The following is a 115,343-nucleotide window of genomic DNA, read 5'->3' as shown; positions in this document are numbered from 1 at the left end:
GATATGGCGAACAATCTCCTGCTTCTCCGCCAGTTGAGTGCCTGAGGGAACCTGGGCAGCCGTTGCGCTCCCCATTGCAGCAGTGATTGCTACCGTACAAAGCGCCAAACGAAAACTCTGATGAATTTTTCTTTTCGCCATTACCAATATCCCCCAGTTAACCATCTGAATTATTTATCATATAGCACAAGATCCACCTTACCTATAGCTCGATAGTGACAAGATTGTAAAAACCGTACCTCAGACAGTAAAAAGCCCGCACCGCTTAGTTGGCGATGCGGGCTGAACCAATCAATACCTGTCAGTCGTAAATATGAATACTGGCGATCTGATAGCTGAACTCTTCCCCTTCCTCTTCATCGAAGATGGTGAAAAAACTTTTTTCAGCCAAAGGATTGAGCTGAATATCGGTTTTCTGTAGCTGGCGCGAGTCAATGTCGTCATAACCATAATCAAGGAAAAACTCACCTTTTTGATGATCTATGTGCAGCGTAAACGGGTAGTTGGATTCATCTCCACGCCCGTCGTCGTTTTTCACCACTCCAAACCATTCCCCTTGCCGGATCTGGTTTTCCGAATCCACGCCACACAGTAACGTAATGGTGTCTTTTTCGTTTTCGCTGTAACGCGCAACAATTCTGGCAACTGGCATGTTAAATCCTCTTTATAGTTAACTTCCGTCGATAGTATAACAACAGCAGTTGCGTTATTCGCTCAACAGACTGGGAAAGAAAAGTTAAAGCGTAATACACTGAACAAAATAGCAATCACTCTTACTTGGCCTGAAGGAACAACCGCATGATCCAACACAGACCGCGCAGTGAGCGCGGCCAACTGGCAGTAACAGGTGAAAATTACGGGAAATCGCTACTGGGAGCGCCGCTGCTCTATTTTCCGGCAGCAACTCGCCGCCCAGAAACTGGATTGGTGATTGCCGGCACCCACGGCGACGAAAATGCTACCGTTGTGGCATTATCTTGCGCGCTACGCAGTATTGCCCCCAAACAATTGCTTCACCACGTGATCTTGTCAGTCAACCCCGATGGTTGCCAACTCGGATTACGTTCCAACGCTAACGGCGTCGACCTGAATCGTAATTTCCCCGCCGCCAACTGGCGCTCTGGCGATACCATTTACCGCTGGAATAGCGCTGCCGAGGCTCGTGATGTCAGGCTATCCACCGGCGGCAGGCCAGGTTCCGAACCAGAAACCCAGGCTCTATGCCATCTTATACATTGGTTAAAGCCAAGCTGGGTAGTTTCATTCCATGAACCACTAGCCTGTATTGAGGATCCGGAGAACTCCAGACTGGGTGCCTGGTTGGCATATCAATTCACCCTACCGTTAGTAACCAGTGTGGGCTATGAAACCCCAGGGTCTTTCGGCAGTTGGTGCGCAGACTTGTCCTTGCCCTGTATTACGGCCGAATTCCCACCGATCTCTGCCGATGCGGCCAGTGAGAAATACCTGGATGCGATGGTGAAATTACTTACCTATTCTGACTAATCCGGTAGCAATATGCGGTGTAGCTAAAGATTTATTGCACCGCATTCGAAGGCCAAGCCGGGTTTGACGTCTTGCGCCAACCAGGTAGGACCATCAAGATCGACAAAGCGGGCTCCAGATACCAGCGGTAATGCCGCCGCGATAGCTCTGGAAGTACAAAGCATGCAGCCGAGCATAATATCGAAACCTTGTTCACGGGCACGCTGGGCAAGTTTCAACCCTTCAGTCAGCCCACCGGTTTTATCCAGTTTAATATTGACCATCTGGTAACGCCCTGCCAACCGCGCCACATCATCACTGGTATGACAGCTTTCATCGGCACAAATGGGTAACGGGTGGATGAAGTTTTCCAACGCGCTATCGTCGGTAGCAGGTAAAGGTTGTTCCAGCATGGCTACGCCTAAATCTGCCAGAAGCTGGCAACGTCCAGCCAACCCTTCCGCTTGCCACGATTCATTGGCATCAACAATTAGGGTTACCTGAGGTACAGCAGCACGGATCGCCACCAGCCTTTCGCTGATAAAACGATCGTCAAGCTTGATTTTCAACAGCGTTGCACCCTGCCTTTCCTGCTCTCTGGCAGCAAATGCCATGGCCTCTGGCGTACCAATCGCGATGGTTTGCGCCATAACAACGCTTTGCGGTGCGCTAACACCGCTGAGCTGCCACAGATCCTGGCTACTCAAACGGCACTCCAAATCCCACAAGGCAGAATCGACGGCATTGCGCGCGGCACCCGCAGGCATCAAACTTTGTAACTCCTGCCGGGTAGCGCCTTGTGATATTGCTGGCATGACTTCCGCGAGTTGTTGCATAACTGAAGCCTCGCTTTCACCGTAGCGCGGATATGGCGTGCATTCGCCAACGCCACATATCCCCTGCTGTTGGATTTCCACCACCACCACTTTGGCTTCGGTTCGGCTACCGCGAGCAATCACAAATGCCGTATGTAATGGCCAGGCCTCAGGGTAAAAACGCATGCTTCTCATAATTGCTCCTGAATAAGAAAACGCAAAAGTCAGCTGACGACGCAGAGATATTTTGCCAGTGCTCACAACGTCGTTCACATGCAAAGACAGAACACAGGCTAACATAACCAATTAATTAACAAACTTTATATCCAAGGAGCTATTGTTGGCTTACACTGGCTGCTGGTTGTAAATCTCATGTTAATCAGGTTTGCATCTTTGTATAAAAATCGTTGAAAGGAACCTAGCAATGACTCAGACCGTACATTTTCAAGGCAACCCAGTCACTGTCGCGGGCCAACTGCCGCAACCGGGTGAGCAAGCAAAGAGCTTCACCTTGGTGGCCAAAGACCTGTCAGACGTTGCGTTGAGCAGCTTCGTGGGTAAGCGCAAAGTCCTAAACATTTTCCCAAGCATTGATACCGGCGTATGCGCTGCATCAGTCCGCAAATTCAACCAATTGGCAGGGAGTGTGGATAACACGGTGGTGCTGTGTATCTCTTCTGACCTGCCATTCGCCCACTCACGCTTCTGCGGTGCAGAAGGCCTGAACAATGTAGTCACGCTGTCTACCCTGCGCGGCGCTGAATTCAAACAGACCTATGGCGTAGAGATCGCCGAAGGTCCTCTGGCTGGTCTGGCAGCGCGTGCCGTCGTGGTGCTGGATGGGCAGGACAAAGTGTTGTACAGCGAGTTAGTGAACGAAATCACTAATGAACCCGATTACGATGCTGCTCTGGCCGTACTGAAATAGGTCGGTTGACCTCAGGCCGCAAGGCTTAGAGCCTGTCTATTAGCCCGGTCTTTTGAACCGGGCTTTTTTATCAAATCAGGTAGCGCTATTGTTCAACTTCTTCTGAGGGTTTACGGTTACTCAAGCCATACTCACGCAATTTATTCGCAATCGCCGTATGAGAAACACCTAAACGTTTGGCCAGTTTCCGCGTACTTGGATAGGTGCGGTAAAGGCGTGTCAGAATCGAACGTTCAAAACGCTTACTGATGTCATCCAGAGAACCTTCCAGCACTTCATCCCCCAATGACATTTCCACTTCAAACTCCGGCAGAATAATGTCTTGTGGACGCAGTTCATAGCCATCCGTCTGGGTCAGCGCACGATAAATGGCATTCTTCAACTGACGTACGTTGCCCGGCCAGCCATACCTACAGAGAAAACTGTTAAGATCGCCAGCCAGTTTTGGTCTTGCAACACCCTGCTCATCGGCAAAACGCGCCACAAACAACTCGGTCAACGGCATGATGTCCTGCAGGCGCTCACGCAGAGGGGGGATCGCAATCGTCAACACGTTAAGGCGATAATAGAGATCTTCACGGAATTCGCCACGCTGCACCAGTTCGGTCAGGTTTTTCTGGGTGGCGCAAATCACCCGCACGTCTATATGAACCTCGTGCTCTTCACCGACCCGGCGGAAAGTACCGTCATTAAGGAAACGAAGCAGCTTGGTTTGCATGCGCGGAGACATCTCACCGATCTCATCCAACAACACAGAGCCACCGTTAGCCTGCTCAAAGAAACCTTTCTTCCCTTCCAGCGCATTTGGGTAGGCACCTGCTGCATGGCCGAACAGTTCACTTTCAACCACATCATCCGGTAATGCGGCACAGTTCAACGCCAGAAAAGGTTGTTTGCCACGTGGGCTACGCAGATGGCAGGCGCGGGCCAAAATATCTTTCCCTGTGCCGGTATCGCCCACAATAAGCAATGGGGCGTCAAGCATTGCCAATTTGCGAGCCTGCTCCAACACATGGCGCATTTTAGGGCTCACGGCAACAATATGGTCAAATTCGGTATCGTCATTTACCGACAGGTTCTGCAACTGGCGGCCCATACGTGCGGTAGACTTGAGCATCACAACGGCACCCACGGTCGCCTTCTGCTGTTGCTCATCTTCAAGATAGATAGGTGTGATATCCATCAGGAAGTCCTGGCTGTGGATCACCACGCGCTCGGAGTGCGGTGTCGTATTCTCACTTTCCAGCCAGCGGCTAAAGTTATAGCCGCCAATAAGTTGGGCAGCCATTTGATTACGGAGCTTATCTTCACTGAAACTGAATAGCACCTGTGCCGCCGGGTTAGCAAGCTCCACTTTACCTTTCATATCAATGGAAAATACCGGTTCTGGCATCGATTCCAACAATGCCCGCAATGCGCGATGTTCACGTTCTGAGGGCATGAAATTGACCGTGCGGACGTCAGTTACCCCATTGATCCGCCTGATCTCAGCCATCAAGGCACGGAAGGTATCAAAGTCCAACTGGGAAAAATTCAGGTAAATACGGCCGATAGGGTCAATTTCAATGCCGCGCAGGTCGATGCTGCGCGATACCAAGAGATCGAGTAATTCTCGAGTGAGACCGAGACGGTCTTCGCAAAATACTTCCAAACGCATCAGTATTGGCCTTATCTCTGCAGGAGCGGGGATGACTGCTGATGATACTCTCTCCTTCCGAGCGGAAGAAGCTATCTGTCAGTAAAAGTTGACAGAGCTCTGATTTAGCAGAGCCTTGATTGATTTTAAACGTAAGCGAATAACACCATTAGCGTAATTTCAGCTCATTATTAGATGATTATTATATCGTTGTAAAATTTAAAAGATAAATATAATGCCATTACAGGGGAATCATCTTTCGTCAATCGGTATTTACGCAGCTTCGACAGCCAGTAGCTGACTGCATCGAATTGACGCAGTCAGTAGGGCTATTTAGCTTTGCTTTCACTCTTCTTCATCGCGTCTTTCAACTGGCCAATCAGTTGACCGCGAAAATCGCCTAGTCTGGGTTTATCGCCTTCTAACCAAGGCAACGGGCGGCACAGCTCCATAGCTTTAATACCCAGGCGAGCCGTCAGCAGGCCTGCACCTATACCCTGAGCAGCCCGCGCAGATAGTCGCGCCGCAATGTCCTGCGACATCCAGTCCATACCCACTTCCCGTACCAATTCTGAGGCACCAGCAAAAGCGATATTCAGCAACACCAATCGGAACAGGCGGATACGGCTAAAATAACCCAGCTCGATGCCATACAGCGCAGCAATGCGATTAATCAGGCGGATATTACGCCAGGCAATAAACGCCATATCCACCAACGCCAAAGGGCTAACCGCGATCATTAACGCAGATTCAGCGGCGGAACGGCTGATTTCCCTCCGTGCCTGGTTATCCAACACCGGCTGGACTAACTTGGCATACAGGGCGACCACTTCACGATCGTTTTGCGTTTCATGCAATGATGCCTGCCAACGCTGTAACGCCGGATGCCCTTGCTCCAGACCTGCCTGACGCGCCAGTTTTTCACAAAACTCACGCCCTTTGCCCAAACCGTGGCTGTGTAACAATTCCCGAGCCTCATCGCGCTCTTCTGCACGCTGGCGCAATCGATACAGCCGCCGCCACTCGCCCACAACCGAACCAATACCGGCAAAAATAATCAACCCGCCGGCGACACCGCCACCAAGCGCGATCCAATCCTGCTGTACCCAAGAGGTATGCACCCACTGGATCCCTTGGGCGACCACGCTAATGCCGAACAGTGCCAACCCGGTATTGACCATCTTACGCCACAGGCTGCGCTTCGGCTTTAACGCGGCATTGATGATCCCTTCGGCGCGCCCTTCCTCTTCTTCTTCCTGCTCAGCTTCAGGAACCGCCGGATAAAATGCCTCAGCCTGCTGTTCATCAAACGCCACCCCAGCGCGCAGCATCGGCTCTTGCGGCGGTTGCAGTGGTTCATCAAAATCGATACGCGGTTTTAGCGGTTCGCTCATCGTAATTTGTCTCCCAGTAAAAACTCCATCACCGCGTCAAGCCGGATATGCGGCAACGGGCTGTCAACACTCATCGCCCTCGGGCGGAAATCATCGAAATGAAACCCTTGCTGCTGCCAGAAGGCCTGGCCTGGCAAACGCGCCGGTACCTCGCCTGGAAATACGGTCAACGGAGCCCCATCGTCAAGGCGATGACCTTTCAGTGCAGGAATACGCTGCCCATTATGATCAACCATTCCGCTCTCCGTCGCCTGCACCGAAGCCAAGCCAACGCAGTCCATACTGATGCCTTCAAATGCCGCGTTCTGCCAGGCTTCCTGCACCAGTTGCTGTAAAAGTGACACCAGATTGGCGTGCTGATCGCCAGTAATGTGATCCGCTTTAGTCGCCGCGAACATCAGCTTGTCAATGGTGGGCGAAAACAGGCGGCGAAATAGCGTCCGTTTACCATAGTGGAAACTTTGCATCAGTTGCGTCAGAGCTAGCCGCATATCATTGAACGCCTGTGGCCCGCTGTTGAGCGGTTGCAGGCAATCCACCAGTACAATCTGGCGATCAAAGCGGACGAAATGCTCCTTATAAAAAGCCTTAACAATAGAGTGGCAGTAATAATTAAAACGGGCACGCAGCATGCCAATATTGCTCTGCTTGTCCGCCTGGGCAAGCCGTGGCTCCCCCACTGAGTCAACGTTTGGCCAAGGGAAAAACTGTAATGCAGGCGCACCGGCCATATCTCCGGGCAATACAAAGCGCCCAGGTTGAATAAAGTGCAGCCCTTCAGCCTTGCAACGCAGCAAATAGTCGGTATAAGCCTGGGCAATGGCTGCCAGTTTGTTTTCATCCGCTGCCGCAAACGGATCGAGGTCGCGGCACAGCGTCAGCCAAGGCTCAGCCCATTTGGCACGATCGCCCTGTAATAACCCGCTCATCTGCCGTGACCAGACCAGGTAGTCCTGTTCCAGCATCGGTAAATCAAGCAACCACTCGCCGGGATAATCCACAATCTCCAGATAGAGGGTGGCAGTTTCTTTAAAGTGGCGCAGCAAGGAGTCGTTGGAGCGGTAACGGAGCGCCAGACGGATTTCGCTGACGCCGCGCGTTGGCGTTGGCCAGCTTGGTGGATTGCCATAGAGTTGCGCTAACCCTTCATCATAGGTAAAACGCGGGATCCCGAGATCGCGTTGCGGAATGCGCTTCACACCAAGCAGCCGCTCTTCACGAACCGTTGAAAACAGTGGCATACGCGCGCCACTGTTAACATGCAGCAACTGATTAACCAGCGCAGTAATAAACGCTGTCTTACCGCTACGGCTCAACCCCGTTACCGCCAGACGCAAATGGCGATCCATTCCGCGGTTGACCAACGAAGTAAACTCATTTTTCAGTCGTTTCATTATTCTCCTTGGCATATCGCCCGCAGGCTTTGCACAACACCTTGCGGAACAGCGGTTCCAGCAACATGGCCAACGCAAAGCGAAGTGGTTTACGGCTGACAGTTTTCAGCAACCACGATGTTACTCCCGCTGGACCATAACTCATTAACACTATGATGAGCACTTTGAGCAATCTCTTCAACAAAGCGCCTGCACCTGATTTCAGAGGGGTGTTTTTTAAGCTACTAAGTGCAGAGGGTTTAGCCATGACTCATGCCCGATGGGGAAAGACGACAGGTACAGTGCCTGACCTGCGGGACGTGCAGGCCATAGCACCGTTTAAATAGGTTATAGTTGCCGAAAACGGCTTTGCACGCCAAAGGTATCGGACGTTACGTAGCGTTCAACCTGACGCAGTTGCTGTTCGCCGTTACCCAATTCGTACTCCAGTTGATCCAGCAATTGGCGCGGCGTCGCTTGGTGTTCATCCTGGTAACGGCTGGCGGGGGCTTCATCCAGCATGAAAACCAGTACGATATAGGCAATTATCGTGAAGAAAAACAGCCCGAAGAACAGTGACAGTACGGCTATCACCCGGATCAGACGTACCGGCACGTCAAAATAGTGGGCAAGACCGGCACAGACACCCTTTATCATCCCTTCTTCGGGAACGCGGTACAGTTTTTTATTTGCTAGCGTATTGCCCTTAAACGAATCGTTTCCATCACTGTAGTAAGCACGGTCGCCGCTTTCGCCATACTTTCCTCTTTTCTGGCACTTTCTCATTACGACTGCCTCCAGTTAGGGTGTTCCGCATCAAGAATATCTTCTAATGCTTTAATGCGTTCGCGCATGCGCACAGCTTCTTCCGTCAGTTGCGTCAGACGTTGCATTTCATGATGACTCAGTTGGATGCCACTCTGCTGCCGGTTGCTGTAATGCAGCCAAAGCCAAATCGGCGCGACGAACAACACAAAGATGGTCAACGGGATGGCAAGTAATAGAGCACTCATTTCAATTCCTTCATATTAACCGTGGTATGGCGGCCACACTTGGGTGGCCGCATGCGCGTTATTCTGGGCGGTTCATTTTGGCTTTTAATGCCGCAAGTTGCTCACTGATAGCATCATCTGCCTTAAGTTCGGCAAACTCCTGATCCAGGCTTTTCTTTTTACCGATGCTGATACTCTCAGCTTCCGCTTCCATATGGTCGATACGGCGCTCGAACTGCTCAAAACGAGCCATGGCCTCATCCAGTTTACCGCTATCCAGTTGACGACGAACATCCCGTGAAGAAGATGCCGCTTGATGCCGAAGAGTTAATGCATGCTGGCGAGCACGGGTTTCGGTGAGTTTGTTTTCCAATTCACCAATTTCACTCTTCATGCGGGTCAAGGTTTCTTCTACCGTAGCAACCTCATGGCTCAATGTTGCGATCAGATCGGCCACTTTCTGCTTTTCGATCAACGCAGCACGCGCCAGATCTTCTTTATCTTTGCGCAATGCCAGTTCGGCTTTATCCTGCCAGTCATTGATCTGGATTTCACCCTGTTCGATGCGGCGCAGCAACTGCTTTTTCTCCGCTAGCGCACGAGCTGACGTAGAGCGAACTTCGACCAGTGTGTCCTCCATTTCCTGGATCATCAAACGTACCAGCTTTTGAGGGTCTTCTGCCTTATCCAGCAGAGTATTGATATTGGCGTTCACGATGTCGGCAAAACGAGAAAAAATACCCATAATTCACTTCCTCTTGATTCTGATGGCGTCTAAAGCGCCGCGTTAAGTCATACTGCTTGCCATTTGACTTTATCAAGAATCGTGCCAATTATTATTTCATTGAAAAATAACAATTATTTATTTTTGACTCTTTCTGGGCTTACTGTAGAGTGATTATTTTCACCAAACATTGGCGAATTTCATCATGAACGGACCGTTAGAGAACCTGTTGGGCGAAGCGAATACCTTTGTTGAAGTATTAGAGCAGGTCTCGCAATTGGCTAAGCTCAACAAACCGGTGTTGGTGATCGGCGAGCGCGGGACCGGTAAGGAACTGATAGCGCATCGTTTGCACTACCTTTCCAACCGTTGGCAAGGGCCGTTTATTTCACTTAACTGCGCGGCATTGAACGAAAATCTGTTGGACTCAGAACTGTTTGGTCATGAAGCAGGGGCATTCACTGGTGCCCAAAAACGCCATCTTGGCCGCTTTGAGCGCGCAGATGGCGGCACTCTATTTCTGGATGAATTAGCTACCGCGCCAATGCTGGTGCAAGAGAAACTGTTACGGGTGATTGAATACGGCCATCTGGAGCGTGTTGGCGGTAGCCAACCGTTACAAGTGGATGTCCGGCTAGTCTGCGCCACTAACGACGATCTGCCTGCGTTGGCGGCAGCCGGTAAATTCCGCGCCGATCTGTTGGACCGCCTGGCCTTCGACGTTGTGCAATTACCCCCGTTACGGCAGCGCCAGCAAGATATCATGTTGCTGGCAGAACATTTCGCAATAGGCATGTGCCGAGAACTCTCGCTGCCGTTGTTCCCCGGATTTAGCGAACAGGCACAGGCAACGTTGCTCGGTTATCACTGGCCAGGCAACGTTCGCGAACTGAAAAACGTGGTTGAGCGTTCCGTTTACCGCCACGGTTCTAGCCACGATGAACTGAACAACATCATTATTAACCCATTTTCCCAGCACTCGGCACCGGCATTGCCGGAGAAAACCAGCGATTTGCCTGTACTACCGCTGGATTTTAAAAGCTGGCAACACCAACAGGAAAAAGCCTTGCTGGAGATAGCGTTAAAACAGGGCCGGTTCAATCAGCGTAAGGCGGCAGAGCTGTTGGGGTTAACCTATCATCAGTTGCGCGGCATGCTGAAGAAGCATGCGTTGCTGCAAAGCGCCGAACAAGAGAGTGAACCAAGGTGAATACCTACCATATATATTATTTTCTCAACAAAAATCGATTTAAAATCAACCATAATGGCGAAATTTAAGTCATTTTGTGCAAGGAATTGGGCTGCTCGCCAGAGTGCGATACACTAATGATATTGCTTAATAACCCATGAAGCGTCTATGCGTGGTTTACCCCTTTGGATAATGTCACTCAGTTGCCTGGCAACCTCTGCTTTGGCCTCGACACCGGCTGCGTCAAACGCAGCCACAATACCCGCGGATATCCGCCAAAGCGGTTTCGTCTATTGTGTCAGCGGTATTCTGAATACTTTCAATCCACAGATGGCTAGCAGCGGTCTGACTGTTGATACGCTTGCGGCCCAACTGTATGACCGGTTGCTGGATGTTGACCCCTATACTTACCGTCTTATTCCTGAACTGGCAGAACGCTGGGAAGTACTGGACAACGGTGCGACTTACCGTTTCCACCTGCGCCGCGATGTGCCTTTCCAGACCACCGATTGGTTTCAACCAACTCGTAAAATGAATGCCAATGATGTGGTATTCAGTTTTGAGCGGGTATTTAACCCGAAGCATCCGTTCCACGATGTAAACGGTGGTCAGTATCCTTATTTTGATAGTTTACAGTTTGCAGATTCGGTGCAAAGCGTAAAGAAATTAGACGACTACACCGTCGAATTCCGTCTTCAGGCACCGGACGCCTCCTTCTTGTGGCATCTGGCAACCCATTACGCCCCGATATTGTCAGCTGAGTACGCGGCTAACCTGACTCGGAACGGCGCACCGGAAATGATCGACCGCGAACCGGTCGGTACCGGCCCTTTCCTTCTGAACGAATACCGTTCCGGGCAGTACATTCGTTTGGCACGCAATGAGGCTTATTGGAAAGGTAAGCCACGCATGCCGCAAGTGGTGATCGACATGGGCGCAGGTGGCACCGGCAGGCTGTCCAAACTGCTGACCGGCGAGTGTGACGTGCTGGCTTATCCGGCTGCAAGCCAACTCTCGATCCTGCGCGACGATCCCCGTCTACGCCTGACGCTGCGGCCCGGTATGAATATTGCCTATCTGGCTTTCAACACCCGCAAACCGCCGCTGGATAATCTCAAAGTCCGGCAAGCTATCGCTCTGTCGATTAACAATCAGCGTCTGATGCAGTCGATCTACTACGGTACGGCAGAAACCGCCGCCTCGATCCTGCCGCGCGCCTCCTGGGCCTATGACAATGGTGCCCAAGTAACAGAGTATGATCCGGCAAAAGCACGTGAAATGTTGCGCGAGGCAGGTGTTGAGTCGCTCAATCTGAAACTATGGGTACCAACTGCGTCTCAATCTTACAACCCAAGCCCGCTAAAAATGGCTGAACTGCTACAGGCCGATTTGGCACAGGTTGGCATTAATCTCACCATCGTTCCGGTCGAAGGCCGCTTTCAGGAAGCCAGCCTGATGGAAATGAACCATGACCTGACGCTCACCGGCTGGTCTACCGACAGTAACGATCCGGACAGTTTTTTCCGCCCACTGCTGAGCTGCGCGGCTATTCGCTCACAAACAAACTATGCTCACTGGTGCGATCCCGAGTTCGATGAAGTGTTGCAGGATGCCTTGATATCGCAACAGTTGGCACAGCGCATCGATAAATATCAGCAGGCGCAAAAAATCCTTGAACAACAGTTGCCGTTACTGCCGCTGGCATCCTCTTTGCGCCTGCAGGCCTACCGTTATGATATCAAAGGGCTGGTATTGAGCCCCTTCGGCAACTCGTCGTTTGCTGGCGTGTACCGTGAACCGGCAAAGGAGGTGAAAAAGTGATTATCTTTACCTTACGCCGCATTCTGTTACTGCTGATTACGCTGTTTTTCCTCACGCTGGTCAGCTTTAGCCTGAGCTATTTCCCCCCCCGCGCCCCACTGTTCGGTGCCGGATTGCTGGATGCCTATCAGTTCTATTTTGTCAGCCTGTTGCATTGGGATTTTGGCGTTTCCAGCATTAATGGTCAGGCGATCAGCGAACAGTTGCGTGAAGTGTTCCCGGCTACCATGGAGCTTTGCATTCTGGCGTTCACTCTTGCCCTGTTTATCGGTATACCGCTGGGTATTGTTGCCGGTGTAATGCGCGGGAAATGGCAGGATACGGCCATCAGCACCTTTGCACTGTTGGGTTTCTCGATGCCGGTATTCTGGCTGGCGCTGCTGATGATGCTCTACTTTTCACTGCACTTGGGCTGGCTACCGGTTTCAGGCCGCTTCGATTTACTGTATCAAGTGAAACCGGTAACCGGGTTCGCGTTGGTCGATGCCTGGCTCTCTGACTCGCCTTATCGTACCGAGATGATAGCCAGTGCACTGCGCCACATGGTATTGCCGATTGCGGTACTCGCCGTGGCCCCGATCACCGAAGTGATTCGCCTGATGCGTATCAGTACCGATGACGTACTTGGCAAAAACTACATCAAGGCAGCGGCAACCCGTGGCCTTTCCCTGTTTACCATTATCCGCCGCCACGTGTTGCATAATGCGTTGCCGCCGATCATCCCGAAACTGGGGTTACAGTTTTCCACCATGCTCACGCTGGCCATGATCACCGAAGTCGTATTCAGTTGGCCGGGGCTGGGGCGCTGGCTGATTAACGCCATTCGCCAGCAGGATTATGCGGCGATCTCCGCCGGTGTGATGGTTATCGGTACGCTGGTGATCACCATCAACGTCCTGGCCGATATTCTCGGTGCCGCAACCAACCCGCTGAAACATAAGGAATGGTATGCACTTCGATAACGTATACCGCGAAAAGAAAATGCCGAGCCCGCTGCTGTATACCTGGCGGATTTTTTACAGTGATACTCTGGCCATGGTTGGCTTTTATGGCGTGCTGGCCCTGCTTTTTCTATCGCTTTTTGGCAGTCTGCTGGCGCCTTATGCCTTGGATCAGCAATTTCTTGGTTATCAATTGCTGCCACCTTCCTGGTCACATTATGGCAATGTGTCATTCTTTCTGGGAACCGATGATCTAGGCCGGGATATCCTCAGCCGTTTGCTGACGGGCACCGCTGCCACCTTCGGTTCGGCGCTGATCGTCACGCTGGCCGCTGCGGCCTGCGGCGTGATCCTTGGGGTGTTTGCCGGCGTCACTCGCGGGCTGCTCTCGGCGGTGCTAAACCATATTCTGGATACCTTGCTGTCCATCCCCTCGTTGTTGCTGGCGATTATTGTCGTGGCGTTTCTCGGGCCGAAACTTGAGCACGCCATGTTGGCCGTGTGGTTAGCCCTGTTGCCTCGCATGGTGCGCACCATCTACAGCGCCGTACACGATGAGCTGGAAAAAGAGTATGTGGTAGCCGTGCGGCTGGACGGAGCCTCAACGATGCAAATCCTCTGGTTCGCCGTGATGCCGAATATTGCGGCCGTGCTGGTCACTGAATTTACCCGTGCGCTATCAATGGCGATCCTCGATATTGCCGCACTGGGTTTCCTCGATTTAGGCGCACAGTTACCCTCCCCTGAATGGGGGGCGATGTTGGGGGACTCGCTGGAGCTGGTGTATGTTGCCCCCTGGGCCGTCATGCTGCCAGGTGCTGCCATTCTGGTCAGTGTATTGCTGGTTAACCTGTTAGGCGACGGAATGCGCCGCGCGATTATTGCGGGGGTGGAATAATGCCGTTACTCGATATCCGCAATCTGACCATTGAATTTATTACCGCCGAAGGGTCTGTCAAAGCCGTTGACCGGGTTAGTATGACGCTGACCGAGGGCGAAGTTCGCGGTCTGGTGGGGGAGTCTGGCTCAGGAAAAAGCCTGATCGCCAAAGCTATTTGTGGCGTGACCAAAGACAACTGGCGCGTGACTGCCGACCGCTTCCGTTTTGATGATATCGATCTGTTGCAACTAACGCCGCGCGAAAGGCGTAAATTGGTTGGTCACAACGTGTCGATGATTTTTCAGGAGCCACAGTCCTGCCTGGATCCCTCTGAAAACATTGGCCGCCAGTTGGTGCAAGCCATCCCCGGCTGGACTTACAAAGGCCGCTGGTGGCAACGATTTAACTGGCGTAAACGCCGGGCTATTGAGCTTTTGCATCGTGTCGGTATCAAAGATCATGTCGATATCATGGGCAGTTTCCCTTATGAGTTGACTGAAGGTGAATGCCAGAAAGTGATGATCGCCATTGCGTTGGCCAACCAGCCAAGGTTGCTGATTGCGGATGAGCCAACCAACGCTATGGAACCGACCACCCAAGCGCAGATTTTTCGCCTGCTGGCGCGTCTGAATCAGAACAACAACACCACTATCCTGTTGATCAGCCATGACTTGCAGATGATGAGCAAATGGGCCGATAGGGTTAACGTGCTTTACTGCGGCCAAACGGTAGAAAGTGCACAATGCGAAGAATTACTCGTTGCTCCACATCACCCGTACACTCAGGCGCTGATCCGTTCAATGCCGGATTTTGGCCGTTCACTGCCCCATAAAAGCCGATTGAATACCCTGCCTGGCGCTATTCCGTCATTGGAGCACCTGCCAATAGGCTGCCGTTTGGGTCCACGCTGCCCCTATGCGCAGAAAAAATGCATTGAAACTCCGCGCCTGCGTGCGGTTAAGAATCACCAGTTTGCCTGCCACTTCCCGTTAAATATGGAGGAGCAATAAGATGGAAACGCTATTGGAAGTGCGCAATCTGACCAAAACATATCGTTACCGAACCGGGCTGTTTCGCAACCAGCATATCGAGGCGGTCAAACCGATCAGTTTTACTCTTCGCGAACGCCAGACGCTGGCAGTCATTGGCGAAAACGGCTCCGGTAAGTCAACCTTGGCCAAGATGCTCTCTGGTATGGTCGAGCCCACTTCCGGTGAATTATTGATTGACGATCATCCACTGGAGTTTGGGGATTACCGCTATCGCAGCCAACTGATACGCATGATATTTCAAGATCCCAGCACCTCTCTCAACCCTCGTCAGCGCATTGGTCAGTTGCTAGATGCTCCACTACGGCTGAATACCGATCTTGAGGCGAGAGAGCGCGAAGCGCGCATCAACCAGACCTTACGCCAGGTGGGCATGCTGCCCGATCACGCGAATTATTATCCGCACATGCTCGCTTCAGGCCAGAAACAGCGCGTGGCGCTAGCTCGAGCGCTGATCCTGCAGCCGAAAGTAATTATTGCGGATGAAGCACTCGCATCGCTGGATATGTCGATGCGCTCGCAAATCATTAATCTGATGCTGGAGTTGCAAGAAAAGCATGGCATTTCGTATATCTATGTGACGCAACATCTTGGGATGATGAAGCATATCAGCGATCAGGTCATGGTCATGCATGAAGGGGAGATCGTTGAGCGTGGCAGTACAGCAGAGGTTCTGGCAGCCCCACTGCACGATCTCACCAAGCGTCTGATCGCCAGCCATTTTGGTGAGGCCCTGACTGCCGATGCCTGGCGGCGTGACGGTAGCAGGTTCTAAGCTCACTGGACTTGTCGGGCAACGCTGTCGCCCGAAAAGTCCACGACTATAAAAATATTACCGCAATAACCACGCCTGCGCGGCATCAAAAAAATGCTGCGCCAACGGCGTCGCCCTACCCGGTTGAGCAATGACCAACGCCGCATGCCGTGACATTGGCGGAATAGCAACGGTACGGCATGCTAACTGAGGGGTCATTTCCATCAGCAAATTGCCACTGGGAAAGACTCCACATCCGAGCCCGACAAAGATCCCCTGCAATAGCTGAAAAATGGACGTAGTTTCCAAGCGAATATGCAATGTCAAACCCGCCTCACGAAAATGCTGGTCCAGATAACGGCGAAAATAGCGTGAGGGTTCAGCCAGGCACAAAGGCAATGCAGCCAGGTCATCGAGCGCTAGAGGCTCTTTTCCCAGCAGTTCGGGAAAGTGTTGCGGATGAAATACCAACTCAATGCCGCAATCTTCCAAAGGCTGCGATTGGAAATGCAGTTCCTTGAGTGTCGGCAACTCGAAGAAACCAATACCAATATCGACAGTGTGTGCGGTCAACGCTTCCAGCAGTTGATCCGCACTCATTACCGCCACACGATAATCCAACTGTGGATAACGCTCGCCGACCACTTTCAACATTTGCGCCAACGAAATACTGCACTGGGGGACCACACCAATGCGTAATGTGCCGTTCAGGCCATGCTTGAGCGACTCCACTTCAAGCTTTAGCCCTTGGTAAACGGAAACAATTTCCCGCGCCCAAGCTAATACCCGTTCCCCCTCGGCGGTAAAACCTTCAAAATTGTTTCCACGGTTGATTAGCGCTACGCCCAGCTCTTTTTCCAAATTTTTCAACCGTACAGACAACGTCGGTTGACTGACAAAGCTGGCCTCCGCAGCGCGACCAAAGTGGCGTTCCCGCTCAAGATTACACAGGTAAATCAGCTGCTTGATATCCATGCATTAGCTCGAAGAGTGATTTCTGCGTGAGTATATCACTCTAGCACTGCCCTTAAGCCCCCTGTTTGCGTAACGTTCCCCGCAACTCCCGCGGACTCAGACCAAAATGCTTGGTGAATCGGGCCGTAAAACGCGAGGCACAGGCATATCCATTGCGAAAAGCTATCTCGCCAACGTTGTATTCGCTGCTCTGCAACTCATACAACGCTTTATTCATACGCACATCTTCCAGCAGAACGCGAAAATGCTGACCTTCCGCAGCCAAACGCCGTCTCAGCGTTGAGCCGCCGAGGTGTAAACGGTTAGCCACGTCATCAATCTGCCAGTTTCTTGCTGGTTCGAGCATTATCAGTTGCTGAATCTGCGCGGAAAGGGGATCGTGACGATCCCGCATTAACCAATCGGTATGGCCTGACAGTTGCAGCGCCAGTAACACCCCATGGACCTGATGTTCCTGCAACGGCGATGGCATATTTTCTTTAATCGTACTCAGCAATCCCCCCCACATATGACGTGTGTGCTCGTCCAGCGGGACACATAGCTGGGCTTCTCCAGTTACACCCACAGAGGGGTAACGCGTCTTAAATCTCGCCAATACCGGTTGAGGTATATAAACAATGTCAGAAGCATATCCCCGATGATCAGGCATATTCGCCATGCACATCTCTGCCCCAGCAGGGAACAAGATCAGCGAACCCGCTTTGGCGATTTCAACATGCTCACCCCACTGCAGGGTTTTGCGTCCTTGCCTGACATGGCAAAGGGCGGGAGTAAACAACCTGACTCTCCGCAGTTCATGGGCTCTATGAGCCATAAGTACCTGCAGTGTCAGTTTCTGTTCCGTGTGATTGATTTGCTGCATCTCAACGCCCGTAAATAGCCTCCAATTGGCTGGTGCCTAACACATTAGCTTTCAACATATAGCCCACCAGCGCACCGCTGGAGGCATTGTCAATCGGCAAATGTGCCGCTTTTAATGCCCAAACGGTAAAACGATAGCGATGAGCCGATGTGCCAGCGGGTGGGCAAGCGCCACCAAACCCGGCATATCCAAAGTCATTTCGCCCCTGAACCGCGCCTTCAGGCAGGTTTTTACTATGTGCATTACCCGCATCTACTGCTAACTGGGTCACCGACAGCGGGATGTTTACCATTGTCCAGTGCCACCAGCCACTACCGGTTGGTGCGTCAGGATCATAAACCGTAATGGCAAAGCTCTTGGTACCCGCAGGGGCATTTTTCCAAACCAGTGAAGGCGAAATATTCTTCCCGCTACAGCCAAAGCCCTGAAAAACCTGGGCATCAGCCAAAGATTGACCTGGCCATATCTCGTTGCTTCTCAGAGTAAATTCCTCCGCAGTCACACTCATTGCCACGGCCATCATACTCAAACCCAAAACGGTCCTTTTCATATTTTACTCTCCAGTGAAATCGACACACAGAGAGTAACCCGCCCTTAAGCTTCACATTATGCCGAAACGCTCGGTTTATATGCCATAACGTTCACTTGATAGCACGTCCTGTTTGCCGAGCGATAAGCCCCCTCTATGCCGTCATTGCTTTATTCGATTAGACGTCAACCCTCTCCCCTCCTAAACTTGTGACATAAACAATCAAAATGCTTAAAAATGCATTTACTTTTTTGAAACAACTCACCTGCGAAGAAAACGATGAAATTCAAACCGTCAATCAAACCCTATAGCGGAGCAGCCGGTGGCTGGGGCTCACTGGAGGCCACCACTCGCTATGTGCTCGACAGCAAACAAGCGTTGACAAATCTACGTAACCTCCTGAGAGCAAACAAAGCACGCGGCTTCGATTGCCCAGGATGTGCCTGGGGAGACGACAACCAGGGTATATTCAGCTTCTGCGAAAACGGCGCCAAAGCCGTCAGTTGGGAAGCCACTCGCCATGCCGTTGAACCGGCTTTTTTTGCTAGCCACAGCGTCAGCAGCCTGCGCGAGCAGAGTGATTACTTTCTGGAGTATCAGGGCCGCCTGACGCATCCGATGCGCTATGATGCCAAAACCGATCGCTATCACCCGATCGATTGGGCAGATGCCATGGCGCTGATTGCCCATCACATCCGCGCTATGGAAAACCCAAACCAGATTGAGCTTTACACTTCAGGGCGAGCCAGCAACGAGGCTTCCTATCTCTATCAACTGTTCGGCCGCATGCTGGGAACCAGTAACTTTCCCGACTGTTCAAACATGTGCCATGAGGCGAGCGCTATTGGGCTCAAACAAAGTATCGGTGTGGGTAAAGGCACCGTGCGCATGGCAGACTTTGAAAAAGCCGATGCGATCTTCGTCTTTGGTCAAAACCCCGGTACCAATCACCCTCGGATGTTGCACAGCCTGAAGCAGGCCGCCAGCCGCGGCGCGCACATTGTCAGCTTCAACACCCTGCGTGAACGTGGGCTGGAACGGTTTGCCGATCCGCAAAGCCCGGTCCACATGTTGACGCCGAAATCCGCTGCTATCAGTTCGGCCTACTTCCAGCCTAATCTTGGCGGGGATATGGCGGCAGTTCGCGGTATGGTGAAAGCGTTGTTGGAAACTCACCGCCTGCGGTTAGCCTCCGGCAAGACAGGTATCTTTAATCGACTATTTATCGAGCAGCACTGCGAAGGCATTGAGGAGTACCTAGACCAAATAGATGCGACTTCGTGGCTACAAATCACCACGCAATCGGGTTTGACAGAAGCTCAGTTGCGCCATGCGGCGGCAATCTACCAAAATGCAAACCGGGTGATCTGCACCTGGGCAATGGGGATCACCCAGCATAAACATTCGGTCGCAACGGTGCGTGAAATTACCAACCTACAACTGTTATTCGGCCAGCTTGGTAAGCCGGGTGCTGGGCTATGCCCAGTTCGTGGCCATAGCAACGTGCAAGGCAACCGCACCATGGGTATCGATGAAAAGGCTCCCAAAGCGTTACTCGACAGTCTGGAACAGCACTTTGGTTTTACCCCACGCCGCGAGATCGGTCATAACACGGTCGAAGCGATTGAAGCCATGCTGCGTGGTGAGGTTAGAGTGCTGATTGCCCTAGGGGGGAACCTGGCCGCGGCAGCACCTGACACAGCGCGTACAGCCCAGGCGCTGCGTCGCTGTGATTTGACGGTTCATATCGGCACCAAGCTGAATCGCAGCCATCTGATCACCGGTAAAGACGCGCTGATCCTGCCAACCCTGGGGCGCACTGAGTTAGATATGCAGGCCAGCGGCCCGCAATATATCACCGTGGAAGACTCGTTCAGCATGGTGCACGCTTCTGAAGGCATCGGTAAACCCCTAGCTACCACGCAACGCTCAGAAACTGCAATTGTCTGTGAGATTGCCCATGCCGTATTGGGTAACGAAAAACTGGACTGGTTAGCACTGGCCGACGACTACTCGCTGATCCGCCAACATATTCAGGCCACCATTCCAGGGTTTGCTGATTTTAACCAACGCTGTGAACAACCGGGTGGATTCTACCTGGGCAACGCCGCAGCAGAATTACGTTTTGCTACACCAAGCGGCAAAGCGCAGTTCAGTGCAACACCGTTACCTGAATCGTTATTTCCGCAGAACGGGGCAGAAAAACCACCGTTCGTGTTGCAGACGCTGCGTTCACACGATCAATACAACACCACAATTTATGGGTTGGACGATCGCTACCGTGGCGTTTACGGTCAACGCGAGGTGTTGTTTATCCATCCGCAGGATATGGCCGATCTTGGTTTGCTGGAAGGTGAACTTGTGGAGATAGAAACCTTGTGGAACGATGGTGTTATAAGGAAAGTTTCCGGATTCAAGCTGGTCAGCTATGCTATTCCTCGCGGAAATCTGGCCGCCTATTATCCTGAGACCAATCCATTGGTTCCTTTAGCCAGCTTTGGCGATGGTACTGGCACCCCCACCTCAAAATCTATCCCTGTGGCTATCAGACGCTGTGCGCTCAAACCTTCGCTGCGCATCGCCTGACGCCTAGGGTTTGCAAGCCATGGTGGCGCTGGCCCCAGCCCGAAGGGTCGCGCCCCATAAGCCCGTTCGAAGTAAAGTCGGGCTTGAACAGAGCCCCAGCCCTTCATCCCCCGCCTTGGTAACGGGCTTTTGGGTCTGCGACGGCACCACGAACAGTTAAGGGACACAGCCTAATCGTGAATCAACGTGGTAAAAGCGTGAGGTTAGGCTTGCTCGCAGCAGGTGATTCGCGTAAAACTGTCTGCCGCAAATCTTGCCACTCACAACCCATTCACTGGACGATATGTTTCAAGATAACCCGCTGCTGGCGCAGCTTAAACAGCAACTTCACTCTCAAACCCCGCGTGTTGAAGGCGTAGTTAAAGGGACTGAGAAAGGTTTCGGCTTTTTAGAAGTCGACGGTCAAAAAAGTTATTTCATCCCACCGCCATACATGAAAAAAGTCATGCATGGGGATCGTATCGTCGCCACCCTGCATACGGAAAAAGAGCGTGAAATCGCTGAGCCGGAAACCCTGGTTGAGCCTTTCCTGTCACGCTTTGTGGGGCGAGTGCAGAAGAAAGATGATCGTCTATCTATCATCCCCGATCACCCGTTGCTGAAAGATGCTATTCAGTGCCGCCCTGCGCGTGAACTGAACCATGCATTCCAGTCCGGTGACTGGGCGGTGGCAGAAATGCGTCGCCATCCGCTGAAAGGCGACCGCGCTTTTCATGCCGATCTGACTCAGTTCATTACCGATGGTGACGATCATTTCGCGCCATGGTGGGTGACGTTGGCACGCCACAATCTTGAGAAAGAAGCGCCAGAAATGGTGTCTACTACCGAACAAGACGCTACGCTCACTCGTGTCGATCTTACTGCGCTTGACTTTGTCACTATCGATAGTGCCAGTACCGAAGATATGGACGATGCTCTGCATGTACAGGATAACGGAGACGGCTCACTGCAGTTGACCATCGCTATTGCCGATCCTACCGCTTATGTGCAGCAAGGTAGTCATCTGGATGAGATCGCGCGCAAACGCGCTTTCACCAACTATCTGCCAGGCTTCAATATTCCCATGTTGCCGCGCGACCTGTCCGATAACCTGTGTTCCCTTCGTCCACACGAGCGTCGGCCTGCCCTTGCCTGCCGTGTCACTATCAGCAAAGATGGTGCTTTGGGTAGCGATATTCACTTCTTCGCTGCCGAAATTGAATCCAAAGCCAAGCTGATTTATGACGAGGTTTCTGACTGGTTGGAAGGGATTGCTGGCTGGCAGCCGCCAAGCGAGGCCATCGCTCAGCAGATCACCCTGCTCAAGCAAGTTTGCGACTTGCGCAATGCCTGGCGTCATCAACATGCGCTGGTGTTTAAGGATCGTCCTGACTATCGCTTTGTGTTGGGAGATAAAGGCGAAGTACTGGATATTATTACCGAGCCGCGCCGTATCGCTAACCGTATCGTTGAAGAGTGCATGATCGCCGCCAACGTCTGTGCGGCCGTCGTACTGCGCGATCGTCTTGGCTTTGGGGTTTATAACGTTCACAACGGCTTTGACCCGGCACTGGTCGAACAAGCAGTTAACGTGTTACAGGCTAACAATGTCGAAGCTGAAGCGGAAAAATTGCTGACATTACAAGGATTCTGCGAACTGCGCCGCCATCTTGACGCACAACCTACCCAATTCCTGGATAGCCGCATCCGCCGCTTCCAGACCTTTGCTGAAATCAGCACCACTCCTGGCCCGCACTTTGGCCTGGGGCTGGAAGCTTATGCCACCTGGACTTCGCCGATTCGTAAGTACAGCGATATGGTTAACCATCGCTTGCTGAAGAACATCATCTGTGAGCAATCAGCCGAGAAGCCACTGGATGATGTGGCAGTGCAACTGGCAGAGCGACGCCGCCTGAATAGAATGGCGGAACGCGATGTGGGTGACTGGCTGTATGCTCGCTTCCTGAAAGATAAAGCCGGTACCGATGCGCGTTTTGATGCCGAGATCATTGATGTGACTCGCGGAGGCCTGCGTGTAAGGTTGCTGGATAACGGCGCTGTCGCTTTTATCCCAGCTCCATTTATTCATGCAGTGCGCGATGAATTGGTATGTAGCCAGGAAACGGGTACCGTTCAGCTCAAAGGTGAAGAGGTTTACCGGCAAGGCGATAGTTTGCAGGTGAGCATTAGCGAAGTTCGCATGGAAACCCGCAGCGTGATAGCCAAGCCGGTAGCATAGCTGCAGATGGGTGATAAAAAGCGATACCTTTCTATTCGTTAGGTATCGCTTTTTTATTTACTGCAGTTGTATTTTTCCTGTTTCCTTCAAACGCGGTACTACCAACAACGAAACCAATGTTGCCAGCATCAGGTATCCTGAAGGGGCTAATAGCGAACCGGTAAGCTCAATGGATTGAGAGGCAAAATACTGGGCAAAGCCGCCAAAAATTGCCACGCCCAAGCTATAAACCACTGAAAAACCGACTGCACGGATGCTTTTCGGGAACAGTTCTGATGTCACTAGCATCGTTGGCACCGAACCCAAAGTCGTCAGGCTGGTGAGCACCAACACCACCGCAAGCAACACCGCAGGATGCGGTATAGTCACCAACAGCCAAAGGGCGGGGTATGCTGCTGCTCCAGGGTTTACCGTTATTTTCCAGGATCGGCAAGGCATCCATATCGGCACGTATCCCAATACTCTTGCTACCGTTGCCTAAACGCATTGTCCCTACCACACCCGTTGCGGCAAGACCTCGGTGGACTTCATAACCCCACGAAGCCAAATAATCGGCCACTAAATCACTGGTTCGGAACTCTTCAAAACCTAATCCCAAGCAACTTGAAGTATGAAGGGTATATATATGAATTAATCAGCAGAAAGCATGTTCAGGCTTGCGACCTGTTTCAGTTGTGCAGGTGAATAACATTGGCGGGTGTTGAGCGTAAGCAAAGTGTGGAATGCGAAAGTTGGGGCCCAAGTAAGCAGCAAATATCACAACAATGCGCTGATATGGCCCCCAATGTATCAACCAAGCTGTTTTGTACCAAAAGCGCCCTGCCAGTCCTGTTCAAACTTCTCTACCGCAGCCTGCACCGCTGGCGTGGTAATAAACTGTTCTGCCACGTCGACCGGAAGCGTAATTGATTGGCAACCAGCCAGCAGACACTCCAAGGCCTGACGTGGCGTTTTGAAACTGGCTGCCAACACCTTGGCATGCGGTGCATGCATCATCAACAATTGTTGCAGCTCATGCACCATTTCGATCCCATCTCCGCCCTGAGCATCAAGACGATTGACGTAAGGTGCGACATATTCGGCCCCTGCCAATGCCGCCAGTAACCCTTGGCCTGCACCATAAACAGCGGTACCCAGCGTGGGTATCGACATGGATTTCAGCTTCTTGATGGCCGCCAACCCTTCTGCAGTAGTTGGGATCTTCACAACCAGACCAGGTACACGCTGATTCAACAATACGGCTTCGGCAATCATGCCTTCGGCATCACTGGCCATCACCTGGGCAAAAAGCTTCCCGGTACCTCCTAATGCATCACGTAGCGCCGGAAGTACTTCCCAAATGGACTTTCCTTCTTTGGCCACAATGCTTGGGTTGGTGGTAACTCCGTGCAGTGGTAACACGCGAGCTAAACGTTTGACGGCAGAAACATCTGCAGTATCGAGATAAAGTTCCATGTTGTTCTCCTGATTATTTTGTAGGCAGGCACCCTTGGTCTTTCAAGCTATAGCGCTGGCCAAACATTAGGCATCGGTATGATTGTAATGGGAACAATAATAATTCATTTAAGTTGCCGCCCTTTGATTAGAATCAAATTAACTTTCATTTGAAAGTTATCTAATTGCATAAGAAGGAATCAAACTTCACAGGTGACAAATGCTATTCAATTTACAGCGCTATTCAACACATGACGGACCGGGCATACGCAGCGTGGTATTCCTGAAAGGATGTTCGCTTGGCTGCCGCTGGTGCCAAAACCCAGAAAGCCGTTCCCGCCTAAAAGATCTGCTGTTTGATGATCGCCTGTGCCTGGCGGGTTGTAACCTGTGCAGTGAACGTTGCCCGCATGCTATCACCCGTATTGACGACTCCACTCTGAAATTGCAACGCGCACTACTCACTGACGCCGATTATGACTCATTAACCGGCTATTGCCCAACCGGCGCTCTCAGCGTCTGTGGTACGGCTATCGATATTGATAGCGTTATGGCCGAGGTGATGCGTGATAAGCCCTATTATTTGCGCACTGGCGGTGGTTTGACACTTTCCGGCGGGGAGCCTTTCATGCAGCCGGAGATCGCCGCAGAGTTGCTCAAGCGCGGGCGCGAAGCAGGCATTCATACTGCTGTGGAATCCTGTCTGCATACCCCCTGGTCCTATATTGAACCGTCTTTACCTTGGCTTGATTTAATGCTGGCGGACCTGAAGCATGTCGATGACGCGCGTTTCAAAGAGTGGACCGATGGTTCTGCCAAAAGGGTGATGGATAACTTCCGCCGTTTGGCGGCGGCTGGCACTCAGATCACGATACGCGTTCCGTTGATCCCTGCATTCAACGCCGACCGCACTTCGATTCGTGGGATTGTCGACTTTGCTGCCGATGAAGTAGGTGTAAAAGAGATCCACTTTTTGCCTTACCACACGCTGGGAATCAATAAATACAACCTGCTCGACGCCCCCTATTACGCTTCCCGTACCCCACTAGATGACCCCGAATTGCTGGCTTATGCCGAAGACTATGCCAGCAGCAAAGGTCTGACCGCTATTTTGCGAGGATAACATAATGACAACTCTGGATCTGACAACCCTCACCGAACGTACACAGGCACACAAAAACGCGCTTATTCACATCGTTAAACCCCCGGTGTGTACCGAGCGCGCCCAACACTACACCGAAACCTACCAACAACAACAGGACAAGCCACTGCCGGTAAGACGCGCTTTAGCTCTCGCCAACCATCTGGCCAAACGGACCATCTGGATCAAGAATGATGAGTTGATCATCGGTAACCAGGCCAGCCAGTTACGTGCCGCCCCCATCTTCCCCGAGTATACCGTCAGTTGGATAGAGAGTGAGATTGACGAACTGGCAGATCGCCCCGGGGCGGGTTTTTCTGTCAGTGAAGAAGACAAAGCGGTATTACACAACTTGTGCCCGTGGTGGCGTGGTCAGACCGTACAGGACCGCTGCTACGGCATGTTTACCGACGAGCAGAAGGCTCTGTTGACCACCGGGATTATCAAGGCCGAAGGTAATATGACCTCTGGCGATGCTCACCTTGCGGTCAATTTCCCGTTGTTATTGGAGAAGGGGTTGGATGGCATGCGTGCAAAAGTGTCTGAGCGCCGCGGACGTCTGCAACTGACCGATTGGGACGATCTGCACAAAGAGCAATTCCTCAAGGCTATCGATATCTCTTTGGCTGCCCTAAGCGAGCATATTTTGCGTTTTGCCCAACTGGCCCGCGAAATGGCGCAGGAAGAGACGCGCGTCTGGCGGCGCGAGGAACTGCTGACGATGGCTGGCAACTGTGAGTTAATCGCTCATCAGCCACCGCAGACCTTCTGGCAGGCACTGCAGCTGTGTTACTTCATTCAGCTATTCCTGCAGATTGAATCCAACGGCCACTCGGTCTCCTTTGGCCGCCTCGATCAATATCTCTACCCGTGGTACCGTCGCGACGTTGAGCTGGAACAGAACCTGCCGCGTGAAAAAGCCGTTGAAATGCTGCACAGCTGCTGGCTGAAGCTGTTAGAAGTTAACAAGATCCGCTCAGGCTCACACTCTAAAGCCTCGGCAGGGAGCCCACTCTACCAGAACGTCACCATCGGTGGTCAAAAGTGGGTGAATGGCGAAATCAGTGACGCGGTAAACCCACTCTCTTACACCATACTGGAGTCCTGTGGACGCTTACGTTCAACGCAGCCAAACCTCAGCGTACGCTATCATGCCGGGATCAGTAACGATTTCCTGGATGCCTGCGTGCAGGTTATCCGTTGCGGTTTCGGCATGCCCGCCTTTAACAATGATGAAATTGTTATCCCTGAGTTTATCAAACTGGGAGTCGAACCGCAGGATGCCTACGATTATGCCGCTATTGGTTGTATCGAAACCGCGGTGGGCGGCAAGTGGGGCTATCGCTGTACCGGCATGAGTTTCATCAACTTTGCCCGCGTGATGCTCGCTGCACTGGAACAAGGTCGCGATGCCTCCTCCGGCAAGATTTTCCTGCCGCAGGAACTGGCCTTATCCAAGGGCAACTTTAGCCAATTCGACCAAGTGCTGGATGCCTGGGATACGCAGATCCGTTATTACACCCGCAAGTCGATTGAGATTGAATGCGTGGTGGATACCGTTCTGGAAGAGAATGCCCATGATATTGTCTGCTCGGCATTGGTGGATGACTGTATCGAGCGCGGTAAGAGCATCAAACAAGGCGGTGCGAAGTATGACTGGGTTTCCGGCCTGCAAGTCGGGATTGCCAACCTGGGCAATAGCCTGGAAGCGGTGCGCAAACTGGTTTTCGAACAGGGCGTGATCGGGCAACAACAATTGGCCCAGGCCTTGGCGAATGACTTTGCCGGATTGGACGGCGAGCAGTTACGTCAGCGTCTGATCAACGCTGCGCCTAAATATGGCAATGACGTGGATGATGTCGATCAACTGTTGGTTCGCGCCTACCAGACCTATATCGACGAGTTGAAGCACTACCACAACACGCGTTTTGGCCGTGGCCCGATTGGCGGAACCTACTATGCAGGAACCTCATCCATCTCCGCTAACGTCCCATTCGGGGCCGCCACTATGGCAACGCCAGATGGCCGCAAAGCCAATACGCCATTAGCTGAGGGTGCCAGTCCGGCTTCCGGTACCGACCACCTGGGACCGACGGCAGTCTTCAACTCGCTGGCCAAACTGCCCACCGGGTCGATCCTTGGTGGTGTGTTGCTTAATCAGAAACTGAATCCGTCAACGCTGGAAAACCCGCGCGATCGCGAAAAACTGATGCTGATGCTGCGCACGTTTTTTGAGACCTATAACGGCTGGCACGTGCAGTACAATATTGTCTCCAGAGAAACATTGCTGGCAGCAAAACAGCATCCTGACCAATATCGCGATTTAGTGGTACGCGTTGCTGGATATTCTGCTTTCTTTACCGCATTATCCCCAGATGCGCAGGATGATATTATCGCGCGAACCGAACATATTCTTTAATCAGTAAAAAATAGTGGCCACCATTCGGTGGCCGCCTATCAGGCCTTTATGAATTCAAGACAACAAACCATTCTGCAGTTGGTTAATGAGCGCCGCCGCATCAGCGTCGGTGAGTTGGCCCGCGCCTCTGGGGTTTCTGAGGTCACGATCCGCCAAGACCTCAATCTGTTGGAGAAACGCAGCTATCTTAAACGTGTCCACGGTTCTGCTGTAGCACTTGAGAGTGATGACGTTGATGCCCGCATGATGTCCAATTTTGTGCTCAAACAGAAACTGGCTCAATATGCTGCCTCACTGGTTGAGGATGGCGAAACCATCTTTATCGAGAGCGGTAGCGCCAACGCATTGCTGGCCCGCTATCTGGCCGAACGAAAGCGCGTTACGTTGATCACCGTTAGCCACTATATTGCCCATCTGCTGAAAGAGACGGATTGTGATGTGATCGTACTCGGCGGCATGTACCAGAAAAAGAGTGAAACCATGGTGGGTCCTTTAACGCGCATGTGTATCCAGCAGGTGCATTTCAGTAAAGCCTTTATCGGCGTTGATGGTTATCAAGCTGAAACCGGCTTTACCGGTCGCGATATGATGCGTGCCGATGTGGTCAATGCGGTGCTGGCTAAAGGGGTAGAAAACATCGTGCTGACTGACTCATCAAAGTTCGGCCAGATCCAGCCCAATCCGTTACAACCGATGAACCAGATCGGGCGCGTTATTACCGATTCGCGTCTAGCACTCGACTATCAGTATCTGCTCAAGCGGCAGGGGATCGCTCTTGATCTAGTCGATGAGTAGGTGGTACCCCTTAATGCCCTGGGCGCTTGTATACACAGCCTAATGCGCGGGGCAGCGAGGCCCCTTGATTACTGACCGTAGTAGGCATTTTCCCCGTGTTTGCGCAGGTAGTGTCTATCGAGTAATGTCTGTTGCATATTGGTCAATCCGGGGGTCAGTTGGCATGAGAAAATCCCCATATAGGCTATCTCCTCCAATACCACCGCATTGTGTACCGCGCTCTCGGCATTTTTACCCCAAGCAAACGGGCCATGCGAATGCACCAGTACCGCTGGCATATCGCTAGCATCCAGCCCACGTTCGCTAAAAGTATCGACTATCACTTGCCCTGTCTCCCATTCATAGCGGCCATTGATTTCCGTATCATTCATTAGCCGGGTGCAGGGAATGTCACCATAGAAATAATCGGCATGCGTGGTACCCCAGGCAGAAATATCTCGCCCAGCCTGTGCCCATATAGTGGCATGGCGGGAGTGCGTATGGACGATGCCGCCAACTGAAGCAAAATTAAGATAAAGAACCCGGTGGGTATCCGAATCTGACGACGGCTTTTTACTCCCCTCCACTACCTTGCCACTTTCCAGTTCGACCACCACCATATCATCGCGGGTCATTGCGCTATACTCGATCCCCGAGGGTTTAATCACCATGAGCCCCTGCTGGCGGTCTATGGCACTGACATTACCCCAGGTAAAAGTAACCAGATGATGACGCGGCAATAACAGATTCGCCTCCAACACTTGCTGCTTGAGTTCATTAAGCATGTTTTTTCCTTATTTGCGTATACCTCATGGATTTCAAATTACAGCCAGGCAACGAGGCATTACGAATTGACTTATAACGCGCACAAACAGAGTCGCTGCAGTTTGAAAGACGATGGGGATATTTTCGGTAGGTGCAGTGCTGGCCGGTATGGTATGAATCGCTGAAGACCAAGTAAGGTTCTGCTGGATCATAAAAGATGTGCTTTAGGCTGAAAAACAACAATAAACACCAGATCCTGCCGGGATAATTAGGACTATTTCCCTGTTCACCCTTCAGTAGCAATTTATACTGATAGTAAGCGATAAAATCGCAGATTTTTTTAAATTACTCTGTCTTGAGATGCTAATGCCATTTTTTATTTCAAGAAATATCATAGCAACTGGCAAGCCAGATTCGGTGTTAAAGCCTATACTAGGTTGTGTCACGCTAGAAAAGTATTTCCATCAAGCCCATGCAATGGAGATGAGAATTATGATGATTAATAAACGTTTTGCGATGGCCACTCTGGCGATTACTCTGGCAGTGCTCGCGAGTGGCTGTGCAGATATGTCCAAACGCGATCGTAATACCGCGATTGGGGCAGGCGCTGGTGCAGTCGGTGGTGCGGTGCTGACAAACGGCAGTGCGGTGGGTACGGTAGGTGGCGCGGCAGTAGGTGGGCTGATTGGCCGCCAAGTAGGCAAATAAACGGCCGTCTCTTTAAGATTTAAGCTATTCTCAACACCCCAAACCACAGTGGCTTGGGGTGTTCTGTCAGCCACCCGCCAATTTGACTTTCATCCCCTTGGCTTCGAGCAACTGTTTGAGCAAGTCGCGTTTATCCCCTTGGATTTCAATTACCCCGTCCTTAACTGAACCACCGCAACCACACTTCTTTTTGAGTTCAGCGGCCAACTTTTCCAACGCTGCATCATCTAGGTCGACACCATTAATCAGACACACGCCCTTACCTTTTCGCCCACTAGTTTGACGTTGGATACGAACAATGCCATCACCTTTGGCGCGCTGCGGTTTGACCTCTTCATGCTTAATACGCCCACTTTCGGTAGAGTAAACTAGGCGACTGTTATCCTGACTCATGTTTGGCCCCCCTCAGCTTAATGAAGCTCTGATAGCACTGAGCGTTGCGGCAGGATCGGCGGATTGCGTGATCGGGCGGCCTATCACCATGTAATCTACCCCTACGTTCATTGCTTCTCTTGGGGTCATCACTCGGCGTTGATCACCTGCAGCACTCCCCTCGGGTCGGATACCCGGCGTGACCAGTTGGAACTGGCTTCCACAGGCCGCTTTGAGGCGTGAAGCTTCTTGCGCCGAACAAACCACACCATCCAAGCCACAGTCACGGGTGAGACGCGCAAGCCTTTCCGCCTGCGCGGCCGGGCTAAGATCAATCCCAATGGCATGCAAATCGTCCGCTTCCATGCTGGTGAGCACGGTAACCGCGATCAGCAAGGGGGCTTCCGCACCGTAGGGCTGCAATGCCTCTTTGGCTGCCATCATCATCCGCGTACCACCGCTAGCATGTACGTTTACCATCCACACGCCCAGTTCTGCTGCCGCAGCAACCGCATGTGCCGTGGTGTTAGGAATATCGTGGAATTTCAGATCAAGAAAAACATCGAATCCACGCTGATGCAGTTCGCGCACTATCTCTGGCCCGAACAGGGTAAACATCTCTTTACCCACTTTTAGCCGACAATCTTTTGGATCGATACGATCGACAAATGCCAAGGCTGCATTCCTATCGGCATAATCTAAAGCCACGATGATTGGAGATGATTTTAAGTCATTGTTATTAATGTTATTTTCAGACTTCACTTCTTCTACCTTCTGTAAAATTGACAAACACGAGTTAACCGTCTGCAAAGCTGATCGCAGTATTCTACATGCCAGACACGGGAAATCCCAGCTACGGGCAAGCGTATGCCGTCATGTTGAGTCAAAGTTCGTCATGCAATGTCAATGTACTTCCAAATCACTTAGCCAAGCTTAAGTAAGCTGCGGTAAACTTATGTAAAAACAACATCAAATATTTTGAATAACAAGGTCAGACTTATCAAATTTCATAAATTAATAGGTTGCTCTATTATTAAACATATCGAATACACCATCGCTTCCCAACAAATAATAGACTGGAGTCACCTATGAAAAACATCAAACATTTTGCAACTGCTGTTACCCTAACATTAGCTTCTTTCACAACTTTTGCCGCTGTACCCGTCGACATGCAAAAGGCACTATCCTTAACCGAAACTGGCGTGGTTTCAGCCGGGCAGGCAACCACATTGTCAAGTCTGGAAGCAGACCTGGCATCCAAAGCGGAAGCTCAAGGAGCTAGCAGCTACCGTATTATTTCAGCTGGCGGTAATAACCTGCTGCATGGTAGCGCCGTTATCTACAAATAAGCACTTAGTCAAAATAAATGCTTAGTCAGGGCCCGAAAATTCGGGCCCTTTTCGTTTTTATTACGCTCAAACATTACAATAATATTAAATTTTTATTACAATATAGACACGCTTGCGCTACTGACATAATTTGGTGATTACTTCCCGCATAAAAGGCAACAAAATGAGCGAGATATCTACACTAACCATAAAAATCCCCGTAGCATTAAAGGAAAAGATCAAAGCCATCGCCCTTGAGAACCAACTTTCCCTGAGTGCAGAGGTTTGCCAACGTTTGGAAAGTAGTTTCGATCTGCCAGTAAAATCCGGCAAAAAAAACACCCCCCCGCATCATGATGAAATTGATAATCAAGGCATTGAAGAAGAAGTCGAACAACCTCTCAGCCAGAAGGAACTGAAGAAATTGCGTCAGTTGCTGAAAGGGAGTTTAAAAACCGGCAAGAAGAAATAATGAAATTCTGACAGACCGGGGCAGCTTCAAGGCCTCGGTTTTTATTGGCCGTCAAGACCGCGAATAGGTTTTACCGAGGCCCAGGCCCTGCACGAAGGACAGTGCCAATAGAGTGAATGGGCCGTAAAACCACATTTATGACAACGGTAACGCGGTTTAGTACGTATCTGTTCCCCCACCATGTCGCGTAATAAAAGCAGGCTCTCCTTGGCACGCCCATCTTCTGCTTCGGCCAGGTGATAATCCATCAGGCGATAAAACACGCGCATGGTAGGATGGCGCTGTAGCTGGCGATTGATATAGACCTGTGCCACATCGCGCCCCTCACGCTGTTCGATCAGCTCCGCCAACATCAGTTCCGCTGAAGCGCCGGTATTCTCTTCAACACAGCGCTTGAGAAAATCAGCCCAATCCTGTTGTTGCGGTAAATGTTGGTAGCATTCATGCAGCATCGGTAAGGTTTCGCTGACAAACTCTTTGTCTTGATCCAAAACGCGCGCCAATACCTCTATCGCTTTGGCATAGTCTTCTTGTGCCATGAAGATTCGCCCAACCATAATCGACACGCGGGCACACTGTTTATCCGCCGAGGCTGCGCGCTTTAACAGACCCATAGCTTTGTCCAGATCGTCACTGCCCATCGCCTGCAAAGCCAACTCACAATAAAAATGAGCGATTTCGATGCGCTGTTTATCTTTACCTAACTTGACCAGTTTTTCAGCAACATCGATGGCTTTTTGCCAATCGCTCGTTGCCTGATGGATAACCAACAACTGTTGCAATGCGGATATACGAAATTCTTCTTCGTCCATCAATTGGCTGAACATGTTTTCGGCACGGTCATACAGCCCAGCAGCCATATAATCCTTACCTAACTGCTGTATCGCCAAAAGCCGTTGCTCAAAAGTTAGAGAGGCACTTTCCATCAATGCCTGGTGGATCCGGATTGCACGATCAACTTCACCACGCGAACGAAACAGATTACCCAACGTCAAATGGGCTTCTACGGTGTTGCTGTCCTCTTTAAGCATATCCAGGAACAGATCGACCGCTTTATCCTGCTGATTGGAAAGCAGGAAGTTCACACCTGTCACGTATTCACGCGAAAGACGGTTGGCTTCCTGTTGTTTATCCTGCTGAGCACTTCTGCGCCCCATGTACCAACCGTACGCGGCAGCTACAGGCAGCAACAGAAACAGCAGCTCTAACATAGAAGATTATTCCTTGCTGACAGCAGGCAAAGAAGCAGGCTCGTCAGGGGTGGCAATCTGAAGTTCCAGCCTTTTTATTTTCCGCTCGGCACGACCTAATCCGATCCTTACACGAAGATAAAATAACCCACAAATGATCCAGCCCAACACGAAACCACTGCCAAACAAGGTGGCCAACAGTGTTGATACACGATATTCACCTTGAGCGACTAAATAGTTAAAAGCCACCATTTGGTCATTTTGCGCGCCTAGCGTGACTGAAATCACGAATATCACCAGAACCAACAAAAAAATCAGCAAATATTTCACATTCTTTCCCGCAATGCCGAGTGAATAGGATGGGCTCTACGCCATGTTCCACAAACTACTGCGCCGTAACACAAAGGGACATCTGCCATAGCTGGCTTCCCAACTACTTAAGTTAGCATTTCCCAACGTAGCAGGGAAACCCTGCGACACCATAAAACCACACATCTGTTGGTATATTCAGCAGGAAATGGAGCATATGGGTAAATTAGTGAAAGAGCCGGGCAAATTTTCCGTTCTATCATGATTTAGCAGCAAAATGAGGAACCTTTTGTGGCCTCCCATTCAACATTTGTGCTTCGGTGACTTTGGCGCCCCACCAAAGTGATGCTGTCACTTTTTATTAAAAAAACTCAGAGTTATTACAAGTTATTCTTCATGTCCTCGCTTGGTAATTTCCTGCTGTTCCTGAGGCGGAATAGTCAGTGGACCAAACCAGCGCTGTGCCAACCAACAGGCGATTGTCACCAGCAACCAAGCTATCGCTACCGCCATTACCAGATCACGTGGCCAGTGCATACCGAGTAACAAGCGGCTTGCCATAACACCAAGTGCCCAAACCATCAGGACCGCCACAGTCTTATAGTGCCGGCGTGACCACAGTAACCCAACGGCCAACAGTGCCCAACTGGCAGCAAATAGAGTATGCCCTGAAGGAAAAGCAAAACCAGTCTCTGCTTGCCAGTGTTTACGCAACCATGCTGGTATCACTGTCTGATCCTGAAGTTGCTCTTTTACTAACGCGCTACGCTCTTTACGGGGAAGTGAGTAAAAGTATTTTTCATCTACATGATGGGTAGACTCTAGCCACATTACAAACGGGCGTGGTTCTTGTACCTGGTTTTTGATCGTTGACTTGATACCTTGGCCGAAAACAATCGCCGCAGAGATCAAGATGAATAAGCCTATCGCCGGTTTAAGACGAAAGCGCAAACACCATAGAAACCATCCTGAAAGGATCACACAAGTGATTATCCCCCAAGGCGCCGAGACGGTTTCCGTTATCCAATACATTGCTTTCAGGAAACTGTTGTTACCACCCGGCTGCCAATGCCAACCAGAAAACCATACCAGCAGGGGCATCAACAGAAGTATAATGGCTCCTGCAACTGTGCGTTTTGCTACCTCTGACATTCAATTATCCTTCAAAACTAACCTATTCGTAGTGTAACAATTTTGTAATTTCAGAAACACCGGTTAAATCAGCATAGTGCCAGACTGCAGGAACTGCTGAACCAGCCCAGCAGATGGCAGCGGGTAAACAATCGTTGGCTTTACATTTTCCTGCCAGCGGTTTATATCCGTGACCTCCATAAAGTAAAGAAATCGCACAAAGACTGAACCTATTGTAAAAATAGCTGAAACTAAGCGCTGTATGCTGGATTACTGAGCACAGTGAAATAAGAAGTTATGGCAGAATAGACAATAATAAACCGAGAAGAGCTCGTAACCGCGTGTTTTAGTGCTGGTCCGTTTCCTGTTCCAGACGTAGGATGCACGCAATGATTTGACCGGATGTGTTTGTGGAGAGTGACATGCAGCTTAAACGTGTGGCAGAAGCCAAACTGCCAACACCATGGGGTGATTTCCTTATGGTAGGATTCGAAGAACTGGCAACCGGGCAAGATCACCTGGCTCTGGTATTTGGTGATATTTCAGGCGAAACGCCGGTACTCTCACGTGTCCATTCTGAATGTTTAACTGGAGATGCCCTATTCAGCCTGCGCTGTGACTGCGGTTTTCAACTGGAGGCCGCCTTAGAGCATATCGCTGAAGAAGGCCGCGGTATTCTGCTTTATCACCGGCAGGAAGGCCGCAATATTGGTCTGTTGAACAAGATTAGAGCCTACGCTTTGCAAGATAAAGGGGCGGACACCGTAGAAGCCAACCACCAACTCGGTTTTGCCGCCGATGAGCGCGACTTCACTTTGTGTTCTGATATGTTCAAGTTGCTGGATGTCAAGGCGGTTCGTTTGTTAACCAATAACCCCAAAAAGGTCGAAATACTGAGCGAAGCGGGTATTAATATTACCGAACGAGTCCCGTTGATCGTCGGCCGTAATCCCAAAAATGAGCATTACCTTGCCACCAAAGCAGCCAAAATGGGGCATTTGCTGGATAAGAAATAAATCCAGCTAAAAGTAACAAGGGCGCCAATACGGCGCCCTTGTTCTATCTACAACATCTTGCGAATCACATAGTGAAGAATGCCATCATTCTGGTAGTAGGTGAGCTCATTGCCGGTATCTATGCGGCAGCGGGTATTAACAACCTCTTGCCGACCATCTGCGTAGGTGATATTGACCGGTACCGTTTGCCCAGGCTTCAATTCCCGTAAGCCGCTGACGCTGATTTGCTCTTCTCCGGTCAATTGCAACGTTTTACGCGTCACATTTTGCGGAAACTCCAGCGGTAGGATCCCCATACCAATCAGGTTAGAACGGTGGATGCGCTCAAAAGACTCAGCGATCACCACCCGTACGCCTAATAAACGTGGACCCTTTGCCGCCCAGTCACGGCTAGAACCGGAACCGTACTCTTTACCGGCAATCACCGCCAGTGGCACCTGCTCTTGCTGGTACTGCATAGCAGCATCATAAATCGCCATCTGATTCTGTGAAGGAAGATGACGGGTATACCCCCCCTCAACGCCAAGTACCATTTCGTTGCGGATACGGATGTTGGCAAATGTGCCCCGCATCATCACTTCATGGTTACCGCGACGAGAACCGTAAGAGTTAAAGTCTTTTACTTCAACGCCACGCTCGCTCAAATAACGTCCTGCCGGGCTTTCATGCTTGATGTTACCTGCAGGAGAAATATGATCGGTGGTTACTGAATCACCGAGGATCGCCAGAATACGTGCATCTTTAATATCTTGCAGCGGTTCAGGCTGCGCTTTCATGGTGCTGAAGAAGGGAGGATGACGAATATAGGTAGAGTCCGGTTGCCACGGATAGGTCGCTGAAGCGGTGACTTCAATCGACTGCCAGTTGGCATCGCCATCAAATACGGCCCCGTACTCTTTATGGAACATCTCGGTACGAACCTGTTCTACTGCCTGAGCGATCTCCTGATTGGTCGGCCAAATATCTTTCAGATAGACAGGCTTACCTTCAAGATCTTCCCCCAATGGTTCGTGGGTAAGATCGACATGCATGTTGCCAGCTAACGCATAGGCGACTACCAGAGGGGGTGAAGCCAACCAGTTGGATTTCACCAAGGGATGGATGCGCCCTTCAAAGTTTCGGTTGCCGGATAGTACGGCCCCAACGGTTAGGTCCCCTTCCCTTATCGCCTGCTCAATGGGCTCTGAGAGTGGCCCTGAGTTGCCAATGCAGGTAGTACAACCATAGCCGACCAGGTTAAAACCCAATTGTTCCAAATAATGGGTCAGTCCGGCACGGTCATAGTATTCAGTTACTACTTTCGACCCTGGAGCCAGTGAGGTTTTTACCCAAGGTTTACTCTTCAGGCCTTTTTCCACGGCTTTCTTTGCCACGAGTCCCGCAGCCATCATCACACTGGGATTAGACGTATTGGTGCAGGACGTAATGGCAGCGATTACCACTGCACCAGTACGTAATTCGTGGATTTCTCCATTTAACGTGAAATTTTTCGCATCTTGCCGGTCTTTTCTACCGCCAATTTCCAGTTCGAGCGCGGCGCTGAATGCTTTTGGCACCTGTGGCAATGCAACACGATCCTGCGGGCGCTTAGGCCCGGCCAAGCTGGCTTCGACCGTCGACATATCCAGCGTCAGGGTGCTGGTAAATACCGGTTCATCACCAGGGTTTCGCCATATACCCTGGACCTTGGCATAAGCCTCCACCAAAGCGATTTGTTCAGCACTGCGGCCACTTAACTTCATATAACTTAGCGTGACATCGTCTACTGGGAAGAAGCCGCAGGTTGCTCCAAATTCCGGCGACATATTGGCAATGGTTGCACGATCAGCCAAAGGCAACTCAGCCAGCCCATCGCCATAAAACTCGACAAACTTGCCCACCACACCATGCTTACGCAGCATTTGCGTCACGGTCAACACCAGGTCAGTTGCTGTGATCCCTTCTCTTAGCTTACCGTTAAGTTTAAAGCCCACGACATCAGGGATCAGCATAGAAACGGGTTGGCCCAGCATCGCGGCCTCAGCCTCGATACCACCTACTCCCCAACCAAGGATGCCAAGACCGTTAATCATTGTAGTATGGGAATCGGTACCGACCAGGGTATCGGGGTAAGCGATGCGTTTACCATTCTCTTCAGTGTGCCAGACGGTTTGCCCCAGGTATTCCAGGTTGACCTGATGACAAATACCGGTGCCAGGTGGCACTACACGGAAACGATTGAATGCTTTTTGGCCCCAGCGCAAAAAAGTGTAGCGCTCGTGGTTACGCTCCATCTCAATGCGCACGTTTTCGGTAAACGCCTCGTCATCACCAAACTCATCCACAGTGACTGAGTGGTCTATCACCAGATCAACCGGAGAAAGTGGATTTACCTGATCGACTTTCCCCCCGAGGCGCAGCACCGCTTCACGCATGGCGGCAAGATCGACAATGGCCGGTACACCGGTAAAATCTTGCATCAGAACTCGTGCCGGTCGATAGGCAATTTCGCGATCGGCATGGCCGGTTTGCAACCAACCGACGATCGCCTTGAGATCGTTTTCCTGCACGGTGTCACCATCCAAATGGCGCAGCAGGTTTTCCAGTAATACTTTCAATGACTTGGGTAGCCGGTCAATATCTCCTAACTCTCTGGCAGCGAGTGGCAAACTGTAATAGTAATATTCGCTATTCAGTGCAACCAACTTGTCCATACTCGTCTTTCGAAGATCGGGTGACATAGCTCCTCCATGTTTGATTATGTTAAAACAAGGTAATTACTGAGGTTACATTTAAAGATAACACAAACATAATGTAACATTTATTTAACGACATGATTTCATCAAAACAAGACGTCATATTGCTCGAACAGGGAATACGGCAGAATTGGCAATGCGGGGTATCTGGCAGGATATCAGGCTTATGTCGCTTAGTACCTGTAATTAAGGGACACTGCCTGATAGATAGTGTGCAAAGGTAAAAAGGAGGGAAAACCCTCCTGCAGAAAACGCTATTTAATCGGCAGCTTGATGTCCTTGAACATCGCCTCGATCTCTTCGTTGGAACGCAAAACCACTGCGGTATCAACAACATCGCGCGTTAGGTGTGGAGCAAAGCGTTGGATAAAATCATACATATAAGTGCGCAGGAAGGTGCTCCGACGGAAACCGATTTTGGTGGTGCTGTAAGTGAAAATATCCCGTACGTCCACGCTGACCAAATCGGGATCATGCACCGGATCGACCGCCATGCTGGCGATAACACCAACGCCCAGCCCTAGGCGGACATAGGTTTTGATCACGTCAGCATCGGTCGCGGTAAAGACAATATGCGGTGTCAACCCTGCGCGGTTAAACGCCGTATCCAACTCAGAACGCCCAGTGAAGCCAAAGGTATAAGTGACGAGCGGATAAGCGGCCAATTCCTCGATAGTAATTTGACTCTTACCTGCTAAAGGATGATCGGGCTTCACAATGACGGTGCGATTCCAGTGATAGCATGGCAGCATGATTAAATCGTCATACAGATGAAGTGCTTCTGTTGCTATGGCGAAATCAGCTGAGCCCTTGGAAACTGCCTCAGCAATTTGCGTCGGTGAACCTTGGTGCATATGTAGCGACACACGCGGATAACGTTCAATAAAGCCTTTTATCACGGTAGGCAATGCATAACGGGCCTGGGTATGAGTGGTTGCAACGTACAGCGATCCTTTGTCTGGATAGGTATGCTCACCAGCAACGGCCTTGATTGCGTCCACTTTAGATAACACTTCACGGGCGATGCGAATGATTTCAAGCCCTGCAGGCGTTACCTGGGTCAGGTGTTTGCCACTGCGAGCAAAAATCTGTATACCCAGCTCATCTTCCAGCATTCTGACCTGTTTACTGATACCGGGTTGAGAGGTATAGAGGCCTTCCGCCGTAGAGGAAACATTGAGGTTATGATTGACCACTTCTACGATGTAACGCAGTTGCTGCAATTTCATATCTTAGACCATCCTAGGTTAATCACTGCGAATAGTTGTAAGCCTCATCACAGCGATTTCGCACTGGTGCCGAAGAAAACGCCGTTGCTAATAAGCTTTCATCATAAAAAAAACTTTTATATAACCACTATATCACGACACGTTACCAAGTATAGATCGCTGTCACACCATGATAACGATTATTTCGCCTGACGATCAACGATAAGCCCTACCCGTAATGGGTATTGAGCTAACCGCTAGGTTCAGGCGAAAAAAAACCAGCCCTTGGGGCTGGTCTTGATATACATAAAACAAAGCGAGCTTACTTCTTAGCTTCTACCCACTTGCCGTCCACGTAGAAAGCAGACCAACCGGTGGCCTTACCCTCTTTCTCCGAAGAAACATACTGTTGCTTAGTCTTACGGCTGAAGCGGACCACCGCCTTGTTACCTTCTGGATCCGCAACCGGCGCGTCAGCTAGATAACGCAATTTCTCCGGCAAACGATCTTTGAAGCGCAACAATTCTTCCACTGACGGCGCGCGAGTTTCGCGAGATTTAGGGAAGGTATTGGCCGCCAGGAAAACGCCTGCGGCACCGTCACGCAATACAAAGTAAGCGTCGGATTTTTCACATGGCAGTTCGGGTAACGGTACCGGATCTTCTTTCGGCGGCGCAACCTCTCCACTACGCAATATCTTACGGGTATTCTTACAGTTTTCGTTGGTGCATCCCATGTATTTACCAAAACGTCCCATTTTCAGGTGCATTTCAGAACCACACTTCTCACACTCAACTATTGGGCCATCGTAACCCTTCAGGCGAAACTCGCCTTGTTCAATCTCGTAACCATCGCAAGCTGGGTTATTACCGCAGACATGCAGCTTACGCTGATTATCAATCAGGTAGCTGTCCATCGCCGTGCCACATTTCTGACAGCGACGACGTGCACGCAGGGCATTGGTTTCCGCATCATCCCCTTCGAGAATGTTGAGAACTTCTGCTTCCGGCACCAGATTGATGGTGGTTTTACAACGCTCTTTTGGTGATAACGCATAGCCAGAACAGCCCAGGAACACGCCAGTGCTGGCAGTACGGATCCCCATTTGGCGGCTGCAGGTCGGGCAGTCAATGCTGGTCATTACCATCTGGTTCGGGCGCATGCCACCCTCTTCCGGATCTTTCTCTGCAGTCTCCAACTGTTCGCTAAATTCTGCAAAGAACTCGTCGAGAACAACTTTCCATTCAGCATGATTGTTCGCGACCTGATCCAGCCCATCTTCCATGCGCGCCGTAAAGTCATAGTTCATCAGTTCGCGGAAGTTTTCTTCCAAGCGGTCGGTGACGATTTCGCCCATTTTCTCAGCATAGAAACGCCGATTTTCTGCACGAACATAACCACGGTCCTGAATGGTGGAGATGATCGAGGCATAAGTTGAAGGGCGCCCTATACCACGCTTTTCAAGCTCTTTAACCAGTGAAGCTTCGCTGTAACGCGCTGGCGGTTTGGTAAAGTGCTGGCTTGGGATCAGCTTTTGCAGATCCAGATCGGTCCCCACTTCGACAAATGGCAAAGTGCGATCTTCATCACCTTTACGTAGTGCCGGCATCACTTTGGTCCAGCCATCGAAACGCAATGTTCGGCCTTTGGCACGCAGTTGGAAATCCCCAGCTTTGACTGTCAGCGTGGTGGAATCGTACTGCGCTGGCGTCATCTGGCAGGCCACAAACTGGCGCCAGATCAGTTGATACAGCCGCTGAGCATCCGCTTCCATGTCCTTCAGCTGTTCAGCCACTACGCTAACATCTGAAGGGCGGATAGCTTCGTGCGCTTCCTGAGAGTTTTCTTTGCTGCTGTACTGATTGGCGGCTTTCGGCAGATATTTGTCACCGAAATTATCGCCAATGTAACCGCGTACCATGTTGAGCGCATCCTGGCTCAGGTTGGTAGAGTCTGTACGCATATAGGTAATGTGACCAGCTTCATACAGGCGCTGAGCCATCATCATGGTTTTCTTCACGCCGAAACTCAGACGAGTGCTGGCCGCCTGCTGCAACGTGGAGGTGATGAAAGGCGCTCCAGGCTTACTGCTGGTTGGCTTGTCTTCACGATCCAGCACAGTATAACGTGCTTTTTCCAGCAGCTTTATCGCGGCATGCGTTTGCTCACGATTAACCGGTTTGAATGGTTTGTCATGGGCGTGAGTCACTTCCATCTGTAGCGCGGTTTCACCCTTCGCCAACAAATCGGCATGTAACTCCCAGTACTCTTCTGGCACGAATGCCTTGATATCGCGCTCGCGCTCCACAACCAGACGCACCGCGACCGATTGCACTCTTCCAGCGGACAGACCTCGGGCAATTTTCTTCCACAGTAACGGCGAAACCATGTAGCCCACGACGCGATCCATAAAGCGACGCGCCTGTTGTGCATTGACACGGTTGATGTTCAGTTCGCCAGGCGCTTTGAACGCCTGCTGGATGGCGTTCTTGGTGATTTCGTTAAACACCACGCGGCTAAAACGTTTTTCATCCCCACCGATCACTTCCCGCAGGTGCCAAGCAATGGCCTCCCCTTCGCGGTCAAGGTCGGTTGCGAGATAGATATGGTCGGCATTTTCTGCTAACGATTTCAGCTCGGCGACAACTTTTTCTTTGCCTGGGAGAATTTCATAATGCGCTTCCCAACCATGATAAGGATCGACGCCCATGCGATTAACCAGCGCCGTCTTTTCATCTTTTTTGACTTTCTTTTTTGCTTTGTCTTCGGTTGCGTCAGCGCTCTTTTTGCCGGCTGAGCCACTGGTCGGCAAATCACGGATATGACCAACGCTGGACTTCACAACGTAGTCACTTCCTAAATATTTATTAATAGTTTTGGCTTTTGCCGGGGACTCAACTATTACGAGAGCTTTGCCCATATTTACCTTTACCTGATTATTTCTTCCCACAGGAAGCCGTTTATCTCGCCGTACCGCGGCAATTCGGATCTCTTTTTTATATTGCGGTACTCTGGCTGGAGATCAACATGTTTTTTTATAACGGTTGCCCAACTGGTCAACCTGAACGCAAGTTGCCGACCTTATTTGCTCAATCCGAACCAACAAACAAGATCATGCTTGGCTTACGCCTGAGCGTAAACAAATGCTTCCACCCGAAGCCACAAAATCCCACACTGTACCTGATAAAAAACGACACGCAACCTAATTAACATGGAAAATCGCATTTCGCCGATAACAGCCAAAATGTCTCCCCATTAAAGATGGTAATTAAACCTTAGTCTGTTTGCCGATAAACGCGAACAAGCGTTAGAATGCGGGCAGATTTTTGTCTGGAGTGGAATAAATGCGAGCCAATACTCAACCGATTGAACGTGAAGCCCTGCTAGTGGAAGCAAATAACATCATCCGTCAACACGAAGATTATATGCACGGAATGTTGGCTACCGATGTTGAACAAAAAGGCAGTGTTCTGGTTTTCCGAGGCGAATTCTTTTTAGATCCTGATGGGTTACCAACGGCAAAGACCACTGCCGTATTTAACATGTTTAAACATCTGGCTCATGTACTTTCTGAAAAATATCATCTGATTGATTGAGCATTGAAACGGGGGCCTAAACCCCCGTACATTGGTCTTTTTACCCGTTAGAGAAGCGGTTTTTCACCACGTTGCCACCAGCTCAACAGCAGACGATCGACACTTTCCGCTGCGCTGCCAGTAAAGCGTTCGATCATGCGTTTACGGCGAGCATAGCGCACACTAATCACTTCATGATTCTCCATCTCGGCAATTAGTAAATCATCACTGGTTCCTACCGCGTCAATCAGCCCTTTGTCTTTTGCTTGCGTACCAAACCAGTGCTCACCGGTTGCCACGCTGTCAATATCCAGTGAAGGGCGTTGCTGGTGAACAAATTGCTTGAACAAGTCATGCGTTTCGTTCAGATCTTCACGGAATTTTTCGCGCCCTTGTTCTGTATTTTCGCCAAACAATGTCAATGTACGTTTAAACTGCCCCGCGGTGTGCAGTTCGACATCGATGTCGTTCTTTTTCAGCAAGCGATGGAAATTGGGGATCTGTGCAACCACACCAATCGACCCGATAATGGCGAATGGTGCCGCCACAATACGATCGGCAACACAGGCCATCATGTAGCCACCGCTGGCAGCAACCTTGTCCACTGCAACCGTCAGGCGGATGCCACCTTTGCGCAAGCGCTCCAGTTGAGAGGCGGCCAGACCATAACCGTGCACAACGCCTCCCGGGCTCTCAAGACGCAATAACACTTCATCTTTGGCTGTGGCAACGGCCAGCACAGCAGATATCTCTTCACGTAGTGAGGTGACTTCATGAGCATCCATACTGCCTTTAAAATCCAGTACGTAAAGGCAAGGCTTGCTTGCCTCTACCGCCCCGGATTTTGCTCGCTGCTTCTTCAGTTTTTCGTCGGCTTTGTTCTGCTTTTTGAACTGCTTGCTCCAGGCTTTTTGTTCTGCATCCCCCATACGTGAAAGGCGCATTTCACGTTGCATTTCACGATATTGTTCACCCAGATCGGTTAGTTGCAGTTCCCCTTTCTGCTGGGCCTTCCGTTGCCCCAGGCTTACCGCCAGTAACCCCAGGGCCCCAATAGCAATCACCACCGTGGCAACTTTGGCCAGAAACAGGCCATAAACAGATATAAACTCCACAGATCCCGCCTTAATTTACAGTTTGTTAGTGTGACTTGGTTTATTTTAACCAATCCGCATTGCTGCTGTCGCGGCCAAATGAAAACTCCTTGTTTACTTGCCAACCAACGGTAGCAATCAAGTCAATCAATCTATTTTTTCTGTTACATAAGAATACGCGATTCTGCAGGCTAACCATTGAAAATGCACTCTGTTTCAGGCATATAACACTCAATATTAAGCAAGACAGTAAGATTGATTCACAGTGGGAACATTACGGGAGCCGAAGTTGACCGGTAGCCCACTTTCATCTGCGCTTCCTGAGTTAATGGGGCCAGCCAATATGATGTGATGTAAGGAACATCTGTGCTTTACCAACCTAAACACGATCTGCTGAAACAACGTATTATTCTGGTTACTGGAGCGGGTGACGGCATTGGCCGTGAAGCAGCACTGACTTACGCACGTTTTGGTGCGCAACTGGTGTTGTTGGGGCGGACAGAGAGTAAGCTCCAGGCCGTTCAGGCAGAGATTGCCACCAATGGGGGTGCCCCATCTCACATCATTACTCTCGATTTACTGCACACGACTCCTGAACAATGTCAGCAAATAGCCGATGACTTGGCAAACTGCATGCCACGTCTTGACGGTGTTCTACATAATGCGGGCCTGTTAGGCGATATAGCACCAATGGCTGAACTTGCAGTGAGCGTGTGGAACGACGTTATGCAGGTCAACGTTAATGCGACATTCATGTTGACCCAGGCACTACTGCCACTGCTGCTGAAATCCGATGCGGGCTCTCTGGTTTTCACCAGTTCCAGCGTTGGCCGTGTGGGCCGTGCGAATTGGGGAGCTTATGCCGTTTCAAAGTTTGCAACAGAAGGTATGATGCAGGTATTGGCGGACGAGTATAAAAACCTCAATTTGCGGGTAAACTGTATCAATCCTGGTGGAACACGCACTCAAATGCGGGCATCTGCTTTTCCCGATGAGAATAAAGACAAGCTGAAAACCCCCGCTGATATCATGCCGCTTTATCTGTATTTGATGGGAGATGATAGCCGTCAAAAAACCGGTATAAGCTTTGATGCACAACCTAACCGTAAACCCGGCCCAGCCGAATAGGAGCCTTCGAACATGGCGGAAAATCGTCACCAGCAGCGTCAACAGCGCCTGAAACAACAGGTAGATGCCCGCATTGCCGCAGCACAGGAGAGCCGAGGTTTGTTACTGGTCTTTACCGGCAATGGTAAAGGGAAAACCACCGCTGCCTTTGGCACCGTGACACGAGCCGTCGGCCACGGTATGAAGGCTGGCGTGATCCAGTTTATCAAGGGACAGTGGCCGAACGGCGAGAAAAATCTGCTGCAACAGCACGGTGTCGAATTTCAGGTAATGTCCACAGGTTTTACTTGGGAGACTCAGGATAAAGAGAGCGATACCGCCGCCTGCCAAGCGGTTTGGCAGCATGCTAAACGTATGTTGGCCGATAGCAGCCTGGATATGGTTCTGATGGATGAACTGACCTACATGGTGAGCTATGGTTATCTGGAGCTTGAGGAGTTGGTAGAAGCGTTAAATCAGCGGCCTGAACATCAGACGGTGATCATTACCGGACGTGGCTGCCATCGCGACTTGCTGGAACTTGCCGATACGGTAACGGAAATGCGCCCGGTGAAACATGCCTTTGAGGCTGGGATCAAAGCGCAACAGGGTATTGATTGGTAGTAAATGGCCGCGCTCGCTACGCGGGCACGGCCAAGAGAAACACTTAGCTGCGTTTTGAAGATTTTGCCGGTTTGCCGGGCTTGCTAGTCGCTGTACCGCGTCGATTGCCAGATGCAACCTGGCTGTGACGTTTTACTGCGCGGCGGATCTGGTTGGCTTTCACCCGGCGACGCTCACGCTCTACCGGCAATTTGCTGACGGTTTCCGGCTTCAGTTCCACCAACTCGCGCAGATAGTTGATTGCCGGAAGATCGAGTTCCGTCCAACCACCGCGTGGCAATCCTTTCGGCAGGTCGATATCGCCATAGCGAACACGGATCAGACGGCTCACCTGAACACCGACAGCTTCCCACAGGCGACGTACCTCACGGTTACGGCCTTCGGTCAGCGTGACGTTGTACCACTGATTAATCCCCTCACCACCCTGGAAGCTGATGGTACGGAATGCGGCAGGGCCATCCTCCAACTGCACCCCACGGTTCAGCTGTTTTACTTTCTCGTCATCAATCTGACCAAATACGCGCACGGCATATTCACGCTCAACTTCACGGCTTGGGTGCATCAAGCGGTTAGCCAGCTCACCGTCAGTGGTAAACAACAATAGGCCGGAAGTATTCACGTCTAAGCGCCCTACTGCCACCCAACGGGAACCACGCAGCTTAGGCAAGCGATCAAACACCGTCGGGCGGCCCTCAGGATCGCTGCGAGTACACAGCTCACCTTCCGGCTTGTAATAAGCCAGCACGCGGCAAACAGCTTCTTCGGATTCTTTGATCGAGACCACATGGCCATCCATACGAATTTTCATCGCAGGATTCACCTCTACACGGTCACCCAGTTTGGCAATTTTGCCGTCAACGCTGACTCGGCCAGCCTCGATCATGGTTTCTATTTCGCGACGCGAACCGTGGCCGGCACGCGCTAAAACTTTCTGTAACTTTTCGCTCATTGAGCAACCTCTAGTGTCGCCTTCACAGGCGTCGGGGGGACTTTACCGTTCCACCCGCTAAAAGCGTAACGGTAAAGATTATCTCTTGGTAAAAATCAACCGCCCATTATACAGGCTTTATCCTTCGTTGGCACTGACTTCGTCAGGAAGTTCATCGAAATGGAGAAGGATCGCCCGCTCCCTCCCTTACCACTTCCGGTGCCGATTCAGTCAGATCGATAACCGTTGTCGGTTGCTGCCCAAGAAAACCGCCGTGGATCACCAGGTCTACCTGCTTTCCAAGGTGCTCGCTGATCTCTTCCGGATCGGATTCCGCAAAATCGTTGCCCGGCAACATCAGCGTAGTCGACATCATCGGCTCATTCAGGACTTCAAGCAGTGCAAGCGCAATTGGATTAGAAGGCACACGCAGGCCAATAGTCTTACGCTTGTCATTCATCAAACGGCGAGGAACTTCTTTGGTCGCTTTCAGAATAAAGGTGTAATTACCAGGGGTGTTATTTTTGATCAGACGAAATGAAGCGTTATCCACGTGAGCGTACGTCGACAATTCTGACAAATCGCGGCACATCAGGGTGAAATTATGGTTGCCATCCAACTGACGGATACGGCAAATACGTTCCATAGCAGCTTTCTCTTCCAACTTGCAGCCCAACGCATAACCAGAGTCTGTTGGATAGACGATCACACCGCCCTTGCGCAGCACATCCACTGCCTGATTAATCAGACGCGGCTGCGGGTTGTCCGGGTGAATATAAAATAACTGGCTCATCTGTTACTCCTGAATATAATGCTCGCGCATGGCAATGCCCGCGTGAATTCAACATGCTTTAGTCTGTTGGTATTGTGGCCAATCACGCCACACCGGCTCAACGCCAGCGGGCAGCCACAGTTTGCGTCCCAACTCGATCCACGAGCAGGGTTGATGGAAATCGGATCCTTGAGACGCCAGTAATCGATGTTCTTGCGCATATTTTGCCAGCAGAGCGCGCTCATGGGGCGCTTGTTGACATTGTGCCACTTCCATTGCATCCCCGCCGTTTTCAGCAAAATATGCCAGCAACCGCTTAAGCCATTTAGCTGTCAAATCGTAGCGCCCTGGGTGAGCCATAACTGCCTGACCGCCGGATTGGTGAATCACATCAATAGCTTGTTCTATTGTACACCACTGTGGCGGAACGTAGCCGGTTTTCCCTTTAGCAAGATATTTCTTGAATACCTGAGAAAGATTGTCCGCCACACCCAGTTGCACCAAGTGACGCGCAAAATGCCCACGTGTTACCGCCCCCTCGCCAGCCAGTTCTTGTGCCCCAGCATAGGCGTCGGGAATTCGCGCTTTTGCCAGCCTGGCACCGATTTCCCGTGCACGCTCTTGTCGACGCATGGTCTGCTCAACCAACAGTTGACGCAGAGCGGGATGTGTAATTCCGATCCCTAGCCCGATAATGTGGATTTCGTGGTTTTCCCACTGGGTAGAAATCTCTACACCGTTTATCAGTTGCAACGGCAGCGCTAAGGCGTCGATAGTAGCTGCCGCCTCGGCCAACCCTTCGGTTGTGTCATGATCGGTGATCGCCAGCACACCAACACGCATATCTACCGCACGCTGCACCAACTGGCTGGGTGTCAAATAGCCGTCTGACGCTGTCGTGTGGCTGTGAAGATCGTATAGGGTAAAAGCAGAGGATTGTGGGCTGCTGTCTGTCAAAAGGAATATCCTGCGGTGACTTGGTCTTTTATCATAACCGTTATGACTCACCGGACGGAAATCTATTCTACCGAAGCCGTATTTAAGTAGCCTCTTTCACGCTATCCACTAACGTATTGTGCAAAAAGAGGGTTGACTTTAATCTCGCGAACCAGTTAACTAGTACATAAGTTCACGGCAGTTGCCGTGTTGGATGACATACAGAGAGCCTATGATGACCAAGCAAACTTCTCTTCTTCGTTGGTGGCGTACCTCCCAAAACTGGGCGGTGTAATCACGCATACCTGTCAACTGACACTGCAGATTGCTCAAGCCCGCTCATGATAGCGGGTTTTTTTTGGACAAGATTTGACTGGAACCACCGATGATGAACAACAAGCCACAACTCAAATTACTCACCGCCCAAGCCGGTTACCGCAGTGACACTACAGCAATTTTCCATCAGCTGTGCGGTGCCCGCCCGGCCACTCTGTTGTTAGACTCGGCGGAAATCAACAGCAAGCAGAACCTGAAAAGCCTTCTGATTGTCGACAGCGCCCTGCGCATTACCGCGCTAGGTCATAAAGTCGACATTCAGGCGTTAACAGTTAATGGTGCAACATTACTGCCACTGTTGGATGAAGCACTGCCCCACGAAGTGCAGATTCAAGTGCGCCCTAATGGCCGTGAATTAACTTTCCCTGCCATTGATGCAATACAGGATGAAGATACACGTCTGCGTTCGCTGTCTGTCTTTGATGCACTAAGAACTCTGCTGACACTGGTAGATGCACCGCTTGAGCAGCGCGAAGCCATGCTACTTGGCGGCCTGTTTGCCTATGATCTGGTTGCAGGATTTGAAGATTTACCTGAGCTACGTCATGACCAACGCTGCCCCGATTTCTGTTTCTATCTGGCAGAAACACTGTTGATACTGGATCACCAGCGCGGCGTTGCCCATTTGCAGGCCAGCGTTTTTACCGGCGAAGCCACAGAAACGGTAAGGTTGCAGCAACGCCTTGAACAGCTTCAGACCCAATTACAGCAGGCACCGCAAGCTATCCCGCAGCAGAAATTGGCAGATATGCAGTTGAGCTGCAACCAGAGTGATGAGGAATACGGCGCAGTGGTCAGCCACTTGCAACAGGCAATCCGCCAGGGCGAAATTTTCCAGGTCGTTCCTTCACGCCGTTTTTCTCTGCCTTGCCCAACTCCTTTAGCGGCTTACCAAACGTTGAAGGAGAACAATCCAAGCCCTTATATGTTCTTTATGCAAGATAACGAGTTCACTCTGTTCGGTGCCTCACCGGAAAGTGCGTTGAAATATGACGCGACCACCCGCCAGATTGAAATCTACCCGATTGCCGGAACACGGCCACGTGGCCGCCGCGCAGATGGCTCTTTGGATCCCGATCTTGACAGTCGCATCGAACTGGAAATGCGCACTGACCAAAAAGAGCTGGCGGAGCATTTGATGCTGGTCGATCTTGCGCGTAACGATCTGGCCCGTATCTGTAAAGCTGGCAGCCGCTATGTTGCCGACCTGACTAAAGTCGACCGCTACTCTTTCGTGATGCACCTTGTCTCTCGAGTCGTTGGTAAGTTGCGTGCCGATCTCGATGTTCTGCACGCCTATCAGGCCTGTATGAATATGGGCACGCTGAGCGGTGCGCCGAAAGTACGTGCCATGCAGTTGATTGCCGCCTCTGAAGGTTCACGTCGCGGCAGCTACGGTGGTGCCGTAGGGTATTTCACCGCACATGGTGATTTAGATACCTGTATCGTCATCCGTTCTGCCTATGTTGAGGATGGTATTGCCACCGTTCAAGCTGGGGCCGGAGTGGTGTTGGATTCCATTCCTCAGGCTGAAGCTGATGAAACGTTCAATAAGGCACGTGCCGTGCTGCGAGCCATCGCCAGCGCGCATCAGGCCAAGGAGGTGTTCTAATGGCCGATATCTTATTGCTCGATAACGTTGATTCATTTACTTACAACCTGGTCGATCAACTGCGCAGCAGCGGGCATCAAGTGGTTATTTACCGTAACCAGATTGCTGCCGATGTCATCATTGAACGCCTTCAACAAATGGAACAGCCGGTATTAATGCTGTCGCCAGGCCCAGGTACGCCGGCTCAAGCAGGATGTATGCCCGAGTTACTACAACGCTTACGCGGCCAGATGCCTATCATCGGTATCTGTCTTGGTCACCAGGCTATTGTTGAAGCCTATGGTGGCCACGTGGGTCAGGCTGGCGAAATCCTGCATGGCAAAGCCTCATCTATTACCCACGATGGCGCAGGTATGTTTGCCGGGATGACCAACCCGTTGCCTGTAGCCCGTTATCACTCACTGGTGGGGAGCAACATTCCTGCAGAATTGACCGTCAATGCCCGTTTCGGCGAAATGGTGATGGCGGTCCGTCATGAACAACACCGTGTATGCGGTTTCCAGTTCCACCCAGAATCGATTCTGACGACCCAAGGCGCACGTTTGCTCGAGCAGACTTTGGCCTGGGCGCTGGCGAAATAATTAAGGATAAATAATGATGCAACCTATTCTTGAAAAGCTGTATCGCGCAGAGTCGATGGATCAGCAAGAGAGCCAGCAACTGTTCAGCGCCATTGTGCGTGGTGAGCTGGAACACAGCCAATTGGCAGCCGCGTTGATCAGCATGAAGATCCGCGGTGAATGCCCGGAGGAGATCGCTGGGGCGGCTAAAGCGTTATTGGCCGATGCTCTGCCATTCCCACGCCCTGATTATGCCTTTGCTGATATCGTTGGTACCGGCGGTGACGGCACCAACAGTATTAATATTTCTACAGCCAGTGCCTTTGTTGCAGCCGCTTGTGGGGCAAAGATCGCCAAGCACGGTAACCGCAGCGTTTCCAGTCGTTCGGGTTCCTCCGATCTTCTGGCAGCCTTCGGCATTAAGCTGGACCTGCCAGCGGAAGTTTCCCGCCAAGCATTAGACGATCTTGGCGTTTGTTTCCTGTTCGCGCCGCAATACCACACGGGTTTCCGTCACGCTATGCCGGTGCGCCAACAGTTGAAAACCCGTACGGTGTTCAACGTGCTCGGGCCATTGATTAACCCGGCTCGCCCGCCGTTGGCATTGATTGGGGTCTACAGCCCTGAGTTGGTACTGCCTATCGCTCAGACGCTGCGAGCCTTGGGTTATGAACGTGCAGCAGTGGTTCACGGTGGTGGCATGGATGAAGTCGCCATTCATACCACAACACATGTAGCAGAGCTGAATCATGGCGAAATCGAGAGCTATCAGTTGACGCCCAAATCTTTCGGCCTTGACAGCCACCCGCTGGAATCGTTGCTGGGTGGCTCGCCGGAAGAAAATCGTGACATTCTGGCTGGCTTGTTACAAGGTAAAGGCGAGCGAGCTCATGCCGCAGCCGTCGCCGCCAACGTTGCTCTGTTGTTGAAACTATTCGGACAAGAAGACCTGCGCCATAACGCGCAGCAGGCATTGGATATGATCTACAGTGGCCAGGCTTATCAGCGTGTCACTGCTTTGGCAGCAAGAGGATAAATGATGCAGGAAACCGTGCTCAACAAGATTGTTCGTGATAAAGCGCTATGGGTCGCAGCACGAAGCCAACAACAGCCGCTGGCGAGTTTTCAACATAAAGTCACACCTAGCACCCGTGATTTTTATCATGCCCTGCAAGGTGACAAAACAGCATTTATTCTTGAATGTAAAAAAGCGTCGCCTTCCAAGGGATTGATCCGTGAGAATTTTGATCCGGTTGAAATCGCCTCGATCTACAAAGATTTCGCCTCGGCGATTTCGGTATTAACCGATGAAAAGTATTTTCAGGGCAGCTTCGATTTTCTGCCACTGGTGAGCCAAGCCGTCCACCAGCCGGTTTTGTGTAAAGACTTTATCATCGATCCCTATCAAATCTATCTGGCGCGCCATTACCAGGCCGATGCCATTCTGTTAATGCTCTCGGTATTAAATGACGAGCAGTACCGCCAATTGGCTGCCGTCGCACGCAGCCTGAATATGGGGGTGCTGACCGAAGTCATCAGCATTGATGAACTACAGCGTGCGGTACAACTTGAAGCACGTGTCATCGGTATCAACAACCGTGATTTGCGCGATCTTTCTATTGATCTGGATCGCACACGTACTCTTGCTCCTCTCATCCCGCAGGGCGTGACGGTAATCAGCGAGTCCGGCATTAACAATTACGCTCAGATCCGTGAGCTCAGCCGCTATGCCAATGGTTTTCTGATTGGTAGCGCCTTAATGTCGGAGAATAATTTGCGCAGTGCGGTCCGCCGCGTGATCCTCGGGGATAATAAAGTATGCGGCCTTACCAGAGCACAGGATGCCGCCGCCGCCTATCAGGCTGGTGCCAATTACGGCGGTTTGATTTTCGTTGATCGTTCACCCCGGTATGTTGATATTGCCCATGCGAGAGAAGTGATTTCCGGCGCGCCATTGAAATACGTTGGCGTATTTTCTGATGCCCAATTGAATAGCGTTGTTCAGACTGCAGTATCTCTTGGCCTGTATGCCGTGCAGTTACATGGCTCTGAAGATCAGAACTACATCGACAGATTACGGGCTGAACTTCCCGCCCACTGCCAGATCTGGAAAGCATTAAGCGTGAAGGGGCATCTGCCAGCACGCGATCTGAAGTCTGTCGATCGTTACCTGCTGGATAACGGTGCAGGTGGCACGGGGATGCAATTTGATTGGTCACTGTTGCAGGGGCAATTACTGGACAACGTGATGCTGGCTGGCGGTTTGGGTGCAGACAACTGTATGGATGCTGCTCGCCTCGGTTGTGCTGGACTCGATTTTAACTCCGGCGTAGAGAGTCAACCTGGCATCAAAGATCCCGCACGTTTGGCTGCGGTCTTTCAAGCCCTGCGCACCTACTGATTGCGAACACAATTTAACGGATAATAACGGGAAAAATAATGACGCTGCTTAACCCCTACTTCGGCGAATTTGGTGGTCAGTATGTGCCACAAATATTGATGCCGGCACTGAAACAACTCGAAGAAGCCTTTGTTAGCGCCCAGCGTGACCCTGAGTTTCAGGCAGAGTTTATCGATCTGCTGAAAAACTACGCCGGGAGACCAACGGCACTCACGTTGTGTAAAAACCTGACCGCTGGAACAAAAACCAAGCTCTATCTCAAGCGCGAAGATCTGCTTCACGGCGGTGCACATAAAACTAACCAGGTTTTAGGGCAGGCTTTGCTGGCCAAACGCATGGGCAAAACAGAGATCATTGCTGAAACCGGCGCTGGTCAACATGGCGTTGCTTCAGCACTCGCCTGCGCACTACTTGGCCTGAAATGTCGTATCTATATGGGCGCTAAAGACATTGAGCGCCAGTCACCCAATGTGTTCCGTATGCGACTGATGGGCGCCGAAGTGATCCCGGTACACAGTGGTTCTTCCACGTTGAAAGATGCGTGTAATGAAGCACTGCGCGACTGGTCTGGTACCTATGAAAAAGCCCACTACATGCTGGGAACCGCCGCTGGCCCCCACCCCTTCCCGACCATCGTGCGCGAGTTCCAACGGATGATCGGCGAAGAAACCAAAGCACAAATGCTGGAGCGTGAAGGCCGCCTGCCGGATGCTGTTCTGGCCTGCGTCGGTGGTGGTTCCAACGCAATCGGTATGTTTGCCGACTTTATTGATGATACCAGCGTTGGCCTGATTGGTGTTGAGCCCGCAGGCCTGGGTATTGAAACCGGCCAACATGGTGCACCGTTGAAGCATGGTCACGTGGGTATCTACTTCGGTATGAAATCGCCGATGATGCAAACTTCTGAAGGACAAATTGAGGAGTCTTATTCAATTTCCGCCGGTCTGGATTTTCCTTCCGTTGGCCCACAGCACGCCTACCTGAACAGTATCGGGCGCGCAGAATACGTATCCATTACCGATGATGAAGCCTTGGAGGCGTTCAAAGCACTTTCTCGCCACGAAGGGATTATTCCTGCGCTCGAGTCTTCACATGCCTTGGCGCATGCGCTGAAAATGATCCGTGAAACGCCACAGAAAGAACAGATCCTGGTGGTTAACCTGTCTGGTCGCGGCGACAAAGATATATTTACCGTTCACGATATTTTGAAAGCTCGGGGAGAGATGTGATGGATCGTTATCAGCAACTGTTCAAACGGTTGGAAAACAATAAAGAAGGCGCATTCGTTCCATTTGTGACACTGGGCGATCCGAACCCGACGCTCTCTTTGCAGATTATTGACACGCTGGTGGAGAACGGAGCAGATGCATTGGAGTTGGGGATCCCGTTCTCAGACCCCTTGGCTGATGGTCCAACCATTCAGAGCGCGACACTGAGAGCTTTTGCCTCCGGTGTCACGCCAACACACTGTTTTGAAATGCTGGCAGCCATTCGCCAAAAGCACCCCACGATTCCAATCGGTCTGCTGATGTATGCGAACCTGGTATTCCACCGGGGTATCGACGCTTTTTATCAGCGTTGCGCCGAGGTTGGGGTTGATTCGGTACTGATTGCTGACGTTCCATTTGAAGAGTCTGCACCGTTTCGTGCAGCGGCATCTCGCCACGCGATTGCGCCTATCTATATTTGCCCACCTAATGCAGAAGAGGATTTACTGCGCGAGATCTCTTCCCATGGCCGCGGCTACACCTACCTGCTCTCCCGCGCTGGAGTAACCGGTACCGAAAGCCGCGCGCAACTGCCAATTCATCATTTGGTGAATAAACTGCGCGAATATCATGCGGCACCCGCGTTACAGGGCTTTGGAATCTCTGAGCCTTCGCAGGTAAAAGATGCGCTAGCAGCAGGAGCTGCGGGAGCTATCTCTGGTTCGGCAATCGTTAAAATCATTGAGCACAACCTCTCGCAACCTGCTGAGATGCTGGCTAAACTCGGTAAGTTTGTTCGTGAAATGAAAGCCGCCACTCACTCTTAAGTCAAGCTGGCTTTAACCGGGTACACATTGCTGTATCCGGGAATATTTTTAGGTGGGTTTCCGAGCGGTAGAAAGCGATATGCTATTAAGTAGTAAGGCGCCAAACGGCGCCTTACTGTTAGACCGGGTAAATCAGAAACGATAACCCGCACCAAACATGAATACAAACGGATCCAGACGGGTATCGATACTTTGGCTAGGTGCGCCAGCAACATCGAAACGTACTTTGGTTTCGATATTCATCCACCATACTGACATGTTCAACATCCAATTCTCGTCAAGGTTGTAATCCAGCCCCGCCTGGCCGGCAACACCCCACGAATTCTTCAGGTCAAGATTGCTCAGACCGACACTCTTGCCGTAGTCGTTGAATTTTTCATTGAAGAACATGGTGTAGTTCAAACCAATGCCCAGGTAGGGACGCAGCTTGTCCTGTTTTTCACCAAAGTAGTACTGCGCCATCAGCGTTGGTGGCAAATGCTCCACCGTTGCAATATTACCGCTGACGCCTGAGCCATTCAAAGAGACTTTATGGCGGAATGGCGTTGCGGCTAATAATTCAACGCCGATGTTGTCAGTCACCATGTAGCCGAAAGTCAGGCCTAACTGGGTATTGTTATTCGCGTTGAAAGAGCCTTGATTCAGCACATCGTCTGAACCCGCATTAGGACGCACTGTTGCAGTACCAGCCCGGAACAGGAAATCCCCTTCCTGATGTGCACTTGCCAACATGGGGGCCATCATAGCCCCTAATACCACCAGAGTTGTCTTTTTCATTATCCATTCCATTTGTGTGGTTTACAGTCTCGACGAATATACCCATAAACAGGTATTTATGATCCAATCGAGATCACATCTTATGTGTAAAAATTTAAATTCCTACTAAAAACAAGGATACTTAAGCCACTAATAAATCAAGAATTGATTTGAATCAAAAAAGGCATTTATTGCCAAAGTGGTACAGGCTTAAATTTCAGTTGCTAAAAAAACACCACTCAGTAATTTGGTATTTCATTTTAGTTTTGGTTGGTGGCCGGTTAAGGAGTCGGTGGACAATCAAGATGAGCGAAATTCACAATCTCTGTATCAGTTGCGGCGCATGTTGCAGTTACTTTCGAGTTTCATTTTATTGGGCCGAAGCGGAAGATGGCGGAGGTAGCGTTCCTCTATCTTTTACCGAACCATTGAGCCCTTTCTTGCGCTGTATGCAGGGGACCAATAGCAGGTCCCCGCGCTGTAAAGCACTGACGGGCGAGATCGGCAAGGCTGTCTCCTGTTCTATCTATCACTACCGGCCAAGCCCGTGCCGTAAGTTCGAACAGTCCGGGGTAAATGGCTTACGTAATGAAGCCTGTGACCGAGCACGTGAGAGATTCCACTTACCACCATTACCGGTTCCTCCGCCATTAACACTGCCAGAAACGATAATTGCTGAAGATATCAGCGCTATGCAACGTGCGGGGTGCCACAGCGGCGCGGAACAAGGTACAATCCCCCACTGATTTATCTCTGTTCTCGACGCCAAGGAGTCTCCATGCCTATCACGGCCAACACATTGTACCGTGACAGTTTTAACTTTTTCCGTAATCAGGTTGCCAGCATCCTGTTGTTGGCGCTGCTGACAGCGTTTATTTCTGTACTGCTCAACCAGGCTTTCAGCCCGGATATTGAACAGCTAAAGATTCTGAGTGCGACGGAAAGTGATTTGACCTCAACCGCCGGTATGGGGATCCAGGAAATCATTCAGCAAATGACACCGGAGCAGCAGATAGTTTTGCTGAAAGTGTCTGCCGCTGCGACCTTTTCTGCATTGGTAGGTAACATGTTGCTGGTAGGTGGAATGCTGACGTTAATTCGTCTGGTTTCTGAAGGCCAACGGACCAGTGCATTGCGTGCTATAGGCATCTCTGCCCCACTATTGCCACGTTTGTTGCTGTTGCTGTTTATCTGCACACTGCTGATTCAACTGGGCCTGACGCTGTTTATCGTGCCCGGCGTGATCTTGGCAATCTCGTTCTCATTGGCGCCAGTAATCTCTGTTGCTGATGGAAAAGGCGTATTCGCTTCTCTCAAGTTAAGCTGCAAGCTAGCTTTTGCAAATGCGAGAGTGATCGTTCCAGCAATGATGCTCTGGTTGGCTGCCAAACTGCTGATACTGTTTATGGTCAGCCATCTGTCGGTGTTGACTCCCAACGTTGCCAGCGTGGTACTAACTGCGTTAAGCAATCTGGTTTCAGCTCTGTTGCTGATTTATCTGTTCCGCCTTTATATGTTGTTACGCGTCTAAACCGTCGCTTAATAGGTAAAGGGCACGCTTTGGCGTGCCCTTTTTTGCTTACAGCACCGTTGCAGGTTCAGCCTGCTCCTTGCTTTGTATCAGTTTGAGGGCCAGATAGAGATCCGGCACCAGAATAAGATCCTGTTCGCGTCCAACCTTGTTGACACGGAACCAACGGGTTAACTCGGTTCGCCGTCCCGCTAAAACCAATTTCACGTTACGCTGTAACAGATCGCGTTTCAGTTCATCAATTGCGGCCAAAACGCTGATGTCCGCATGGGTGAAACTGGCAACTGCATCAATCACTACCCACCGCGGCTGGAACGGCGTGCTATCCACCAGATTCAGAATTCGCCGTTTGAAGTAGGCCACATTAAAATAGGTCAATGGCGAGTTGAAGCGGTACATCATGACGCCTTGAACCGCCTTCACTCCATTGTTGTTACCCATAGAGTGAATCATGCCCTCATCATTAACCCCCAACAACTGTTCCGTTGGGCGAAAGACGGTACGCAAGAATTGCATCAGCCCGAGTAACACCGCCAAACCGATCCCGCTGATCACCCCTACCAGTAGAACGCTGAGGAAAGTAAATGCCGCCAACCAAAACGCCTGAGTGTTGCGCTTGCGCAGTATCCAGATACCGCGAATGTCAATCAACGACCAGGCCGCATAGATCAGTACCACCCCAAGTCCGGCAGTCGGGATAAATTGCAGCGGTGAAGTAAAGAACAACAACACGATGGCAATCACAACTGCGGCAATAATCGATACCAGTTGGCTTTTACCTCCATTGGCATCGTTGACCGCCGTACGAGAATCGGCACCACTGATAGCAAAACCCTGTGACAATGCAGAAACGATATTCACCACGCCCAACGCACGGAATTCCGTATCGGCATTCACTTCATAACCATTTTTTGCTGCGAAACTCCTCGCCGTCAGCATCATGCTAACGAAACTGACTACGGCCAGGTTTAGTGCAGGTATTACCATGTCACGCAGCAGACCTGGCTGAAAGTCTGGCCACTGCACCATCGGCAGCATGCTGCTGAAGCCACCGACAGTAATGATGCCGTGTTGCTGTAAATTACCCGCCCAGGTAACGAACGTTACCAGTACGATTGCAAACAGCGGTGCGGGCCAGTTCGGCCTTAACTTTTTAACGCCAACCAAGATCACCAGAGTGAGTAATGAAATTCCCATGGTCAGCCACTCACTGTGCAACAAATTACCGGGTAACGCGTAAAGACGTTCAATTAACTGGGCTGACGGCGTACCAAAACCCAATACCCTGCCGATTTGAGCAACAATAATGGTCACAGCGACACCGTTAAGCAGACCACTAAGTATCGGGCGAGAGAGCAAATCTGCCAAAGCACCCAACCGAAAACGGCTTGCCAGCAGACACCAGAACCCCGTCATGGCAGTCATCATAATGGTCAGTTGCCAGTGCAATTCCATGTTCCCGGCAGACAACGGCATCACAACCGCAGCGATGACTGCACAGGTTGCTGCATCGGGTCCGACAATTAATTGGCGGGATGAACCGAAGATAGCGTAAGCGATCATTGGTAAAATACAGGAGTAAAGCCCCACAACCGGGCTGACACCGGCCAATTCAGCATAGGCAATTGCCACCGGTAGCGCCACCGCAGCTACAGAGAGCCCAGCACGAATATCCGGCTTCAACCAACTGCGTTCATATCCTGACAAATGTGTCAAACCAGGCATCAGCGTCTGGAGAGATTTCCACTGCATAGCTATTTTCCACGTTAAATTAGCAGGCTATTATTACGTTTAATCGGCAATGTGCAAATCGCACTGCCCATTAACTGCCGATGGCGATCGTAAGTTTACGCAAATTCCTGCCAGAACAGCGGAAATCTAGTCGGCGAACACCGATAATCAGCACTCTCCTGCGGTACACAGATCACGCCGAATCCGGTATAGTCGGCCGATAAACTTATTATGGATTGATTTATGAAGCAGTTTCTCGATTTTCTACCACTCATTGTCTTTTTTGCCTTTTATAAACTCTACGATATCTACGTTGCCTCTGGAGCGCTGATTGCCGCCACTGCTCTGGCACTGATATTTACCTGGCTGAAATACCGTAAGGTAGAGAAAATGACGCTTATCACCTTCGCTATGGTGGTCATTTTCGGTACGCTAACCCTGGTTTTCCATAATGATTTATTTATCAAATGGAAAGTCACCGTAATTTATGTCTTGTTCTCCTTGGCGCTACTTATCAGCCAACTGGTACTGAAAAAACCGCTAATCCAACGTATGTTGGGTAAAGAGTTGACGCTGCCTGATAAAGTATGGGGTAACCTGAACATAGCCTGGGCCATTTTCTTTTTAGCCTGTGGTTTAGCCAATATTTATGTGGCATTTTGGTTGCCACAGGACGTGTGGGTGAATTTTAAGGTATTTGGCCTGACGGCACTGACCCTGGTCTTTACCCTGATAAGTGGCATCTATATTTATCGCCACATGCAGGAAGAACAGAAGAAATAGTCACCTAAATGTCAACGCCCTAAGCGAGTGCTGTGGGCGATAGGATTTGAACCTTTTTAATAAAGCAGACTGTAATGACAGAACAACTCTCTTTACCCAGTGGTGAACTGGTGCTGCGAACGCTGGCCATGCCAGCAGATACCAATGCCAATGGGGACATTTTCGGCGGCTGGTTAATGTCGCAAATGGATATTGGTGGCGCAATCTTGGCCAAAGAAATTGCTGAAGGCCGGGTAGTCACTGTACGGGTCGACGGTATAACCTTCCTGAAGCCGGTTGCCGTTGGCGACGTAGTTTGTTGTTATGCCAACTGCATCCGCACCGGGCGAACCTCAATTACCGTCAATATTGAAGTTTGGGTAAAGAAAGTTTCGTCTGACCCAATAGGCCAACGATACCGTGCCACTGAGGCCGTTTTTACCTATGTTGCGGTGGATGAAGTTGGCCACCCTCACGCCCTGCCTGAAGGCAAAACCAACTTCAGCGCCGACAGCAAAAAGTAAATTGCCAATTGACAAGAAGGTCGCCCAAGCGACCTTGAGGTTGATGACAAAGTCGCCTTCTGACCCGAGATACCCGGGCCTAGCGCACCGAGGGGCGCTCCGACGGCTTACGCCGTTACGACCCCATCGGCACGCTCTCCCTAATAACGGGGTTTGTCAGCAGTCTGAAGGTCGCCCAAGCGACCTTCTTTTGTTTCCACTCAGAATCAATTGAGATCTGTCGAACCATCCAATTTAAAGACGATTGTTTTCGTCAGATCCTTTGCTGGCTTAGCCTCATACCGCCACTTACGCATTGCCTGCTTCACTTCACGTTCAAACATATTGCGTGGTTCCGCTGACAAGATCCGCAGGTTGGTGACTCGCCCATCACTATCTACATCAAATTGAACCTTAACCTTACCTTCGATCTGTAATGCCAACGCGCGCGACGGATACATAGGTTTAGAAAGGCTCAGCGCCTTAGGTTCCACTTTAAGTGAGTTTCCTGGGGCTGGGGCCGCAGGTGCCTGTTTAACAGGTGCTGTATCGATCGGTTTGGTCTCTGATTGACTCTCAAACGGCGAGGGCTCACGTGGCTCAGCTTTTTTAACTTCACGCTGAACCGTCTTCTCAACCTTCGGCGGTTTGGGTTTGGGTTTTGGTTTCGGTTTGGGTTTCTCAGGTTCAGGTTTTGGGATCGCTACAGGTACTGGCAGGGGCGGCTCAGGGATAGGCTCCGCTTCAGTTTCAGGTTCGGCTTGCTCTTGTGGCTCTGGCTCTGCAGCTGCGGGCGGCGGCTCAGCAAGCGCAGCCATATTAACCATCATGACACTTATTGGGGCATCTTCTTGTTTAGGCAACATCATAACTTCTTTAACGGAAGCGTAGAGTAAAGCGGCCACCAGGGCACTATGTAAGCCAACGGAAAGCACTATTGGAACGGAAATACGGCGAATAAGGAACATCTTTTTTAGCGGCATAATGATTCGTTTCCTCTGGTTCGCCAATTCTAAATGCAAATAGCAATCATATTCAATAAGGAAACACGAACTCTCGCTTTTATCTGCATTTTTTGGCATTGCACGGCCCAAAAACCGACAGGCATTTACCAACCATTAGCCTTACCAAGGTATATTGCTCACGTATTTTTAACTTAGCCACCTGCGCGAAGGCGACCGCGACAGGTTTGCCTGCGAACTGCAACAGATTGGTGACCCTCATTGCGATATAACTGTGTTCTGAACGGTGTTCCTTTGCATAGCGTTTTAGGCTATTTTATTACCACCATTCTATCAGCATGATTTTAAAGGTGAAATATGCTTTATCTGATCTACGCCCAAGACTTACCCAATACGCTGGAACAACGCCTGGCTGCTCGGCCTACTCATCTGGCCCGTCTACAAGCATTGCGTGACGAAGGTCGGCTGCTTGTTGCTGGCCCTAACCCAGCAATCGATAGTAATGATCCCGGCCAGGCTGGATTCACAGGTTCTACCGTGATCGCCGAATTCGCCTCACTGGAGGCGGCCCAGTCATGGGCAGCGCAAGACCCCTATGTTGATGCCGGTGTGTATGGTGAAGTGACGGTAAAACCCTTCAAACAGGTTTTCTGAGCAAAAAAAAGCCAGCACGGAGGTAGCTGGCTAAATGGGTTCTTCGAGGGAAATTCTTGTTTCACAAATATACTCACAGCTCGATATGACCGCTATCTATCATTGCAATAGGCCGAACATGTCAATTTTCCTCAGTGAGAACCCATTTTTTTATATCAGCAAATATGTCTTCCCATTCTTGCTGCTCAATGTTCATAAATCCAAAGAAACGAAGCATAAAAGCCCCTTCTGTTGCCAGGAATGCCAGTCGCGCCTTTCTGCCCTGGTCGCTTGCCAGATCCAGTCCTGAGATTCGCTCTCGATACCATTCACGCGTGCTGTCCAGATGCTCTGGCGTCTGTATTAGCGTAGCCATCAATCCGGCAGCCTTGGCGCTCGAAGCCTGATCTGAGCTTAGGGTTGCCTGCAGATGTGCCTGAACAATCGTCACCGGATCGGGAGCATCGCCAGCTATGCACTCAAAAACAGTGTTATAGGCTTTTCCCCAACGTTCAAACATTGCATCAATCAGTGCATCTTTACTGCCAAAGCAATACTGAACGCCTCCCTTGGAGATCCCCATTGCTTTGGCAACCGAATCGATGGTTAAGCCAGCTGCGCCCTGAGTTGCCACGATCTCCTCTGCCATATCCAGCACTTTGTCGCGATCAATACTTCGTTGGCGCCCCATTTAGAAACTTCCTCTTTTAAATACGAACGTATGGATTTATATTATATCAGCCTCCCTCGCAAAATCTGAGGATGGCCGTAAGATGACGCAACCGCGTTATCGGTGTTCTAGGATACTCTTTATGCACGCCAAAAACCGCTGGTTGATCCTGGCAATGATCTCCAGTGCGCTATTTTTAATCATTACTGATATGACGGTGCTTTACACCGCATTGCCCCGCCTAACGCAGGCACTGGATGCTACCGCATCACAAAAACTCTGGATCGTTAACGCCTATCCACTGGTGGTCGCCGGGCTGCTTCCGGGCGCGGGGATGTTAAGTGACCGTATCGGCCACAAGAGAATGTTTATTGCCGGGTTGCCCGTGTTTGCCCTCGCCTCGCTGTGCGCCGCGTTTTCTGCCACTGCGGAACTGCTGATCGCTTCTCGTGCTTTTCTGGCACTCGGTGCGGCAATGATGATGCCAGCCACCCTGGCCATTGTGCGCCATGTTTTTACCGATGAACGCGAACGTGCACTGGCGATCGGCATCTGGGCAGCCGTTGCCTCCGGAGCGGCCGCGCTTGGCCCGGTGGTTGGGGGGATCCTGCTGGCCTATTTCTGGTGGGGTTCGGTATTTCTGATCAACGTCCCAGTCGTTATGCTGGTATTGCCACTGGCGTGGTATTTGATCCCCCGCTGCGGTGGTGATAATAAGCGCCCGTACGATATTATTGGCTCGGTACAGATCTTGTTTGGCTTGGTAGCCGCGATTTATGCGCTGAAAGAGTTAAGCAAACCCAATCTCTCTTTGACAGACTTTGCCATTGCAGCCTTCATCGGCGTGCTCTTTCTGAGCTTGTTTGTTCGCCGTCAGCAACGCGCGCAATATCCCATGATCGATTTCTCACTGTTTCATAACCGCCTGTTTTCTTGTGGTGTTGGCGTAGCTATCGTTTCGATGATCGCTTTGGTTGGTATCGAATTGGTTTTAAGCCAACGATTACAGCTGGTCCTGGGTATGACACCGTTACTGGCCGCCCTGTTTATTTTACCCATTCCTGTCGCCTCTGCGTTAGCTGGCCCTCTAGCGGGTGCGCTATTGCCACGCTACGGTGAACGCATGATGCTGGTGTTTGGCTTCGTGCTTACGGCGTTGGGTATTGCAGGCTTTGCCCTGTTATACCAAGGCAATATCACTATGCAACTCGCTAGCCTGTTTGTGATCGGGTTTGGCCTCGGCGTTGCTATCACTGCGGCCTCCACGGCAATCATGCTCAATACTCCTGAAGATAAATCGGGCATGGTAGCGGCAATTGAGGATGTCTCATGGGAATTAGGCGGCGTTCTGGGTATAACATTACTCGGCGGCTTAATGACGGCAGTATATAGCCATAGCTTGGTTTTACCCGCCAATTTACCCGTTGAGGAGATGGCTTATGACAGTATCGATGAAACCTTGCGACTTGCGGGAGATATGACTGCGGATAGCGCCGAAAAACTGACATTTCTGGCGCGAGCCGCCTTCGACCAAGCATTTCTTGCTGTATTGGTCGCGGCAACCTTACTGATAAGTTTGAGTGTGGGAATATTAAAATTTACATTACGCAGGTAAGCGCAATGTTATTTTATCGCCAGCATGTTTATATGTGAGGGAGTTGGTTATCTGGTGGATTTATCTTCATTGGTTTAAACGATTAAATTGATGCCTTCTATCGTCTTTTTCACCGTGAAGGATCCAGCTATTCTCTTATAGGGTTACCATTATCTAGACAAGCGAAACAAATAATCAGGAGAAGATTATTATGGCAACGACCAAGAAAGCTGCAAAAACCCATATCGGTCTTGATACCAAACAATCAGCAAAACTCTCCGAGGCCTTGAACGCCTTGCTGGCAAACTATCAAGTGCTGTATATGAACGTTCGCGGCTACCACTGGAATATTTCCGGCCCGCAATTCTTTGAATTGCATGCTAAATTTGAAGAAACCTACAACGGCTTGCTAACCAAGGTCGATGAATTGGCTGAGCGTATTCTGACGCTAGGATCGCAGCCTGCTCATGCTTTTAGTACCTACCTGAAGTCGGCAGATATCAAAGAACACACTAATGTTACCGATGATAAAGGTACTTTACGCGGCTTGTTGGATGGTTATGCGATTTTGTTGAAGCAGCAGCGTGAGTTATTAACGCTGGCGGCAGATGCCGGAGACGAAGGAACCTCCTCGCTGATGAGCGACTATATCAAAGAGCAGGAAAAGCAAGTTTGGATGCTCAACGCCTATTTGGGTAAATAATCATCAGCTATAGAACCAAACAGTCCCATTACGGGACTGTTCTTCATTTACCACTCGTAAGCCACCGCGAATAATAGAGCGCGCCGGTGTTGATCGTCCAAACGACGGCCAACACGGATGATATGCCTATTGCTGCACGACTGACGCTCCAACCAACGATGCCTGCGCCGCTGGCGTTGCCTTAACATCCGCCAACGACCCACTTCATTTCTACTGCGTTTCATATTCCGTTACTCATTAATACCAAGCATGGGCATTATAGTCCTTTCAGCGACCGAACCAAGTCATCCATTCACTGAGCTTATATACATACTTGACGCAAAAAGTTATGTTTTCACTTTCTGCAAGTCCCTTTCTTCAATCATTTTTATGCGATCCAAGTACAGAGAAAAGGTTTCACCTTTGTTGTTCTGTGCGTACACTCATTATTGGTAGCTTGCGCATGGGATTTTTCGCCTTTATGACAACATTTTATACCGTAATGAGTTGGCTCCTAGTATTCGGCTACTGGTTAGTTGTAGCCGGAGTGACGCTGCGCATTCTTATGAAGCGGCGTGCTGTTCCTTCGGCAATGGCTTGGCTGTTGGTTATCTACATACTGCCACTCGTCGGTATCGTGGCTTATCTGTCCTTCGGTGAGTTGCATTTGGGGAAACGCCGAGCCGAAAGAGCCAAAGCCATGTGGCCTTCTACCGCACGGTGGTTGAGCGAACTCAAAGAAAGCCAACGGATATTTGCAACAGATTACAGTGAGGTTGCCCGCCCACTGTTTGAGCTTTGTCATCGTCGGCAGGGCATCGATGGGGTCAAAGGCAATCAGTTGCAGTTACTGACTACGACCGATGAAACATTAAATGCGCTGATCCGCGATATCGGGCTGGCTCGCCACAATATCGAAATGGTGTTCTATATCTGGCAACCCGGAGGTCAAGCCGATCAGGTTGCAGAGTCTTTGATGGCCGCTGCGCGCCGTGGTGTACACTGCCGCCTGCTGTTGGACTCTGCAGGTAGTGTGCAATTCTTCCGTGGCCCTTACCCCGGAATGATGCGCAATGCCGGGATCGAAGTCGTCGAAGCGCTCAAGGTTAGTCTGTTCCGCGTGTTTTTACGCCGCATGGACTTGCGGCAACACCGTAAAATGGTGCTGATCGATAATTATATTGCCTATACCGGCAGCATGAACATGGTCGATCCCCGCTTTTTTAAGCAGGATGCAGGTGTTGGCCAGTGGATCGATTTGATGGCGCGTATGGAGGGCCCGGTTGCAACCACCATGGGTATCGTTTACGCCTGCGACTGGGAAATCGAGACAGGTAAACGCATTCTGCCACCGCCACCTGATGTGAACATCATGCCGTTCGAGCAGGAAAGCGGCCATACCATTCAGGTCATTGCCTCCGGCCCGGGATTCCCGGATGAGATGATCCACCAGGCACTGCTCACAGCGGTTTATTCCGCACGTAAACAGTTGATTATGACCACCCCTTACTTCGTACCCAGTGACGATCTCCTGCACGCCATCTGTACTGCGGCATTACGTGGCGTAGAAGTCAGCATTATTGTACCGCATGACAACGACTCCATGATGGTACGCTGGGCCAGCCGTTCATTCTTCTCAGAGTTACTGGATGCTGGCGTAAGGATTTATCAGTTCAAAGGCGGATTGCTGCATACCAAGAGCGTGTTGGTCGATGGACAACTCAGCCTGGTGGGAACGGTCAATCTTGATATGCGCAGCCTATGGTTAAACTTTGAGATCACGCTGGTAATTGACGATGACGGCTTCGGCAACGATCTGGCCTGCGTGCAAGATGACTATATTGCGCGTTCGGAACTTTTGGATGGCAAACAGTGGGCGAAGCGTCCATTTTGGCATCGCATTGTGGAACGTCTTTTCTACTTTTTCAGCCCGTTGCTGTAAAAGCTGTAACGAGCATGGTTTAATAACGCCAAATTATTTGTGACAGGATTTTTTATGGACTTGAATAATCGCCTTACAGAAGATGAAACGCTGGAACAGGCTTACGATATCTTCCTTGAACTGGCAGGCGACAATCTGGATCCGGCCGATATCTTGCTATTTAACCTGCAGTTTGAAGAACGTGGTGGTGCAGAGCTTTACGATCCCGCCGAAGATTGGCAGGAACATGTGGATTACGATCTAAACCCGGATTTCTTCGCTGAAGTGGTCATCGGTCTTGCTGATAGTGATGGCGAACCGATTAACGATGTGTTTGCTCGAGTGCTGATTTGCCGCGAAAAAGATAACAAGCTTTGCCACATTTTGTGGAAAGAGTAAGCGCCTCAGACACAAAAAAACTGCACCTTTACTTGTTGGGTTCCCCACTTTCAGGGTGCAGTTCAATTAGCCACCGTTATTGATAATCAAGCATTTATAACGGGTCGACCTTCAAACAAGACACCGCATGGCGAAAACTACCTTCCAATAGCGGACGCGTCTTGGCGCACTCTGGCCCAGCAATCGGGCAACGGGTGCGGAAGACGCAACCGGAAGGTGGATTAATGGGCGAAGGCAGTTCCCCCTCCAGCAGTTGGATCTGTCTTTCTTTCTGTTTATCCGGGTCCGGGATCGGCACCGCAGACATCAACGCTTTGGTATAAGGGTGTTGCGGGTTGTGGTACACCTCATCATAGGTTCCCAGTTCCACAGCATGCCCTAGATACATCACCAGAACACGATCAGAAATATGCTTTACCACCGCCAAGTCGTGGGCAATAAAGATCAATGACAGCCCCATTTCGCGCTGCAGCTGTTGCAACAAGTTCACTACTTGCGCCTGAATGGAAACATCCAATGCCGAGACCGGCTCATCACAGATCACCAGTTTAGGTTCCAGTATCAAAGCCCGAGCGATACCAATTCGCTGGCACTGCCCGCCCGAAAACTCATGGGGGTAACGGTTGATCAGATTCGGTAGTAAACCGACCTTCATCATCATCGCCTTAACCTTATCCTTCACTTCCTGACGTGGCATGTGCGGATTATAGGTGCGTAAAGGTTCGGCAATGATGTCGCCAATCGTCATGCGTGGATTAAGCGAAGCCAGCGGATCCTGAAAAATCATCTGAATGTCGCTTCTGGTTTTACGCCAGTCCGCATCACTCATTCCCAGCAAATCTTTACCCAACCAGGTAACGCTACCGCTGGTTGCCTTCACTAGACCAATAATCGCGCGAGCGAAGGTAGATTTCCCGCAACCGGACTCGCCGACGACGCCGAGCGTTTCACCCTCAAACAGGCGTAGGGTAACCCCATCAACAGCCTTCAGGGTTTTTGGCGCCTGCCAAAACCACTGTTTAGCATCGTGAATATCGAAATGAACTTTCAAGTCTGCGACTTCAAGCAGCACTCGTTTATCAGTTGCTGTCATACCAAAGCCTCCACCGGTTTGAAGCAGGCGCGAAGGCGCCCTTCACCAAACTGCTCCAAAGGTGGAGCACTCGAGCACTCTTCCATCGAGTGAGGGCAACGCGGTTGGAACGGGCAGCCCTTTGGTAAACGCAATAAATTTGGCGGGTTACCTGGGATGGTCATGAGCGATCCGCCTTCAGCATCCAGGCGAGGCACTGCATTCAGCAAGCCGATTGAGTATGGATGACTCGGCTGGTAGAACACATCGCGGGCTGTGCCATATTCCATGGTGCGTCCGGCATACATGACCAGTACCTTGTTACAGATCCCTGCCACCACGCCTAAGTCATGGGTAATCATGATGATTGCCGTATTGAATTCGCGTTGTAATTCATTCAGCAGTGTCATGATTTGCGCCTGTACGGTAACATCCAGCGCAGTGGTAGGCTCATCGGCAATCAGAAGTTTCGGCCCACACAGCAGTGCCATGGCAATCATCACCCGCTGACGCATTCCCCCGGAGAATTCATGCGGGTACATGCGCATACGTTTACGCGCTTCTGGCATTTTGACCGCGTCCAGCATACGCACAGACTCTTCAAATGCTGCGCTTTTGCTGATTTTTTTATGCAGCATCAGCACTTCCATCAACTGCTCACCCACACGCATATAGGGGTTCAGCGAGGTCATTGGGTCTTGAAAGATCATGGAGATCTCTTCGGCACGCAGTTTGTTGAGCTCGTTTTCAGGCAGGTTAAGTATTTCGCGGCCATTAAACTTTGCAGAACCGCCGATACGGCCATTACTGGCCAGCAAACCCATCAGTGCAAATGCAGTCTGTGATTTTCCCGAACCAGACTCCCCAACGATCCCCAAGGTTTCCCCGGCACGCAGATCGAAATTAAGATCGTTTACTGCTGTTACATCCCCATCCGGCGTAGAGAAGGTTACACGCAGGTCTTTTACATCCAGCAGCGATTGATTTTCAATTATGTGCATGATTGCACTCCTTAACGATCTTTCGGGTCGAGGGCGTCACGCAGGCCATCGCCGATAAAGTTGAAACAAAAAAGAGTGACAACCAGGAAACCTGCTGGGAACAGCAGCAGCCACGGTGAAACTTCCATCGAGTTGGCACCATCGCTCAATAGCGCGCCCCAACTGCTCAATGGCTCTTGGGTTCCCAACCCCAGAAAACTCAGGAAGGATTCAAACAGGATCATACTGGGTACCAGCAGTGATGCATAAACCACTACCACGCCCAACACGTTTGGCACGATATGCCGCAGGACAATATTGCGAGTCGATACGCCACACACTAACGCAGCCTCGATGAACTCTTTACGCTTGAGGCTGAGTGTCTGCCCTCGCACAATACGCGCCATGTCCAACCAGGAAACCATGCCGATCGCCACAAAGATCAGCAGAATATTTTGCCCAAAGAAGGTCACTAGCAGGATCACAAAGAACATGAACGGGAATGAATTGAGGATCTCCAGCAGACGCATCATGACGGAGTCTGTTTTGCCGCCCAAATAACCCGACAGAGAGCCGTATAAAGTACCCACCACAACGGCAACCAGCGCCGCTGCCACGCCAACCATCAGCGAGACGCGTCCCCCAATGGCTACCCGCACCAGTAAATCACGTCCTGAGGAGTCAGTACCAAAGTAGTGTGCTGACTCCAAGTTAGGAGCAGCCGACATCATTGCCCAATCAGTGTCGTCATAGGCAAATTGCGATAGCCAGGGAGTGCAGATCACAAACAGGGTAATCAGTACTAAAACAAACAGGCTGGTCACCGCCGCACGGTTATGCATAAAGCGGCGACGCGCATCCTGCCATAGGCTGCGCCCTTCTACTTCAAGTTTTTCACTGAAGTTTTCCAGAGCTTCGCTGTTCTTTTTTGTCAACATCTTGCGTGCTCCAGTCTAGTAGCGGATTTTCGGGTCGATCACGGCATACAGCACGTCAACGATCGCGTTGAACAGAATTGTTAAGCCGCCCACCAGAATAGTCAGGCTCAACACCAGTGAGTAGTCACGGTTTAAAGCACCGTTAACAAACAGTTGGCCAATTCCGGGTAGACCAAAGATAGTTTCGATCACCATAGAACCGGTGATAATCCCGACGAACGCAGGCCCTAAATAGGACAGTACAGGTAACATGGCCGGCTTCAGCGCATGACGAAAAATGATACGCCGCATCGGCAGCCCTTTCGCGCGTGCGGTGCGGATAAAGTTGGAGTGCAACACTTCAATCATCGAGCCACGGGTGATACGGGCGATGCTGGCGATATATGCCAGAGAGAGAGCTACCATTGGCAGAATGATGAACTTAGGTGCCCCACCATTCCAGCCACCTCCTGGCAGCCATTTCAGGGTAATGGCAAAGATCAGTACCAGCAACGGCGCCACCACAAAGCTGGGGATCACCACCCCGGTCATGGCAAAACCCATCACCGTATAGTCCCACTTAGTATTCTGATGCAATGCAGCAACCACTCCTGCACTCACTCCCAATACCACCGCCAGTATGAAAGCGGCAAAACCCAATTTGGCTGAGACGGGAAATGAACCCGCAACCAGGTCATTGACCGTATAGTCTTTGTATTTGAATGAGGGACCAAAATCCCCTTTCGACAGCTGCACCAGATAATGCCCGTACTGTTTCCAGATCGGATCGTTGAGATGGTATTTAGCTTCAATGTTGGCCATCACTTCAGGTGGTAGCGCACGCTCACCGGTAAATGGGCTACCGGGAGCGAGACGCATCATAAAGAATGAGATGGTAATAAGGATAAATAGTGTCGGGATCGCCTCTAACAGGCGACGAAATATAAATTTAAGCATTGCCCTAACCCTGTGCTTCAGCCTGATAACGGCTTATTTTCTTAACGTGGGCTGGCAACCCCTGCTGCCAGCCCTTACCGTATCAATGCTTGATGATGTACAGGTTTTTGTCGTACACGTTGTCAAGCGGGTCTTTGCCGGTGTAACCGCCAACATATGGTTTCACCAGGCGGGCATTGACATAGTAATAAACCGGAACGATGGCAGAATCTTTATCCAGTTGGACTTCGGCTTGCTGGTAAAGTCCTACACGCTCTTCTTTGGTTTTAGCTGATATGGCATCGGCCATAATCTTGTCGAATGCGGCACTCTTATAGTGTGGTGTGTTACTGCTGCTGTCGGAAAGCATCATATTCAGGAAGGAGCTTGGTTCGTTATAATCGGCACACCAAGCAGCCCTTGATACATCGTAAGTCCCCTGATGGCGGGTATCCAGGAAGGTCTTCCACTCCTGATTCACCAGTTTAACTTCTACACCCAGGTTTTTCTTCCAGATGGAGGCGGCGGCGATGGCCAATTTTTTGTGCAGGTCGGAGGTATTGTACAGAAGGGAGAAGGTGAGTGGTTTATCTGGGCCGTAGCCTGCCTCAGCCAGCAGTTTTTTGGCTGCCTCATTGCGTTTATCCTGCGTCCAACCGAACCACTCTGGCGGTGTCAATTTAACGCCATCTGCGTACGGCGGTGTAAAACCATAGGCGGGTAGGTCACCCTGATTCTTCACCTTATTGGTGATAATGTCGCGGTCCATCCCCAGCTTGAGGGCTTCACGTACGCGAGCATCGGTAAACGGTGCCTTCTGGTTGTTCATTTCGTAATAATAAGTACACAGGTAAGGATCGACATGAACTTCGTTCGGGATCTCCTTTTTCAGTTTATGGAACAGTTCAATCGGCAAATAATTATAAGTCATGTCAATTTCACCGGTACGATAGCGGTTCACGTCGGTAACTTCTGAAGCAATCGGCAGGAAAGTGACCTTATTAATGATGGTTTTCGCGTTATCCCAATATTCCGGGTTACGTTCGAGCACGATACGTTCGTTAACCACCCAATCTTTCAACTTATAGGCACCATTACTGACGTAATTCTGTGGCAGCGTCCATTTTTCACCAAACTTCTCAACGACGTCTTTATACACTGGCTTCATCGCGTAGTGTGGCGTCATTTCTACCAAGTATGGCACCGGTTCGGTCAGGGTAACCTGGAAGGTATGATCGTCGATGGCCTTTACGCCCAGCGTGGATTTATCTTTTTTACCGGCAATAATGTCGTCAACGTTTTCTACGTGAGCATACTGCAGGTAGCTGGCATAAGGGGACGCAGTTTTTGGATCGACAATACGCTGCCAGCTATAAACAAAATCCTGTGCCGTTACCGGCTGACCATTCGACCATTTAGCATCTTTACGCAGATGGAAGGTCCACACTTTAAAATCTTTGTTATCCCAGCTTTCGGCAACACCAGGGACTATCGACCCATCCAAATCGTTATTCGCCAAGCCTTCGAGCAGATCGCGAGTAACGTTATTTTCTGGCACACCTTCAATCTTGTGCGGATCCAGAGACTGTACTTCTGAACCGTTGTTCTTAACCAGTTCTTGTTTATCTGCCAGTTGCACCCCCGCTGGAACAACCGCAGCGATTGCACTTCCAGTAGCAGTAAGACTAAACGCGGCAATAATGCCTACTGCCAATAGTGATTTCTTTGTGATGTTGATCATGTATTAACTCCAGTTTTTATTATCACAGCCCCAACGAGGGATCTGCGTTGCCCGTTAATCGGGTAATGTTGCGGGCAGGCGCCGTGGAAAAAACGGCATTGCCCTTCCTTGCATTACCGGCGCCTGCTGGCGCCGGTAAATTGTCGCGAGCCAGCGTCAGTTCGACAACCGTACTTACACGCGCATCAGTAAATGGCGCACGCTGGGTATTAATTTCATAGTAGAAGGTACACAGATAAGAATTGATGTGCAGTGGCTCGGGGATCTTGCGCTTCATTTTGGCATACAGATTGGGCGGAATAGCACCATTGGTAATATCGATTTCGCCACTGCGATAACGGTTTAAATCGCTGACTTCAGAAGACGTTGGCAGGAACGTCGCCAATTCAGTCCTCTGCTGTGTCGCCAGTTGCGTTCCAACAGGAACCTCTGCCGCACGAGTGTTTTTAACGACAACTCCCCCCAATACGGCGGCAAACATAAGCACCTGCGGCGTGTAAGTCATTGTTTGCTGCATAGTTCAGGTTCCTTTCACCAATAGGAGTTGTTGCAATAATGGTGGAATATTTATACCAATGCCGAATAAATAAACGCTGAAAAAGACCTTCCTGAATTACGAGTCAGAAAAAAGACTAATTCCTGACTGAGCTGCCCGTAAATTAGCAGAAGTAAAAAGCCGTAGCCGATAAATTTTACGGAAATGTTAAGCATTTCACTTTTGTATCCCCGAGCATCACCACTCCCATGTTTAAATTTTTGCGAAAAAACACGCCAACAAAATGATTTAAAAAGATTTTAAAGGACTTAAAAAACAAAAGCCCTACCTAACTCTGACTCACTGCCAAACATCGCCAGAAAGAAACATTCAGTTAACAATCTGCATAGTTCAAAGAATAAACACCTACTAATGCTTCGTTACTCACTAATAACATCTGTAAGAATTTGATACAACCCCTACAGAATGAGGTGAATAAATTTGCAGCATTTGTTGGGTGCTCAAGGAAAAAACCGTAGGGAAAACGTGGTGAAAGTATCAAAAATAGCCGATAGAGACATTACTAAGCTGTAGAGGGATTTTTATACAGTTTAACGCTAAATATAAGGTAGCGGATGGGATATGTTCACTATTAAAGCGCTATCGGTAATAATTTAATAATTAAAAATATTTAGCCGCGAATGTTCTTATCCACGGCTTAGCTGCGGTTATAACAGGCCAGGGAATATAGCTTTAATTCCGGTTACAATAAACTCAATCCCTAACGCCATCAGTAACAACCCCATGATACGTGTGACAACGTTGATGCCGGTTTGGCCCAGTAAGCGTACCAATAAGGGAGCCGCGCGGAACAATAACCAGCAACAAAAGGCAAACACAGCAATAGCCAGGGTAAAACCTAACAGGTTTTGCCAGCTGTGATAGCGTGAACTCCAAACAATGGTTGAACTGATTGCGCCAGGGCCAGCCATCAATGGTAATGCCAAGGGTACAACCCCGATGCTTTCACGGATCGCACTCTCTGATTTTTCCTGCTTGTTCTGTTTGTCCTCCCCCAATTTGCCGCTGATCATCGACATGGCAATACTGACCACCAGAATTCCACCAGCAATACGGAACGAATCGATGGAGATGCCGAAGACACGCAGTATAACTTCTCCCAAGAACAGTGAGGTCCACAGGATAATAGCCACCGACAGGTTAGCCGTCAGGTTGGTTTTGTTACGCCCAGCCTCAGCCTGATAGCTGGTCATGCTGATAAATACCGGTAGAATTCCTACCGGATTTACCAGCGCAAACAAGCCAACAAAAAACTTGATATAGACGGAAAGATCCAACATCGATTGGCCCACAAAAAACTCCGCATTTAATAGCTGTAAAAGAGAGGCTGCTGATGCGCGCTAATGTAATAGAATTGCGCCGGGTAATCCATCCACCCATAGCATTTTTCCCCTACCCACAGCATTGTTACAAAATAATACTCTTTTGTTAATGTAACGTATAAACATTGCTGTTTTATGTGTGAAAGCACGAAAGCTAGTCATATTATTGAGAATGATTCTCAAAAACCCAAGCTGAAAGGTGTCAGCATGCATTTTTTATGATTTAAATCACATAATATCCACTCAGAAATAGTTAAGCTCTCAGTCGTCGCTAGAAGAGATAAGAATGTTAAAGATTAAGTAGCGGTGATTTCGTTCTACCTTTTGCCTACGATAGCTTCGGCAGTTGGTAAAGCTCTTTAAGTAAATCAGCAGTATGAGTTGCTAAATGTGGGGAACCACTGTTTTTAACAGACACCACCCTCCCCCCTGTCTATACTAGTTGCTCGAACGGCTTATTCACTGAAAGAGTTTAACATTATCAGGAGAGCATTATGGCTGTAACGAATGTCGCTGAATTGAACGAGCTGGTAGCGCGTGTCAAAAAAGCCCAGCGCGAGTATGCCAACTTCTCGCAAGAGCAAGTAGATAAAATTTTCCGCGCCGCCGCCCTCGCCGCTGCCGATGCACGTATTCCCCTGGCCAAGATGGCCGTTGAAGAATCAGGTATGGGGATCGTTGAAGATAAAGTCATCAAAAACCACTTCGCATCCGAATATATCTATAACGCTTATAAAGATGAGAAAACCTGCGGTATTCTCTCTGAAGACCAGACCTTCGGTACCATTACCATCGCTGAACCGATTGGCCTGATTTGTGGCATCGTTCCTACCACTAACCCAACTTCTACCGCTATTTTCAAAGCTCTTATCAGCTTGAAAACACGTAACGGTATCATTTTCTCCCCGCACCCGCGTGCCAAAAATGCCACCAATAAAGCGGCTGACATTGTTCTTCAGGCTGCTATCGCTGCAGGTGCACCAAAAGACATCGTGGGTTGGATCGATCAACCGACGGTTGATTTGTCAAATCAGTTAATGCACCACCCAGACATCAACCTGATCCTGGCGACCGGTGGTCCTGGTATGGTTAAGGCTGCGTACAGTTCTGGTAAGCCTGCAATTGGCGTAGGTGCCGGTAACACCCCAGTCGTTGTGGATGAAACCGCAGACATCAAGCGTGTTGTGGCTTCGATTCTGATGTCAAAAACCTTCGACAGTGGCGTAATTTGTGCTTCTGAGCAGTCGGTTATTGTTGTTGACTCAATTTATGATGCCGTTCGCGAGCGTTTCGCTTCCCACGGTGGCTATATGCTGCAGGGTAAAGAGCTGAAAGCCGTTCAAGACATCATTTTGAAAAATGGCGGCCTGAATGCAGCCATCGTTGGTCAGTCTGCGCCAAAAATCGCTGAAATGGCCGGTATCAAAGTGCCAGCCAATACCAAGATCCTGATCGGTGAAGTGAAACTGGTTGATGAATCAGAGCCATTTGCACACGAAAAACTGTCCCCTACCCTGGCTATGTACCGTGCAAAAAACTTTGAAGATGCCGTCAGCAAAGCAGAGAAACTGGTCGCCATGGGCGGTATCGGTCACACCTCTTGCCTGTACACCGACCAAGATAACCAGACTGAACGTGTCGAGTATTTCGGCGACAAAATGAAAACCGCACGTATCCTGATTAACACCCCTGCATCTCAGGGTGGTATCGGTGACCTGTACAACTTTAAACTCGCTCCTTCACTGACGCTGGGCTGCGGTTCATGGGGTGGTAACTCCATCTCTGAGAACGTCGGTCCAAAACACTTGATCAACAAGAAAACTGTAGCGAAGCGAGCAGAAAACATGTTGTGGCACAAACTTCCTAAATCTATCTACTTCCGCCGGGGCTCTCTGCCAATCGCGCTGGATGAGGTGGCTAGCGATGGGGCAAAACGCGCCTTTATCGTTACCGACCGCTACCTGTTCAATAACGGCTATGCCGATCAGATCACCAAGGTTCTGAAATCGCACGGTGTTGAAACCGAAGTGTTCTTTGAAGTTGAAGCTGACCCAACACTGAGCATCGTACGTAAAGGTGCCGAACAGATGAACTCCTTCAAACCAGATGTGATCATCGCACTTGGCGGCGGTTCACCAATGGATGCAGCGAAGATCATGTGGGTGCTGTACGAACACCCTGAAACCCATTTCGAAGATTTGGCACTGCGCTTTATGGACATCCGTAAACGTATCTACAAGTTCCCGAAAATGGGTGTGAAAGCGAAGATGATCGCTGTCACCACTACTTCAGGTACCGGTTCAGAAGTGACTCCGTTTGCGGTTGTTACCGATGACGCCACCGGCCAGAAATATCCACTGGCAGACTATGCTCTGACACCGGACATGGCAATTGTCGATGCCAACCTGGTGATGAACATGCCAAAATCCCTGTGCGCCTTTGGCGGCCTGGATGCGGTAACTCACGCTCTGGAAGCTTATGTTTCTGTGCTGGCAAACGAATACTCTGACGGTCAGGCACTACAAGCCCTGAAATTGCTGAAAGAATATCTGCCAACCAGCTATAAAGAAGGCGCAAAAAACCCGGTTGCCCGTGAGCGTGTACACAACGCTGCTACAATCGCCGGTATTGCGTTTGCTAACGCCTTCCTGGGCGTATGTCACTCAATGGCCCACAAACTGGGTTCAGAGTTCCATATCCCGCACGGTCTGGCTAACGCGATGTTGATCTCTAACGTTATCCGTTATAACGCCAACGACAACCCGACCAAGCAGACTGCATTCAGCCAGTATGACCGTCCACAGGCGCGTCGTCGCTACGCAGAGGTCGCTGACCACTTGGGCCTGAGTGCTGCCGGTGACCGTACAGCTCAGAAGATCGAGAAACTGCTGAAATGGCTGGATGAAATCAAAGCAGAGCTGGGTATCCCTGCCTCTATCCGCGAAGCCGGTGTACTAGAAGCTGACTTCCTGGCGAAAGTCGACAAACTGTCTGAAGACGCGTTTGATGATCAATGTACTGGTGCTAACCCGCGTTACCCACTGATTTCTGAACTCAAGCAAATCTTGTTGGATACCTTCTACGGCCGTGAATTCAGCGAAGCCACAGAAGAAGCTGAGGTAGCAGCCCCGGTTGCAACCAAAGTTGAAAAAAAGTCCAAGAAGTAAGCGTTAACTGAGTTGACGAAACAGCCGTAAGGCACAATGTTTGTCATCTAAGCAATTAAGATGGCCGCAACGGATAACGTTGCGGCCATCTTTTTTTCTGCTGGTGGTAAATATCCCTTTAATAACGGATTGCCCTTTGTTATTTGCAGCATTTCATTTGTAACCACCTAGTATTTTCACATTAGGCAGTTTCCCTTCCCGTGGTGCCGTCGCAGCCCCAAAAGCCCGTTATTGAGGCGAAGTGCGTAGGACATAGCGTGCCTCTGTTCAATTCAGACAACGCAGAGAACGGGCGTTTGGAGCTCGCTCCGTAGGGCTGGGGCCATTTACATGCATTGCTGTGTTATTCACCGCTTATTTGGACCAAACCTCACGCCTTGCTCTGTGTGCGGATGACCGCCAGCGGCACTCGCGTGCAATTGAGAGACGCAGCTCAGTACTATCCTATTGAAGGTTTCGGCGAGCGTGTCTGGGGATAGATATCCTGCTTAGGCGGATTTAAGCTGTAAGAACATCCTTCACCTGAACCCTTCCCCATCTTTCACCATCAGACCCGAAGTAACGGATGTTTGGGTTATGACATAAAAGCGGTTCTTACGGGCCCCCTGCTCGATTCAGATTGCAACCTATAGTATCTCATCCATATTGCCGAAAAACGCGTTAGAGGCCTTTCTATACTCAGTATCTCATAAGTAGTGGCCTTGACTCAGTAGGCCTGCTGTTGGCATTTAAGTGGGGGACTCGGCACAAACTTTAGAATCTAAACCAGGGGTTTTACCTCAGCTTTTTTTACTTTCTGGCAATGCTTGTGACATTAAAATCCGTAACGCTTATTACCTTTCATGACTAGTAGCACCATTACATGTTGAACGTCGCTTTGGGATCGTCAGCCAACAACTGACAACAGGTTTCTTTACAGCCACAATGCTAAAGGGTTTCCAAATCTATCTGTTTTTCTACCCTCATTGGAAATAGTGAGTACCGATTAATAATTTCACTAGAGAGCCACCCACTTAATCAATAAAGCAACACGGTAATACCCACTCGCTCAACAACATTCCGTAACACTTCAACGCTTTCAACTCGCATGTAAGCCTAAGTCAGGCCGCAGTGGACTAATGATTTCCGCCCGCTAAGTAAATACCCCTACCTTGATATGTACATTTAGTCTACTCATTGGCCAAACTTACGTCTATTTACAAAACTCACTGGTTTTTCATCCGTTATTAATTAATGCCATTGATTAACTAAACTCATTAATAGCTATACTTTTCATACTCACATTGCTGATGTGTCCGTTGAGCGGCCTCCACCACGTAGTTATCCCCATGCAGGGTTGATCTAGGACTTATCCTTAACGAAACAGAAATTATTTTGAGTATAAGCCGAAGGTGCCTCAGGCAGCTCGAGGCTGCAGACATTACCAAATAGGTATTAAAAGCGTTTTAGGTATCAACAACAGTGTTAATTGAAATGTTTAACAACCATGCCAAGCATGGCAGCTATCTTTACCCTTACATTTTTTACAATCTTTGTGCATCTACTGGAGTGATAAAAGCCGCAAATCTGTCGGTATACTGTTGTTGAACCTAATTATAACGAGTCAATCAAATGCATTTTAACTCGACGAGCACGACAGCACCTGTTGAAAATTTGACTTAAAAGCATGTAGAGTAATAGCAAGACTCACGGGATTTATTACTCGGACGTTTCTCAGTATAGGTTTTTAAAAAGGTAAATTTAGTGACTCTTGTTGATTTGGCTATTGCAGAAAAGAAAAGAGCACTCTATTATTATCCAGACGCCCCCACTAATATAATTTGAGACTAGGACAATGAGCGAAGCATTAAAGATTTTGAACAACATCCGTACTCTGCGTGCACAGGCTAGAGAATGCAGTCTGGAAACGTTAGAAGAGATGCTTGAGAAGTTGGAAGTTGTTGTTAACGAACGCCGTGAAGAAGACAGCCAAGCGCAAGCGGAAATTGAAGAGCGTACTCGTAAACTGCAACAATACCGTGAAATGCTGATTGCAGATGGTATCGATCCGAACGAACTGCTGCAAACTATGGCTGCAAGTAAAACTGCAGGTAAAGCAAAGCGCGCAGCACGTCCGGCTAAATACCATTATAAAGATGAAAACGGCGAAATGAAAACCTGGACCGGCCAGGGCCGTACACCGGCAGTAATTAAAAAAGCTATCGAAGAGCAAGGCAAATCCCTGGATGATTTCCTGCTGTAATAGTTTTTCAGATTACGTCATAAGGCTCCCCTCGGGAGCCTTATGTTTTCTGATGGTACCAGCGTTTCACTCCCCGCTTTTTGTTCTACGGTATAATCAGCCATAGACTGCCAGAAAAAGAAAAGAGGCCGAAGCCCCTTTATAAAGCATGTTTTATCATCCATTACTAAACTTTATAAAAAGCTTTGTACCACTGAACAAACATCTTGACGCCTTCAGTTACGCTGGTTTCAGGTTTAAAGGCAATCGCCTGATAAAGCTCTTCAGTATCCGCACTGGTGTCCATGACATCGCCGGGTTGCAACGGCATCATATTTTTACGCGCGGTGATACCTAAAGCTTCTTCCAAGGCTCGAATATATTCCATTAACTTAACAGGGCTACTATTCCCGATATTATAAACATGATAAGGCGCAGAACTGGTTGCAGGCGAACCTTTTTCAACCGTCCAATTGGCATCCGGTTGGGGAACAATCGCCTGCAAACGCACAACCGCCTCTGTAATATCATCAATGTAGGTAAAATCACGGTACATCTCACCATGGTTATATACATCAATGCTCTCACCTGCCAATATCGCCTTAGTGAATTTAAACAGTGCCATGTCAGGACGCCCCCAAGGGCCGTACACCGTAAAAAACCGTAACCCTGTGGTAGGGAGACCATATAAATGCGAATAACTGTGAGACATCAGCTCATTGGCTTTTTTGGTCGCTGCATACAACGATATGGGATGGTCCACCGAGTCTTCTGTTGAAAAAGGAAGCTTGCGATTAAGGCCATAAACAGAGCTAGATGATGCATATAGCAGATGACCGACTTTATTATGTCGACACCCCTCAAGGATATTTAAGTGACCAATCAGGTTTGAATCAGCATAGGCCAGGGGATGATCCAAGGAGTAACGTACCCCGGCTTGAGCACCAAGGTGAATGACACGCTCAAATTGATGTTCAACAAACAGCTCGGCAATACCGCTGCGATCAGCCAAGTCTAACTTAACGAACCGAAACGCCGATTTTTCAAGCAATAAGTCGAGTCGTGCTTGCTTAAGGCTGACATCATAGTAGCCATTCAGGTTGTCGAGACCGACAACCTGGTGTCCTAAGGCTAACAAACGCTCCGTTACGTGATAACCAATAAATCCTGCAGCGCCTGTAACCAGGAATTTCATGCTCACCTCTTAAATAACTGGCTTAATCGATGCACCACGGCCAATGCCATAATAAGTGAAACCACGCGCTTGCAGGCGTTCCGGATCAAACAGATTACGGCCGTCAAAAATCACTGGCTGCTTCAGCGCTTGTTTCATGACGTCAAAATCAGGCGCACGGAAATTCTGCCATTCAGTACAGATAACCAACGCATCAGCACCCTGCAACGCCGCCTCTTTGGTGCCCATCAGCTTCAGATCGGCGCGATGACCGTAAATTCGCTGCGCTTCGGCCATTGCCTCAGGGTCGTAGGCCTGCACAGATGCACCTAACTCCCAGAGCGTCTCCATCAGTACGCGGCTGGAAGCTTCGCGCATGTCATCGGTATTAGGCTTGAACGCAAGGCCCCATAGAGCAAAAGTTTTACCTTTAACATCATTTCCATAATGCTGTTGAATGAACTGCGTCAGTTTATATTTCTGCTGAGAGTTCACCTGCTCTACTGCCTGCAGTAATTTGGGCTGATAGCCAATATGCTCAGCCGTGCGGATAAGCGCCTGAACATCTTTCGGGAAACATGAACCGCCATAACCGCACCCTGGATAAATAAAGTGATATCCAATGCGAGAATCAGAGCCGATACCTTGGCGTACTTTTTCGATGTCAGCTCCCAACATTTCTGCCAGATTGGAAATTTCGTTCATAAAGCTGATTTTTGTTGCCAGCATACAGTTAGCCGCATATTTGGTCAGCTCTGCACTGCGGATATCCATCAGGATCATTCGGTCATGATTGCGGTTGAACGGCTCATACAGTTCGCGGAGCTGTTCAATGACTTCCTTGTTATCGGTACCGAGAACGATGCGCTCAGGGCGCATACAGTCGGCAACAGCTGCACCTTCTTTCAGGAACTCGGGGTTTGAAACCACATCAAAAGTTACGTTGCTACCACGTTTACGCAAGGTTTCAGTCATGACCTCCCGCACTTTATCTGCGGTACCAACCGGTACGGTTGATTTATCGATTACCACTTTGTGCTCAGTCATGTATTCAGCGATGGTTCGCGCTACAGCAGTCACATACTTGAGATCGGCTGAACCATCTTCATCCGGCGGCGTACCTACTGCAATAAACTGGATTGTGCCATGCGCAACGCCAGCCTTAGCATCGGTGGTGAAATGCAGACGCCCAGCCTCAAAGTTTTGCTTTACCAAGGGTGCCAGACCTGGTTCAAAGATGGGAATATTCCCTTTTTTTAGGTTTTCAACCTTATTCTCATCAATGTCGATACACATGACATCATGACCAACCTCTGCCAAAACAGCAGCCTGCACTAGGCCAACATAGCCAATACCGAAAACTGTTACTTTCATCCGCAAAATCCTATTTTTTTAAATTTAACCAAAATTTGCCAAACTATTTCTGCTCTTCAGCCAACAAGCGCTTTAGCCAAACTGAAAATTCTTTCCCCAAACTGGCATGCCGCAAACTGTACTCAACGAAAGCCTGCATGTAGCCCAGTTTATTACCGCAATCATGACTTATGCCTTTGAGGTGGTAAGCCTCAACAGGCTCAATCTTCATCAACATATCGATGGCATCAGTAAGTTGAATCTCGTCCCCGGCACCTGGGGGTGTTTTTGCCAATAGTGCCCAGATATTAGCAGAAAGTACATATCGCCCAACAATGGCCAGGTTTGATGGTGCCTCTTCCGGCGACGGTTTTTCTACAACGCCAACCATTTCCGCGCTCTCACCGGGCTGCAGTAAGCATCCCTGGCAATCAGCCACACCATAGTTTCCTACATTATCAAGAGGTACCGGTTCAACCATGATCTGGCTGATACCAGACTGCTCGAAACGCTGCAACATTTCGCGCAGGTTATCTTTTTTCAGATCGGCGCTGTACTCTGCGATAATAACGTCTGGTAACACAACGGCAATCGGCTCATCACCCACCAGCGGGTGAGCACACAGGATGGCATGACCAAGGCCTTTGGCAACGCCCTGTCGCACTTGCATCACCGTTACCCCTTTCGGGCAAATGGATTGTATTTCATCCAACAGTTGACGCTTCACTCGCTTTTCAAGCATCGCCTCCAGTTCAAAGCTGGTATCAAAATGATTCTCGATAGAGTTTTTAGAGGAATGGGTAACCAAGATGATTTCATTGATCCCTGCAGAGATACACTCATTTACCACATACTGAATCAATGGCTTATCGACCAGCGGCAACATCTCTTTCGGAATAGCTTTAGTCGCAGGTAACATCCGTGTCCCTAAGCCTGCTACAGGGATAACCGCTTTTCGGACTTTACGATTTAAAGCAGACATATTTCCTCCGAACACTAACGAGCTCAAATTATGAGCTTAACCTGCCATACAAATAAACCTGCGAAGTATACCAGTTTAAGCCTGCCGAGCATTACTCCAAATACAATTAGTAATAAATTAAGACTATTGCCCAAAAGAGGAATTCTGACGTTAAATAGGCGTGTTCGGTAGCTGTAAATGGCCTTAAAGGTGATTAATTGATGTTTTATTCGGCACTCAGCATCAGACGTAACCGGCCCCCCCGTCCCCATACTTGGCATTGCCAGGCCTCACAACGCTGACTAATCTGATTCATGTAAGTCGTGTTAAGGGTCCCTAACGGCACGCCATTACTTAATTGAATTTGTTTATCTTCTGTATTTACATTGGCATGCAAACCGGCAGAAACCAGAACCAAGTTTTTATATTCCGCATGATAGTAACCCACGAGCAATGGAAATTGCCCCTCAAGCCTTCCCTGACGTAATAATTGGTTAACTTGCTTTAACAATGCTGACATTTGCGGCAGGCGATGTTGTTGATTGGCTAAATGCTCTTGCAGTAGCCCATTGAATAATGCGCGTAATAACAATGCAGCCATTACGCCATTTTCACCCGCCTGAGTAACATCCAAACAATAAAACGCGAGATCTTTATCCGATAGCGCTGCAATATCCAGCACTAACCCAGGATTTTCACTGGTAGTGAGTTGACGATAATTAATACGACAACCCGCAACTATCTGCTGTACCGGGGGCTGTAACTGCTTGACTAACCTCACCGCTTCCGAAGGGTTTTGGCTCAAGGCATCCCAATCCTGGATCAACTCAGCCTCTTCAATCGCCTGAGAAGTAAACATATTCGGATAGAGGCAGGCCAGGACGGTCTCACGTAAGCGGTTCAAATCGGTAATCGGTTTTAATAATACATCCTGTACACCTAGCCGTAAGACCTTGGCGATATCAGCCATTTTATCAGTGGCCGAGATAACAAGTATTGGGACTTGTACTCCTTGAAGACGAAGATGCGCAACAAACTCGATGCCATCCATCTCTGGCATTGCGATATCGCAAAGGATAAGGTCAGGATCAACCTCATCGACTGCAATCAGTCCTAATAAACCATTAGAAGCTTCAGTGGTCTGTGCTCCTAGCGATTCGAGATAGCCGACAAGCACAGAACGGAAGACCGGTTCGTCTTCTACGATTAAGATGCGCTTGTTGAACAGTGGTTGTACCATCGGCCAAGCCTCTTCCCTAGTGATGATGTAATAGTGGCTCATTATGGTTATTTGTGCTTGCCGAAAATGCCTTTTCAGCATCGTTCTTTCCTAAGAGCCGGTAATTATTTATTTTTTATTAGTGGTGCCAGGATATCTATTTGTTTCTCGACGGCCAATCGCCCAGCTTCAATAGCCTCGCTGGCGCGATGAAAATCCAGTGTAGATATTTGTGGGCAATAGGGCTGTATCAGCACATCTGGCGGATCGCTGGCCATACGAGATCTTTTCACTCGATTCTCTAACATCTGAATAGATGTGCTCATAACCTCCATTGCCGTGGGGGTGAAATTGACTTTCTTGAGCATAATCCTATTGATGCGTTCCCGCATACGCTCGCGCCAGTTCCCAACATCAATGTTATCTACTTCAACCTCTGCTATGTCGCTGGGCACTGAAAACAAATCCTGTTGCATTAAGTGTGCATCATGTTGTAAATCGACAGCAATAACAATATCCGCCCCCATCGCCCTCGCCAATGAGATAGGAACCGGGTTCACCAAGGCGCCATCAACCAGCCAATAGCCTTCAAACCATACGGGAGCCAGTAGACCAGGCATACTGCAGGAAGCGCGAATTGCCTGATGGATATCCCCTTTTGTCATCCACAGTTCACGGCCGGTACTGAGATTTGTGGTGACTGCACCGAATTTAAGCGAGCAATCAGCGAAGTCGTCAAACTTCAACAATTGAGCAACAGCATTGAAGACACGCTCTCCCCGTAAAAGCCCACCACGTTGCCAAGTGAGATCCATCAGTTTAATCACGTCCCAATAGCCGAATGAGCGTACCCAATGCTCAAGAGTAGGTAACCGATGACTGGCAAACGCGGCCCCAACCAGTGCCCCCACTGAGCAACCAGCCACAATATCTGCCTCAATACCCAGCTTTCGCAGTGCATTGAGTACACCAATGTGGGCCCAACCTTTGGCGGCACCTGCACCTAGTGCTATTCCGATTTTAACTTTTCTCATTCTTGCCTATCCTTTGCCCGATGATTTTTCAGCCCCAATCTTAGGCTACATTGCCACTGGTGAATGATGTTAGGTAACATAGATGCAATATTGATTTTAGCTTCTATTTTACATTGTACGAACTAACCAATTTGAGGCGTTATTTTTGACTAATCTATGCCCTTGCAGTAGTGGACTTAGCTACAAATCGTGCTGTGAGCCTTACATAAAGGGGATAAAGCACGCTTTGTCTCCAGGCCTGCTTATGAGATCCAGATATACTGCCTATGTCAAACAAGACGTGGACTATCTTATTTCGACTTGGCACCCTGATTGCAAAGCGAGTGACTGGCGAAGTGAAATTATCGGTAGTTTTAGCGGCACAGCATGGCTTGGGTTAACGATCATAGAAGAAACTGCAGGTAATAGCTCGGATGAAGGTTTTGTCGAATTCATCGCCCGTTTCAACGATGGTGATCCCAAGCATAAGGCTATTCATGAACGTTCACGCTTTCTTCGAATTGAGCAACGCTGGTACTATGTTGATGGAACCAAGCCCCAACCGGGAAGGAATGCCATTTGCCCATGCGGCTCAGGCAGTAAATATAAAAAGTGTTGCGGGCAATAAGCCTGCAAATTAATAGCCTATCCCAATAGGCGTAATTGTTGCAGCCAGTTTGGACACGGACAGCACGGAAGAGCCGCAGCGTACACCAAGTACGTAAGGATTTTGAACTCTGCCCAAGTTAGAAGTGGCACATAGAATAGCAGATTGGGATAGGCTCAAAGTATCAGACAGGATCCACACACTCATGCCACACCAAAATGTACAAAGAAAAATTTTACGCACCATCTGTCCTGACGCCAAAGGGCTGATCGCCAAGATCACCAATATCTGTTACAAGCATGAACTGAACATTGTTCAGAACAACGAATTTGTCGATCACCTTACCGGACGTTTCTTTATGCGCACCGAGCTGGAGGGGATCTTCAATGACGCAACGTTGTTGGCCGATCTTGATGGCGCTTTGCCAACGGGCTCAGTCCGCGAACTGCACAGTGCTGGCCGCCGCCGTATCGTTGTACTGGTGACCAAAGAAGCGCATTGTCTGGGCGATTTACTGATGAAAAGCGCCTATGGCGGCCTGGATGTCGAAATTGCTGCCGTTATTGGTAACCACACAACGCTACAGACGCTGGTAGAACGTTTTGATATTCCTTTCCATCTTGTCAGCCACGAGGGACTAACCCGCGAACAACACGATCTCAAAATGATTGCACAGATCGACCAATACCTACCGGACTATGTTGTCCTTGCCAAATACATGCGTGTGCTCACCCCGGCTTTCGTACAGCATTACCCGAACCAGGTTATCAACATTCATCACTCATTCCTGCCAGCATTTATAGGTGCTCGCCCTTATCATCAGGCTTATGAACGTGGCGTGAAGATCATTGGCGCTACGGCGCATTATGTAAACGATAGCCTGGATGAAGGCCCAATCATTATGCAAGACGTTATCCATGTTGATCATACCTACTCTGCGGATGATATGATGCGCGCCGGTCGCGACGTTGAGAAGAACGTTCTCAGCCGCGCACTCTATCATGTACTTGCGCAACGGGTTTTCGTATATGGTAATCGCACAGTGATCCTGTAATTGTTTAGCAATACGGTGTCTTTCGTTCACGGAAGCACCGTCGAGAATAAAAAAACGGCAAACAATTCATTTTCTGCGTATCAATACTTTACACATGCGCTTCATTTGATATGATGCGCCCCGCTTAGCAAGACAGTTATTTGCAAGCAAGGCTATTGGTGGGATTCCCGAGCGGCCAAAGGGAGCAGACTGTAAATCTGCCGTCACAGACTTCGAAGGTTCGAATCCTTCTCCCACCACCAAATTAGACCTTAAATTTTGGGTCACACCAAACGGTAATGTTGATGTAGTTGCCATTTGGGAAAAGTAAAAATCCTAGCAATGTCTTACTGCTAGACTTTAACGAGATTTTGTAAAAAATTATCAACCCATGATTACAATGGTGGGGTTCCCGAGCGGCCAAAGGGAGCAGACTGTAAATCTGCCGTCACAGACTTCGAAGGTTCGAATCCTTCCCCCACCACCAAATTAGACCTTAGTAATAAGCTAATACCAGCAAACTCAGCAACATTGAGCCATGTTGGGGAAGGTGAGAACCTTCGACAAGGTTCGAGTTGAGCGCAGCGAAACAACGCGCTTCAGCGCGGCCCGAAGGGTAAGGAACGTAGTGACGAATAATCCTTCCCCCACCACCAATTTAGACCTCAGTAATAAGCTAATACCAGCAAAGTCAGCAACATTGAGCCATGTTGGGGAAGGTGAGAACCTTCGACAAGCCTAGAATCAAGCATTAAACATCCCTGAACATCCCCTACCTTTTTCAACCCTGACAACTACGTAGCATCAAACTTCGAAAGCGTGACTGTAAAATGAAGTCATTTTTTTCAGTGAGTATGCACCTGTGGCTTAATCTATCCCCACATCTATTGAACTCCTGCGAACAATTCGCTATACCACTGACTTCTTTAATGCAGTAAGGAAAAGTGCATGCGTAATAATATTTGCGTCTTCTGTGGCGCCAGCGAAGGTAATAATCCGGCTTATGTCGAGAATGCGCGTCAACTAGGGCACACCATTGCCGCTCAAGGGAGGCGTTTAGTCTATGGTGGTGGTAAGAAAGGTTTGATGGGGGTTGTCGCCGATGCAGTGCTTGAGGGCGGCGGTGAGGCCATAGGCGTTATCCCTCAGCGCTTGGTTGAAGCAGAAACGGCGCATCGTGGTTTGACCACATTGGAAGTTGTTGACGACATGCATACTCGCAAGGCGCGGATGGCTGAGCTGGCCGATGGGTTTATTGCGTTACCAGGGGGTATTGGTACCTTGGAAGAGCTGTTCGAGATCTGGACCTGGGGACAGATCGGCTATCACAGCAAACCAGTTGGTTTATTGGATGTAAACGGTTTTTACCTCCCGTTGAGCCAATTCCTTAAGCATGTTGCCGATCAAGGTTTCATGCGTCACGATTACCTTAACACCCTACATATTAGTGATTCACCACTGGCGTTGATGCAGCAGTTCGACGATTATCAGCCTAAAAATTACGATCGCTGGGCAAAATAATTCCGCCCCAGCCAGCGGCATCAGGCCGCTGGTCTGCGTTACATTTCAGGCAGAACTCTGCTAATATCTGAGCACATTTTTCTGGTAAAAACGGCTGAACCCATGAAGTTTGTCTCTTTTAATATCAATGGACTACGCGCACGTCCTCATCAATTGGCCGCGATTATTGAACAGCATCAACCCGATGTAATTGGACTGCAGGAAACTAAAGTTCATGATGATATGTTTCCCCTTGAAGAGGTGAGTGCACATGGTTACCACGTATTTTATCATGGGCAAAAAGGCCACTACGGTGTGGCGCTGCTGACTAAAGCAGAACCTCTTGCAGTACGCCGTGGTTTCCCAACTGACGAAGAAGATGCGCAACGCCGTATCATTATGGCCGATTTGGCAACGCCGCTGGGAACTCTGACAGTCATTAATGGCTACTTCCCTCAAGGTGAAAGCCGCGAACACCCTATTAAATTCCCGGCCAAAAGCCGCTTCTATCAAGATCTGCAAAATTATCTGGAACAACAACTTTCTGTAGATTCCCCGGTATTGATCATGGGCGACATGAACATTAGTCCTAGCGATTTTGATATCGGTATTGGTGAAGAGAACCGCAAGAGATGGCTGCGTACAGGTAAATGCTCGTTTCTTCCAGAAGAGCGAGAATGGATGAAACGTCTTATGGATTGGGGGCTGGTAGACACCTATCGCCATGCTAATCCAGAGCGCAACGATGAATTCTCCTGGTTTGACTATCGTTCGCGTGGTTTTGATGAGAATCGTGGCCTACGTATCGATCTTCTTCTGGCCAGCACACCATTGGCCGAACGCTGCAAAGCTACCGGTATTGATTACCAGATCCGTGGGATGGAGAAACCTTCAGATCATGCGCCAGTCTGGGCCGAATTTGTTTTGTAATTTACTCGCCCCGGTCGATTCCGGGGTATTGATGCTCCACTAATGAAAATCATTGATGTTGTCGCTGCCATTATCGAAAAAGATGGCAAGATCCTGATTGCACAGCGCGATAATAACAGCGATCAAGCTGGCCTCTGGGAATTCCCTGGTGGTAAAGTCGATGCGCATGAAAGCCAACAGCAGGCTCTTGCGCGCGAGCTTCTGGAGGAGTTGGGCATTGTTGCCAATGTGGGAAGTTACGTAGCCAGTAATGAGTGGCAACAAAGTGAGAGGATTATTCGCTTACATGCCTGGCGCGTTGAAACTTTCAGTGGCGACTTGCAGTTGCACTGCCATTCAGCATTTATCTGGATAACACCACAGCAAGCCAGAGATTATCCACTAGCACCAGCAGATGTGCCGCTACTGGAAAGCTACCTTATCTCGTTATCCGCATAGGGGCTGTCATTAGCCCCTTAACTAAATATTCACAGTTTATGATTAGCAGGCTCACTCATTGTTTTCACGAACCTTACTAGCTCCTTTTTTACGCTTCTTCGCCCCGGCTGACGGCGGAGGTGGTAGGCCACGAAATGCTGTACTGGCTCGGCTTTGCTTAGCTTGTTGGATCAACTGTTGTAAAGTCCCTTCCAGTGGCTGCATGAAATCCTGATAACGACACGATTTTTCGCTGATCTGCGTCAGTGTGGCCTCCCATTGTGCCGTCATATCGGGGCGAGCAGCCAGATCTGGCAGAGAATGAATCAACGCCCGCCCGGTTTCACTGGAATGGATATAACGACCCTTTTTGTAGAGAAATGCTCGCTTGAACAGTAGCTCGATAATGCCCGCTCGTGTCGCCTCGGTACCTAAACCATCCGTAGCTCGCAGGATTTTCTTCAGTGCTTTATCTTGAACGAAACGTGCAATGCCAGTCATGGCTGAAAGCAAACTGGCATCGGTAAAGGGCCTTGGTGGTTGAGTCTGCCGCTCAACCACTTCACCACGCTCACACAACAACTCGTCACCTTTGGCAACTACAGGCAATGGTGCCCCTTCATTTTCCTCATCACGCTCTTTGCTGCCCAACAGAGTCCGCCAACCCGCTTCAGCCAGAAAACGCGCCTTGGCAATAAACTTACCTCCAGCAATATCCAGTTCAATCACACATTTACGGAACATCGCATCTGGACAAAACTGCATGAGATATTGCCGAGCCACCAAGCCATAAACGTTCAGTTCATCTTTACTCAAGCTGGCTTTACTGGCACGCGCGGTTGGAATAATAGCATGGTGTGCATCTACTTTTTTATCATCCCAACAACGATTGCGGCGCTCACTATCAATAATCGGCTGCGGGTAGAGATCAGGCTGATGTACACCGATCGCATTCAATACAGCGTGACGCCCGGCAAAATGTTCCTCTGGCAAATAGCGGCAATCTGAGCGCGGGTAGGTGATCAACTTATGGGTTTCATACAATCGCTGACAGACATCCAACACCTGCTGAGCACTTAAATTAAAGCGCTTGGAGGCTTCGATCTGGAGTGTTGAAAGGGAAAATGGCAACGGAGCAGTATCTGATTCCCGTTTATCATTATACGAGGTGACCTGCGCCGGTTGCCCTTCAATGCGTTTAACCACATGATCAGCTAATGGCCGGTGAAGTAAACGCCCTTCTTCGTCCTGATAAGGTTCGCAGGACTCACTCGGCTGCCACAGAGCGACAAAACGTTCTTCTTTTGGCGTAACAATATGCGCCTTCACTTCAAAAAAATCTTTTGGAATGAAATTTTCGATCTCTTCATCCCGGCGCACCACCAGCCCCAACACTGGCGTCTGTACCCGTCCAACTGAGAGAACACCGTCATACCCTGCGCTTCGCCCTAGCAGCGTATAGGCACGGGTCATATTGATACCATACAACCAATCGGCACGTGCTCGGGCCAAAGCAGAAACGCACAGTGGGATGAAGTCACGATTATCCCGCAAACGTTCGATGGCGCGTTCGACCGCCTGCGGATTAAGATCGTTAATCAGGCAGCGGCGCACGCGTTGCCGTTTTTCCGGCGTCAGTGCCAGATAATCCAGCACCTCATCAACCAATAATTGCCCTTCTCGATCGGGGTCTCCCGCATGGATCACTTCGTCAGCTTGCGTCAGTAAGTTTTTAATAGCATTCAGCTGCTTACTGACGGAAGGCCGCGGCTGTAACAGCCACTTCTGCGGGATAATGGGTAAATCGGCCAACGACCAGCGTGCATAACGGCTGTCGTAAACATCCGGTTGAGCCTGTTCCAGCAGGTGCCCTACACACCAGGTCACTACATCGTTGCTACCACAAGCAATAAATCCATCCCCACGACGATGCGGTTTTGGTAATACATCCGCAATGGCGCGGGCCAAACTCGGTTTTTCGGCAATAAATAGTCGCATTATTCACCGCTATTCTGGCTATACGTCATCAGGAATTCTCTTACCTCAGCATAGTTTCCGCGGAAGATAATACGCTGAGTTTTCTTTTCTAATTGGTAGCGGTACATCGGATCGTAATAATGTTGCAACAAGGGTATCAACCATTGCTGATGGGCCTCACTGTTACCTCCTGTCCGTTGCAGTTGGAGTGCTGAAACCAATCGTTGCCTGAGTTGTTGGAAACGCTCCAACCCCAAGCGACGACGAATGGCGAACAGACCATGATGCAGATATTCATCATAGTGTTGCCAACCTTGCTCTTGACCATAAGCCTGCTCGAAAGCCAGGCGCATCTTGTCGATATACTCGTCCTGCAACCGAGCTACCCGCACTTCAAACGGGTCGTCTATGGCTACTAGGGGCGCTTGCTGCATGCTATTAAACAAACCCAACGGCAAATTATTGGAACCGATAATTCGGCTTTCATCTTCCAGCACCCAATGGCGACAGCCAGCATGCTGTTTTTTCAGCATTTTCACCGCCAATTGATTCTCAAAGTTAATCTGTGTGGACTGTTTCACCAACGTTCTGCCAAAAGATGAACCGCGATGGCAGGCAATGCCTTCCAAATCAATCCCAGCGGTCAGCTCATTGATCAATAGCGTTTTACCACAGCCAGTATTCCCTCCGACGATCACCATCGGTAAAGCCGCTACGGTTTCGAGCGTATCAAGCAGAAAATTACGTAATGCCTTATACCCCCCCAGGACTCGCGGATAATCAACGCCAGCTTCATGCAGCCATTGCTGCACTAATTGTGAACGTAGCCCACCGCGAAAGCAGTAAAGATACCCTTCTGGCTGCTTGTGACATCGCTCAATCCACGCCTGAGTTCGCTCATCGCGCGCTTTCCCATTCACCAAACTGTGGCCCAGGGCAATCGCAGCCTCCTGACCATGTTGTTTGAAACAAGTCCCCACTATCTGGCGTTCGCTGTCATTCATCAAAGGCAAGTTTATGGCCGAAGGGAAAGCACCTTGCTGAAACTCTATGGGAGCGCGGACATCGATAAGCGGAACATCCTGCAGAAAAAGGCGCTGATAGTCTTTTGTATCCATCCTGGTTTGCACAGTTACCACACTAGACAACCTCTACCAGCGACTTGCCTGGCTGAACAATATGCAACTCACCGATTGCATTCATGGTGATACCATGACGGGCGGCAATTGCCATAACTTCAGACTCTGCCTCAGGCAAAACGGCCAGTAACAGGCCACCAGACGTTTGCGGATCACAGAGTAGTTGACGCTGCAGATCGCTCAGAGGACCAATCAGGTGACCATAACTGTCAAAATTACGCCCTGTTCCCCCCGGCACACAGCCTTCAGCGATGTAACGTTCAACATCAGGTAACTTGGGTATCTGATCAAACCATAGGGTTGCTTGTAGTTCAGACCCCTGGCACATTTCAGTAAGGTGACCAAGTAGCCCAAAACCAGTAACATCGGTCATTGCCGTCACGCCAGCGACTTCGGCAAAATCAGCTCCAGGCTTATTTAATTGACACATCACCTGCGTTGCCAACCCTTCATGCTCTGGTTGTAACTTACTTTTCTTTTCTGCCGTCGTCAGCACGCCTATGCCAAGTGGCTTTGTCAGGAACAGCTTGCTTCCAGGCCGAGCCGCACTGTTTTTCTTGACGCGTTCTGTACTAACTATCCCGGTCACTGCCAAGCCAAAAATCGGTTCTGGAGCATCAATCGAGTGCCCACCGGCTAGCACGATCCCCGCTTGCTGGCAAGCATAGCGCCCACCATCAATCACCTGCTGAGCCACTTCCGCAGGCAGTGTTGCAATCGGCCAACCCAGAATAGCGATTGCCATGATCGGCTTGCCACCCATCGCATACACATCGCTAATCGCATTTGCCGCAGCAATGCGGCCAAAATCGAACGGGTTATCAACGATAGGCATAAAAAAATCTGTGGTACTGATAATCCCAACACCGTTGCCAATGTCATACACAGCAGCATCGTCACGTGTTTCATTGCCCACTAACAGATGCGGATCGATAAACTTTTCCTGTTCGCTATGCAGTATGGTTTCAAGAACTTTCGGTGAGATTTTACAGCCGCAGCCAGCGCCATGGCTGTACTGGGTTAAACGAATGGCTGGCAATGTCATAGTCCACTCCCTTTGAGTCATACACAACAAGGATATCACGATGAGGCATAGGGTAGCGCTTGCCGAAGGGATTGGTAAGAGCAGGTTGCCATTATGCGTTCGACCTGCTCAGAAACAGTACAGAATTGTGGGATATCGCGCACTTTAGTGCACGAACCAACGTTCTTGATCAGTAATAACTGACAAAAGGCGAACTATCGGGAGCAACAACTTTAGTTGAAGCTTTCAATTGTGGAGTACCTAGGTAGAGAAAACCGACAATTTCGTCTTGTTCACGGCAGGCAAAAGCCTCACGAACCAACGGATGCTCGGTCCAGACACCGGTGCGCCAAATGCCGTTAAACCCTTGCGCAAGTGCAGCCATCTGCATCGCCTGCACTGCACAACCGGCTGATACAACCTGCTCCCAGCGTGGTACTTTCGGATTTTCACTGCAGTGGGCTACAACGGTGATAATCAATGGAGCCCGGAAAGGAGCCTGTTTAGCCTTTTCGATTGCCGTCGCATCCAATTCATCCTGTTTGGCCGCAGTCTGCAATAATTCACTGAAACGGACCAATCCCTGCTCTTCGATCAACACAAAACGCCACGGCTGCAGTGCGCCATGATCGGGGGCTCGCATACCAGCATTAATGATATTCTGGCGTATCTCACCTGTAGGTGCCGGGGCTACCAGACGCGACGCTGAACGACGGTTCAGCAAAAGTTCCAATGCATCCATCATTTACTCCTGATAACAATTTTCATTTAAATCACGTTAACATAGCTCAACAAGGAGTTACAGCCTCTGTAATACTGTACGTACAGATGATTTAAAGCTGACATTTCCTGATCCACTCATTAGGATAGCGGGACATTCTCGACTCTTGTTGGAGAGCATATGCGCACATTGTGGCGATTTATTGCAGGTATATTCAAATGGTCATGGCGCCTGGTTAATTTTGTCAGGGAACTGATCCTTAACTTGTTCCTGGTTTTACTGATCCTGGTTGGGGTTGGTGTTTATCTTTCATTCCAAAGCAGTACCTCTGTAGAAGCCCCTAAAGGCGCATTACTGGTTGATCTCAGCGGCGTAGTCGTCGATCAACCCTCAATGAACAGCCGTGTTCGTCAGTGGGGCCGTGAACTGTTAGGTGCTTCTAGCAACCGTTTACAAGAGAATTCGCTGTTTGATCTTGTAGATACCATCCGCCAGGCTAGAGATGATAAAAACATCACCGGCATGGTATTACAGTTGAATGACTTTGCCGGAGCCGACCAGCCCTCATTGCAATATATTGGTAAAGCACTGCGCGAATTCCGCGACAGCGGTAAACCGATTTTTGCTATTGGCGATAGCTACAATCAGACGCAGTATTTTCTGGCCAGCTATGCCAATAAAGTATTCCTATCACCACAAGGTGCTGTAGACCTTCATGGTTTTGCCACCAATAACCTGTACTACAAATCGCTTCTGGAAAACCTCAAGGTCACAACCAACATATTCCGAGTTGGCACCTACAAGTCAGCCGTAGAGCCCTTGATCCGCGATGATATGTCACCAGAGGCCAGGGAAGCAGATAACCGCTGGGTTGGCGGACTGTGGCAAAACTATCTGACTACGGTTGCGGCTAATCGTCAACTCACGCCTGAGCAACTATTCCCAGGCGCTACAGGTATCATTCAAGGCTTACAGGCAGCCGGTGGGAATACGGCGAAGTTCGCTTTAGACAGCAAACTGGTCGATGAACTGGCATCCCGGACAGAAATAGAAAACCAGTTGGTGAAAGCTTTCGGTTGGAATAAGCAAAGTAATAATTTCAACGCGGTAAGCATCTACGATTATCAGCCTAAACCTACGCCAGATAAAGGTGGAGAGATAGCAGTCATCCTTGCCAACGGCGCAATTATGGATGGTCAACAGACGCCGGGTGCCGTAGGGGGTGATTCAACCGCCGCTGAATTGCGTCAGGCTCGGCTGGATCCGAAAATCAAAGCCGTGGTTTTGCGTGTGAATAGCCCAGGAGGCAGCGTTAGCGCGTCAGAGGTGATTCGTTCAGAATTAGCAGCTACTCGTGCTGCGGGTAAACCTGTAGTCGTATCCATGGGCGGTATGGCGGCATCTGGCGGGTATTGGATTTCAACACCGGCAGATTACATTATTGCCAGCCCTAGCACACTTACCGGTTCAATCGGTATTTTCGGTGTCATCAACACCTATGAGAATACGCTTGGCAGCATTGGTGTTCATACCGATGGTGTTGCTACCTCCCCACTAGCGGATCTGGCCCTAACCAAAGCGTTGCCGCCCGCTTTCTCGCAGATGATGCAGATGAACATTGAGAATGGGTATCAAAACTTTATCGACCTTGTCGCCACTGCACGTAAAATGACACCAGAACAGGTTGATAAGATTGCTCAAGGCCACGTGTGGATTGGCAGTGACGCCAAGAAAAATGGCTTGGTTGACCAACTGGGCGATTTTGACGACGCAGTGAAAAAAGCTGCAGAGCTGGCAAAATTACCAGAATGGCAACTTAGCTGGTTTGTCGATAGTCCGAGCCTGGCAGATATGTTCCTAAGTCAATTCGGCATTTCTATCCATGCGATGTTGCCGGCCGCGATCCAATCGATGCTACCAGCACCACTCGCCTCAGTTGCTATGGCAATGAAAGAGCAACCGGGTTTGTTCAATAATCTGAACGATCCGCAACATCGCTATGCGATCTGCCTGACATGCGGTGAAGTTCGCTAGTATTTTAATCTCTCGCCCGGCCACCCACCGGGCTTTTTTCTACCACATTCTTCCTATAATTCAGTCAATCTGAGCCCATAAGATTTTTGTTATGCAAAAAAAATCCATTTACGTCTCTTATACCGGTGGCACTATCGGTATGCAACGCTCTGAGCACGGCTATATCCCGGTTTCCGGCCATCTGCAATGCCAACTGGCACTTATGCCTGAATTCCACAGGCAGGAAATGCCTGACTTTACCATTCATGAATATATGCCGCTGATCGACTCTTCAGATATGACACCCGAGGATTGGCAACACATCGCAGATGATATTAAGCAGAATTACGAGCGATATGACGGATTTGTCATCCTCCATGGTACGGATACCATGGCGTTTACCGCCTCTGCACTCTCTTTCATGCTGGAAAATCTCGATAAACCGGTTATTGTGACAGGGTCACAAATACCTTTGGCAGAACTGCGTTCTGATGGTCAAACCAACCTGCTGAATGCACTATATCTGGCGGCCAACCATCCGATAAATGAAGTCAGTCTGTTCTTCAACAACAAACTGTTTCGTGGCAACCGTACCACTAAAGCTCATGCCGATGGTTTTGATGCCTTTGCCTCCCCAAACTTGCCTCCACTTCTAGAGGCAGGGATCCATATCCGCCGTCAGGCCGGCATTTCATCTCCGGTTTGTAATGGTGATTTGATCGTACATAACATCACTCCTCAGCCGATTGGCGTTGTTACGATTTATCCCGGAATTTCTGGTGCCGTTGTGCGTAACTATTTGCTTCAACCGGTAAAAGCGCTAATTCTACGCTCGTACGGTGTTGGCAATGCTCCGCAAAAAGCCGAATTAATTGATGAATTGCGTGATGCATCCGCGCGTGGCATCGTGGTCGTTAACCTGACCCAATGCATTTCGGGTCGAGTCAACATGGAAGGTTATGCCACAGGTAATGCACTTGCACAGGCTGGAGTGGTCAGCGGTTTTGATATGACGGTGGAAGCAACGCTAACCAAGTTGCACTACCTCTTGAGCCAGCAACTTACCCCTGAACAAATCCGTACTCAGATGCAGCAGGACTTACGTGGCGAACTCAGCTCAGTGGGTTAACCGATTTTGGAGTGAAGATGAAAACCGCTTTGTTATTGATTGATTTACAAAACGATTTTTGCCCAGGGGGCGCTTTGGCCGTGGCTGAGGGCGATGACACCATTGCCATAGCTAATCTGGCAATCGAAGTTTGTCGTGCTCGTAATGAAGTCATCGTTGCCAGCCAAGATTGGCATCCGGCTAATCACCGCAGTTTTGCGGTAAATTCACACACAGAAGTCGGTACGCTAGGACAACTTAAAGGGTTACCACAGGTTTGGTGGCCTGTGCATTGTGTGCAAGAAACATATGGTGCTGAGCTCCATGTTCAGCTCAATCGGCAGCACATCGCAGCGGTTTTTCGTAAAGGTGAAGACCCTGATATCGACAGTTACAGCGCTTTCTTTGACAACGGACATAGAGCACAAACAGCACTTCACAGATGGCTTCAATTCCAAGGGATCACGCATCTTGCCATCATGGGATTAGCAACTGATTATTGCGTTAAATACAGTGTGTTAGATGCCCTAAACCTGGGCTATCACACTCAGGTGATTATCGATGGTTGCCGCGGTGTCAATTTGCAGCCGCTAGATAGCCAGCATGCGTTGACTGAAATGCAACATGCAGGAGCACAACTTGTTACGCTGTCACAATTTATTCAGCAGTAAACTCAAGGGCAACCTTTAGCAATCACGCAAGATTTTAAATCTCTAGGGCGATGCGGCCATCGCCCTACTGTTCAATTTTACTGCGGCTTAAGTTTGGTGAAAGGCTCCGCAACAAACTGTTGCTTCAGCTCTTGTTTGCTTTTCATTACGATTTGCCCGTCGGTACCAATACTCATATGTTGCGCTTCGGTGTTGTTCATCGACTGCCAAAGCATTACTGCCTGAAGGCTGTGTTCCTTCTGCTCGGCAGTCAAAGCAACACCATCCGGCCACTTACCCAGTTCGACTGCCTGGACTAACCGTTGGTAAATTTCCGGCGTCATGGCCGCAATCAGATCTTTTACTTCCATCAGAGCATTTCCTCACTCATGGGTAAAATAGAATAACTAGCTGAATCGATTTTGTTGATCTAATTACTACTTAACCAGCAGTTTTCTCACCGCTTTCACCGTCGGTAAAGGCCAGCGAAGCAGAGTTGACACAATAGCGTTCGCCAGTCGGCTGTGGTCCATCAGGGAACACGTGCCCCAAATGGGCATCACAGTGACCACAGCGAATCTCGACTCGATGCATATTATGAGATTTATCATCGAGATAGCGAACTGCATCATCAGATACCGGTTGATAAAAACTTGGCCAACCGCAGCCTGAGTCATACTTGCTGTCGGAGTAAAATAGTGGCGTATTGCAGCACAGGCAGTGGTAGACGCCTTCACGTTTGTTGTGCAGCAGTTTTCCCGAGTATGGGGCTTCAGTCCCGCGTTCTTGCGTCACATAGCGTTGGATTTCATTCAGTTCAGCGCGCGGTTGGTTGGGGGGTATATCTTTAGCCATCTGTGCTATTCCCAGAATAGAGATCATTACAACGAAAACAGTGAGCAATAATAACGAAAAATTAACAACGCTGCAGGCATTTTTAGCCTAGACTGTAGCGCATAAAGGTTACGCCGCAATTCTGTGTGACTTTCCTCACAAATTTTGCACGTATGGACTTTATACTTAGCAATTTGCCTCCATATCAAACAGAGGTCGGACGAAAACGGAATGTGCAATTCGTGTGCAAAACCCAGCCTTTGGTTTGACTTGCCGCAAGAATTGACACGATTCCGCTTGACGCTCGGTAAGGTTTTTGTAATTTTACAACCAACCTTTTATTCACTAACAAATAGCTGGTGGAATATATGACTATCAAAGTAGGTATCAACGGTTTTGGCCGTATCGGTCGCATTGTTTTCCGTGCTGCTCAGGAACGTTCTGACATCGAAATCGTTGCAATCAACGATCTGTTAGATGCTGAGTACATGGCTTACATGCTGAAGTATGACTCTACTCATGGCCGTTTCAACGGTACTGTAGAAGTTAAAGACGGCCATCTGGTTGTTAATGGCAAAACCATCCGTTGTACCTCAGAAAGAGATCCGGCTAACCTGAAGTGGAATGAAGTCAACGTTGACATCGTTGCTGAAGCAACTGGCCTGTTCCTGACTGACGAAACCGCTCGTAAACACATTGCAGCTGGTGCCAAGAAAGTTGTTCTGACTGGCCCATCTAAAGATGACACCCCAATGTTTGTTATGGGTGTGAACCACAAGTCCTACGCTGGCCAGGAAATCGTTTCTAACGCTTCTTGTACCACAAACTGCCTGGCACCACTGGCTAAAGTTATCAACGATAAATTCGGTATCGTTGAAGCGCTGATGACTACTGTTCACGCTACTACCGCTACCCAGAAAACCGTTGATGGCCCGTCTCACAAAGACTGGCGCGGCGGCCGCGGCGCATCTCAGAACATCATCCCTTCTTCTACCGGTGCGGCTAAAGCTGTAGGTAAAGTTATCCCAGAACTGAACGGCAAACTGACCGGTATGGCGTTCCGCGTTCCTACTCCGAACGTGTCTGTTGTTGACCTGACTGCTCGTCTGGCAAAACCAGCTTCTTACAAAGAGATTTGTGCCGCCATCAAAGCCGCTTCTGAAGGCGAGCTGAAAGGCGTGCTGGGCTACACCGAAGATGAAGTTGTCTCTACCGATTTCAACGGTGAGAAACTGACTTCTGTATTCGATGCCAAAGCAGGTATCGCATTAAGCGACACTTTCGTGAAACTGGTTTCTTGGTACGATAACGAAACTGGTTACTCTAACAAAGTGCTGGACTTGATCGCTCACATCTCCAAGTAATGGCATGATGCGAAGTTGAGTATAAAGAGGCGACATTATTGTCGCCCTTTTTGTTTTTGTACCCGTTGTTTTTCAACTGCAGCATCGTTATCTGTTCTCAGCTCTTGATTTTTAGCTGCTGCAGGCTCGGAGGATGCATGACTCAGCCATCTGACTGCAATTTGAAATTCATAGGATATATTTGTTTTTGCGGCGAAAAGAAGGCTATAACATGAACGAAAAAATCTTCACCCTACCCGTTACCGAACAAATCACCCCATTCATTAGTCAGCGCGAACTGGGCGAATTACCGATTATCGTGGTATCACATCCTAAAGTACGCGCGGCTATTACTCTTCAAGGTGCTCATTTGGTAGCCTGGCAACCAAGTGGCGATAACCCTGTAATTTGGTTGAGCAGCAATACGCCATTCAAGAAAGGCGTCGCAATCCGGGGTGGTGTGCCAATCTGCTGGCCGTGGTTCGGCCCAGTAAGCAATCCATCTCATGGCTTTGCCCGTAATCAACCTTGGCAGCTAACGGCTCACGGCGAAGATGACAACGGTGTGATCCTGACTTTCACACTCAAAGATAACGAGCAAACCCGCGAACTATGGCCGCATGATTTCACCCTGATTGCCCGCTTCAGGCTTGGTGAAGAATGTGAGATTGAACTTGAGTCACATGGGAATTATCAGGCTACAGCAGCACTGCATACCTACTTCCAGATTGGGGATATCAGCAGCGTAAAAGTTGCAGGTTTGGGTGAACAGTTTATTGATAAAGTAGCCAAAGGCGCTGAATCACGCCAAGTGGGTGATCTGGTGTTTACCGGGCAAACCGACCGAATTTATACCCACGCAGCAGCCTGCAGCCTCATTAATGATCCAGTGCTACAACGCACTATCGAAATAAGCCATCAACACATGAGTGATGTGATCGCTTGGAACCCTGGTGCCGAACTGTCTGGCAGCATGGCCGACATGTCTGATAATGGCTATAAGACCATGGTTTGTGTTGAGACCGGGCGTATATCAAAACCATTGGTTGCTTCAGGGGAACAGCCTGCTCGTTTGGCCGCTAAATTCCGTAGTCGCAAGCATAGCTGAGTCTCAGTTGGGAGCAGTGCACTGTAGTATAGCAAAAGGGGCGCCAACGCCCCTTTTTAGTGCAACCTATGCTCACTTGCAGTGCATACCAAGCTAGAAGTTGTAACTCACACCTGTCAACATGAGCCCTGTGTATGATTTATCTACCATTGGACTGTCCTTAACTTCGTTGGACAGTCTGATAACGCGCCCTGTCACAAAAGCATTCCAGTTCGGGTTGAATTTATAATTTGCCGTCAGTTCAACGTATGTCGCCAAACTATTACCTGGCTTATAGCTATCCAAACCACTGCGTTGTGACTCGTTTTCACTAACACCATAGTAGTACTCGGTCTGATTCTTACTGGTCCACGTAACACCGACACCTGGCACAAGTGTCCAGTTATCTGGCGTAAACCGATAAAGGTATGCCACATCACCCAGCATGCCGTTACTGTTATTCAACATATCCCCAGATAATACAGTGCGGATACTACCCCACGCTGCATTATGGGAATACGCCAGCCCTGCCATCAGCGTGCTGCGACGCTTATCTAAAAGCCTCATGCGGTCATCATCGCTATCACCGGGTTTAAAAAACTGAGGAAGGTAGTAGGCAGTGATGCTGAGCTTATTCTGCTGGTCATTCCACAGATAATATCCAGCGGTAAGACTACGGAAATAAAAGTTATCATTCTCGTAGTTAATGATCGGCACCGGATAAACTTTGGTTTTATAACCGCGGTAAGGCTCTGCCGCAATCCCTGCACCAGCACCAAGTGACAAGTTCCCAGCTTGAGCGCTATGCCCGTAAACCATCGCGGCAGCGATAAACGCTAGCGTTTTGAGTTGATAAATTTTCACTGGTTTTTCCATCCATAAGTTTGTGTAAATATTGCACGTAGTTTATGTGAAAATGTGATCGCTTGCCTGATATTTACAAAAGAAAATGATGAAGATCGAATAACTTAGAAAAAAAAATTAATTATTAATGCCGTTTTTTACCACAACCCGCATCAGATAAGGCATTCGGCTGTCTCTGCTGTAACTGAGTCATTGAAATGACTTAAAAAAGCCACTTTTCTTGCAGGAAATTTTCCAGTATGCAACTACGCTTAAATCAGAAGGTGAATTGATCTTGAGCTCAGTGGCAATTAAAGCGCAACTCGCGATAATAAGCGCACCAAGTTGGCATACGAGTTGCTGTACTCAGTGAGAGTTCACTCTTTCGGGAGCCAGAATACAAACACCAGCTCCTTTTTAACCTGTGCTAATAACGAAAGGACGGGCATCGCCATGAACATATTTGATCACTATCGCCAGCGCTACGAAGCTGCCAAGGACGAAGAGTTCACACTGCAGGAATTTCTTACCATTTGCAGGCAAGATCGCAGTGCCTATGCCAATGCGGCGGAACGTCTCCTAATGGCTATCGGTGAACCGGTCATGGTGGACACCGCGCTCGAATCACGCATGTCGCGCCTGTTTTCCAACCGCGTGATCGCTCGCTACCCGGCATTTGAGGAATTTTACGGCATGGAAGAAGCTATCGAACAGATAGTCTCTTACCTGAAACACGCAGCGCAGGGCCTGGAAGAGAAGAAACAAATTCTCTATCTGCTGGGGCCTGTAGGGGGCGGGAAATCTTCGCTGGCAGAACGTCTGAAAGCGTTGATGCAACGCGTACCTATTTACACTCTGAGCGCCAACGGCGAACGCAGCCCGGTAAATGACCACCCTTTGTGCCTGTTTAACCCGCAAGAGGATGCCACTATTCTTGACAAAGAATACAACATCCCAACTCGCTATCTTGGCACCATTATGTCGCCGTGGGCAGCAAAACGCCTGCACGAGTTTGGTGGCGACATTACAAAATTCAAAGTTGTGAAGGTTCGTCCTTCGATACTAGAACAAATTGCAATCGCTAAAACTGAACCCGGTGATGAGAATAACCAGGATATTTCTGCCCTGGTCGGTAAAGTGGACATTCGTAAATTGGAAAACCATGCGCAGAATGATCCAGATGCGTATGGCTACTCTGGTGCACTGTGCCGCGCTAACCAAGGGATAATGGAGTTCGTGGAGATGTTCAAAGCGCCTATCAAGGTGCTGCATCCTCTGCTAACTGCCACTCAGGAAGGTAACTATAACGGAACCGAGGGGATCTCTGCCCTGCCGTTCAGCGGTATTATCCTGGCTCACTCAAACGAATCGGAATGGGTCACCTTCCGAAACAACAAGAACAATGAGGCATTCCTCGACCGTGTTTACATTGTCAAGGTGCCATACTGCTTACGTGTTTCAGAAGAAATTAAGATCTACGATAAACTGCTAGATCATAGCGAGTTGACTCACGCACCTTGCGCTCCGGGAACGTTGGAAACCCTGGCTCGTTTCACCGTGCTATCGCGGCTGAAAGAACCCGAAAACTCAAGCATCTACTCAAAGATGCGTGTTTATGATGGCGAAAGTCTGAAAGACACCGATCCTAAAGCCAAGTCGTACCAGGAATATCGCGATTATGCTGGGGTTGATGAAGGGATGAATGGTCTTTCGACTCGTTTTGCCTTCAAAATCCTGTCTCGGGTATTCAACTTTGATCATGCCGAAGTTGCGGCCAACCCAGTACACTTATTCTATGTGCTGGAGCAACAGATCGAGCGTGAACAGTTCCCACAGGATATTGCTGAAAAATACCTTGAGCACCTGAAAGGCTATCTGATCCCGAAATATGCCGAATTTATCGGTAAGGAAATTCAGACAGCTTACTTGGAATCGTATTCTGAATATGGTCAGAACATTTTCGACCGTTATGTGACCTATGCGGACTTCTGGATCCAGGATCAGGAGTATAGAGATCCGGACACTGGTCAGTTGTTTGACCGTGAGTCATTGAATGCCGAACTGGAAAAAATCGAAAAACCAGCCGGTATCAGCAACCCGAAAGATTTCCGCAACGAAATCGTCAATTTTGTCCTGCGTGCACGCGCCAATAATAGTGGCCGGAACCCGAATTGGACCAGTTACGAGAAGTTGCGTACGGTTATCGAGAAGAAAATGTTCTCGAACACCGAAGAGTTACTGCCAGTCATTTCCTTTAATGCTAAAACCTCAACGGATGAGCAGAAAAAACACGATGATTTCGTCGACCGTATGATGGAGAAAGGCTATACACGCAAACAGGTTCGCTTACTTTGCGAATGGTATCTGCGGGTGAGAAAATCTTCATGATGTCAGCGGTAAATGACGTCATAGATGGCCTGTTTACCCAATCGATTTTGGGTTGCATCTAGGTATTCATGTGTGATCCCCAGCCACTCATTCGGCTGGGGAAAACACATAAAGCCAACGACGCTGTAGCTTAAAAAAATGCAGGGTAGAGAAAGTTGGCAACGTTGTTTGGGGGATGTATGGCGTATTTTATTGACCGACGGCTTAATGGCAAAAACAAGAGCATGGTGAACCGCCAGCGTTTCTTGCGTCGTTATAAGTCGCAAATCAAACAGTCGATCGCCGAAGCCATCAATAAGCGTTCGGTTACCGATGTGGATAGTGGCGAATCGGTTTCGATTCCTGCCGGCGATATCAGCGAACCTATGTTTCATCAAGGCCATGGTGGTACACGTCATCGTGTTCATCCTGGTAACGATCACTTCGTACAGAATGATCGTGTCGAACGCCCTCAAGGTGGCGGCGGAGGCGGCGGCAGTGGCCAGGGTAACGCCAGCCAAAACGGAGAAGGGCAAGACGAATTTGTATTCCAGATCTCTAAAGATGAGTATCTCGACTTGTTGTTCGAGGATCTGGCACTTCCTAATCTGAAGAAGAATCAATATAAGCAACTAACGGAATATAAAACACACCGTGCAGGTTATACCGCTAATGGTGTACCAGCTAATATTAGCGTTGTACGCTCACTGCAAAATTCTTTGGCAAGGCGTACGGCAATGACCGCCGGTAAACGGCGGGCATTGCATGAACTTGAAGACAGCCTTGCTCAGTTGGAAAATACCGAGCCGGTACAATTGCTGGAAGAGGAACGTCTTCGCAAGGAAATTGCTGAGCTGCGTAAAAAAATTGAAAGCGTGCCGTTTATTGATACCTTCGACCTGCGTTACAAGAATTATGAGCGCCGTCCAGAGCCTTCCAGTCAGGCAGTAATGTTTTGCCTAATGGACGTATCCGGCTCAATGGATCAGGCGACTAAAGACATGGCAAAGCGTTTTTATATTCTGCTGTATCTATTCCTCAGCAGAACCTATAAGAACGTGGATGTCGTTTATATTCGCCATCACACCCAGGCTAAAGAGGTTGATGAGCAAGAATTCTTTTATTCCCAGGAAACCGGCGGCACAATTGTATCTAGTGCCTTGAAATTGATGAGCGAAGTGGTGGAAGAGCGTTACGATCCTGCACAGTGGAACATTTATGCTGCACAGGCTTCTGACGGCGACAACTGGGCGGATGACTCACCACTATGTCACGAGCTGTTGGCAAAAAACATTTTGCCTGTAGTACGTTACTATAGTTACATCGAAATCACTCGCCGAGCCCACCAAACGCTGTGGCGTGAATATGAGCAACTGCAAGCGACATTTGAAAACTTTGCTATGCAACACATCCGTGAACCGGATGATATTTACCCAGTATTCCGGGAGTTATTCCATAAGCAGACGGCATAAAATGCCTATTTAACCAATAAAAACAGCCAGTTAAATATCATTTTCTGGCTGTTTTTTTATGCCGCTGAGTGATGTTGACGAGCGTTGTTAATCAGTGAGTTGCAATGAGTTTTGGGGAACAAAATTAACACATTGTTCTGCCAAACATCTCATCAAATCAGATGTGGGCATGAATTGTAAAAATTTGCCGGTCACTTTCCCGGCCGTCATGGTGTGGCGTAAGCGTCCATCGAACACTCCAACCTTACGCAGCCTAAGCGCGACCCTTTCACAACAGAAAAAACTACTTTTTAGAACAGGCTTTTCTGTTAATCAAGTAATTAACACTTTCAGGTTTTTTCGAAGCTAAAAAACAGATTCAATCCCGGAACAAGCCCGGGATTGATGGTGTGGATTATTACTTGTCTGCTCAGGCTTACGCCATCATCGCTATTGCAAGGTCTAACCACAGGGCTACTTCACGTTACATCGCAGTAACGTTACCAGCCGAAGGGCCTTTAGCACCATTTTCGATGGTGAATTCAACTTTTTGGCCTTCATCAAGGGTTTTGTAGTCATTGCCTTGGATAGCAGAGAAGTGTACGAACACATCTTTGCTGCCATCAGCAGGAGAAATGAAACCAAAACCTTTACCAGCGTCAAACCATTTTACTAAACCAGTCATTTTATTAGACATAGATACTTCCTTCATTATTTTGGCCGCCATAGTGGCGAAAGGGGTCTGCTATTCAGTGAAAACTTATGGGGCACTAAAGAAGGAAATTCGCGGAAGAAGAGGTATCTATATAGGATATCGCTAATACTGAGAACTACTTTACTAAAATTGCTTTCATAAGGTCTGTGCTACAAACCGATGACGCTATTTACTCATAAGCATCATTCATTAGCAAGGTTTATTTATGATTATTTTTAATGCCCTGCTTAATTTTCCGGCAGAGATGAGCATTTCCTTTACTTATCATAAGGATAAAACAGCCATTGATTATAAAAGGATCTCAATCTAAAATGCATTAAAGAATAACAACCGGGCTTGGTTTCATGTCATCGCTGTGGGTAGTGATACAATACATTTATTTAATTGGTTTGGTCGTTTCAATGATCATTACATTTTTAGTAAGCCGTGAAACCATTAAAATCCGGTTTTTCAGCGCTTTGATCATTGGTCTGACTTGGCCATTGAGTCTACCTGTAGTATTGTTGTTTTCTCTATTTTAGCGATACAAATCCCATCAGCCCCAGAAAAATGCATTGTGACCCCTTTCACTTAAACGCAGTTGCTAACTTATGATTCGCTGCGGGATTTGTAGCCTTGATATAATCTAAACAGCAATAATACCCCTCCCCACATAACCAAATTGACAATAAACCATATGGTAAGCAGGTAGAAAAAGGTCTGGTAGAATGGTATTCCACGATCTGCGGAAAATGGATTAAAATGCCATCCTTTAACAATATTGAAGGGATTCAAATTAAGCCATTCAAAAATGTAAGTTGCTAATGCAGGCGGCATCAGAAAATAAGTCAAAAATGTGCATACAAGCAGTATGCTGGTTCCTTTTTCACACTCATAGCCTTCCATATCAATATGTTACCACCATGTGCGTTAGGTTATTGGCTAAACGGAACTTAGTTATACAGACTGGTAATCAGGGGATTAGTTCACGTGTCATTGTAATTAAAAGCGAATATTCTGAATACTTGTTACTACATGAAAATTGCAAATACTTGCCATAAAAATGGCCCCCAGGACTAAAGCTTGCTCATACTTCTTCAGTCATGCCTCGACTAAACCGCCTTGGGTCATATTGACATTTATTGCTGGACGAAACTGTCTAGGACTATTGGTTACTTATGAATATAAGGTTCTGATATATCTACCATCCGGCAAATCTTGCTAGAGCTGCGGGCATTTTCGCAAATTTTGTCAGCCACGAAAACGCCAAGGTAGCCTAACACCAACAGATAACCCACCATGCATACAATAAAAATGAACGTTCTCAACCGTGGCAACCTGGCAAAAAGACACGGGTTATCATAGCGCGAATAAGCAGTTGTGCATATTTCAAAGCATATCTACACCGCCTTGTATCTCCTTTTAAAACCTACCCAGCAGATTTATTGCGAGTTATCAGCCTTCAGACCGGAAGCATGGCAATATTCAACGTACCGGGTGCACATCGTTGCGCGGGAAGGCCTGCTCCTTACTGCCGCGATTACTATAACGCGCTACCGCCAGATCGTCTGATGAGATCGCTGGTTTGGTACCTGAAATCAAATCAGCCAGCAGTTGACCAGAACCACAGGCCATAGTCCAACCTAGCGTGCCATGTCCGGTATTCAAATAGAGATTCTTAAGAGAAGTACGGCCAACAATGGGTGTGCCATCAGGCGTCATCGGTCGAAGGCCCGTCCAGAATATCCCCTCCTCAATACGCCCACCGTTTGGATAAAGATCACGTACCACCATCTCCAGAGTTTCACGGCGTTTCTGCTCTAACTGAGTATTGAAACCAACAATTTCCGCCATGCCACCAACACGAATTCGCTGATCAAAACGGGTGATTGCAATTTTAAAGGTTTCATCGAGTACGGTTGAGAATGGAGCAGCAGCTTCATCAGCGATTGGGATAGTTAATGAATAGCCTTTAAGCGGGTAAACAGGTATAGAAACCAGACCACGCAACAATGCTGTGGAATATGAGCCGAACGCGACAACATAGCTGTCGCCCTTGATAATTTCTCCGTCGCATCTCACTCCGGCAATTTTATCGCCATCCACCAGCAAACCATCGACATTATGATTAAAGAGAAAATTGACACCCGCCTGCTGGGCCAATTTAGCCAAGTGTTGCGTGAACAACTGGCAATCCCCGGTTTCATCGTTCGGTAACTGAAGTCCACCTGTCAGTTTATGTGCCACCTGAGCGAGGGCAGGCTCAATGGTTGCCAATTGGCTGGATTCTAGCAGCTTGTAAGGGACCCCTGCATCTTCCAACACGGCAATATCCTTGGCGGCGTTTTCGAACTGCTGCGGGGTACGAAACAGTTGCAATGTTCCCCCTTGACGGCCTTCATACTGAATCCCAGTTTCTTCGCGTAGTGCCTTTATGCAGTCACGGCTATATTCAGCCAAGCGCACCATACGTCCTTTGTTGGTCATATAATGGGTGGTGTTACAGTTTTTCAGCATTTGCCACATCCAGCGCAACTGGAAACTACTGCCATCAAGGCGAACCGCCAACGGCGCATGTCGCTGAAACATCCATTTAATGGCTTTTAGCGGTACACCCGGTGCCGCCCAAGGTGCAGCATAACCTGGCGAGATCTGACCGGCATTGGCCGCACTGGTTTCAAGTGCTGGCCCAGGCTGACGGTCAATCACTGTCACCTCGTGACCCGCCTTCGCTAAGTACCAGGCGCTAGCCACCCCCACTACCCCGCTCCCTAAAATTACCACATGCATTTTCGCCTCCTGCCAACGTTTTTAAAAAGCACAATCACCTGGTCACAGGAAATTAACTCAGCGTAAAAAACCATCCAACAAATTAATTATCTATCGTGACAAGATTCACAATTATTTTACCAAATATGCGTTCTTCCTGCAAAACACTGCTCAATAGATGATGTCAATCCATGTCTTGGGCAAAATTTTAAACAAAGACGTACTATTTTCGACCTAATCGAGCGTAGAAGTACGCTTTAAAGCCATTCACTGCTCACTTTGTTGCATTAGAGTATAAATTTAGAAAATTAACTTAATTTGGATTTTTATTCCATTTAATAAAGAATGACACGTTTTTTACCTTTCTGGTTATTCCGACAGGTAAATAGGAGGGGAAACATCAACCTTGGAACTACTATCGTTTACTCTTTGGGTATGCCTGTAGGCTACCTGAATCGGTCACAGAAGTTGACTAATTTACCGTTGGTTTAAGAAAGGAATGAGAGATTATTGCTTGGCTTATTTATCTTCCTGCGATGCCCATTACGGGCTTTGTCGTACTCGTTCAATAAAGTTAACCAGCATTTATATGTTTAAAAATGAATGAATTAGAAAACTTACTGATAAATTACATGCCTGACTGCAAGAAGTTACTAGTACTCATTTTTCTGTTCGCTATGGGCAAGTCAATGGCTTTCGTCTCACCATTCCTGCCCCCTGCGTCGGTAACTTTGTTATTAGGCATATCGCTAGGTAAGAGCATGATGCCACTCTTACCTATCTGGTGCATGATAACGCTTGGTGCAACATTAGGCTCAGTGCTCTCCTTTCACTTCGGCGCGTTTTTACAACATAAATCAGCCATACTACTGCTGCCAGCCAAGTATCATCCCCCTATGTTCAAAGCGAAAATAGCTTTGGAAAAGTACGGAAGCCTCTTATTGTTCTCCTCCAGATTCGTTGCGATCCTACGCTATATCGTCCCTTTCGTGGCAGGAACTCTCCGTTTTCCTTGCAAACAGGTTTACTGCGTGATGACAATTTCCGCAGCCATGTGGGCGTGTATCCTTATCGCAATATCCAAGGCATTACCTACTCTCTAAGCACCTCATACCAGCTATGGACGAACGACAAAATCTCTACTTCGACAAGTTTTTCTGCTTTTCGCAGCAATTTTTTCGATGCACAGATGATTTCAAACGATTTATTGCGACTTGGGCTATCATTGTTAAAGGGTCTGCCAAATGAGCAAGACCTTTAAATAATGAGGGTGCGCTGATGACTACTTCGACACATAAAAAGGTTAAGGAAGATAAACGTCTGAGTGATGGACCAGATTGGACGTTCGATCTGCTGCAAGTCTATCTTGAGCAGATCGATCGGGTAGCCAAACATTACCGGCTCGATACCTATCCGCATCAGATCGAGGTGATTACCTCAGAACAGATGATGGATGCCTATTCCAGTGTCGGGATGCCTATCAACTATACTCACTGGTCATTCGGTAAGAAATTCATTGAAACCGAGCAGCGTTACAAACACGGTCAGCAAGGTTTGGCCTATGAAATCGTTATCAACTCCAACCCATGTATTGCTTATCTGATGGAAGAAAACACCATCACCATGCAGGCATTGGTAATGGCTCACGCCTGCTATGGACACAATTCGTTTTTCAAAAATAACTATTTATTCCGTAGTTGGACCGATGCAAGTTCTATCGTGGATTATTTACTATTCGCGCGCCACTATATCAGCCAGTGCGAAGAACGCTATGGTGTTGAAGAAGTCGAAAAGTTGCTGGACTCTTGCCATGCCTTGATGAATTACGGCGTAGATCGCTACAAACGCCCACAAAAAATCTCGCTAGTAGAAGAAAAAGCGCGGCAGAAAAACCGTGAAGAGTACTTACAAAGCCAGGTGAACTCACTGTGGAAAACGCTACCGCGCATAGCCCGCGAAGAGTTACCGGAGAAAGCGCTACGCTATCCACGCGAGCCTCAGGAAAACATTCTCTACTTTATGGAGAAAAATGCGCCTCTGCTGGAACCATGGCAACGTGAAGTACTGCGCATAGTGCGAAAAGTGAGCCAATACTTCTATCCGCAAAAGCAGACTCAGGTGATGAACGAGGGATGGGCCACCTTCTGGCACTACACTATTCTTAATCATCTTTATGACGAAGGACGTGTAACCGATCGGTTTATGCTGGAGTTCTTGCACAGCCACACCAATGTGGTTTACCAACCCCCATATAACAGCCCCTATTACAGCGGGATCAACCCCTATGCATTAGGTTTTGCCATGTTCCAGGACATTAAACGGATTTGTCAGTCCCCGACTGAAGAAGACCGTTACTGGTTCCCGGATATTGCAGGTAAGGACTGGTTAGACACCTTGCATTTCGCCATGCGCGATTTCAAAGATGAGAGCTTCATCAGTCAGTTCCTGTCACCCAAGATAATGCGTGATTTCCGTTTATTCACCGTGTTGGATGACGACCGCAAAAACTATCTAGAGATTTCGGCCATCCATAATGAAGCAGGTTATCGCGCAATACGCCAAGAGTTGTCCGCACAGTACAACCTGAGCAATCACGAGCCTAATATTCAGATCTGGAATGTTGACTTACGCGGTGATCGTTCATTAACACTACGCTACATTCCACAGGATCGCGCCCCTCTGGACAAAACCCGCAAAGAGGTAATGAAGCACCTGCATCGGCTGTGGGGGTTCGACATCATTTTGGAACAACAAAACGAAGACGGTAGTGTTGAATTGCTGGACCGTTGCCCTGCAAGACCCACAACCCTATAAAGCTCAAGGGGCGCTTAATGCGCCCCTTCTAACTTGATGAGCGAACAGATTATCTCCGCACTTCAGTCAGATCGCTTGGCATTGTACCTTGCATGCTAAGCCAAATAGCGCCACTCTCTTTGCCGTAGTTGCGCACACAATCCATGACTTGATCGTACATTTTATCGTGGCACAGACTTGACAGCTTATTGTAAAAATTGAGAGCCAACTTGCGCGCTTCCGGGTTAGAGAAATAATAACGCCCAACACGAGTATACAGCCCTTTCAACCCATTCAGGATCAGGCCATAGATCGGGTTACCTGAGGCAAATGCCAGCCCACGGAAAATCTCATAGTCAAGATGGTTGAATGCGTCAGCCTGGTCCTCAACCTGGGCTGCTTTTGCCAGCACATCTTGTGCCTGCTCAGGATGATTGCGTACCGCAGCACGAATAAAAATTGATGCAATATTAGTGCGTACAGCCAGGAGATTATCAATCAACTGCGGCACACTATTGTGATCGAGCCGAGCCAGAGTCTCTAGAATATTAAGGCCTGACGTTTCCCAAAAGTTATTTACTTTAGTAGGTTTGCCATGCTGGATGGTTAGCCAACCATCACGGGCCAATCGCTGTAAAACCTCACGTAACGTGGTGCGGGTGACCCCTATAAGTTCTGAAAGCTCGCGCTCCGCGGGCAAAATAGAGCCAGGGGGGAAGCGATTATTCCAAATACTCTCGATAATATATTCTTCCGCAAAACCGGCAGGACTCTGCGCCTTTATGACCATGTGTTGATGTTCCGTAGCGACGATAATCAGTAATAGTAGTCCGCTGATCATACCAGATCGCTATAGCATCACATAGCATGAGCAAAGAACATTAAACGAATTTGTGCATAAACTGACAAAAAATGTGCGATGAAGCCGCTTCTTCAAAATTTAGCCCTAGAGAATCGGGTTCGATTGCATTATGCCCACTGCCATTGTTAGGCTGTATGCCGCAAATGCTCGCCGCTAGCAAGGACTTAGACCCACTGCGCGATTAACGCGGCCAGCACAGGCGCTGTTCAGGTATAATTTATATACCCTTCATACTTCAAGTTGCTTGGGTGTTGGCCGCGCTTACTCACCCC

106 protein-coding genes, 2 tRNA genes, 1 other RNA gene, 2 pseudogenes and 1 other annotated feature (1 of these 112 cut by a window edge) are annotated in these 115,343 nt (G+C 49.4%); of the genes and pseudogenes, 55 read left to right on the top strand and 56 right to left on the bottom strand.

What is annotated here, in order from left to right:
• Both SAQUA_RS11405 and SAQUA_RS11400 read right to left on the bottom strand, forming a co-directional pair.
• Nucleotides 1–141 carry the start of an ABC transporter substrate-binding protein gene (locus tag SAQUA_RS11405; RefSeq protein ID WP_380673559.1) on the bottom strand. Its footprint begins 1,494 nt before the window's first position, so only the first 141 of its 1,635 coding nucleotides appear in the window; it begins with the start codon at nucleotides 139–141; its stop codon lies off the left edge, out of view.
• 160 nt (nucleotides 142–301) lie between these two features.
• Nucleotides 302–652: a hypothetical protein gene (locus SAQUA_RS11400; protein ID WP_380673558.1), complete on the bottom strand. Its 351-nt coding sequence runs from the start codon at nucleotides 650–652 to the stop codon at nucleotides 302–304.
• Nucleotides 653–798: 146 nt separating this feature from the next.
• Between SAQUA_RS11400 and mpaA the strand changes: the two genes are divergently transcribed.
• Entirely contained in the window at nucleotides 799–1,506 is a 708-nt protein-coding gene (gene mpaA, locus SAQUA_RS11395; protein ID WP_380673557.1) for a murein tripeptide amidase MpaA, read from the top strand.
• A gap of 23 nt (nucleotides 1,507–1,529) precedes the next feature.
• Here mpaA and ycjG read toward each other — a convergent pair whose 3' ends face one another.
• Nucleotides 1,530–2,495, bottom strand: coding sequence for an L-Ala-D/L-Glu epimerase (gene ycjG, locus SAQUA_RS11390; RefSeq protein ID WP_380673556.1), 966 nt, complete (start codon nucleotides 2,493–2,495; stop codon nucleotides 1,530–1,532).
• 229 nt (nucleotides 2,496–2,724) lie between these two features.
• Here ycjG and tpx point away from each other — a divergent pair, with 229 nt between their 5' ends.
• Nucleotides 2,725–3,228, top strand: a complete 504-nt coding sequence (gene tpx / locus SAQUA_RS11385) for a thiol peroxidase (RefSeq protein ID WP_380673555.1) — start codon at nucleotides 2,725–2,727, stop codon at nucleotides 3,226–3,228.
• A gap of 85 nt (nucleotides 3,229–3,313) precedes the next feature.
• On the opposite strand, the gene tyrR is transcribed toward tpx, so the two are convergent.
• The 7 genes from tyrR to pspA all read right to left on the bottom strand — a co-directional run bounded on the left by tyrR (nucleotide 3,314) and on the right by pspA (nucleotide 9,368).
• Nucleotides 3,314–4,885: a transcriptional regulator TyrR gene (gene tyrR, locus SAQUA_RS11380; RefSeq protein WP_380673554.1), complete on the bottom strand. Its 1,572-nt coding sequence runs from the start codon at nucleotides 4,883–4,885 to the stop codon at nucleotides 3,314–3,316.
• Nucleotides 4,886–5,193: 308 nt separating this feature from the next.
• Nucleotides 5,194–6,258, bottom strand: coding sequence for a TIGR01620 family protein (locus SAQUA_RS11375; protein ID WP_380673553.1), 1,065 nt, complete (start codon nucleotides 6,256–6,258; stop codon nucleotides 5,194–5,196).
• Nucleotides 6,255–7,652, bottom strand: a complete 1,398-nt coding sequence (locus tag SAQUA_RS11370; RefSeq protein ID WP_380673552.1) for a YcjX family protein — start codon at nucleotides 7,650–7,652, stop codon at nucleotides 6,255–6,257. The genes SAQUA_RS11375 and SAQUA_RS11370 overlap by 4 nt, the downstream gene beginning before the upstream one ends.
• On the bottom strand, nucleotides 7,633–7,899 hold the full coding sequence (gene pspD / locus SAQUA_RS11365) for a phage shock protein PspD (RefSeq protein WP_380673551.1): 267 nt from the start codon (nucleotides 7,897–7,899) through the stop codon (nucleotides 7,633–7,635). The genes SAQUA_RS11370 and pspD overlap by 20 nt, the downstream gene beginning before the upstream one ends.
• A gap of 80 nt (nucleotides 7,900–7,979) precedes the next feature.
• Complete coding sequence (gene pspC / locus SAQUA_RS11360) at nucleotides 7,980–8,288, bottom strand: envelope stress response membrane protein PspC (RefSeq protein ID WP_404413207.1); 309 nt, start codon at nucleotides 8,286–8,288, stop codon at nucleotides 7,980–7,982.
• 128 nt (nucleotides 8,289–8,416) lie between these two features.
• Nucleotides 8,417–8,644 (bottom strand): envelope stress response membrane protein PspB, encoded by a 228-nt coding sequence (gene pspB / locus SAQUA_RS11355; protein WP_380673549.1) that lies wholly within the window; start codon nucleotides 8,642–8,644, stop codon nucleotides 8,417–8,419.
• A gap of 58 nt (nucleotides 8,645–8,702) precedes the next feature.
• The gene (gene pspA, locus SAQUA_RS11350; RefSeq protein ID WP_380673548.1) at nucleotides 8,703–9,368 is read right to left on the bottom strand and encodes a phage shock protein PspA; all 666 of its coding nucleotides are present in this window, start codon (nucleotides 9,366–9,368) and stop codon (nucleotides 8,703–8,705) included.
• A gap of 184 nt (nucleotides 9,369–9,552) precedes the next feature.
• Here pspA and pspF point away from each other — a divergent pair, with 184 nt between their 5' ends.
• The 6 genes from pspF (at nucleotide 9,553) to sapF (ending at nucleotide 16,002) form a co-directional block, all read left to right on the top strand.
• On the top strand, nucleotides 9,553–10,557 hold the full coding sequence (gene pspF / locus SAQUA_RS11345; RefSeq protein ID WP_380673547.1) for a phage shock protein operon transcriptional activator: 1,005 nt from the start codon (nucleotides 9,553–9,555) through the stop codon (nucleotides 10,555–10,557).
• A 147-nt stretch (nucleotides 10,558–10,704) separates the two neighbouring features.
• On the top strand, nucleotides 10,705–12,357 hold the full coding sequence (gene sapA, locus SAQUA_RS11340) for an ABC transporter substrate-binding protein SapA (RefSeq protein WP_380673546.1): 1,653 nt from the start codon (nucleotides 10,705–10,707) through the stop codon (nucleotides 12,355–12,357).
• A complete protein-coding gene (gene sapB / locus SAQUA_RS11335; protein ID WP_380673545.1) occupies nucleotides 12,354–13,319 on the top strand; it encodes a putrescine export ABC transporter permease SapB in 966 nt (321 codons plus the stop codon). Before sapA ends, sapB begins: the two co-directional genes overlap by 4 nt.
• Nucleotides 13,306–14,196, top strand: a complete 891-nt coding sequence (gene sapC / locus SAQUA_RS11330) for a putrescine export ABC transporter permease SapC (protein ID WP_380673544.1) — start codon at nucleotides 13,306–13,308, stop codon at nucleotides 14,194–14,196. The genes sapB and sapC overlap by 14 nt, the downstream gene beginning before the upstream one ends.
• Nucleotides 14,196–15,188 (top strand): putrescine export ABC transporter ATP-binding protein SapD, encoded by a 993-nt coding sequence (gene sapD / locus SAQUA_RS11325; protein ID WP_380673543.1) that lies wholly within the window; start codon nucleotides 14,196–14,198, stop codon nucleotides 15,186–15,188. Before sapC ends, sapD begins: the two co-directional genes overlap by 1 nt.
• Nucleotide 15,189: 1 nt before the next feature.
• Entirely contained in the window at nucleotides 15,190–16,002 is an 813-nt protein-coding gene (sapF, locus tag SAQUA_RS11320) for a putrescine export ABC transporter ATP-binding protein SapF (protein ID WP_380673542.1), read from the top strand.
• Nucleotides 16,003–16,059: 57 nt separating this feature from the next.
• Here the strand turns inward: sapF and SAQUA_RS11315 are convergent, their stop codons facing one another.
• The 3 genes from SAQUA_RS11315 to SAQUA_RS11305 are packed head-to-tail and all read right to left on the bottom strand — an operon-like array spanning nucleotide 16,060 to nucleotide 18,368.
• Nucleotides 16,060–16,956 carry a LysR family transcriptional regulator gene (locus SAQUA_RS11315; protein ID WP_380673541.1) on the bottom strand — a complete coding sequence of 299 codons (897 nt, stop codon included), beginning with the start codon at nucleotides 16,954–16,956 and terminating at the stop codon, nucleotides 16,060–16,062.
• A gap of 52 nt (nucleotides 16,957–17,008) precedes the next feature.
• A complete protein-coding gene (locus tag SAQUA_RS11310) occupies nucleotides 17,009–17,818 on the bottom strand; it encodes a helix-turn-helix transcriptional regulator (RefSeq protein WP_380673540.1) in 810 nt (269 codons plus the stop codon).
• A gap of 1 nt (nucleotide 17,819) precedes the next feature.
• Nucleotides 17,820–18,368, bottom strand: a complete 549-nt coding sequence (locus tag SAQUA_RS11305) for a kinase inhibitor (protein ID WP_380673539.1) — start codon at nucleotides 18,366–18,368, stop codon at nucleotides 17,820–17,822.
• Between the two features lie 258 nt (nucleotides 18,369–18,626).
• On the opposite strand from SAQUA_RS11305, the gene SAQUA_RS11300 reads away from it, so the two are divergent.
• Complete coding sequence (locus SAQUA_RS11300) at nucleotides 18,627–20,933, top strand: FdhF/YdeP family oxidoreductase (protein ID WP_380673538.1); 2,307 nt, start codon at nucleotides 18,627–18,629, stop codon at nucleotides 20,931–20,933.
• Between the two features lie 283 nt (nucleotides 20,934–21,216).
• Nucleotides 21,217–23,151 carry an exoribonuclease II gene (locus SAQUA_RS11295; protein WP_380673537.1) on the top strand — a complete coding sequence of 645 codons (1,935 nt, stop codon included), beginning with the start codon at nucleotides 21,217–21,219 and terminating at the stop codon, nucleotides 23,149–23,151.
• Nucleotides 23,152–23,208: 57 nt separating this feature from the next.
• Here the strand turns inward: SAQUA_RS11295 and SAQUA_RS11290 are convergent, their stop codons facing one another.
• From SAQUA_RS11290 to fsa, 3 genes and pseudogenes are all read right to left on the bottom strand, one after another.
• Nucleotides 23,209–23,520, bottom strand: coding sequence for a hypothetical protein (locus tag SAQUA_RS11290; protein ID WP_380673651.1), 312 nt, complete (start codon nucleotides 23,518–23,520; stop codon nucleotides 23,209–23,211).
• A 16-nt stretch (nucleotides 23,521–23,536) separates the two neighbouring features.
• A pseudogene (locus SAQUA_RS11285) lies at nucleotides 23,537–23,743 on the bottom strand (amidohydrolase); the annotation flags it as partial.
• A gap of 197 nt (nucleotides 23,744–23,940) precedes the next feature.
• A complete protein-coding gene (gene fsa / locus SAQUA_RS11280) occupies nucleotides 23,941–24,606 on the bottom strand; it encodes a fructose-6-phosphate aldolase (protein ID WP_380673536.1) in 666 nt (221 codons plus the stop codon).
• Nucleotides 24,607–24,805: 199 nt separating this feature from the next.
• Here fsa and SAQUA_RS11275 point away from each other — a divergent pair, with 199 nt between their 5' ends.
• From SAQUA_RS11275 to SAQUA_RS11265, 3 genes are read left to right on the top strand one after another with little or no spacing between them, the layout of a single operon-like run.
• The gene (locus SAQUA_RS11275) at nucleotides 24,806–25,708 is read left to right on the top strand and encodes a glycyl-radical enzyme activating protein (protein WP_380673535.1); all 903 of its coding nucleotides are present in this window, start codon (nucleotides 24,806–24,808) and stop codon (nucleotides 25,706–25,708) included.
• Between the two features lie 4 nt (nucleotides 25,709–25,712).
• Nucleotides 25,713–28,145: a formate C-acetyltransferase/glycerol dehydratase family glycyl radical enzyme gene (locus SAQUA_RS11270; RefSeq protein WP_380673534.1), complete on the top strand. Its 2,433-nt coding sequence runs from the start codon at nucleotides 25,713–25,715 to the stop codon at nucleotides 28,143–28,145.
• A 48-nt stretch (nucleotides 28,146–28,193) separates the two neighbouring features.
• On the top strand, nucleotides 28,194–28,940 hold the full coding sequence (locus SAQUA_RS11265) for a DNA-binding transcriptional regulator YciT (RefSeq protein WP_380673533.1): 747 nt from the start codon (nucleotides 28,194–28,196) through the stop codon (nucleotides 28,938–28,940).
• Between the two features lie 68 nt (nucleotides 28,941–29,008).
• Here SAQUA_RS11265 and araD read toward each other — a convergent pair whose 3' ends face one another.
• Nucleotides 29,009–29,704, bottom strand: coding sequence for an L-ribulose-5-phosphate 4-epimerase (gene araD / locus SAQUA_RS11260; RefSeq protein ID WP_380673532.1), 696 nt, complete (start codon nucleotides 29,702–29,704; stop codon nucleotides 29,009–29,011).
• A 469-nt stretch (nucleotides 29,705–30,173) separates the two neighbouring features.
• On the opposite strand from araD, the gene osmB reads away from it, so the two are divergent.
• Entirely contained in the window at nucleotides 30,174–30,392 is a 219-nt protein-coding gene (gene osmB / locus SAQUA_RS11255; RefSeq protein ID WP_380673649.1) for an osmotically-inducible lipoprotein OsmB, read from the top strand.
• A 66-nt stretch (nucleotides 30,393–30,458) separates the two neighbouring features.
• Here the strand turns inward: osmB and yciH are convergent, their stop codons facing one another.
• Nucleotides 30,459–30,785, bottom strand: coding sequence for a stress response translation initiation inhibitor YciH (gene yciH, locus SAQUA_RS11250; protein ID WP_380673531.1), 327 nt, complete (start codon nucleotides 30,783–30,785; stop codon nucleotides 30,459–30,461).
• A 12-nt stretch (nucleotides 30,786–30,797) separates the two neighbouring features.
• Nucleotides 30,798–31,526, bottom strand: a complete 729-nt coding sequence (gene pyrF / locus SAQUA_RS11245; RefSeq protein ID WP_380673530.1) for an orotidine-5'-phosphate decarboxylase — start codon at nucleotides 31,524–31,526, stop codon at nucleotides 30,798–30,800.
• 326 nt (nucleotides 31,527–31,852) lie between these two features.
• Here pyrF and SAQUA_RS11240 point away from each other — a divergent pair, with 326 nt between their 5' ends.
• Together SAQUA_RS11240 and SAQUA_RS11235 are read left to right on the top strand one after the other, a co-directional pair.
• Nucleotides 31,853–32,113: a YdgH/BhsA/McbA-like domain containing protein gene (locus SAQUA_RS11240; RefSeq protein WP_380673529.1), complete on the top strand. Its 261-nt coding sequence runs from the start codon at nucleotides 31,853–31,855 to the stop codon at nucleotides 32,111–32,113.
• A 163-nt stretch (nucleotides 32,114–32,276) separates the two neighbouring features.
• Entirely contained in the window at nucleotides 32,277–32,564 is a 288-nt protein-coding gene (locus SAQUA_RS11235; protein ID WP_380673528.1) for a hypothetical protein, read from the top strand.
• Nucleotides 32,565–32,605: 41 nt separating this feature from the next.
• Here the strand turns inward: SAQUA_RS11235 and lapB are convergent, their stop codons facing one another.
• The 3 genes from lapB to pgpB all read right to left on the bottom strand — a co-directional run bounded on the left by lapB (nucleotide 32,606) and on the right by pgpB (nucleotide 35,215).
• Nucleotides 32,606–33,775, bottom strand: coding sequence for a lipopolysaccharide assembly protein LapB (gene lapB, locus SAQUA_RS11230; RefSeq protein WP_380673527.1), 1,170 nt, complete (start codon nucleotides 33,773–33,775; stop codon nucleotides 32,606–32,608).
• Nucleotides 33,776–33,781: 6 nt separating this feature from the next.
• On the bottom strand, nucleotides 33,782–34,084 hold the full coding sequence (locus SAQUA_RS11225) for a LapA family protein (protein WP_380673526.1): 303 nt from the start codon (nucleotides 34,082–34,084) through the stop codon (nucleotides 33,782–33,784).
• A gap of 366 nt (nucleotides 34,085–34,450) precedes the next feature.
• Nucleotides 34,451–35,215: a phosphatidylglycerophosphatase B gene (pgpB, locus tag SAQUA_RS11220; RefSeq protein WP_380673525.1), complete on the bottom strand. Its 765-nt coding sequence runs from the start codon at nucleotides 35,213–35,215 to the stop codon at nucleotides 34,451–34,453.
• A gap of 401 nt (nucleotides 35,216–35,616) precedes the next feature.
• Here pgpB and ribA point away from each other — a divergent pair, with 401 nt between their 5' ends.
• Entirely contained in the window at nucleotides 35,617–36,210 is a 594-nt protein-coding gene (ribA, locus tag SAQUA_RS11215; protein WP_380673524.1) for a GTP cyclohydrolase II, read from the top strand.
• Between the two features lie 47 nt (nucleotides 36,211–36,257).
• On the opposite strand, the gene acnA is transcribed toward ribA, so the two are convergent.
• The 3 genes from acnA to topA form a co-directional block, all read right to left on the bottom strand.
• A complete protein-coding gene (gene acnA / locus SAQUA_RS11210) occupies nucleotides 36,258–38,930 on the bottom strand; it encodes an aconitate hydratase AcnA (RefSeq protein WP_380673523.1) in 2,673 nt (890 codons plus the stop codon).
• Between the two features lie 269 nt (nucleotides 38,931–39,199).
• Nucleotides 39,200–40,174 carry an HTH-type transcriptional regulator CysB gene (cysB, locus tag SAQUA_RS11205; RefSeq protein WP_380673522.1) on the bottom strand — a complete coding sequence of 325 codons (975 nt, stop codon included), beginning with the start codon at nucleotides 40,172–40,174 and terminating at the stop codon, nucleotides 39,200–39,202.
• A gap of 301 nt (nucleotides 40,175–40,475) precedes the next feature.
• The gene (gene topA, locus SAQUA_RS11200) at nucleotides 40,476–43,073 is read right to left on the bottom strand and encodes a type I DNA topoisomerase (protein ID WP_380673521.1); all 2,598 of its coding nucleotides are present in this window, start codon (nucleotides 43,071–43,073) and stop codon (nucleotides 40,476–40,478) included.
• A gap of 424 nt (nucleotides 43,074–43,497) precedes the next feature.
• Here topA and SAQUA_RS11195 point away from each other — a divergent pair, with 424 nt between their 5' ends.
• Nucleotides 43,498–43,749 (top strand): YciN family protein, encoded by a 252-nt coding sequence (locus tag SAQUA_RS11195; protein ID WP_380673520.1) that lies wholly within the window; start codon nucleotides 43,498–43,500, stop codon nucleotides 43,747–43,749.
• A 47-nt stretch (nucleotides 43,750–43,796) separates the two neighbouring features.
• On the opposite strand, the gene sohB is transcribed toward SAQUA_RS11195, so the two are convergent.
• Nucleotides 43,797–44,843, bottom strand: coding sequence for a protease SohB (gene sohB, locus SAQUA_RS11190; RefSeq protein WP_380673519.1), 1,047 nt, complete (start codon nucleotides 44,841–44,843; stop codon nucleotides 43,797–43,799).
• 345 nt (nucleotides 44,844–45,188) lie between these two features.
• Between sohB and SAQUA_RS11185 the strand changes: the two genes are divergently transcribed.
• Together SAQUA_RS11185 and cobO are read left to right on the top strand one after the other, a co-directional pair.
• Nucleotides 45,189–45,950, top strand: coding sequence for a YciK family oxidoreductase (locus SAQUA_RS11185; RefSeq protein WP_380673518.1), 762 nt, complete (start codon nucleotides 45,189–45,191; stop codon nucleotides 45,948–45,950).
• A 12-nt stretch (nucleotides 45,951–45,962) separates the two neighbouring features.
• Nucleotides 45,963–46,553: a cob(I)yrinic acid a,c-diamide adenosyltransferase gene (gene cobO, locus SAQUA_RS11180; protein WP_380673517.1), complete on the top strand. Its 591-nt coding sequence runs from the start codon at nucleotides 45,963–45,965 to the stop codon at nucleotides 46,551–46,553.
• A gap of 43 nt (nucleotides 46,554–46,596) precedes the next feature.
• Here the strand turns inward: cobO and rluB are convergent, their stop codons facing one another.
• The 3 genes from rluB to SAQUA_RS11165 all read right to left on the bottom strand — a co-directional run bounded on the left by rluB (nucleotide 46,597) and on the right by SAQUA_RS11165 (nucleotide 49,210).
• The gene (gene rluB, locus SAQUA_RS11175; protein ID WP_380673516.1) at nucleotides 46,597–47,502 is read right to left on the bottom strand and encodes a 23S rRNA pseudouridine(2605) synthase RluB; all 906 of its coding nucleotides are present in this window, start codon (nucleotides 47,500–47,502) and stop codon (nucleotides 46,597–46,599) included.
• A 151-nt stretch (nucleotides 47,503–47,653) separates the two neighbouring features.
• Nucleotides 47,654–48,274 (bottom strand): L-threonylcarbamoyladenylate synthase, encoded by a 621-nt coding sequence (locus SAQUA_RS11170; RefSeq protein ID WP_380673515.1) that lies wholly within the window; start codon nucleotides 48,272–48,274, stop codon nucleotides 47,654–47,656.
• A gap of 48 nt (nucleotides 48,275–48,322) precedes the next feature.
• Complete coding sequence (locus tag SAQUA_RS11165) at nucleotides 48,323–49,210, bottom strand: RNase RNM (protein WP_380673514.1); 888 nt, start codon at nucleotides 49,208–49,210, stop codon at nucleotides 48,323–48,325.
• Nucleotides 49,211–49,445: 235 nt separating this feature from the next.
• Nucleotides 49,446–49,550: a sequence feature (Trp leader region), on the top strand.
• Between the two features lie 24 nt (nucleotides 49,551–49,574).
• Between SAQUA_RS11165 and SAQUA_RS11160 the strand changes: the two genes are divergently transcribed.
• From SAQUA_RS11160 to trpA, 6 genes are read left to right on the top strand one after another with little or no spacing between them, the layout of a single operon-like run.
• On the top strand, nucleotides 49,575–51,137 hold the full coding sequence (locus SAQUA_RS11160; RefSeq protein ID WP_380673513.1) for an anthranilate synthase component 1: 1,563 nt from the start codon (nucleotides 49,575–49,577) through the stop codon (nucleotides 51,135–51,137).
• Nucleotides 51,137–51,718 (top strand): glutamine amidotransferase-related protein, encoded by a 582-nt coding sequence (locus SAQUA_RS11155; RefSeq protein ID WP_380673512.1) that lies wholly within the window; start codon nucleotides 51,137–51,139, stop codon nucleotides 51,716–51,718. The genes SAQUA_RS11160 and SAQUA_RS11155 overlap by 1 nt, the downstream gene beginning before the upstream one ends.
• Nucleotides 51,719–51,734: 16 nt before the next feature.
• Nucleotides 51,735–52,733: an anthranilate phosphoribosyltransferase gene (gene trpD / locus SAQUA_RS11150; protein ID WP_404413206.1), complete on the top strand. Its 999-nt coding sequence runs from the start codon at nucleotides 51,735–51,737 to the stop codon at nucleotides 52,731–52,733.
• A 3-nt stretch (nucleotides 52,734–52,736) separates the two neighbouring features.
• Nucleotides 52,737–54,098: a bifunctional indole-3-glycerol-phosphate synthase TrpC/phosphoribosylanthranilate isomerase TrpF gene (gene trpCF, locus SAQUA_RS11145; protein WP_380673647.1), complete on the top strand. Its 1,362-nt coding sequence runs from the start codon at nucleotides 52,737–52,739 to the stop codon at nucleotides 54,096–54,098.
• A gap of 35 nt (nucleotides 54,099–54,133) precedes the next feature.
• Nucleotides 54,134–55,327, top strand: a complete 1,194-nt coding sequence (gene trpB, locus SAQUA_RS11140) for a tryptophan synthase subunit beta (protein ID WP_380673646.1) — start codon at nucleotides 54,134–54,136, stop codon at nucleotides 55,325–55,327.
• Nucleotides 55,327–56,133, top strand: a complete 807-nt coding sequence (trpA, locus tag SAQUA_RS11135; protein WP_380673645.1) for a tryptophan synthase subunit alpha — start codon at nucleotides 55,327–55,329, stop codon at nucleotides 56,131–56,133. The genes trpB and trpA overlap by 1 nt, the downstream gene beginning before the upstream one ends.
• Nucleotides 56,134–56,265: 132 nt before the next feature.
• Here the strand turns inward: trpA and ompW are convergent, their stop codons facing one another.
• Nucleotides 56,266–56,910, bottom strand: coding sequence for an outer membrane protein OmpW (gene ompW, locus SAQUA_RS11130; RefSeq protein ID WP_380673511.1), 645 nt, complete (start codon nucleotides 56,908–56,910; stop codon nucleotides 56,266–56,268).
• Nucleotides 56,911–57,194: 284 nt separating this feature from the next.
• Between ompW and SAQUA_RS11125 the strand changes: the two genes are divergently transcribed.
• Both SAQUA_RS11125 and SAQUA_RS11120 read left to right on the top strand, forming a co-directional pair.
• On the top strand, nucleotides 57,195–57,635 hold the full coding sequence (locus SAQUA_RS11125) for a YkgJ family cysteine cluster protein (RefSeq protein WP_380673510.1): 441 nt from the start codon (nucleotides 57,195–57,197) through the stop codon (nucleotides 57,633–57,635).
• Between the two features lie 32 nt (nucleotides 57,636–57,667).
• The gene (locus tag SAQUA_RS11120; protein ID WP_380673509.1) at nucleotides 57,668–58,420 is read left to right on the top strand and encodes a YciC family protein; all 753 of its coding nucleotides are present in this window, start codon (nucleotides 57,668–57,670) and stop codon (nucleotides 58,418–58,420) included.
• A 48-nt stretch (nucleotides 58,421–58,468) separates the two neighbouring features.
• Here SAQUA_RS11120 and SAQUA_RS11115 read toward each other — a convergent pair whose 3' ends face one another.
• The gene (locus tag SAQUA_RS11115; RefSeq protein WP_380673508.1) at nucleotides 58,469–60,172 is read right to left on the bottom strand and encodes a SulP family inorganic anion transporter; all 1,704 of its coding nucleotides are present in this window, start codon (nucleotides 60,170–60,172) and stop codon (nucleotides 58,469–58,471) included.
• A 222-nt stretch (nucleotides 60,173–60,394) separates the two neighbouring features.
• Between SAQUA_RS11115 and SAQUA_RS11110 the strand changes: the two genes are divergently transcribed.
• Nucleotides 60,395–60,934: a septation protein A gene (locus SAQUA_RS11110; protein WP_380673507.1), complete on the top strand. Its 540-nt coding sequence runs from the start codon at nucleotides 60,395–60,397 to the stop codon at nucleotides 60,932–60,934.
• A 74-nt stretch (nucleotides 60,935–61,008) separates the two neighbouring features.
• Nucleotides 61,009–61,437, top strand: coding sequence for an acyl-CoA thioester hydrolase YciA (yciA, locus tag SAQUA_RS11105; protein WP_380673506.1), 429 nt, complete (start codon nucleotides 61,009–61,011; stop codon nucleotides 61,435–61,437).
• Nucleotides 61,438–61,643: 206 nt separating this feature from the next.
• Here the strand turns inward: yciA and tonB are convergent, their stop codons facing one another.
• Nucleotides 61,644–62,399 carry a TonB system transport protein TonB gene (gene tonB / locus SAQUA_RS11100; protein WP_380673644.1) on the bottom strand — a complete coding sequence of 252 codons (756 nt, stop codon included), beginning with the start codon at nucleotides 62,397–62,399 and terminating at the stop codon, nucleotides 61,644–61,646.
• A 336-nt stretch (nucleotides 62,400–62,735) separates the two neighbouring features.
• Between tonB and SAQUA_RS11095 the strand changes: the two genes are divergently transcribed.
• Nucleotides 62,736–63,032: a YciI family protein gene (locus SAQUA_RS11095; RefSeq protein WP_380673505.1), complete on the top strand. Its 297-nt coding sequence runs from the start codon at nucleotides 62,736–62,738 to the stop codon at nucleotides 63,030–63,032.
• Nucleotides 63,033–63,153: 121 nt separating this feature from the next.
• Here SAQUA_RS11095 and SAQUA_RS11090 read toward each other — a convergent pair whose 3' ends face one another.
• Complete coding sequence (locus tag SAQUA_RS11090) at nucleotides 63,154–63,702, bottom strand: TetR/AcrR family transcriptional regulator (protein ID WP_380673504.1); 549 nt, start codon at nucleotides 63,700–63,702, stop codon at nucleotides 63,154–63,156.
• A 121-nt stretch (nucleotides 63,703–63,823) separates the two neighbouring features.
• Between SAQUA_RS11090 and SAQUA_RS11085 the strand changes: the two genes are divergently transcribed.
• Together SAQUA_RS11085 and SAQUA_RS11080 are read left to right on the top strand one after the other, a co-directional pair.
• Nucleotides 63,824–65,296: an MFS transporter gene (locus tag SAQUA_RS11085; RefSeq protein WP_380673503.1), complete on the top strand. Its 1,473-nt coding sequence runs from the start codon at nucleotides 63,824–63,826 to the stop codon at nucleotides 65,294–65,296.
• A gap of 190 nt (nucleotides 65,297–65,486) precedes the next feature.
• Nucleotides 65,487–65,978, top strand: coding sequence for a Dps family protein (locus SAQUA_RS11080; protein ID WP_380673501.1), 492 nt, complete (start codon nucleotides 65,487–65,489; stop codon nucleotides 65,976–65,978).
• Nucleotides 65,979–66,025: 47 nt separating this feature from the next.
• Here SAQUA_RS11080 and SAQUA_RS11075 read toward each other — a convergent pair whose 3' ends face one another.
• On the bottom strand, nucleotides 66,026–66,202 hold the full coding sequence (locus tag SAQUA_RS11075; RefSeq protein WP_380673499.1) for a YciY family protein: 177 nt from the start codon (nucleotides 66,200–66,202) through the stop codon (nucleotides 66,026–66,028).
• A gap of 236 nt (nucleotides 66,203–66,438) precedes the next feature.
• On the opposite strand from SAQUA_RS11075, the gene cls reads away from it, so the two are divergent.
• Complete coding sequence (gene cls / locus SAQUA_RS11070; protein WP_380673497.1) at nucleotides 66,439–67,899, top strand: cardiolipin synthase; 1,461 nt, start codon at nucleotides 66,439–66,441, stop codon at nucleotides 67,897–67,899.
• A 54-nt stretch (nucleotides 67,900–67,953) separates the two neighbouring features.
• On the top strand, nucleotides 67,954–68,277 hold the full coding sequence (locus SAQUA_RS11065; RefSeq protein WP_021181235.1) for an HI1450 family dsDNA-mimic protein: 324 nt from the start codon (nucleotides 67,954–67,956) through the stop codon (nucleotides 68,275–68,277).
• A 94-nt stretch (nucleotides 68,278–68,371) separates the two neighbouring features.
• Here SAQUA_RS11065 and oppF read toward each other — a convergent pair whose 3' ends face one another.
• The 7 genes and pseudogenes from oppF to SAQUA_RS11030 form a co-directional block, all read right to left on the bottom strand.
• Nucleotides 68,372–69,370 (bottom strand): murein tripeptide/oligopeptide ABC transporter ATP binding protein OppF, encoded by a 999-nt coding sequence (gene oppF / locus SAQUA_RS11060; protein WP_380673494.1) that lies wholly within the window; start codon nucleotides 69,368–69,370, stop codon nucleotides 68,372–68,374.
• The gene (locus tag SAQUA_RS11055; RefSeq protein ID WP_380673492.1) at nucleotides 69,367–70,350 is read right to left on the bottom strand and encodes an ABC transporter ATP-binding protein; all 984 of its coding nucleotides are present in this window, start codon (nucleotides 70,348–70,350) and stop codon (nucleotides 69,367–69,369) included. Before SAQUA_RS11055 ends, oppF begins: the two co-directional genes overlap by 4 nt.
• Nucleotides 70,351–70,361: 11 nt before the next feature.
• Nucleotides 70,362–71,267: an oligopeptide ABC transporter permease OppC gene (oppC, locus tag SAQUA_RS11050; protein WP_380673490.1), complete on the bottom strand. Its 906-nt coding sequence runs from the start codon at nucleotides 71,265–71,267 to the stop codon at nucleotides 70,362–70,364.
• A 15-nt stretch (nucleotides 71,268–71,282) separates the two neighbouring features.
• Nucleotides 71,283–72,203, bottom strand: a complete 921-nt coding sequence (gene oppB / locus SAQUA_RS11045) for an oligopeptide ABC transporter permease OppB (protein ID WP_380673488.1) — start codon at nucleotides 72,201–72,203, stop codon at nucleotides 71,283–71,285.
• A gap of 82 nt (nucleotides 72,204–72,285) precedes the next feature.
• On the bottom strand, nucleotides 72,286–73,923 hold the full coding sequence (oppA, locus tag SAQUA_RS11040) for an oligopeptide ABC transporter substrate-binding protein OppA (protein ID WP_380673486.1): 1,638 nt from the start codon (nucleotides 73,921–73,923) through the stop codon (nucleotides 72,286–72,288).
• Between the two features lie 142 nt (nucleotides 73,924–74,065).
• A pseudogene (locus SAQUA_RS11035) lies at nucleotides 74,066–74,305 on the bottom strand (oligopeptide ABC transporter substrate-binding protein OppA); the annotation flags it as partial.
• 821 nt (nucleotides 74,306–75,126) lie between these two features.
• The gene (locus tag SAQUA_RS11030; protein ID WP_380673484.1) at nucleotides 75,127–75,771 is read right to left on the bottom strand and encodes a YchE family NAAT transporter; all 645 of its coding nucleotides are present in this window, start codon (nucleotides 75,769–75,771) and stop codon (nucleotides 75,127–75,129) included.
• A 524-nt stretch (nucleotides 75,772–76,295) separates the two neighbouring features.
• Between SAQUA_RS11030 and adhE the strand changes: the two genes are divergently transcribed.
• Entirely contained in the window at nucleotides 76,296–78,968 is a 2,673-nt protein-coding gene (adhE, locus tag SAQUA_RS11025) for a bifunctional acetaldehyde-CoA/alcohol dehydrogenase (protein WP_380673482.1), read from the top strand.
• A 1,834-nt stretch (nucleotides 78,969–80,802) separates the two neighbouring features.
• Complete coding sequence (hns, locus tag SAQUA_RS11020) at nucleotides 80,803–81,210, top strand: histone-like nucleoid-structuring protein H-NS (RefSeq protein WP_380673480.1); 408 nt, start codon at nucleotides 80,803–80,805, stop codon at nucleotides 81,208–81,210.
• 166 nt (nucleotides 81,211–81,376) lie between these two features.
• On the opposite strand, the gene SAQUA_RS11015 is transcribed toward hns, so the two are convergent.
• The 5 genes from SAQUA_RS11015 to rssA all read right to left on the bottom strand — a co-directional run bounded on the left by SAQUA_RS11015 (nucleotide 81,377) and on the right by rssA (nucleotide 86,930).
• Complete coding sequence (locus SAQUA_RS11015; protein WP_380673478.1) at nucleotides 81,377–82,384, bottom strand: NAD-dependent epimerase; 1,008 nt, start codon at nucleotides 82,382–82,384, stop codon at nucleotides 81,377–81,379.
• A 9-nt stretch (nucleotides 82,385–82,393) separates the two neighbouring features.
• Nucleotides 82,394–83,737: a UDP-glucose dehydrogenase family protein gene (locus tag SAQUA_RS11010; RefSeq protein ID WP_380673476.1), complete on the bottom strand. Its 1,344-nt coding sequence runs from the start codon at nucleotides 83,735–83,737 to the stop codon at nucleotides 82,394–82,396.
• Nucleotides 83,738–83,780: 43 nt separating this feature from the next.
• A complete protein-coding gene (gene galU / locus SAQUA_RS11005) occupies nucleotides 83,781–84,698 on the bottom strand; it encodes a UTP--glucose-1-phosphate uridylyltransferase GalU (RefSeq protein ID WP_380673474.1) in 918 nt (305 codons plus the stop codon).
• Nucleotides 84,699–84,903: 205 nt separating this feature from the next.
• On the bottom strand, nucleotides 84,904–85,917 hold the full coding sequence (rssB, locus tag SAQUA_RS11000) for a two-component system response regulator RssB (protein ID WP_380673643.1): 1,014 nt from the start codon (nucleotides 85,915–85,917) through the stop codon (nucleotides 84,904–84,906).
• A 104-nt stretch (nucleotides 85,918–86,021) separates the two neighbouring features.
• The gene (rssA, locus tag SAQUA_RS10995) at nucleotides 86,022–86,930 is read right to left on the bottom strand and encodes a patatin-like phospholipase RssA (protein ID WP_380673472.1); all 909 of its coding nucleotides are present in this window, start codon (nucleotides 86,928–86,930) and stop codon (nucleotides 86,022–86,024) included.
• A gap of 145 nt (nucleotides 86,931–87,075) precedes the next feature.
• Here rssA and SAQUA_RS10990 point away from each other — a divergent pair, with 145 nt between their 5' ends.
• From SAQUA_RS10990 to SAQUA_RS10955, 8 genes are all read left to right on the top strand, one after another.
• Nucleotides 87,076–87,537 (top strand): YchJ family protein, encoded by a 462-nt coding sequence (locus SAQUA_RS10990; protein ID WP_380673470.1) that lies wholly within the window; start codon nucleotides 87,076–87,078, stop codon nucleotides 87,535–87,537.
• Nucleotides 87,538–87,721: 184 nt separating this feature from the next.
• Nucleotides 87,722–88,570, top strand: coding sequence for a formyltetrahydrofolate deformylase (gene purU, locus SAQUA_RS10985; protein ID WP_380673468.1), 849 nt, complete (start codon nucleotides 87,722–87,724; stop codon nucleotides 88,568–88,570).
• Nucleotides 88,571–88,727: 157 nt separating this feature from the next.
• Nucleotides 88,728–88,812 (top strand) — tRNA-Tyr (locus SAQUA_RS10980).
• 139 nt (nucleotides 88,813–88,951) lie between these two features.
• Nucleotides 88,952–89,036, top strand: a tRNA-Tyr gene (locus tag SAQUA_RS10975).
• 43 nt (nucleotides 89,037–89,079) lie between these two features.
• A non-coding RNA gene (locus tag SAQUA_RS10970) (RtT sRNA) lies at nucleotides 89,080–89,205 on the top strand.
• A gap of 292 nt (nucleotides 89,206–89,497) precedes the next feature.
• Nucleotides 89,498–90,070: a TIGR00730 family Rossman fold protein gene (locus SAQUA_RS10965; RefSeq protein WP_380673466.1), complete on the top strand. Its 573-nt coding sequence runs from the start codon at nucleotides 89,498–89,500 to the stop codon at nucleotides 90,068–90,070.
• A 102-nt stretch (nucleotides 90,071–90,172) separates the two neighbouring features.
• Entirely contained in the window at nucleotides 90,173–90,979 is an 807-nt protein-coding gene (gene xthA / locus SAQUA_RS10960) for an exodeoxyribonuclease III (RefSeq protein WP_380673464.1), read from the top strand.
• 42 nt (nucleotides 90,980–91,021) lie between these two features.
• A complete protein-coding gene (locus SAQUA_RS10955; RefSeq protein WP_380673462.1) occupies nucleotides 91,022–91,417 on the top strand; it encodes a pyrimidine (deoxy)nucleoside triphosphate diphosphatase in 396 nt (131 codons plus the stop codon).
• Nucleotides 91,418–91,468: 51 nt separating this feature from the next.
• Here SAQUA_RS10955 and SAQUA_RS10950 read toward each other — a convergent pair whose 3' ends face one another.
• The 4 genes from SAQUA_RS10950 to SAQUA_RS10935 all read right to left on the bottom strand — a co-directional run bounded on the left by SAQUA_RS10950 (nucleotide 91,469) and on the right by SAQUA_RS10935 (nucleotide 96,278).
• A complete protein-coding gene (locus SAQUA_RS10950; protein WP_380673460.1) occupies nucleotides 91,469–93,394 on the bottom strand; it encodes a DNA topoisomerase III in 1,926 nt (641 codons plus the stop codon).
• Entirely contained in the window at nucleotides 93,394–94,491 is a 1,098-nt protein-coding gene (gene mnmH / locus SAQUA_RS10945) for a tRNA 2-selenouridine(34) synthase MnmH (RefSeq protein WP_380673458.1), read from the bottom strand. The genes SAQUA_RS10950 and mnmH overlap by 1 nt, the downstream gene beginning before the upstream one ends.
• Before the next feature lie 22 nt (nucleotides 94,492–94,513).
• Entirely contained in the window at nucleotides 94,514–95,557 is a 1,044-nt protein-coding gene (gene selD, locus SAQUA_RS10940) for a selenide, water dikinase SelD (RefSeq protein WP_380673456.1), read from the bottom strand.
• A gap of 169 nt (nucleotides 95,558–95,726) precedes the next feature.
• The gene (locus tag SAQUA_RS10935) at nucleotides 95,727–96,278 is read right to left on the bottom strand and encodes an NAD(P)H nitroreductase (RefSeq protein WP_380673642.1); all 552 of its coding nucleotides are present in this window, start codon (nucleotides 96,276–96,278) and stop codon (nucleotides 95,727–95,729) included.
• Between the two features lie 159 nt (nucleotides 96,279–96,437).
• On the opposite strand from SAQUA_RS10935, the gene sppA reads away from it, so the two are divergent.
• The 3 genes from sppA to pncA all read left to right on the top strand — a co-directional run bounded on the left by sppA (nucleotide 96,438) and on the right by pncA (nucleotide 100,049).
• Nucleotides 96,438–98,291, top strand: a complete 1,854-nt coding sequence (gene sppA, locus SAQUA_RS10930; protein WP_380673454.1) for a signal peptide peptidase SppA — start codon at nucleotides 96,438–96,440, stop codon at nucleotides 98,289–98,291.
• Between the two features lie 91 nt (nucleotides 98,292–98,382).
• The gene (gene ansA, locus SAQUA_RS10925) at nucleotides 98,383–99,399 is read left to right on the top strand and encodes an asparaginase (protein WP_380673452.1); all 1,017 of its coding nucleotides are present in this window, start codon (nucleotides 98,383–98,385) and stop codon (nucleotides 99,397–99,399) included.
• Nucleotides 99,400–99,416: 17 nt separating this feature from the next.
• A complete protein-coding gene (gene pncA, locus SAQUA_RS10920; RefSeq protein WP_380673450.1) occupies nucleotides 99,417–100,049 on the top strand; it encodes a bifunctional nicotinamidase/pyrazinamidase in 633 nt (210 codons plus the stop codon).
• 77 nt (nucleotides 100,050–100,126) lie between these two features.
• Here pncA and SAQUA_RS10915 read toward each other — a convergent pair whose 3' ends face one another.
• The gene (locus SAQUA_RS10915) at nucleotides 100,127–100,399 is read right to left on the bottom strand and encodes a YeaC family protein (protein ID WP_380673448.1); all 273 of its coding nucleotides are present in this window, start codon (nucleotides 100,397–100,399) and stop codon (nucleotides 100,127–100,129) included.
• Between the two features lie 70 nt (nucleotides 100,400–100,469).
• Nucleotides 100,470–100,883 (bottom strand): peptide-methionine (R)-S-oxide reductase MsrB, encoded by a 414-nt coding sequence (gene msrB / locus SAQUA_RS10910; RefSeq protein ID WP_380673446.1) that lies wholly within the window; start codon nucleotides 100,881–100,883, stop codon nucleotides 100,470–100,472.
• A gap of 347 nt (nucleotides 100,884–101,230) precedes the next feature.
• Here msrB and gapA point away from each other — a divergent pair, with 347 nt between their 5' ends.
• Together gapA and SAQUA_RS10900 are read left to right on the top strand one after the other, a co-directional pair.
• Entirely contained in the window at nucleotides 101,231–102,226 is a 996-nt protein-coding gene (gene gapA / locus SAQUA_RS10905) for a glyceraldehyde-3-phosphate dehydrogenase (protein WP_380673444.1), read from the top strand.
• Between the two features lie 211 nt (nucleotides 102,227–102,437).
• On the top strand, nucleotides 102,438–103,313 hold the full coding sequence (locus tag SAQUA_RS10900) for a D-hexose-6-phosphate mutarotase (protein ID WP_380673442.1): 876 nt from the start codon (nucleotides 102,438–102,440) through the stop codon (nucleotides 103,311–103,313).
• A 93-nt stretch (nucleotides 103,314–103,406) separates the two neighbouring features.
• Here SAQUA_RS10900 and SAQUA_RS10895 read toward each other — a convergent pair whose 3' ends face one another.
• Nucleotides 103,407–104,168 (bottom strand): MipA/OmpV family protein, encoded by a 762-nt coding sequence (locus SAQUA_RS10895; protein WP_380673440.1) that lies wholly within the window; start codon nucleotides 104,166–104,168, stop codon nucleotides 103,407–103,409.
• A 420-nt stretch (nucleotides 104,169–104,588) separates the two neighbouring features.
• Between SAQUA_RS10895 and yeaG the strand changes: the two genes are divergently transcribed.
• Nucleotides 104,589–106,523: a protein kinase YeaG gene (gene yeaG / locus SAQUA_RS10890; protein ID WP_380673438.1), complete on the top strand. Its 1,935-nt coding sequence runs from the start codon at nucleotides 104,589–104,591 to the stop codon at nucleotides 106,521–106,523.
• A gap of 179 nt (nucleotides 106,524–106,702) precedes the next feature.
• Nucleotides 106,703–107,974: a YeaH/YhbH family protein gene (locus tag SAQUA_RS10885; protein ID WP_380673436.1), complete on the top strand. Its 1,272-nt coding sequence runs from the start codon at nucleotides 106,703–106,705 to the stop codon at nucleotides 107,972–107,974.
• A gap of 463 nt (nucleotides 107,975–108,437) precedes the next feature.
• On the opposite strand, the gene cspA is transcribed toward SAQUA_RS10885, so the two are convergent.
• Complete coding sequence (gene cspA, locus SAQUA_RS10880; RefSeq protein WP_380673434.1) at nucleotides 108,438–108,650, bottom strand: RNA chaperone/antiterminator CspA; 213 nt, start codon at nucleotides 108,648–108,650, stop codon at nucleotides 108,438–108,440.
• Between the two features lie 362 nt (nucleotides 108,651–109,012).
• Between cspA and SAQUA_RS10875 the strand changes: the two genes are divergently transcribed.
• A complete protein-coding gene (locus tag SAQUA_RS10875; RefSeq protein WP_380673432.1) occupies nucleotides 109,013–109,189 on the top strand; it encodes a GhoT/OrtT family toxin in 177 nt (58 codons plus the stop codon).
• A gap of 943 nt (nucleotides 109,190–110,132) precedes the next feature.
• On the opposite strand, the gene SAQUA_RS10870 is transcribed toward SAQUA_RS10875, so the two are convergent.
• A complete protein-coding gene (locus SAQUA_RS10870; RefSeq protein ID WP_380673430.1) occupies nucleotides 110,133–111,437 on the bottom strand; it encodes a D-amino acid dehydrogenase in 1,305 nt (434 codons plus the stop codon).
• A gap of 578 nt (nucleotides 111,438–112,015) precedes the next feature.
• Here SAQUA_RS10870 and SAQUA_RS10865 point away from each other — a divergent pair.
• The gene (locus SAQUA_RS10865) at nucleotides 112,016–112,519 is read left to right on the top strand and encodes a DedA family protein (protein WP_380673428.1); all 504 of its coding nucleotides are present in this window, start codon (nucleotides 112,016–112,018) and stop codon (nucleotides 112,517–112,519) included.
• Nucleotides 112,520–112,694: 175 nt separating this feature from the next.
• Nucleotides 112,695–114,230, top strand: coding sequence for a SpoVR family protein (locus SAQUA_RS10860; RefSeq protein WP_380673426.1), 1,536 nt, complete (start codon nucleotides 112,695–112,697; stop codon nucleotides 114,228–114,230).
• 49 nt (nucleotides 114,231–114,279) lie between these two features.
• Here SAQUA_RS10860 and fadR read toward each other — a convergent pair whose 3' ends face one another.
• A complete protein-coding gene (gene fadR, locus SAQUA_RS10855; RefSeq protein ID WP_380673641.1) occupies nucleotides 114,280–114,999 on the bottom strand; it encodes a fatty acid metabolism transcriptional regulator FadR in 720 nt (239 codons plus the stop codon).
• Nucleotides 115,000–115,343 lie beyond the last annotated feature (344 nt).

The sequence above is a fragment of the Serratia aquatilis genome (assembly GCF_044865145.1).
Classification (GTDB): domain Bacteria; phylum Pseudomonadota; class Gammaproteobacteria; order Enterobacterales; family Enterobacteriaceae; genus Chania; species Chania aquatilis.
This window is presented reverse-complemented; position numbering and strand designations above follow the sequence as displayed.

What these genes read in the sequence shown, in the direction of transcription:
- SAQUA_RS11400 (WP_380673558.1), bottom strand. Translation starts at nt 652, where the DNA reads ATGCCAGTTGCCAGAATTGTTGCGCGTTACAGCGAAAACGAAAAAGAC.
- mpaA (WP_380673557.1), top strand. Translation starts at nt 799, where the DNA reads ATGATCCAACACAGACCGCGCAGTGAGCGCGGCCAACTGGCAGTAACA.
- ycjG (WP_380673556.1), bottom strand. Translation starts at nt 2,495, where the DNA reads ATGAGAAGCATGCGTTTTTACCCTGAGGCCTGGCCATTACATACGGCA.
- tpx (WP_380673555.1), top strand. Translation starts at nt 2,725, where the DNA reads ATGACTCAGACCGTACATTTTCAAGGCAACCCAGTCACTGTCGCGGGC.
- tyrR (WP_380673554.1), bottom strand. Translation starts at nt 4,885, where the DNA reads ATGCGTTTGGAAGTATTTTGCGAAGACCGTCTCGGTCTCACTCGAGAA.
- SAQUA_RS11375 (WP_380673553.1), bottom strand. Translation starts at nt 6,258, where the DNA reads ATGAGCGAACCGCTAAAACCGCGTATCGATTTTGATGAACCACTGCAA.
- SAQUA_RS11370 (WP_380673552.1), bottom strand. Translation starts at nt 7,652, where the DNA reads ATGAAACGACTGAAAAATGAGTTTACTTCGTTGGTCAACCGCGGAATG.
- pspD (WP_380673551.1), bottom strand. Translation starts at nt 7,899, where the DNA reads ATGGCTAAACCCTCTGCACTTAGTAGCTTAAAAAACACCCCTCTGAAA.
- pspC (WP_404413207.1), bottom strand. Translation starts at nt 8,288, where the DNA reads ATGATAAAGGGTGTCTGTGCCGGTCTTGCCCACTATTTTGACGTGCCG.
- pspB (WP_380673549.1), bottom strand. Translation starts at nt 8,644, where the DNA reads ATGAGTGCTCTATTACTTGCCATCCCGTTGACCATCTTTGTGTTGTTC.
- pspA (WP_380673548.1), bottom strand. Translation starts at nt 9,368, where the DNA reads ATGGGTATTTTTTCTCGTTTTGCCGACATCGTGAACGCCAATATCAAT.
- pspF (WP_380673547.1), top strand. Translation starts at nt 9,553, where the DNA reads ATGAACGGACCGTTAGAGAACCTGTTGGGCGAAGCGAATACCTTTGTT.
- sapA (WP_380673546.1), top strand. Translation starts at nt 10,705, where the DNA reads ATGCGTGGTTTACCCCTTTGGATAATGTCACTCAGTTGCCTGGCAACC.
- sapC (WP_380673544.1), top strand. Translation starts at nt 13,306, where the DNA reads ATGCACTTCGATAACGTATACCGCGAAAAGAAAATGCCGAGCCCGCTG.
- sapD (WP_380673543.1), top strand. Translation starts at nt 14,196, where the DNA reads ATGCCGTTACTCGATATCCGCAATCTGACCATTGAATTTATTACCGCC.
- sapF (WP_380673542.1), top strand. Translation starts at nt 15,190, where the DNA reads ATGGAAACGCTATTGGAAGTGCGCAATCTGACCAAAACATATCGTTAC.
- SAQUA_RS11315 (WP_380673541.1), bottom strand. Translation starts at nt 16,956, where the DNA reads ATGGATATCAAGCAGCTGATTTACCTGTGTAATCTTGAGCGGGAACGC.
- SAQUA_RS11310 (WP_380673540.1), bottom strand. Translation starts at nt 17,818, where the DNA reads ATGCAGCAAATCAATCACACGGAACAGAAACTGACACTGCAGGTACTT.
- SAQUA_RS11305 (WP_380673539.1), bottom strand. Translation starts at nt 18,368, where the DNA reads ATGAAAAGGACCGTTTTGGGTTTGAGTATGATGGCCGTGGCAATGAGT.
- SAQUA_RS11300 (WP_380673538.1), top strand. Translation starts at nt 18,627, where the DNA reads ATGAAATTCAAACCGTCAATCAAACCCTATAGCGGAGCAGCCGGTGGC.
- SAQUA_RS11295 (WP_380673537.1), top strand. Translation starts at nt 21,217, where the DNA reads ATGTTTCAAGATAACCCGCTGCTGGCGCAGCTTAAACAGCAACTTCAC.
- fsa (WP_380673536.1), bottom strand. Translation starts at nt 24,606, where the DNA reads ATGGAACTTTATCTCGATACTGCAGATGTTTCTGCCGTCAAACGTTTA.
- SAQUA_RS11275 (WP_380673535.1), top strand. Translation starts at nt 24,806, where the DNA reads ATGCTATTCAATTTACAGCGCTATTCAACACATGACGGACCGGGCATA.
- SAQUA_RS11270 (WP_380673534.1), top strand. Translation starts at nt 25,713, where the DNA reads ATGACAACTCTGGATCTGACAACCCTCACCGAACGTACACAGGCACAC.
- SAQUA_RS11265 (WP_380673533.1), top strand. Translation starts at nt 28,194, where the DNA reads ATGAATTCAAGACAACAAACCATTCTGCAGTTGGTTAATGAGCGCCGC.
- araD (WP_380673532.1), bottom strand. Translation starts at nt 29,704, where the DNA reads ATGCTTAATGAACTCAAGCAGCAAGTGTTGGAGGCGAATCTGTTATTG.
- yciH (WP_380673531.1), bottom strand. Translation starts at nt 30,785, where the DNA reads ATGAGTCAGGATAACAGTCGCCTAGTTTACTCTACCGAAAGTGGGCGT.
- SAQUA_RS11240 (WP_380673529.1), top strand. Translation starts at nt 31,853, where the DNA reads ATGAAAAACATCAAACATTTTGCAACTGCTGTTACCCTAACATTAGCT.
- SAQUA_RS11235 (WP_380673528.1), top strand. Translation starts at nt 32,277, where the DNA reads ATGAGCGAGATATCTACACTAACCATAAAAATCCCCGTAGCATTAAAG.
- lapB (WP_380673527.1), bottom strand. Translation starts at nt 33,775, where the DNA reads ATGTTAGAGCTGCTGTTTCTGTTGCTGCCTGTAGCTGCCGCGTACGGT.
- pgpB (WP_380673525.1), bottom strand. Translation starts at nt 35,215, where the DNA reads ATGTCAGAGGTAGCAAAACGCACAGTTGCAGGAGCCATTATACTTCTG.
- ribA (WP_380673524.1), top strand. Translation starts at nt 35,617, where the DNA reads ATGCAGCTTAAACGTGTGGCAGAAGCCAAACTGCCAACACCATGGGGT.
- acnA (WP_380673523.1), bottom strand. Translation starts at nt 38,930, where the DNA reads ATGTCACCCGATCTTCGAAAGACGAGTATGGACAAGTTGGTTGCACTG.
- cysB (WP_380673522.1), bottom strand. Translation starts at nt 40,174, where the DNA reads ATGAAATTGCAGCAACTGCGTTACATCGTAGAAGTGGTCAATCATAAC.
- topA (WP_380673521.1), bottom strand. Translation starts at nt 43,073, where the DNA reads ATGGGCAAAGCTCTCGTAATAGTTGAGTCCCCGGCAAAAGCCAAAACT.
- SAQUA_RS11195 (WP_380673520.1), top strand. Translation starts at nt 43,498, where the DNA reads ATGCGAGCCAATACTCAACCGATTGAACGTGAAGCCCTGCTAGTGGAA.
- cobO (WP_380673517.1), top strand. Translation starts at nt 45,963, where the DNA reads ATGGCGGAAAATCGTCACCAGCAGCGTCAACAGCGCCTGAAACAACAG.
- rluB (WP_380673516.1), bottom strand. Translation starts at nt 47,502, where the DNA reads ATGAGCGAAAAGTTACAGAAAGTTTTAGCGCGTGCCGGCCACGGTTCG.
- SAQUA_RS11170 (WP_380673515.1), bottom strand. Translation starts at nt 48,274, where the DNA reads ATGAGCCAGTTATTTTATATTCACCCGGACAACCCGCAGCCGCGTCTG.
- SAQUA_RS11160 (WP_380673513.1), top strand. Translation starts at nt 49,575, where the DNA reads ATGATGAACAACAAGCCACAACTCAAATTACTCACCGCCCAAGCCGGT.
- SAQUA_RS11155 (WP_380673512.1), top strand. Translation starts at nt 51,137, where the DNA reads ATGGCCGATATCTTATTGCTCGATAACGTTGATTCATTTACTTACAAC.
- trpD (WP_404413206.1), top strand. Translation starts at nt 51,735, where the DNA reads ATGCAACCTATTCTTGAAAAGCTGTATCGCGCAGAGTCGATGGATCAG.
- trpCF (WP_380673647.1), top strand. Translation starts at nt 52,737, where the DNA reads ATGCAGGAAACCGTGCTCAACAAGATTGTTCGTGATAAAGCGCTATGG.
- trpA (WP_380673645.1), top strand. Translation starts at nt 55,327, where the DNA reads ATGGATCGTTATCAGCAACTGTTCAAACGGTTGGAAAACAATAAAGAA.
- ompW (WP_380673511.1), bottom strand. Translation starts at nt 56,910, where the DNA reads ATGAAAAAGACAACTCTGGTGGTATTAGGGGCTATGATGGCCCCCATG.
- SAQUA_RS11125 (WP_380673510.1), top strand. Translation starts at nt 57,195, where the DNA reads ATGAGCGAAATTCACAATCTCTGTATCAGTTGCGGCGCATGTTGCAGT.
- SAQUA_RS11120 (WP_380673509.1), top strand. Translation starts at nt 57,668, where the DNA reads ATGCCTATCACGGCCAACACATTGTACCGTGACAGTTTTAACTTTTTC.
- SAQUA_RS11115 (WP_380673508.1), bottom strand. Translation starts at nt 60,172, where the DNA reads ATGCAGTGGAAATCTCTCCAGACGCTGATGCCTGGTTTGACACATTTG.
- SAQUA_RS11110 (WP_380673507.1), top strand. Translation starts at nt 60,395, where the DNA reads ATGAAGCAGTTTCTCGATTTTCTACCACTCATTGTCTTTTTTGCCTTT.
- yciA (WP_380673506.1), top strand. Translation starts at nt 61,009, where the DNA reads ATGACAGAACAACTCTCTTTACCCAGTGGTGAACTGGTGCTGCGAACG.
- tonB (WP_380673644.1), bottom strand. Translation starts at nt 62,399, where the DNA reads ATGCCGCTAAAAAAGATGTTCCTTATTCGCCGTATTTCCGTTCCAATA.
- SAQUA_RS11095 (WP_380673505.1), top strand. Translation starts at nt 62,736, where the DNA reads ATGCTTTATCTGATCTACGCCCAAGACTTACCCAATACGCTGGAACAA.
- SAQUA_RS11090 (WP_380673504.1), bottom strand. Translation starts at nt 63,702, where the DNA reads ATGGGGCGCCAACGAAGTATTGATCGCGACAAAGTGCTGGATATGGCA.
- SAQUA_RS11085 (WP_380673503.1), top strand. Translation starts at nt 63,824, where the DNA reads ATGCACGCCAAAAACCGCTGGTTGATCCTGGCAATGATCTCCAGTGCG.
- SAQUA_RS11080 (WP_380673501.1), top strand. Translation starts at nt 65,487, where the DNA reads ATGGCAACGACCAAGAAAGCTGCAAAAACCCATATCGGTCTTGATACC.
- SAQUA_RS11075 (WP_380673499.1), bottom strand. Translation starts at nt 66,202, where the DNA reads ATGAAACGCAGTAGAAATGAAGTGGGTCGTTGGCGGATGTTAAGGCAA.
- cls (WP_380673497.1), top strand. Translation starts at nt 66,439, where the DNA reads ATGACAACATTTTATACCGTAATGAGTTGGCTCCTAGTATTCGGCTAC.
- SAQUA_RS11065 (WP_021181235.1), top strand. Translation starts at nt 67,954, where the DNA reads ATGGACTTGAATAATCGCCTTACAGAAGATGAAACGCTGGAACAGGCT.
- oppF (WP_380673494.1), bottom strand. Translation starts at nt 69,370, where the DNA reads ATGACAGCAACTGATAAACGAGTGCTGCTTGAAGTCGCAGACTTGAAA.
- SAQUA_RS11055 (WP_380673492.1), bottom strand. Translation starts at nt 70,350, where the DNA reads ATGCACATAATTGAAAATCAATCGCTGCTGGATGTAAAAGACCTGCGT.
- oppC (WP_380673490.1), bottom strand. Translation starts at nt 71,267, where the DNA reads ATGTTGACAAAAAAGAACAGCGAAGCTCTGGAAAACTTCAGTGAAAAA.
- oppB (WP_380673488.1), bottom strand. Translation starts at nt 72,203, where the DNA reads ATGCTTAAATTTATATTTCGTCGCCTGTTAGAGGCGATCCCGACACTA.
- oppA (WP_380673486.1), bottom strand. Translation starts at nt 73,923, where the DNA reads ATGATCAACATCACAAAGAAATCACTATTGGCAGTAGGCATTATTGCC.
- adhE (WP_380673482.1), top strand. Translation starts at nt 76,296, where the DNA reads ATGGCTGTAACGAATGTCGCTGAATTGAACGAGCTGGTAGCGCGTGTC.
- hns (WP_380673480.1), top strand. Translation starts at nt 80,803, where the DNA reads ATGAGCGAAGCATTAAAGATTTTGAACAACATCCGTACTCTGCGTGCA.
- SAQUA_RS11015 (WP_380673478.1), bottom strand. Translation starts at nt 82,384, where the DNA reads ATGAAATTCCTGGTTACAGGCGCTGCAGGATTTATTGGTTATCACGTA.
- SAQUA_RS11010 (WP_380673476.1), bottom strand. Translation starts at nt 83,737, where the DNA reads ATGAAAGTAACAGTTTTCGGTATTGGCTATGTTGGCCTAGTGCAGGCT.
- galU (WP_380673474.1), bottom strand. Translation starts at nt 84,698, where the DNA reads ATGTCTGCTTTAAATCGTAAAGTCCGAAAAGCGGTTATCCCTGTAGCA.
- rssB (WP_380673643.1), bottom strand. Translation starts at nt 85,917, where the DNA reads ATGGTACAACCACTGTTCAACAAGCGCATCTTAATCGTAGAAGACGAA.
- rssA (WP_380673472.1), bottom strand. Translation starts at nt 86,930, where the DNA reads ATGAGAAAAGTTAAAATCGGAATAGCACTAGGTGCAGGTGCCGCCAAA.
- purU (WP_380673468.1), top strand. Translation starts at nt 87,722, where the DNA reads ATGCCACACCAAAATGTACAAAGAAAAATTTTACGCACCATCTGTCCT.
- SAQUA_RS10965 (WP_380673466.1), top strand. Translation starts at nt 89,498, where the DNA reads ATGCGTAATAATATTTGCGTCTTCTGTGGCGCCAGCGAAGGTAATAAT.
- xthA (WP_380673464.1), top strand. Translation starts at nt 90,173, where the DNA reads ATGAAGTTTGTCTCTTTTAATATCAATGGACTACGCGCACGTCCTCAT.
- SAQUA_RS10955 (WP_380673462.1), top strand. Translation starts at nt 91,022, where the DNA reads ATGAAAATCATTGATGTTGTCGCTGCCATTATCGAAAAAGATGGCAAG.
- SAQUA_RS10950 (WP_380673460.1), bottom strand. Translation starts at nt 93,394, where the DNA reads ATGCGACTATTTATTGCCGAAAAACCGAGTTTGGCCCGCGCCATTGCG.
- mnmH (WP_380673458.1), bottom strand. Translation starts at nt 94,491, where the DNA reads ATGGATACAAAAGACTATCAGCGCCTTTTTCTGCAGGATGTTCCGCTT.
- selD (WP_380673456.1), bottom strand. Translation starts at nt 95,557, where the DNA reads ATGACATTGCCAGCCATTCGTTTAACCCAGTACAGCCATGGCGCTGGC.
- SAQUA_RS10935 (WP_380673642.1), bottom strand. Translation starts at nt 96,278, where the DNA reads ATGGATGCATTGGAACTTTTGCTGAACCGTCGTTCAGCGTCGCGTCTG.
- sppA (WP_380673454.1), top strand. Translation starts at nt 96,438, where the DNA reads ATGCGCACATTGTGGCGATTTATTGCAGGTATATTCAAATGGTCATGG.
- ansA (WP_380673452.1), top strand. Translation starts at nt 98,383, where the DNA reads ATGCAAAAAAAATCCATTTACGTCTCTTATACCGGTGGCACTATCGGT.
- pncA (WP_380673450.1), top strand. Translation starts at nt 99,417, where the DNA reads ATGAAAACCGCTTTGTTATTGATTGATTTACAAAACGATTTTTGCCCA.
- SAQUA_RS10915 (WP_380673448.1), bottom strand. Translation starts at nt 100,399, where the DNA reads ATGGAAGTAAAAGATCTGATTGCGGCCATGACGCCGGAAATTTACCAA.
- msrB (WP_380673446.1), bottom strand. Translation starts at nt 100,883, where the DNA reads ATGGCTAAAGATATACCCCCCAACCAACCGCGCGCTGAACTGAATGAA.
- gapA (WP_380673444.1), top strand. Translation starts at nt 101,231, where the DNA reads ATGACTATCAAAGTAGGTATCAACGGTTTTGGCCGTATCGGTCGCATT.
- SAQUA_RS10900 (WP_380673442.1), top strand. Translation starts at nt 102,438, where the DNA reads ATGAACGAAAAAATCTTCACCCTACCCGTTACCGAACAAATCACCCCA.
- SAQUA_RS10895 (WP_380673440.1), bottom strand. Translation starts at nt 104,168, where the DNA reads ATGGAAAAACCAGTGAAAATTTATCAACTCAAAACGCTAGCGTTTATC.
- yeaG (WP_380673438.1), top strand. Translation starts at nt 104,589, where the DNA reads ATGAACATATTTGATCACTATCGCCAGCGCTACGAAGCTGCCAAGGAC.
- SAQUA_RS10885 (WP_380673436.1), top strand. Translation starts at nt 106,703, where the DNA reads ATGGCGTATTTTATTGACCGACGGCTTAATGGCAAAAACAAGAGCATG.
- cspA (WP_380673434.1), bottom strand. Translation starts at nt 108,650, where the DNA reads ATGTCTAATAAAATGACTGGTTTAGTAAAATGGTTTGACGCTGGTAAA.
- SAQUA_RS10875 (WP_380673432.1), top strand. Translation starts at nt 109,013, where the DNA reads ATGTCATCGCTGTGGGTAGTGATACAATACATTTATTTAATTGGTTTG.
- SAQUA_RS10870 (WP_380673430.1), bottom strand. Translation starts at nt 111,437, where the DNA reads ATGCATGTGGTAATTTTAGGGAGCGGGGTAGTGGGGGTGGCTAGCGCC.
- SAQUA_RS10865 (WP_380673428.1), top strand. Translation starts at nt 112,016, where the DNA reads ATGAATGAATTAGAAAACTTACTGATAAATTACATGCCTGACTGCAAG.
- SAQUA_RS10860 (WP_380673426.1), top strand. Translation starts at nt 112,695, where the DNA reads ATGACTACTTCGACACATAAAAAGGTTAAGGAAGATAAACGTCTGAGT.
- fadR (WP_380673641.1), bottom strand. Translation starts at nt 114,999, where the DNA reads ATGGTCATAAAGGCGCAGAGTCCTGCCGGTTTTGCGGAAGAATATATT.